This is a genomic window from Microbacterium sp. LKL04, from assembly GCF_900102005.1.
Classification (GTDB): Bacteria; Actinomycetota; Actinomycetes; order Actinomycetales; family Microbacteriaceae; genus Microbacterium.
Genome location: NZ_LT627736.1, coordinates 967320 through 1079289, shown reverse-complemented (window position 1 = coordinate 1079289; position 111970 = coordinate 967320). Strand labels below are relative to the sequence as shown.

Annotated in this window: 116 protein-coding genes and 2 tRNA genes (2 of these 118 only partly in view); 74 read left to right on the top strand and 44 right to left on the bottom strand. The window is 69.2% G+C overall.

Annotated features, from left to right (window positions below):
- The 4 genes in view from murA to BLP38_RS05340 are tightly spaced (each overlapping or abutting the next) and all read left to right on the top strand, a layout consistent with a single transcriptional unit that may run on beyond the window.
- Positions 1-432, top strand: partial view of a UDP-N-acetylglucosamine 1-carboxyvinyltransferase gene (murA, locus tag BLP38_RS05355; RefSeq protein WP_091354026.1) — the 3' end only. It extends 933 nt beyond the left edge of the window; the window shows 432 of its 1365 coding nt (coding positions 934-1365); its start codon lies beyond the left edge, outside the window; its stop codon occupies positions 430-432.
- Positions 429-1199, top strand: coding sequence for a lysophospholipid acyltransferase family protein (locus BLP38_RS05350; RefSeq protein ID WP_091354021.1), 771 nt, complete (start codon positions 429-431; stop codon positions 1197-1199). Before murA ends, BLP38_RS05350 begins: the two co-directional genes overlap by 4 nt.
- On the top strand, positions 1189-2337 hold the full coding sequence (locus tag BLP38_RS05345; protein ID WP_091354015.1) for an NAD(P)H-dependent glycerol-3-phosphate dehydrogenase: 1149 nt from the start codon (positions 1189-1191) through the stop codon (positions 2335-2337). Before BLP38_RS05350 ends, BLP38_RS05345 begins: the two co-directional genes overlap by 11 nt.
- Positions 2237-3316, top strand: coding sequence for a D-alanine--D-alanine ligase family protein (locus tag BLP38_RS05340; protein WP_091354010.1), 1080 nt, complete (start codon positions 2237-2239; stop codon positions 3314-3316). The genes BLP38_RS05345 and BLP38_RS05340 overlap by 101 nt, the downstream gene beginning before the upstream one ends.
- Before the next feature lie 6 nt (positions 3317-3322).
- Here the strand turns inward: BLP38_RS05340 and BLP38_RS05335 are convergent, their stop codons facing one another.
- Positions 3323-3799, bottom strand: coding sequence for a DUF3515 family protein (locus tag BLP38_RS05335; RefSeq protein ID WP_091354006.1), 477 nt, complete (start codon positions 3797-3799; stop codon positions 3323-3325).
- A 22-nt stretch (positions 3800-3821) separates the two neighbouring features.
- On the opposite strand from BLP38_RS05335, the gene thiL reads away from it, so the two are divergent.
- The gene (gene thiL / locus BLP38_RS05330; RefSeq protein WP_091354002.1) at positions 3822-4793 is read left to right on the top strand and encodes a thiamine-phosphate kinase; all 972 of its coding nucleotides are present in this window, start codon (positions 3822-3824) and stop codon (positions 4791-4793) included.
- Here thiL and rsmD read toward each other — a convergent pair.
- Entirely contained in the window at positions 4763-5371 is a 609-nt protein-coding gene (gene rsmD, locus BLP38_RS05325; protein WP_091353999.1) for a 16S rRNA (guanine(966)-N(2))-methyltransferase RsmD, read from the bottom strand. The two genes, thiL and rsmD, sit on opposite strands and share 31 nt — an antisense overlap.
- A gap of 38 nt (positions 5372-5409) precedes the next feature.
- Here rsmD and BLP38_RS05320 point away from each other — a divergent pair, with 38 nt between their 5' ends.
- From BLP38_RS05320 to mutM, 6 genes are all read left to right on the top strand, one after another.
- Positions 5410-7557, top strand: a complete 2148-nt coding sequence (locus BLP38_RS05320; RefSeq protein ID WP_091353995.1) for an ATP-dependent DNA helicase RecG — start codon at positions 5410-5412, stop codon at positions 7555-7557.
- 42 nt (positions 7558-7599) lie between these two features.
- Positions 7600-8097: a pantetheine-phosphate adenylyltransferase gene (gene coaD / locus BLP38_RS05315; RefSeq protein WP_091353991.1), complete on the top strand. Its 498-nt coding sequence runs from the start codon at positions 7600-7602 to the stop codon at positions 8095-8097.
- 113 nt (positions 8098-8210) lie between these two features.
- Positions 8211-8714: a YceD family protein gene (locus BLP38_RS05310; RefSeq protein WP_091359567.1), complete on the top strand. Its 504-nt coding sequence runs from the start codon at positions 8211-8213 to the stop codon at positions 8712-8714.
- A 2-nt stretch (positions 8715-8716) separates the two neighbouring features.
- Entirely contained in the window at positions 8717-8926 is a 210-nt protein-coding gene (gene rpmF, locus BLP38_RS05305; protein WP_018188062.1) for a 50S ribosomal protein L32, read from the top strand.
- Between the two features lie 10 nt (positions 8927-8936).
- Positions 8937-9629 carry a ribonuclease III gene (gene rnc, locus BLP38_RS05300; RefSeq protein WP_091353988.1) on the top strand — a complete coding sequence of 231 codons (693 nt, stop codon included), beginning with the start codon at positions 8937-8939 and terminating at the stop codon, positions 9627-9629.
- Between the two features lie 6 nt (positions 9630-9635).
- Positions 9636-10553: a bifunctional DNA-formamidopyrimidine glycosylase/DNA-(apurinic or apyrimidinic site) lyase gene (gene mutM / locus BLP38_RS05295; protein WP_091353984.1), complete on the top strand. Its 918-nt coding sequence runs from the start codon at positions 9636-9638 to the stop codon at positions 10551-10553.
- On the opposite strand, the gene BLP38_RS05290 is transcribed toward mutM, so the two are convergent.
- Both BLP38_RS05290 and BLP38_RS05285 read right to left on the bottom strand, forming a co-directional pair.
- Entirely contained in the window at positions 10550-11638 is a 1089-nt protein-coding gene (locus tag BLP38_RS05290) for a GNAT family N-acetyltransferase (RefSeq protein ID WP_091353980.1), read from the bottom strand. The genes mutM and BLP38_RS05290 overlap by 4 nt on opposite strands.
- A gap of 60 nt (positions 11639-11698) precedes the next feature.
- Positions 11699-11956, bottom strand: a complete 258-nt coding sequence (locus tag BLP38_RS05285) for a hypothetical protein (RefSeq protein ID WP_091353976.1) — start codon at positions 11954-11956, stop codon at positions 11699-11701.
- 423 nt (positions 11957-12379) lie between these two features.
- Here BLP38_RS05285 and smc point away from each other — a divergent pair, with 423 nt between their 5' ends.
- From smc to BLP38_RS05265, 4 genes are all read left to right on the top strand, one after another.
- Complete coding sequence (gene smc / locus BLP38_RS05280; protein ID WP_091353973.1) at positions 12380-15883, top strand: chromosome segregation protein SMC; 3504 nt, start codon at positions 12380-12382, stop codon at positions 15881-15883.
- Between the two features lie 91 nt (positions 15884-15974).
- Entirely contained in the window at positions 15975-16322 is a 348-nt protein-coding gene (locus BLP38_RS05275) for an excalibur calcium-binding domain-containing protein (RefSeq protein ID WP_197672427.1), read from the top strand.
- Between the two features lie 22 nt (positions 16323-16344).
- Positions 16345-17217, top strand: a complete 873-nt coding sequence (gene ftsY / locus BLP38_RS05270) for a signal recognition particle-docking protein FtsY (protein ID WP_091353967.1) — start codon at positions 16345-16347, stop codon at positions 17215-17217.
- A 44-nt stretch (positions 17218-17261) separates the two neighbouring features.
- A complete protein-coding gene (locus tag BLP38_RS05265; RefSeq protein ID WP_065570437.1) occupies positions 17262-17762 on the top strand; it encodes a DUF2004 domain-containing protein in 501 nt (166 codons plus the stop codon).
- Between the two features lie 3 nt (positions 17763-17765).
- Here the strand turns inward: BLP38_RS05265 and BLP38_RS05260 are convergent, their stop codons facing one another.
- The 3 genes from BLP38_RS05260 to lipB all read right to left on the bottom strand — a co-directional run bounded on the left by BLP38_RS05260 (position 17766) and on the right by lipB (position 19853).
- Positions 17766-18095 (bottom strand): hypothetical protein, encoded by a 330-nt coding sequence (locus BLP38_RS05260; protein WP_091353963.1) that lies wholly within the window; start codon positions 18093-18095, stop codon positions 17766-17768.
- Between the two features lie 124 nt (positions 18096-18219).
- Positions 18220-19215, bottom strand: a complete 996-nt coding sequence (gene lipA, locus BLP38_RS05255; protein ID WP_172824660.1) for a lipoyl synthase — start codon at positions 19213-19215, stop codon at positions 18220-18222.
- Positions 19212-19853: a lipoyl(octanoyl) transferase LipB gene (gene lipB / locus BLP38_RS05250; protein WP_091353955.1), complete on the bottom strand. Its 642-nt coding sequence runs from the start codon at positions 19851-19853 to the stop codon at positions 19212-19214. The genes lipA and lipB overlap by 4 nt, the downstream gene beginning before the upstream one ends.
- Positions 19854-19911: 58 nt before the next feature.
- Between lipB and BLP38_RS05245 the strand changes: the two genes are divergently transcribed.
- Both BLP38_RS05245 and ffh read left to right on the top strand, forming a co-directional pair.
- Positions 19912-20493 carry a TetR/AcrR family transcriptional regulator gene (locus BLP38_RS05245; RefSeq protein WP_091353952.1) on the top strand — a complete coding sequence of 194 codons (582 nt, stop codon included), beginning with the start codon at positions 19912-19914 and terminating at the stop codon, positions 20491-20493.
- A gap of 12 nt (positions 20494-20505) precedes the next feature.
- Positions 20506-22056 carry a signal recognition particle protein gene (gene ffh, locus BLP38_RS05240; protein ID WP_091353948.1) on the top strand — a complete coding sequence of 517 codons (1551 nt, stop codon included), beginning with the start codon at positions 20506-20508 and terminating at the stop codon, positions 22054-22056.
- 6 nt (positions 22057-22062) lie between these two features.
- Here the strand turns inward: ffh and BLP38_RS05235 are convergent, their stop codons facing one another.
- On the bottom strand, positions 22063-23220 hold the full coding sequence (locus BLP38_RS05235) for a glutamate--cysteine ligase (RefSeq protein ID WP_091353944.1): 1158 nt from the start codon (positions 23218-23220) through the stop codon (positions 22063-22065).
- A gap of 185 nt (positions 23221-23405) precedes the next feature.
- Between BLP38_RS05235 and rpsP the strand changes: the two genes are divergently transcribed.
- From rpsP to BLP38_RS05170, 13 genes are all read left to right on the top strand, one after another.
- A complete protein-coding gene (rpsP, locus tag BLP38_RS05230) occupies positions 23406-23816 on the top strand; it encodes a 30S ribosomal protein S16 (RefSeq protein ID WP_091353940.1) in 411 nt (136 codons plus the stop codon).
- A 4-nt stretch (positions 23817-23820) separates the two neighbouring features.
- Positions 23821-24051 (top strand): RNA-binding protein, encoded by a 231-nt coding sequence (locus BLP38_RS05225; protein ID WP_018188045.1) that lies wholly within the window; start codon positions 23821-23823, stop codon positions 24049-24051.
- Position 24052: 1 nt separating this feature from the next.
- Entirely contained in the window at positions 24053-24658 is a 606-nt protein-coding gene (gene rimM, locus BLP38_RS05220) for a ribosome maturation factor RimM (protein ID WP_091353937.1), read from the top strand.
- Position 24659: 1 nt separating this feature from the next.
- Positions 24660-25370, top strand: coding sequence for a tRNA (guanosine(37)-N1)-methyltransferase TrmD (gene trmD, locus BLP38_RS05215; RefSeq protein WP_091353934.1), 711 nt, complete (start codon positions 24660-24662; stop codon positions 25368-25370).
- 46 nt (positions 25371-25416) lie between these two features.
- On the top strand, positions 25417-25884 hold the full coding sequence (locus BLP38_RS05210; protein ID WP_091353931.1) for an MFS transporter permease: 468 nt from the start codon (positions 25417-25419) through the stop codon (positions 25882-25884).
- A gap of 168 nt (positions 25885-26052) precedes the next feature.
- Entirely contained in the window at positions 26053-26400 is a 348-nt protein-coding gene (gene rplS / locus BLP38_RS05205) for a 50S ribosomal protein L19 (RefSeq protein WP_065572175.1), read from the top strand.
- A gap of 136 nt (positions 26401-26536) precedes the next feature.
- A complete protein-coding gene (gene lepB, locus BLP38_RS05200) occupies positions 26537-27277 on the top strand; it encodes a signal peptidase I (protein WP_172824659.1) in 741 nt (246 codons plus the stop codon).
- A complete protein-coding gene (locus BLP38_RS05195; RefSeq protein ID WP_091353924.1) occupies positions 27277-27936 on the top strand; it encodes a ribonuclease HII in 660 nt (219 codons plus the stop codon). The genes lepB and BLP38_RS05195 overlap by 1 nt, the downstream gene beginning before the upstream one ends.
- A gap of 39 nt (positions 27937-27975) precedes the next feature.
- Entirely contained in the window at positions 27976-28299 is a 324-nt protein-coding gene (locus tag BLP38_RS05190) for a DUF2469 family protein (RefSeq protein ID WP_036309185.1), read from the top strand.
- An 89-nt stretch (positions 28300-28388) separates the two neighbouring features.
- Positions 28389-28751, top strand: coding sequence for a YraN family protein (locus BLP38_RS05185; protein WP_091353921.1), 363 nt, complete (start codon positions 28389-28391; stop codon positions 28749-28751).
- Positions 28748-30274, top strand: a complete 1527-nt coding sequence (locus tag BLP38_RS05180) for a YifB family Mg chelatase-like AAA ATPase (protein ID WP_091353919.1) — start codon at positions 28748-28750, stop codon at positions 30272-30274. The genes BLP38_RS05185 and BLP38_RS05180 overlap by 4 nt, the downstream gene beginning before the upstream one ends.
- Positions 30268-31434: a DNA-processing protein DprA gene (gene dprA / locus BLP38_RS05175; RefSeq protein WP_091353916.1), complete on the top strand. Its 1167-nt coding sequence runs from the start codon at positions 30268-30270 to the stop codon at positions 31432-31434. The genes BLP38_RS05180 and dprA overlap by 7 nt, the downstream gene beginning before the upstream one ends.
- Positions 31435-31502: 68 nt before the next feature.
- Positions 31503-32402 carry a tyrosine-type recombinase/integrase gene (locus BLP38_RS05170; RefSeq protein WP_172824658.1) on the top strand — a complete coding sequence of 300 codons (900 nt, stop codon included), beginning with the start codon at positions 31503-31505 and terminating at the stop codon, positions 32400-32402.
- Between the two features lie 9 nt (positions 32403-32411).
- Here the strand turns inward: BLP38_RS05170 and BLP38_RS05165 are convergent, their stop codons facing one another.
- Entirely contained in the window at positions 32412-32903 is a 492-nt protein-coding gene (locus BLP38_RS05165; RefSeq protein ID WP_091353913.1) for a murein hydrolase activator EnvC family protein, read from the bottom strand.
- Positions 32904-33189: 286 nt separating this feature from the next.
- On the opposite strand from BLP38_RS05165, the gene rpsB reads away from it, so the two are divergent.
- The 8 genes from rpsB (at position 33190) to BLP38_RS05125 (ending at position 39052) form a co-directional block, all read left to right on the top strand.
- Positions 33190-34074 carry a 30S ribosomal protein S2 gene (rpsB, locus tag BLP38_RS05160; protein WP_091353910.1) on the top strand — a complete coding sequence of 295 codons (885 nt, stop codon included), beginning with the start codon at positions 33190-33192 and terminating at the stop codon, positions 34072-34074.
- Positions 34075-34152: 78 nt separating this feature from the next.
- Positions 34153-34980, top strand: coding sequence for a translation elongation factor Ts (gene tsf, locus BLP38_RS05155; RefSeq protein ID WP_091353907.1), 828 nt, complete (start codon positions 34153-34155; stop codon positions 34978-34980).
- 87 nt (positions 34981-35067) lie between these two features.
- On the top strand, positions 35068-35787 hold the full coding sequence (pyrH, locus tag BLP38_RS05150) for a UMP kinase (protein WP_091353904.1): 720 nt from the start codon (positions 35068-35070) through the stop codon (positions 35785-35787).
- A gap of 56 nt (positions 35788-35843) precedes the next feature.
- Complete coding sequence (gene frr, locus BLP38_RS05145) at positions 35844-36398, top strand: ribosome recycling factor (protein ID WP_091353901.1); 555 nt, start codon at positions 35844-35846, stop codon at positions 36396-36398.
- Positions 36399-36405: 7 nt separating this feature from the next.
- On the top strand, positions 36406-37437 hold the full coding sequence (locus BLP38_RS05140) for a phosphatidate cytidylyltransferase (RefSeq protein ID WP_091353898.1): 1032 nt from the start codon (positions 36406-36408) through the stop codon (positions 37435-37437).
- Positions 37434-37991 (top strand): DivIVA domain-containing protein, encoded by a 558-nt coding sequence (locus tag BLP38_RS05135; RefSeq protein ID WP_091353895.1) that lies wholly within the window; start codon positions 37434-37436, stop codon positions 37989-37991. Before BLP38_RS05140 ends, BLP38_RS05135 begins: the two co-directional genes overlap by 4 nt.
- Positions 37992-38034: 43 nt before the next feature.
- On the top strand, positions 38035-38766 hold the full coding sequence (locus tag BLP38_RS05130; protein WP_091353891.1) for a phage tail tip lysozyme: 732 nt from the start codon (positions 38035-38037) through the stop codon (positions 38764-38766).
- A gap of 4 nt (positions 38767-38770) precedes the next feature.
- Positions 38771-39052, top strand: a complete 282-nt coding sequence (locus tag BLP38_RS05125) for a hypothetical protein (protein WP_091353888.1) — start codon at positions 38771-38773, stop codon at positions 39050-39052.
- Position 39053: 1 nt separating this feature from the next.
- Here the strand turns inward: BLP38_RS05125 and BLP38_RS05120 are convergent, their stop codons facing one another.
- Positions 39054-40127: an AI-2E family transporter gene (locus BLP38_RS05120; protein ID WP_091353885.1), complete on the bottom strand. Its 1074-nt coding sequence runs from the start codon at positions 40125-40127 to the stop codon at positions 39054-39056.
- 157 nt (positions 40128-40284) lie between these two features.
- Here BLP38_RS05120 and BLP38_RS05115 point away from each other — a divergent pair, with 157 nt between their 5' ends.
- Both BLP38_RS05115 and BLP38_RS05110 read left to right on the top strand, forming a co-directional pair.
- On the top strand, positions 40285-42063 hold the full coding sequence (locus BLP38_RS05115) for a glycosyl transferase (RefSeq protein WP_231916572.1): 1779 nt from the start codon (positions 40285-40287) through the stop codon (positions 42061-42063).
- Positions 42060-42998, top strand: a complete 939-nt coding sequence (locus tag BLP38_RS05110) for a tetratricopeptide repeat protein (protein ID WP_091353878.1) — start codon at positions 42060-42062, stop codon at positions 42996-42998. Before BLP38_RS05115 ends, BLP38_RS05110 begins: the two co-directional genes overlap by 4 nt.
- Before the next feature lie 39 nt (positions 42999-43037).
- On the opposite strand, the gene glgB is transcribed toward BLP38_RS05110, so the two are convergent.
- The 3 genes from glgB to glgX are packed head-to-tail and all read right to left on the bottom strand — an operon-like array spanning position 43038 to position 49390.
- Positions 43038-45173, bottom strand: a complete 2136-nt coding sequence (glgB, locus tag BLP38_RS05105) for a 1,4-alpha-glucan branching protein GlgB (protein WP_091353875.1) — start codon at positions 45171-45173, stop codon at positions 43038-43040.
- A complete protein-coding gene (locus BLP38_RS05100; protein WP_091353872.1) occupies positions 45170-47245 on the bottom strand; it encodes an alpha-1,4-glucan--maltose-1-phosphate maltosyltransferase in 2076 nt (691 codons plus the stop codon). Before BLP38_RS05100 ends, glgB begins: the two co-directional genes overlap by 4 nt.
- 45 nt (positions 47246-47290) lie before the next feature.
- Complete coding sequence (glgX, locus tag BLP38_RS05095; protein WP_091353869.1) at positions 47291-49390, bottom strand: glycogen debranching protein GlgX; 2100 nt, start codon at positions 49388-49390, stop codon at positions 47291-47293.
- Between the two features lie 54 nt (positions 49391-49444).
- Here glgX and BLP38_RS05090 point away from each other — a divergent pair, with 54 nt between their 5' ends.
- Both BLP38_RS05090 and mnmA read left to right on the top strand, forming a co-directional pair.
- Positions 49445-50626, top strand: coding sequence for a cysteine desulfurase family protein (locus BLP38_RS05090; RefSeq protein ID WP_091353865.1), 1182 nt, complete (start codon positions 49445-49447; stop codon positions 50624-50626).
- 9 nt (positions 50627-50635) lie between these two features.
- On the top strand, positions 50636-51733 hold the full coding sequence (gene mnmA / locus BLP38_RS05085) for a tRNA 2-thiouridine(34) synthase MnmA (RefSeq protein ID WP_091359561.1): 1098 nt from the start codon (positions 50636-50638) through the stop codon (positions 51731-51733).
- On the opposite strand, the gene BLP38_RS05080 is transcribed toward mnmA, so the two are convergent.
- Positions 51690-52712, bottom strand: a complete 1023-nt coding sequence (locus tag BLP38_RS05080; RefSeq protein ID WP_091353860.1) for an epimerase — start codon at positions 52710-52712, stop codon at positions 51690-51692. The genes mnmA and BLP38_RS05080 overlap by 44 nt on opposite strands.
- A gap of 41 nt (positions 52713-52753) precedes the next feature.
- Here BLP38_RS05080 and BLP38_RS05075 point away from each other — a divergent pair, with 41 nt between their 5' ends.
- On the top strand, positions 52754-53449 hold the full coding sequence (locus BLP38_RS05075; RefSeq protein WP_091353856.1) for a DUF4166 domain-containing protein: 696 nt from the start codon (positions 52754-52756) through the stop codon (positions 53447-53449).
- Positions 53422-55746 carry an NAD-dependent DNA ligase LigA gene (gene ligA / locus BLP38_RS05070; RefSeq protein WP_091353852.1) on the top strand — a complete coding sequence of 775 codons (2325 nt, stop codon included), beginning with the start codon at positions 53422-53424 and terminating at the stop codon, positions 55744-55746. Before BLP38_RS05075 ends, ligA begins: the two co-directional genes overlap by 28 nt.
- A gap of 3 nt (positions 55747-55749) precedes the next feature.
- Here ligA and BLP38_RS05065 read toward each other — a convergent pair whose 3' ends face one another.
- Positions 55750-57450, bottom strand: coding sequence for a long-chain-fatty-acid--CoA ligase (locus tag BLP38_RS05065; RefSeq protein ID WP_091353849.1), 1701 nt, complete (start codon positions 57448-57450; stop codon positions 55750-55752).
- A 56-nt stretch (positions 57451-57506) separates the two neighbouring features.
- On the opposite strand from BLP38_RS05065, the gene gatC reads away from it, so the two are divergent.
- The 6 genes from gatC to BLP38_RS05035 all read left to right on the top strand — a co-directional run bounded on the left by gatC (position 57507) and on the right by BLP38_RS05035 (position 63095).
- Positions 57507-57806, top strand: coding sequence for an Asp-tRNA(Asn)/Glu-tRNA(Gln) amidotransferase subunit GatC (gene gatC, locus BLP38_RS05060; RefSeq protein ID WP_091353844.1), 300 nt, complete (start codon positions 57507-57509; stop codon positions 57804-57806).
- The gene (gatA, locus tag BLP38_RS05055) at positions 57803-59314 is read left to right on the top strand and encodes an Asp-tRNA(Asn)/Glu-tRNA(Gln) amidotransferase subunit GatA (protein WP_091353841.1); all 1512 of its coding nucleotides are present in this window, start codon (positions 57803-57805) and stop codon (positions 59312-59314) included. The genes gatC and gatA overlap by 4 nt, the downstream gene beginning before the upstream one ends.
- Positions 59314-60831, top strand: a complete 1518-nt coding sequence (gatB, locus tag BLP38_RS05050) for an Asp-tRNA(Asn)/Glu-tRNA(Gln) amidotransferase subunit GatB (protein WP_091353838.1) — start codon at positions 59314-59316, stop codon at positions 60829-60831. Before gatA ends, gatB begins: the two co-directional genes overlap by 1 nt.
- A gap of 73 nt (positions 60832-60904) precedes the next feature.
- Positions 60905-62161 (top strand): DNA polymerase IV, encoded by a 1257-nt coding sequence (gene dinB / locus BLP38_RS05045; RefSeq protein WP_091353836.1) that lies wholly within the window; start codon positions 60905-60907, stop codon positions 62159-62161.
- A 54-nt stretch (positions 62162-62215) separates the two neighbouring features.
- Positions 62216-62539, top strand: coding sequence for a hypothetical protein (locus BLP38_RS05040; RefSeq protein ID WP_091353834.1), 324 nt, complete (start codon positions 62216-62218; stop codon positions 62537-62539).
- On the top strand, positions 62523-63095 hold the full coding sequence (locus tag BLP38_RS05035; protein ID WP_091353830.1) for a hypothetical protein: 573 nt from the start codon (positions 62523-62525) through the stop codon (positions 63093-63095). Before BLP38_RS05040 ends, BLP38_RS05035 begins: the two co-directional genes overlap by 17 nt.
- Positions 63096-63106: 11 nt before the next feature.
- Here BLP38_RS05035 and BLP38_RS05030 read toward each other — a convergent pair whose 3' ends face one another.
- The 7 genes from BLP38_RS05030 to yczE all read right to left on the bottom strand — a co-directional run bounded on the left by BLP38_RS05030 (position 63107) and on the right by yczE (position 65743).
- Positions 63107-63595, bottom strand: a complete 489-nt coding sequence (locus BLP38_RS05030; protein ID WP_231916571.1) for a DUF2017 family protein — start codon at positions 63593-63595, stop codon at positions 63107-63109.
- A complete protein-coding gene (gene clpS, locus BLP38_RS05025) occupies positions 63592-63891 on the bottom strand; it encodes an ATP-dependent Clp protease adapter ClpS (RefSeq protein ID WP_091353827.1) in 300 nt (99 codons plus the stop codon). Before clpS ends, BLP38_RS05030 begins: the two co-directional genes overlap by 4 nt.
- Positions 63882-64232: a metallopeptidase family protein gene (locus tag BLP38_RS05020; protein ID WP_091359555.1), complete on the bottom strand. Its 351-nt coding sequence runs from the start codon at positions 64230-64232 to the stop codon at positions 63882-63884. Before BLP38_RS05020 ends, clpS begins: the two co-directional genes overlap by 10 nt.
- 25 nt (positions 64233-64257) lie before the next feature.
- A tRNA-His gene (locus BLP38_RS05015) sits at positions 64258-64333 on the bottom strand.
- 34 nt (positions 64334-64367) lie between these two features.
- Positions 64368-64943: an oligoribonuclease gene (gene orn / locus BLP38_RS05010; protein ID WP_231916594.1), complete on the bottom strand. Its 576-nt coding sequence runs from the start codon at positions 64941-64943 to the stop codon at positions 64368-64370.
- 91 nt (positions 64944-65034) lie between these two features.
- Positions 65035-65107, bottom strand: a tRNA-Arg gene (locus tag BLP38_RS05005).
- Between the two features lie 27 nt (positions 65108-65134).
- On the bottom strand, positions 65135-65743 hold the full coding sequence (yczE, locus tag BLP38_RS05000; protein WP_091353821.1) for a membrane protein YczE: 609 nt from the start codon (positions 65741-65743) through the stop codon (positions 65135-65137).
- A 60-nt stretch (positions 65744-65803) separates the two neighbouring features.
- Here yczE and yczR point away from each other — a divergent pair, with 60 nt between their 5' ends.
- Complete coding sequence (yczR, locus tag BLP38_RS04995) at positions 65804-67228, top strand: MocR-like transcription factor YczR (protein ID WP_091353818.1); 1425 nt, start codon at positions 65804-65806, stop codon at positions 67226-67228.
- Between the two features lie 10 nt (positions 67229-67238).
- Here the strand turns inward: yczR and BLP38_RS04990 are convergent, their stop codons facing one another.
- Positions 67239-67484 (bottom strand): hypothetical protein, encoded by a 246-nt coding sequence (locus tag BLP38_RS04990; protein ID WP_091353815.1) that lies wholly within the window; start codon positions 67482-67484, stop codon positions 67239-67241.
- Between the two features lie 123 nt (positions 67485-67607).
- Here BLP38_RS04990 and msrA point away from each other — a divergent pair, with 123 nt between their 5' ends.
- The 5 genes from msrA to BLP38_RS04965 all read left to right on the top strand — a co-directional run bounded on the left by msrA (position 67608) and on the right by BLP38_RS04965 (position 71522).
- Positions 67608-68132 carry a peptide-methionine (S)-S-oxide reductase MsrA gene (gene msrA, locus BLP38_RS04985; RefSeq protein ID WP_091353812.1) on the top strand — a complete coding sequence of 175 codons (525 nt, stop codon included), beginning with the start codon at positions 67608-67610 and terminating at the stop codon, positions 68130-68132.
- Positions 68133-68311: 179 nt separating this feature from the next.
- Positions 68312-68782, top strand: coding sequence for a single-stranded DNA-binding protein (locus tag BLP38_RS04980; RefSeq protein WP_091353808.1), 471 nt, complete (start codon positions 68312-68314; stop codon positions 68780-68782).
- Positions 68783-68828: 46 nt separating this feature from the next.
- Positions 68829-69320 carry a DUF6993 domain-containing protein gene (locus BLP38_RS14385; protein ID WP_231916569.1) on the top strand — a complete coding sequence of 164 codons (492 nt, stop codon included), beginning with the start codon at positions 68829-68831 and terminating at the stop codon, positions 69318-69320.
- A 50-nt stretch (positions 69321-69370) separates the two neighbouring features.
- The gene (ettA, locus tag BLP38_RS04970; protein ID WP_091353804.1) at positions 69371-71050 is read left to right on the top strand and encodes an energy-dependent translational throttle protein EttA; all 1680 of its coding nucleotides are present in this window, start codon (positions 69371-69373) and stop codon (positions 71048-71050) included.
- A complete protein-coding gene (locus BLP38_RS04965) occupies positions 71043-71522 on the top strand; it encodes an acyl-CoA thioesterase (RefSeq protein WP_091353800.1) in 480 nt (159 codons plus the stop codon). Before ettA ends, BLP38_RS04965 begins: the two co-directional genes overlap by 8 nt.
- Before the next feature lie 6 nt (positions 71523-71528).
- Here BLP38_RS04965 and BLP38_RS04960 read toward each other — a convergent pair whose 3' ends face one another.
- Positions 71529-72401, bottom strand: a complete 873-nt coding sequence (locus BLP38_RS04960) for an acyl-CoA thioesterase (RefSeq protein ID WP_091359551.1) — start codon at positions 72399-72401, stop codon at positions 71529-71531.
- Positions 72402-72462: 61 nt separating this feature from the next.
- On the opposite strand from BLP38_RS04960, the gene BLP38_RS04955 reads away from it, so the two are divergent.
- Complete coding sequence (locus BLP38_RS04955) at positions 72463-73137, top strand: hypothetical protein (protein ID WP_091353795.1); 675 nt, start codon at positions 72463-72465, stop codon at positions 73135-73137.
- An 11-nt stretch (positions 73138-73148) separates the two neighbouring features.
- Here BLP38_RS04955 and BLP38_RS04950 read toward each other — a convergent pair whose 3' ends face one another.
- The 7 genes from BLP38_RS04950 to pepN form a co-directional block, all read right to left on the bottom strand.
- Positions 73149-73598, bottom strand: a complete 450-nt coding sequence (locus tag BLP38_RS04950) for a globin (RefSeq protein ID WP_091359548.1) — start codon at positions 73596-73598, stop codon at positions 73149-73151.
- Positions 73595-74698, bottom strand: a complete 1104-nt coding sequence (locus tag BLP38_RS04945; protein WP_091353790.1) for a mechanosensitive ion channel family protein — start codon at positions 74696-74698, stop codon at positions 73595-73597. The genes BLP38_RS04950 and BLP38_RS04945 overlap by 4 nt, the downstream gene beginning before the upstream one ends.
- A gap of 10 nt (positions 74699-74708) precedes the next feature.
- Positions 74709-75356, bottom strand: coding sequence for a response regulator transcription factor (locus BLP38_RS04940; RefSeq protein ID WP_231916593.1), 648 nt, complete (start codon positions 75354-75356; stop codon positions 74709-74711).
- Positions 75357-75430: 74 nt separating this feature from the next.
- Complete coding sequence (locus BLP38_RS04935; RefSeq protein WP_231916568.1) at positions 75431-76684, bottom strand: sensor histidine kinase; 1254 nt, start codon at positions 76682-76684, stop codon at positions 75431-75433.
- Positions 76685-76693: 9 nt separating this feature from the next.
- Positions 76694-77527 carry an ABC transporter permease gene (locus BLP38_RS04930; RefSeq protein ID WP_091353783.1) on the bottom strand — a complete coding sequence of 278 codons (834 nt, stop codon included), beginning with the start codon at positions 77525-77527 and terminating at the stop codon, positions 76694-76696.
- On the bottom strand, positions 77524-78438 hold the full coding sequence (locus tag BLP38_RS04925; protein WP_091353779.1) for an ABC transporter ATP-binding protein: 915 nt from the start codon (positions 78436-78438) through the stop codon (positions 77524-77526). Before BLP38_RS04925 ends, BLP38_RS04930 begins: the two co-directional genes overlap by 4 nt.
- A 108-nt stretch (positions 78439-78546) precedes the next feature.
- A complete protein-coding gene (gene pepN, locus BLP38_RS04920; RefSeq protein WP_091353776.1) occupies positions 78547-81096 on the bottom strand; it encodes an aminopeptidase N in 2550 nt (849 codons plus the stop codon).
- Between the two features lie 124 nt (positions 81097-81220).
- On the opposite strand from pepN, the gene BLP38_RS04915 reads away from it, so the two are divergent.
- From BLP38_RS04915 to lnt, 6 genes are read left to right on the top strand one after another with little or no spacing between them, the layout of a single operon-like run.
- Complete coding sequence (locus BLP38_RS04915) at positions 81221-81757, top strand: ribose-5-phosphate isomerase (protein WP_091353773.1); 537 nt, start codon at positions 81221-81223, stop codon at positions 81755-81757.
- Complete coding sequence (locus BLP38_RS04910; protein ID WP_091353771.1) at positions 81757-82749, top strand: Fpg/Nei family DNA glycosylase; 993 nt, start codon at positions 81757-81759, stop codon at positions 82747-82749. The genes BLP38_RS04915 and BLP38_RS04910 overlap by 1 nt, the downstream gene beginning before the upstream one ends.
- Before the next feature lie 22 nt (positions 82750-82771).
- Positions 82772-83425, top strand: coding sequence for an FMN-binding negative transcriptional regulator (locus tag BLP38_RS04905; RefSeq protein ID WP_172824656.1), 654 nt, complete (start codon positions 82772-82774; stop codon positions 83423-83425).
- The gene (locus BLP38_RS04900) at positions 83422-84924 is read left to right on the top strand and encodes an amidohydrolase (protein WP_091353766.1); all 1503 of its coding nucleotides are present in this window, start codon (positions 83422-83424) and stop codon (positions 84922-84924) included. Before BLP38_RS04905 ends, BLP38_RS04900 begins: the two co-directional genes overlap by 4 nt.
- Before the next feature lie 8 nt (positions 84925-84932).
- Positions 84933-85463, top strand: a complete 531-nt coding sequence (locus tag BLP38_RS04895) for a gamma carbonic anhydrase family protein (protein WP_091353761.1) — start codon at positions 84933-84935, stop codon at positions 85461-85463.
- A 56-nt stretch (positions 85464-85519) separates the two neighbouring features.
- On the top strand, positions 85520-87073 hold the full coding sequence (gene lnt / locus BLP38_RS04890) for an apolipoprotein N-acyltransferase (protein ID WP_091353758.1): 1554 nt from the start codon (positions 85520-85522) through the stop codon (positions 87071-87073).
- Between the two features lie 3 nt (positions 87074-87076).
- On the opposite strand, the gene BLP38_RS04885 is transcribed toward lnt, so the two are convergent.
- From BLP38_RS04885 to BLP38_RS04870, 4 genes are all read right to left on the bottom strand, one after another.
- Positions 87077-87448, bottom strand: a complete 372-nt coding sequence (locus BLP38_RS04885; protein WP_091353755.1) for an RNA polymerase-binding protein RbpA — start codon at positions 87446-87448, stop codon at positions 87077-87079.
- A gap of 106 nt (positions 87449-87554) precedes the next feature.
- A complete protein-coding gene (locus tag BLP38_RS04880; RefSeq protein WP_091353752.1) occupies positions 87555-88328 on the bottom strand; it encodes a glycerophosphodiester phosphodiesterase family protein in 774 nt (257 codons plus the stop codon).
- Entirely contained in the window at positions 88325-89281 is a 957-nt protein-coding gene (locus BLP38_RS04875; RefSeq protein WP_091353749.1) for an SPFH domain-containing protein, read from the bottom strand. The genes BLP38_RS04880 and BLP38_RS04875 overlap by 4 nt, the downstream gene beginning before the upstream one ends.
- Positions 89278-89748, bottom strand: a complete 471-nt coding sequence (locus BLP38_RS04870) for an NfeD family protein (RefSeq protein ID WP_091353746.1) — start codon at positions 89746-89748, stop codon at positions 89278-89280. The genes BLP38_RS04875 and BLP38_RS04870 overlap by 4 nt, the downstream gene beginning before the upstream one ends.
- A gap of 134 nt (positions 89749-89882) precedes the next feature.
- Between BLP38_RS04870 and BLP38_RS04865 the strand changes: the two genes are divergently transcribed.
- Positions 89883-90644 (top strand): SDR family oxidoreductase, encoded by a 762-nt coding sequence (locus BLP38_RS04865; RefSeq protein ID WP_091353743.1) that lies wholly within the window; start codon positions 89883-89885, stop codon positions 90642-90644.
- 13 nt (positions 90645-90657) lie between these two features.
- Here BLP38_RS04865 and BLP38_RS04860 read toward each other — a convergent pair whose 3' ends face one another.
- The gene (locus BLP38_RS04860; RefSeq protein WP_091353739.1) at positions 90658-91590 is read right to left on the bottom strand and encodes an AEC family transporter; all 933 of its coding nucleotides are present in this window, start codon (positions 91588-91590) and stop codon (positions 90658-90660) included.
- Positions 91591-91675: 85 nt separating this feature from the next.
- On the opposite strand from BLP38_RS04860, the gene BLP38_RS04855 reads away from it, so the two are divergent.
- Genes BLP38_RS04855 through BLP38_RS04845 form a run of 3 tightly spaced genes read left to right on the top strand, consistent with a single transcriptional unit; the run spans position 91676 to position 93403 of the window.
- Positions 91676-92140, top strand: a complete 465-nt coding sequence (locus tag BLP38_RS04855; protein ID WP_091353736.1) for a DUF2975 domain-containing protein — start codon at positions 91676-91678, stop codon at positions 92138-92140.
- Positions 92140-92367 (top strand): helix-turn-helix domain-containing protein, encoded by a 228-nt coding sequence (locus BLP38_RS04850; RefSeq protein WP_091353733.1) that lies wholly within the window; start codon positions 92140-92142, stop codon positions 92365-92367. The genes BLP38_RS04855 and BLP38_RS04850 overlap by 1 nt, the downstream gene beginning before the upstream one ends.
- Before the next feature lie 31 nt (positions 92368-92398).
- Entirely contained in the window at positions 92399-93403 is a 1005-nt protein-coding gene (locus tag BLP38_RS04845; protein WP_091353730.1) for a hypothetical protein, read from the top strand.
- Positions 93404-93461: 58 nt separating this feature from the next.
- Here the strand turns inward: BLP38_RS04845 and BLP38_RS04840 are convergent, their stop codons facing one another.
- Positions 93462-94691, bottom strand: a complete 1230-nt coding sequence (locus BLP38_RS04840) for an ROK family transcriptional regulator (RefSeq protein ID WP_091353727.1) — start codon at positions 94689-94691, stop codon at positions 93462-93464.
- A 186-nt stretch (positions 94692-94877) separates the two neighbouring features.
- On the opposite strand from BLP38_RS04840, the gene BLP38_RS04835 reads away from it, so the two are divergent.
- Genes BLP38_RS04835 through BLP38_RS04815 form a run of 5 tightly spaced genes read left to right on the top strand, consistent with a single transcriptional unit; the run spans position 94878 to position 100617 of the window.
- Positions 94878-96122, top strand: coding sequence for an ABC transporter substrate-binding protein (locus tag BLP38_RS04835; protein WP_091353724.1), 1245 nt, complete (start codon positions 94878-94880; stop codon positions 96120-96122).
- On the top strand, positions 96119-97126 hold the full coding sequence (locus BLP38_RS04830) for a carbohydrate ABC transporter permease (protein WP_231916567.1): 1008 nt from the start codon (positions 96119-96121) through the stop codon (positions 97124-97126). Before BLP38_RS04835 ends, BLP38_RS04830 begins: the two co-directional genes overlap by 4 nt.
- Entirely contained in the window at positions 97123-97971 is an 849-nt protein-coding gene (locus BLP38_RS04825; RefSeq protein WP_091353720.1) for a carbohydrate ABC transporter permease, read from the top strand. Before BLP38_RS04830 ends, BLP38_RS04825 begins: the two co-directional genes overlap by 4 nt.
- A 31-nt stretch (positions 97972-98002) precedes the next feature.
- Positions 98003-99286: an ROK family transcriptional regulator gene (locus BLP38_RS04820; protein WP_091353716.1), complete on the top strand. Its 1284-nt coding sequence runs from the start codon at positions 98003-98005 to the stop codon at positions 99284-99286.
- Positions 99287-99306: 20 nt separating this feature from the next.
- Complete coding sequence (locus BLP38_RS04815; protein WP_091353713.1) at positions 99307-100617, top strand: glycoside hydrolase family 27 protein; 1311 nt, start codon at positions 99307-99309, stop codon at positions 100615-100617.
- A 12-nt stretch (positions 100618-100629) separates the two neighbouring features.
- Here the strand turns inward: BLP38_RS04815 and BLP38_RS04810 are convergent, their stop codons facing one another.
- The 4 genes from BLP38_RS04810 to BLP38_RS04795 are packed head-to-tail and all read right to left on the bottom strand — an operon-like array spanning position 100630 to position 107426.
- Positions 100630-102882, bottom strand: coding sequence for a beta-L-arabinofuranosidase domain-containing protein (locus BLP38_RS04810; protein WP_091353709.1), 2253 nt, complete (start codon positions 102880-102882; stop codon positions 100630-100632).
- On the bottom strand, positions 102879-104348 hold the full coding sequence (locus tag BLP38_RS04805; RefSeq protein WP_091353706.1) for an alpha-N-arabinofuranosidase: 1470 nt from the start codon (positions 104346-104348) through the stop codon (positions 102879-102881). The genes BLP38_RS04810 and BLP38_RS04805 overlap by 4 nt, the downstream gene beginning before the upstream one ends.
- 37 nt (positions 104349-104385) lie before the next feature.
- Positions 104386-106425, bottom strand: coding sequence for a glycoside hydrolase family 31 protein (locus BLP38_RS04800; RefSeq protein ID WP_091353702.1), 2040 nt, complete (start codon positions 106423-106425; stop codon positions 104386-104388).
- Positions 106422-107426, bottom strand: coding sequence for a LacI family DNA-binding transcriptional regulator (locus BLP38_RS04795; RefSeq protein ID WP_091353697.1), 1005 nt, complete (start codon positions 107424-107426; stop codon positions 106422-106424). The genes BLP38_RS04800 and BLP38_RS04795 overlap by 4 nt, the downstream gene beginning before the upstream one ends.
- A 186-nt stretch (positions 107427-107612) precedes the next feature.
- On the opposite strand from BLP38_RS04795, the gene BLP38_RS04790 reads away from it, so the two are divergent.
- Positions 107613-109316, top strand: a complete 1704-nt coding sequence (locus BLP38_RS04790; protein ID WP_091353692.1) for a glycoside hydrolase family 35 protein — start codon at positions 107613-107615, stop codon at positions 109314-109316.
- Between the two features lie 15 nt (positions 109317-109331).
- Here the strand turns inward: BLP38_RS04790 and BLP38_RS04785 are convergent, their stop codons facing one another.
- Positions 109332-109634 (bottom strand): DUF427 domain-containing protein, encoded by a 303-nt coding sequence (locus BLP38_RS04785; protein WP_091353688.1) that lies wholly within the window; start codon positions 109632-109634, stop codon positions 109332-109334.
- A 63-nt stretch (positions 109635-109697) separates the two neighbouring features.
- Here BLP38_RS04785 and BLP38_RS04780 point away from each other — a divergent pair, with 63 nt between their 5' ends.
- The gene (locus BLP38_RS04780; RefSeq protein ID WP_091353684.1) at positions 109698-111038 is read left to right on the top strand and encodes an MFS transporter; all 1341 of its coding nucleotides are present in this window, start codon (positions 109698-109700) and stop codon (positions 111036-111038) included.
- Positions 111039-111101: 63 nt separating this feature from the next.
- On the opposite strand, the gene BLP38_RS04775 is transcribed toward BLP38_RS04780, so the two are convergent.
- The gene (locus BLP38_RS04775; protein WP_091353681.1) at positions 111102-111359 is read right to left on the bottom strand and encodes a DUF6458 family protein; all 258 of its coding nucleotides are present in this window, start codon (positions 111357-111359) and stop codon (positions 111102-111104) included.
- Between the two features lie 92 nt (positions 111360-111451).
- Positions 111452-111970, bottom strand: partial view of an SGNH/GDSL hydrolase family protein gene (locus BLP38_RS04770; RefSeq protein ID WP_091353677.1) — the 3' portion only. 252 nt of this gene lie beyond the right edge of the window; 519 of the gene's 771 nt are visible here — the last part of the coding sequence; the start codon falls outside the window, past its right edge; it ends in the stop codon at positions 111452-111454.

Here is a 111970-nt window from a genome sequence, read left to right as displayed (position 1 = left end):
CCCGTCATGGTCGAGACCGACGTGCACCCCGGCTTCATGACCGACTGGCAGCAGCCGCTCATCGTCGCTCTGACGCAGGCCGAGGGCGAGTCCGTCGTCCACGAGACGGTCTACGAGAACCGGCTCGGCTTCACGCGCGCCCTCGTCCAGATGGGCGCCGACATCGTCGTTCACCCCGACGGCATCGCGAGCTCCGAGCGGCGCGTCCCCCGACGCGCGCTCGAGCAGGCGGCCGTCATCAACGGGCCGACTCCGCTCCGCGGCGCCGACGTCGTCGTGCCCGACCTCCGGGGTGGGTACTCGTACGTGATCGCGGCCCTCGCCGCCGAGGGCGAGTCGACCGTCCGCAACATCGGGATCATCCGCCGGGGGTACGAGAAGTTCCTCGAGAAGCTCACGGATCTCGGCGCCGACTTCGACGTCACGGAGTGACCCGGGTGAGCCCGCGTCGTCGCGCGTCGGCGGAGAAGACGCGCCCCAGCGTGTTCTGGCCCGCCGCCATGATCGTCGTCCCGGCCACGGGGTGGTTCGCGAGGATCGAGATCGAGGGCGCGGAGAATCTGCCGCTCGAGGGCGCGTACGTCCTGGCACCGAACCACTACAGCGAGTTCGACCCCGTGATCATCGCGGTCGCGACCTGGCGCATGGGCCGCGCTCCGCGCTTCATGGCGAAGGAGAGCCTCTTCACGGTCCCCGTACTGGGCGCCCTGCTGCGTGCGACCGGCATGATCCCCGTCGCCCGGGCGTCGAACTCGGCAGCTGCCACGCAGACCCTCGCGCAGTCGAACGCCCTCGTCGCCGCGCAGCGCGGCGTCATCGTCTACCCGGAGGGCTCGCTCACACGCGACCCCGACATGTGGCCGATGCGCGGCAAGACGGGCGCCGTCCGGCTCGCCCTCGCCGCAGGCCGCACGCTGCCGGTGATCCCGGTCGCGACGTGGGGCGTGCAGGAGATCCTGCCGCGGTACGGCCGACTGCGGCTGTGGCCGCCCCGTCGTCGCGTGCGCGTCCTCGTCGGCCCTCCCGTCGATCTGACCGCCTTCACCGACACGACGCCCGCCACCCTCACCGCCGCGACGGATGCCGTCATGCGCGACATCTCGATCCTCCTCGGCCGCCTTCGAGGCGAGGAGCCTCCTGCAGAGCGGTGGAACCCGGCCAAGCACGGGCAGAACGAGACGGGGCGTCTTGACTCCTAGGGAATCGCCGCGACGCGACGTCGTCGCTCCTCGTGTCGCCGTTCTCGGTTCCGGGAGTTGGGGGACGACCTTCGGCAAGGTCCTCGCCGACGGTGGCGCCGACGTCATGATGTGGGCACGTCGAGCAGAGCTCGCGCACGAGATCCGCGAGGGCAAGCGCAACACGCAGTACCTCCCGGGCATCAACCTGCCCCGCGGGCTGTCGGCGACCCACCATCTCGCGGAGGCGCTCGACGGTGCGACCCAGGTCTACATCGCGATCTCGAGCCAGGCACTGCGGCAGAACCTGAAGGGCGTCCGCCCGTTGCTCGGCGACAGCGACGCTCCGATCGTCTCCCTCATGAAGGGCGTGGAGAAGAAGACCGGGCTCCGCATGAGTCAGGTGCTCGAAGAAGAGCTCCGCTGCGACCCCGCCCGCATCGCCGTCGCCTCGGGGCCCAACCTCGCCCTGGAGATCGCGCGCCAGCAGCCCACGGCCGCAGTCATCTCGTCCTCCAGCCAGGAGACCGCTGAAGCCGTCGCCCGCGTCGCGCGCAACGGCTACTTCCGCACCTTCGTCAACACCGACGTGATCGGCACCGAGTTCGGCGGTGTGCTGAAGAACCTCATCGCCGTCGCGATCGGGATCGTCGACGGGGTGGGCTACGGCGAGAACACGAAGGCGTCGATCATCACCCGCGGTCTCGTGGAGATGACGGACTTCGCGGTCGCGCAGGGCGCTCAGCCCGAGACGCTGCAGGGACTCGCCGGTCTCGGCGACCTGATCGCGACGTGTCAGTCGCCCCTCAGCCGCAACAACACCGCCGGCCGCCTGCTCGGACAGGGATACAGCTTCACCGAGGTCGTGAAGCAGATGGACCAGACGGCCGAAGGCCTCGCCTCCGTCGCTCCCGTCCTTCAGCTGGCGCGGGCAGCCGGCATCCAGATGCCCATCGTCGAGCAGGTCAAGATGGTGCTCGACGGCACGATGAACCCCCGTGACATCGCTCCGCACCTGACGACGGATGACGATGAGCCCACGGAGGAGAGGACTCAGAATGGTTCAGGCGGTAGTGGTTCTGCTCTTCGGCGGGCGTTCCAGCGAGCACTCGATCAGTTCCGCCACGGCGGGCGGGGTGCTGCGCGCGATCGATCGTGAGCGCTACCGGGTCATCCCCGTCGGCATCACCCGCGACGGCGCTTTCGTTCTCGAGGAGGACGACCCCGACAAGTTCGCGCTGAACCCCGAGCGGCTTCCCGAGGTCGTCGACAACGGCACCCGCATCGTCTGGCCGGATTCCACGGCGACACGCACCCTCTCGGTCCGTCGTCCCGATGGGACCGTTGAAGATCTCGGCGACATCGACGTGGTCTTCCCCATCCTCCACGGCCGCTTCGGGGAGGACGGCACCGTCCAGGGCTTCCTCGAGCTCCTCGACCTGCCCTACGTCGGAGCGGGGCTCCTCATGTCGGCGATCGGCATGGACAAGCACACGACCAAGAGCGTCCTGCGCGCCGCCGGCGTCCCCGTGGTCCCGTGGGTGACGGTGACGCGTGCGGCACTGGAGCGCGACGACGACCTGTGGCGCCGCCGCATCCGCGCCCTCGGTCTGCCGGTCTTCGTGAAACCCGCTCGTGCGGGATCGAGCGTGGGGGTGTCGAAGGTGTCCGAATGGAGCGAGTTGGATGCCGCCCTCGACACCGCCTTCGATGAGGACACGAGCGTTCTCGTCGAGCAGGCTGTGTCGGGTCGCGAAGTGGAGTGCGGCGTCCTGCAGGGCCGCGACGGAGCGGAGCCCCGTGTCAGCGTCGCGGGCGAGATCGTCGTCAGCGGTCGGGACTTCTACGACTTCGAGGCGAAGTACCTCGGTGCCCCGGGTATCGATCTCGTCTGCCCTGCGGAGCTGCACGACGGCGAACTCCGCGAGATGCAGCGCATCGCCGCCCAGGCGTTCGAGGCGGTCGGCGGACAGGGGCTCTCCCGTGTCGACTTCTTCTACACGGGATCCGAGTTCTTCGTGAACGAGGTGAACACCATGCCCGGTTTCACGCCGATCTCGATGTTCCCGACGTGCTGGATCCAGAGCGGCCTCAGCTACCCGGACCTCATCACGGAACTCGTCGAACTCGCGCGCTGATCCCGGTCAGGGCTGCGTCTCGGTCGGCGCGACGCACTTCGCTGTCGTCTCGAACCGCTTCGTGATGAGTCGGCTGAGGGCGGAGACGGGACCGCTCGACGAGACGACGTCGTAGTCCAGGATGAGCTCCGCGGCGGGCACCCGGCCGTATGTGGTGATCCGGTAGAGCGGCGCCTTCGAGTCGTCGACGACCCAGTCGACGCCGTCGACGGTGAAGCACGGCAGTGTGGTCGGTCCGAGCGGCTGCACGCCGCAGGCGAACTGCACCGTCGTCGGCTCGCCCCACGCCGCGGTCGACTGCGCATCGGTCCACCGCCGCTGCTGGTCCTCGAGGACGTCCGGCAGACGGACCATGACCTGCGCGCAGCGCGGGTCCTCGGCTTGCGGAGGGGTGTCCACGGCGACCGTCCCGGAGCACCCGGACAGGACGGCCGTTCCCGCCACGAGCAAGGCGAGCGCAGCGGACGAGCGGGTTCGGGGCATCGCTCCAGGCTACCGTGGACGCATGGGTGAGCTCCGTGTGCGCGACGTGTCCGAGAGGGAGCTGCTGGCCCGTATCCTTCGCGTGCTCGGCCCGGCATCGCGTGCCGAGGTCGGCCCCGGCGACGACGCAGCCGTCCTCGCGATCCCCGGCGGCCGGGTCGTCGCCACGACCGACACGCTCGTCCATGGGCCCGACTTCCGGCTCGCCTGGACGTCCCCGTACGACCTCGGATTCAAATCGGCTGCGGTGAACGTCGCCGACGTCGCCGCGATGGGGGCGCGGCCGACGGCGCTCCTCGTCGCCCTCGCGCTCCCGGACTCGCTTCCCGCCGCGTTCGTCGATGCGCTCGCCACCGGCTTCCGCGACGCCCTCGCGGAGCTCTCACCGGGCTGCGCCGTCGAAGGGGGCGACCTCACCGTGTCCGAGACGCTCACGGTCGCCGTCACCGCCCTCGGCGTCCTCGACGGGGTGGAGCCGGTCCGCCGGTCCGGGGCGCGTCCCGGCGACGAGGTCGCCGTCGCGGGCGAGCTGGGTGCGGCGGCTCGAGGCTTGCGCATCCTTGTCGACCGGTTCCGGGATGCCGACGGCATCCCGCTTCCCATCGATGACGATGTGCTGTCGGTCGCCGATCGCCACGACCTCGAGGCCCAGTTGCGGCCGCGGCCGCCCGTCGAGCTCGGCGTGGTTGCCGCCCGCGCGGGCGCGACGGCGCTCATGGACGTCTCCGACGGTCTCCTCCTCGACGCATCGCGGATCGCGGACGCGTCGGGGGTGACGATCTCGATCGACGCCGGTCTCGACGACGATGCCCTCACGGGCGGGGAGGACCACGCGCTTCTCGCGTGTTTCCCGGCGGGATCCACGCCGCTCGGCTTCGACGTCATCGGACATGTCCGTGAGCGGTCGGAAGCCGCCGTCCTCGTTGACGGCGTGGTTCCGTCGGCCCGGGGCGGGTGGGACCCCTACGTCGATTGGGACTCGGCGCTCGGGTGAGGAGCGGCCCCGGTGTCCGCGGGGCTGAGCCACCAGAGCGTCGTGTCGCCGTACTTCTTCGCGCGCTCCGCCACCAGGCCGGCGGGCACATCGGGTTCGCCGGACCGTGTGGCGCGCTCGACGACGACCACCGCGGAAGCGGTGAGTCGAGGGGTGAGGAGCGCGAGGGTCGCCGAGACCTCGGCATCCGTCATGTCGTACGGCGGGTCCACGAACACGAGGTCGAACGACGAACCGCCGCTCCGGAGGAATGCGTCTGCGGCGGACCGGTGCACCGTCAGTCGTCGTCCCGGAAGGCTCCGCGCGACGGAGCGGACGTTCCGTTCGACGACGGATGCCGCGCGCGGCGCGCGCTCGACGAGGTCGGCCGACGCCGCGCCGCGACTGACGGCCTCGAGGCCGAGCGCGCCGGAACCCGCGAAGAGGTCCAGGACGGCCGCACCGTCGACGAGGCCGGCGGACTCCAGCGCGCCGAACAGCGATTCGCGCACACGTTCGCTCGTCGGTCGCGTGCCCGCGCTCGGCACGGCCAGCGGGAGCGACCCGGCGTCACCGGCGATGATCCTCGTCACCCCCACACGATATCCGCGTCGGCGCCCGCTCGTAGACTCGTCGCATGGCCTCGTACTCGCTCGACACGTCCCTCCCGGAGGCCGTCGGCGAGAGTCTGGCGAAAGGGCTGAAGCGCGCCTTCCAGATGACCACGGTCGGGGAGCTGCTGGGTCACTACCCGCGCCGGTATGCGAGCCGTGGGGAGCTGACACCCATCGCGGCGCTCCCGGTCGGCGAGCTCGTGACGATCGTGGCCGAGGTCCGCTCCGCGTCGACGAGGCAGATGCGGGGCCGCCGCGGAGAACTCGTCGAGGTCGTCATCGGTGATGGCGAGGGCACCATGTCGCTCACGTTCTTCGGTCAAGCGTGGCGCGTGAAGGATCTCACTGCCGGTCGGCAGGGTATCTTCACCGGCAAGGTGGGGGAGTACCGCGGGCAGAAGCAGCTCACGCATCCCGATTATCAGCTCTTCGACGACGAGGGAACCGCCCGGCTCACGGCGGAGGCGTGGCGGAATCGTCCGATCCCGATCTACCCCGCGACGAGCACCCTCTCGAGCTGGCAGGTCAAGAAGTGCGTGGACCTGGTGCTCCCCAAGCTCGGGGCCGTCCCCGAACCCCTGCCCGCCGCCTTCCGTGCCGAGCAAGGCCTCCTCGACGCCCGCATGGCGCTGACCCGCATCCACGACCCGGAGTCGTTCGACCAGATCGGTCCGGCGCGGGAGACGCTCCGGATGCACGAGGCATTCGTCCTGCAGGCGGCGCTCCTGCAGCAGCGTCACTTCGTCCGGATGATGTCGGCCACCGCTCGGCCCTCCGGTGAACTCCTGTCGCGATTCGACGCCGCCCTGCCCTTCGAGCGCACTCCCGACCAGGTGACCGTGGGTGACAGGATCGCCGCGGACCTCGTGGCCCCGTGGCCGATGAACCGTCTCGTGCAGGGCGAAGTCGGTTCGGGGAAGACGCTCGTCGCCCTGCGAGCGATGCTGCAGGTCGCCCAGTCCGGTGGGCAGTCCGCGCTCATCGCCCCGACGGAGGTCCTGGCCGCTCAGCACGTGCGCTCCATGGCGCGGATGCTGGGCCCCGAGCTCGCACCCGAGCTCATGCCGACGCTGCTCACCGGGCAGCTGGGCGCGGCCGAGCGCCGCCGCGCGGCCCTGCGCGTCGCATCCGGGCAGTCGCGCATCGTGGTGGGGACGCACGCCCTGCTGAGCCAATCCACGACGTTCGCTGATCTGGGACTGGTCGTCGTCGACGAACAGCACCGTTTCGGCGTCGATCAGCGGGAGACTCTCCGCGCAAAGGGCAGCTCACCGCACGTTCTCGTCCTGACGGCGACGCCCATCCCGCGGACCGTCGCCATGACCGTGTTCGGCGACCTCGACGTGTCGACCATCCGCACCATGCCGGGCGGGAGGGCCGGGATCTCGAGCTTCGTCGCTCCCGTGGGGGAGAAGCCCGCCTGGTTCGCACGCGTCTGGGAGCGCCTAGCCGAGGAGGTGCGTCTCGGAAGGCAGGCCTTCGTGGTGTGTCCGGCGATCGACGCTGCGACCGACACGGACGACGAGGAATCCGTCGAGACGGAAGAACCGGGCCGCACCCGGTGGGGTGTCGTCCAGGCCGCAGCGCTGCTGGCGGGGCATCCCGACTTCCGGGACATCCGCGTCGAGATCCTGCACGGCAAGATGCCCGGTGACGAGAAGGATGCCGTCATGCAGGCCTTCGCCCGTGGAGACATCGACGTGCTCGTCGCCACGACCGTGGTCGAAGTCGGCGTCGACGTTCCCAACGCCTCGACGATGGTGATCCTCGAAGCGGACCGATTCGGCGTATCCCAGCTGCACCAGCTCCGAGGTCGCGTCGGTCGCGGCTCGGTCCCTGGGCTCTGCTTGCTGGTGACCGAGGCCGACCCGTTCACGCCTGCGCGTCAGCGCGTCGAAGCCGTCGCCGCGACGACGGACGGCTTCGAATTGGCCGAAGTCGACCTCGATCTGCGCGGCGAGGGGGATGTGCTCGGCGATGCGCAGTCGGGTGTTCGATCCTCCCTGCGACTCCTTCGTGTCGTCGCCGACGCGGACCTGATCTCCACGGCTCGCGCCGAGGCGGAGAGCCTGCTCGCGAACGATCCGACGCTGGATGGAACACCGGGTCTCGCCGCCGCCATCGCCGGGCGCGTCAGTCAGCGCGAACGTGCCGCACTCGGAAAGAACTGAGTCGCTGCGCGGGAGGCGCAGGGTGTCGTTAGGCTCGACGACATGAACAACCGGATCGCCGTCGTGCCGGGTTCCTTCGACCCTTCGACCCTCGGGCATCTCGACGTCATCCGCAGGGCTGCAGCACTGTATGACCAGCTGCATGTCCTCGTCGTGCACAACCCCGGCAAAGAGGCGATGCTGCCGATCGCGCAGCGTCTGTCGCTCCTCGAGCAGTCGATCGAGGAGGAAGGCATCGAGGGTGATGTGGTCGTGGCCGCCTGGAGCGTCGGACTCCTCGTCGATTACGCGACCGATGTGGGCGCCGGCGTGCTGGTGAAGGGCATCCGGTCGCAGGTGGACGTCGCGTACGAGACACCGATGGCCATCGTGAATCGGCATCTCGCTCACATCGAGACGGTCTTCCTCCTGCCCGATCCCGCGCATGCTCTGGTGTCCAGTTCGCTGGTCCGTCAGGTCGCCTCGCTCGGGGGCGATGTGTCTCCGTTCGTACCAGGCCCCGTCGCGCGCTTCCTCGACAACGGCGCGCGTACCGGCTGATCCGGCCCGCGGGGTCTCCGTCACGCGTAGCATGGACGACCGTGGTCAGAAAGCGTGTGAACAGCGGTCCCTTCGTCCTCCCCGTCCGGGACATCGTCCGGGCACCCGGGGAGATGCGCGAGTTCGAGGTGACGGTCCCGGCACCCGAGAAGTGGGGCGAGGGGCTGGCATGGGTCGACCAGGGTAGCGACGTCCGTGTCGACGTCCGTCTCGAGTCGGTCCACGAGGGGATCCTGGTCACCGCGGACATCGCGGCGACGTACGAGGGGCAGTGCAGCCGGTGCCTCATGGACCTGACACGCCCGCTCGAAGTCGAGTTTCAGGAACTCTTCGGGTATTCTGGGGACGAAGCGACTGACTTCCAGGTTCAAGACGACCACGTGGATCTTGAAACAGGGGTCAGGGATGCGATCGTCCTGTCGCTTCCGTTCCAGCCGGTGTGTCAGCCGGACTGCCCCGGACTCGATCCGACCACGGGCGAGAAGCTGACCGAAGCACCGGTCCCGGAGACTCAGATCGACCCGCGCTGGACTGCGCTGGCCGCCTTGTCGGCCCCATCCACAGACCACGACGACGAGGCAGTACGCCCCGCCGCCGACGACACAGAGAAGAGCTGACCATGGCAGGTAACCCCCCGAAGCGGAAGGTCTCCCGCTCCAACACCCGTTCGCGTCGCGCGCAGTGGAAGGCCGAGGCCCCCACGCTCGTCAAGACCATCGAGAACGGCAAGGTCGTCTACAGCCGTCCCCACCAGGCGAAGGTCGTCACCGACTCGCAGGGCACGGAGCTGTTCCTCGAGTACAAGGGCCGCAAGGTCGCCGACATCTGATCGCCGCGTCGTGACAGACGCAGTGACCGATCACTCGGTACTCACACACAAGCTCGGGGTCGATATCGACCCCGAGCTTGTGTCGCTTGCGCTCACCCACCGCTCGTATGCGTACGAGCATGGCGGGATCGCTCACAACGAGCGGCTGGAGTTCCTCGGCGATTCGATCCTCGGCATGGCCGTGACCGTGCACCTCTACCGGTCGCATCCCGAGCTGGACGAAGGCTCGCTGGCGAAGCGACGCGCGAGCGTCGTATCCACCGTCGCTCTCGCAGAAGTCGCTCGCGGCATGGGTCTCGGCGCCCACCTGCGACTGGGGCGGGGTGAAGATCAGACCGGCGGCCGCGACAAGGATTCGATCCTCGCGGACACGACCGAAGCGCTCATCGGTGCCGCTTACCTCTCCGCGGGCATCGACGAAGCGACCGCGCTCGTGCTCCGTCTCGTCTCGCCGTTGATGGCCGACCCGGAGCGGTACGGCGCAGCGATGGACCCGAAGACCGCGCTCCAGGAGCTCGCGGCACGGCGCGGGATGTCGGCACCGACCTACAGCGTGGATGCCGCGGGGCCCGATCACCATCGGGTCTTCACCGCAACGGTCGCTGTCGGCGACGTCTCCCGCACCGGGGGCGGCTCCAGCAAGAAGCAGGCCGAGATGGCGGCTGCTCTCGCCGTCTGGCGCGTGCTGTCGTCGCAGGCGTGAGGCGCCGTGCCCGAGCTGCCTGAGGTCGAGGTCGTCCGCGCCGGCCTCGAACCGGCTCTGGCGAGCTCGCGGATCGACGCCGTGACCGTCTCCGACGCGCGAGCATTGACACGCCACGCGGGCGACGCCGCCGACTTCGAATTCCGGGTGACCGGTCGACGCATCGACGGTGTCGTCCGTCGCGGCAAGTTCCTGTGGATGCCGCTGGCGACGACAACGGCCGGGACCGACGTCCGTGAGCGTGAGGCAATCGTCGGCCACCTCGGTATGAGCGGCCAGATGCTCCTCCGCGAGTCCGGGACCCCGCCGCTGCGGCACGAGCGCATCCGGCTCGACGTGCGGCATCCGGAACACGGAGATCTCGCCGTCGTCTTCGTCGATCAGCGCACGTTCGGATCTTTGGCCGTCGATCGTCTGGATCCCACGCCCGACGGCGCGGCCGGCGGGCGGGGGAGCGACGTCGCGCTGGTGCCGAGCCAGGTCGCGCACATCGCGCGTGATCCGCTCGATCCGGCCTTCGACGAGGACGCCTTCCGGCGCGCGGTGCTCCGCACGCGTTCGGCTGTCAAACGCGTCCTCCTCGACCAGACCGTCGTGAGCGGCATCGGCAACATCTACGCCGATGAAGCACTCTGGGCGTCACGGCTGCACCCGGAGCGCCTCGGAAACGATCTCTCGACCCGGTCGCTCGGGCGCCTCCTCGGCGAGGTCCGGGCGGTTCTGCACCGGGCCCTCGCCGAGGGTGGAACGAGCTTCGACGCGCAGTACGTCAACGTCAACGGGCAGGCCGGCTACTTCGCCCACTCGCTGAACGCGTACGGTCGCACGGGCGAACCGTGTCCTCGATGCGGGACGCCGATCGTCCGGGTGAGCTTCACCAACCGGTCGAGCCACTACTGCCCGAAATGCCAGCGCCGAGCTTAGGCGAGTACCTTCTTCCAGGCGCCGATGTAGGCGGCGGGGGCGAACCCGATCGCCTCATTGATGCTCAGCATCGGCCGGTTCTCCTCGGCATTCCAGGTGATGATCCGGCGTGACTCGGGAGCGATTTCTCGCCACCGCAGGATTCCCGCGCATTTGATGAGCTGGCCCAGACGGTGGCCACGGTGCTCCCGGAGCACCAGGGTGTCCATCTGCTGCGTGGTCGCGGTCGGGTCAGCTCCGGAGCAGAGCTCGTTGAAGGCGACGACATCGCCCGTGGCCTCGTGGACCGCCGCGGTGACCAGGACGGTCTGGCCGGCTTCCAGGTAACGCGCCTCGTGACGCTCGAGGCGATCGAGATCCCACTTCTCCTCGTCGACCTCGAGGCCGGCCGTGGGGGCATCCGTCGACATGCGGGACTTCGCCCAGGCAAAACTCTCGCGATACTGCGCGGGAATGGGGAGCAGCCACTGTTCGACGCGGTAGCCCGCCGAGTGGGTCTCGGCATCCGCCAACAGTGCGCGGGTGGTCGCGAGCGAGGCATCCAGGTCGAGGATGCTCTTGCGGTCCACCTGTTCGAGGGTGTGCCCGTGACGCAGGTAGTACCGCGCGGGGCGGTCCTGTGGGATGGTGCCGAACTCGGTCGGTGCGGGGAGTCGTGGGACCGACACGCCGTCCGCGGGTTCCGGGTGCTCCGCCCAGGATTCCAGGACGGTTCGTCCAGCCTGGCGTGCCGTCTCCTCGACGAGTTCGAGAAGGTCGGAACCGATCCCTCTGCCCTGGACGCGTTCGAGTAGTTCGACCGTCCAGTACGCGACCTGTGACCCCTGCTCGGCGGGGATGTCGACGATGACGCGTCCGGCCACCTCGTCGTCGACGAGGACGATCCAGCTGTGTTTGTCGTTGTCGGGGTCTTCCTGGAAGTGGGGCAGCAGCTGGGCCGGTGTCGCGGCTTCATCATCGTTCGCGCTGATCTCTCGGTAGATCTCATTGCGGACGTCGACCATCGCGATGAAGTCCGCCGCGTTCGGTGCATCGAGCGAGGCGGGGACGATGAGCGGGCGGATCTCGTAGGCGGGGGTGGTCATGATCGTGCTCCTGACGTGCGTGGGTCCGGGGCCGCGACGGTGTCGCAGCCCCGGACGGGATCAAAGGCGGGGGCCGAGGAACGCGCGGCGGCGGTCCCACTCGGCTTCCCGCTCGCGGCGAGCGAGGCTCTCGCGGTGTCGAGCCTCGATCTCCTCCCGGTTCGCGCCGGGGCGGGTGCTCCACAGGAGCAGCGCCAGCGCGATCCGGAGGGCGAGTCGGTCGATGAACGTCTGACGGGGAGCGGGCCCCGTCAGGGTCGGATGCTGCAGCGCGGCGAGGACCGCCGTTGTGCGCTGCGGCGCGGTGAGAGTGCGCATGAGTGATCTCATTTCGATCGTTGCAGTGGGTTGTGCCGCGGGCGCGGCGGGGATCGTGCCGCAGCACGAGAGAGCACGACCGTGGGCGGGCCTCGAGGGCCGCCGCACACGGCGGGGAGGGACGATGAGTCCGAGCGGGTTCGACGCAGTCGTCCGTCAGAAGACGGAGCTCAGGGGCGCCGTGGTCAGCGGCCGGTGAGAGCGCGGGTGTCCGCTACGGCGTCGAAGGAGAGGGTCCCCCCTGCGAACGGGAACGCGGTGAACGCTTCTCCGGTGGGCATCATGCGAGTAATCATGTCGGGGACCTCCTTTCTCAGACTTCTGACGCGAGCCCTGACACTAGCGCCGCCCCGGGCGCGCCGTCAAGTGGCGTCCGTGATTCGTCCGCTAGCGTGGACGGGACGACGACCCCGGAGGCCCCGCATGCACCTGAAGAGCGTGACGCTCAAGGGGTTCAAATCCTTCGCCCAGCCGACGACCTTCGCCCTGGAACCGGGGGTGACCTGCATCGTGGGGCCCAACGGGTCGGGCAAGTCGAACGTCGTCGATGCCCTCGCTTGGGTGATGGGTGAGCAGGGCGCGAAGACTCTCCGCGGCGGCAAGATGGAGGATGTCATCTTCGCCGGCACCGCGACGCGCGGCCCGCTCGGTCGTGCCGAAGTGCAGCTGACGATCGACAACGCCGACGGCGTCCTGCCGATCGAGTACAGCGAAGTCACCATCAGCCGGACGCTGTTTCGCAACGGCTCCAGCGAGTACGCGATCAACGGCGAGACCTGCCGTCTCCTCGACGTGCAAGAGCTCCTGAGCGATTCCGGCCTCGGTCGAGAGATGCACGTCATCGTCGGACAGGGCCGGCTCGACACCGTCCTCCAGGCGAGCCCCGAGGATCGCCGCGGATTCATCGAGGAAGCGGCCGGCATCCTCAAGCATCGCCGGCGCAAGGAGAAGACCCTCCGCAAGCTCGAGGCGATGGAAGCGAATCTGACGAGGCTGAGTGATCTCGCCGGCGAACTGCGGCGCCAGCTCAAGCCGCTCGGCAAGCAGGCGGAGATCGCCCGCGAGGCGGCGTCGATCGCTGCGGTGGTGCGCGATGCGAAGGCGCGCCTCTACGCCGACGAACTGGCGCGTCTGCGCGCGGAGCTCGCAGACCATTCCCGCAACGAACAGGAGCGCCACGCCGAGCGTCTCGTTCTGCAGGATCGCGCCGACGGCCTCCGTCGCCGGATGGATGAACTCGAGAACGACCAGCGGGCTGAAGCGGTCGACAGCGCCCGCGCCATCACCTTCGAGCTCGGTCGTGTGCAAGATCGGCTGCGCGGTCTCTACTCGCTCGCCGGGCAGCGACTGACGCTCCTCGAGGACGACGGAGAGGCTCCCGACGCGAGCGCCACGGTGACGCAAGCCGTCATCGACGAGGCCCGAAGCGAGATCGACGAGATCGGTTCCGGTCTCGGCACAGCTCAGGATGCCGCAGCCGCGGCGGCGCGTGATGTCATCAGATCCCGCGCCGACCTCGACGCACTCGACACCGACATCGCCGCGCAGAGCGCGCTCGTGTCGGAACACGACATGCGCCTCGCCTCTCTGCGCGGTCGCGCCGAGGCGGCGGTGTCGAAGGCGGAGGCTCTGCGCGCAACCGTCGAACGCCAGCAGAGGGCGCTCGATGCGGCCGAACAGCGTCGCTACGAGGCGGAATCCGCCTTGGCGGAGATCGCCCCGGCTGCGGAGACGCCGGAGGATTCCGCCGTCGAGTACACGACTGCGTATGAACGCGCCCAGCGGGATGCCTCCGACGCCGAGCGCGAGCTGGGATCGATTCGCGAGCGGCTGCACGCGGCGGAGCGCGAGCGCGAATCCTTGCTGGCGGAGACGGCCGCACTGGGTCGTGCGTTGGACATCCGGAACGCCGCTGCGGCCGTCGTCGAGCGGGGCGGCGCCGGTATCCGGGGCATCGTCAGTGATGCGATCCGCGTGACTGCGGGGTACGAGGCCGCGGTAGCCGCCGCTCTCGGTGCCCTCGCGGACGGTATCCTCGTGGACGATCTCGAGACGGCGCGGACGGTCATCACGACCGCTCGGGACCAGGATCTGGGTGCTGTCGACATCGCCTTGATGGATGGACCGGAATCAGGTGAACCGCCTCTCGACGGAGAGTGGACGTGGGCGGCGGACGTCGTGGACGCGCCCGCGGGCGTGCGAGCAGCGCTGGCGGGCGTCGCCATCGCCGATGACATCGACGGCGCCTTCGCAGCGTGCCGGAGCGCTGCCCGCGCAGGCAGCCGCATCGTCGCCGTCACCCGCGCAGGGGAGACCGTCACCACGAGCACCCTCCAGGCGGGTTCGGGACAGTCTCGATCTCGTCTGGAGCTCGCGGCCGAGCGCGATGCGGCCCGGGAGCGGCTGACGGAGGTCACGGTCATCGCCGACTCCCTGCGCGAGGCCCTCGACGAGGCGCAGTCCGCGTGGGATGCCGCCCGCCAGCGAACCCGCGAGTCGCTGACCGCGCTGCGGGAGCACGACTCGGAGCGCGCGGCGCAGGCGGAGAAGCTCAACCGTGCGACGGTTCGCCTCGAGGCGGCCATCGCCGAGTGCCAGCGCTTGGAGGCCGGAGTCCGGCAGGCGGAGGCTGCGGCGCGGGATGCCGACACGGCTGCGGGGACGGCGCGGGAGGCGTTCAGTGCCGCGGAAGAGACTCCCCGGCCGATCCTCGATGCGTCGGCTCGGGATGGCCTCCTCGATGCACTCGAGGCTGCCCGTGGTCGAGAGATGGACACGCGTCTGGATGTCGAGACGCTGCGGGAGCGCGTCCGCGCGGCGGAGGCGCGCGTGGTCCAGCTCGAGCGTCAGCGCGAGAAGGAACGTGCGGCGGCAGAAGCGGCCGCACGTCGTGCCGTCGTCCGTCGTGCTCAGCGCTCGATCGCGTCCGAGGTCGTGACGGCGCTACCGCCCGTGCTGGACTCGATCGACCGTTCGACCGCCCAAGCCCGGGTCGAGCTGGAACGTGCGGAGCAGACCCGCACGGCCCTGACCGCGGAGCTCGCGCAGCTCCGGCGTGAGGACGGGCAGGTCCGTGAGCGGCTCACGCGCGTGACGGAGTCCGTCCATGGGCTGGAACTGCAGATGCACGAGAAGCGTCTGCACGTGCAGAGCCTGCTCGACAGAGTCCAGTCGGAACTCGGCTTCGACGAGAATATTCTCCTCGCGGAATACGCTCCGGACGCGGCGGTTCGGGACGAATCCGGTGAAGACTCCGCGCTGTTCGACCGTGCCACTCAGCAGAAACGCCTTCATGACGCGGAGCGCAAACTCGCTCAGCTCGGTCGGGTCAACCCGCTCGCTCTCGAGGAGTTCGCCGCGCTCGAGCAGAGGCATTCCTTCCTGACGGCTCAGCTCGATGACCTGGTGCGAACGCGCATGGATCTGCTCACGATCATCGAAGAGTTGGACGAGCGGATGCAGAGCATCTTCCTCGCCGCGTTCGAGGACACGAGGACGGCCTTCGGTGAGGTCTTCCCGATCCTGTTCCCCGGCGGCACGGGGTCCATCTCCCTCACCGATCCCGATCACCCGTTGACGACGGGCATCGACGTCGCGGTGCGACCGGTCGGCAAGAAGATCGAGCGGCTCTCGCTGCTGTCCGGCGGTGAACGCTCGCTGGCCGCGGTCGCACTTCTGACGGCGATCTTCAAGGCGCGTCCGAGTCCGTTCTACATCCTGGACGAGGTGGAGGCTGCGCTCGACGATGCCAACCTCGGGCGGCTGCTCGGCGTCTTCGAGCAGCTCCGGGAATCGAGCCAGCTGATCGTGATCACTCATCAGAAGCGCACGATGGAGATCGCGGACGCGCTCTACGGCGTGTCGATGCGTCAGGACGGTGTATCGGCCGTGGTGGGCCAACGCGTCCGAGAGCGGGCTGCCGTCTGAGAGCCATGGGCTCTGCACCGGGGCCGCGTCCTCGGTCTGTGTACTGTGTGCACGGGAACGGGGTGTCCCTCGGGAAAGACTGGGGTCGGGAATGAACGAATCTGTGCGCGCGCGTGCGCGGCGGGCGATGGTTGCTGTGATCGTGGCGGGTGCTCTGGTGGGCGCGCCGTCGGTGGCGTCCGCGGCACCCGTGCCGACGGCATCCGTCACTGCGACCCGTGTGGCTCCGGCGGCGAAACCCGTCGTGAAGAAGTTCGCGAACTGCTCGGCGCTCAACAAGGCCCACAAGGGCGGGGTGGCCAAAGCCGGCGTGAAGTTCAACAAGGTCAACGGCAAGAACAAGGCGTTCAAGGTCAAGCCCACGTTCTCGACGGCCCTGTACAACGCCAACAGCAGGATGGACCGCGACAGGGACGGCATCGCCTGCGAGAAGGGCTGATCGGGTCAACTAGCCTGGAGGCATGGCGGAGAGCTCTTGGTCCCTCGGTCGCGCGCTGCGTGGCCTGTTCGTCAAACCGACGATCGATGAGACGACATGGGATGACCTCGAGACAGCACTCCTGACGGCGGATTTCGGTCCGGACATCACCGAACGCATCGTCGACGAGCTCCGCGAAAAGGTGGAACGGTTCCGAACGACCGATCCGAAGGACCTCCAGCGCATGCTGCGGGAAACGCTCGAGGAGCACTTCGCCAAGTTCGACACCACCCTCCGCCTCAGCGAACGCCCCGCGGTCGTCCTCGTGGTCGGGGTCAACGGCGTGGGCAAGACGACGACGATCGGGAAGTTCGCCGCCTACCTGCGCCGATTCGGACGGAGCGTCGTCGTGGGGGCTGCCGACACCTTCCGCGCGGCCGCGGTCGATCAGCTCGCAACGTGGGCCGAGCGCGGGGGTGCGGCCATCGTGCGTCCTCAGCAGGAGGGTCAGGACCCGGCATCCGTCGCCTTCCAGACGATCGACCACGCCATCCGCACCGGCACCGAGATCGTCCTCGTCGACACTGCGGGTCGTCTTCACACGAAAGCCGGGCTCATGGACGAGCTCACGAAGATCCGCCGCGTGATCGAAAAGCAAGCCCCCATCAGTGAGGTGCTCCTCGTCCTCGACGCCACGACGGGTCAGAACGGGGTCATGCAGGCCGAAGCATTCCTCGAGCACGCCGGTGTGACCGGTCTCGTCCTGACGAAACTCGATGGCTCGGCTCGCGGAGGCTTCGTCCTCGCCGTGCAGGAACGCACCGGCATCCCCGTGAAGCTCCTCGGACAGGGCGAGGGCATCGGAGATCTGACCGGTTTCACGCCGCACGTGTTCGCTTCGGCCCTGGTGGATTGACCCGAGCGGTCGCGCAGGGCCGTCAAGGCTGGTTTCATTGAGGCATGGCGATCGAGCACGACTACTTCGGACTTCTGGAGTCCGGACCCGACGGGTCGATCTTCTGGTCGGAAGTCGTCGACTTCGGTGATCAGCGGGTGACCGTCGATCTCACCGCGCCCGATCAGGACGACGTGTCGATCGAAGCGCTCGACGTCGCTGCTGCGATGATCGCCGCGCTGGAGACCATCGACCTCCGCGCGCGGAACGCGATGGTGTCGGAGCTCGACGACCGCACCAGCGAAGTGACCGAGTTCATCCTGCAGCAGCAGGAGATGCTGGGGGAGGACATCGAGGACCTCCTCGTCGACGTCTCGGGCGACACACACATGGACGTGATCCGTTCCCTCCAACTGATGAGCATGACGATCCTCGCCGACGAGCACAGCGGCAAGGACCCCTTCGCGGTCCTCGAGTACGCGCTCGATCCCGACTCGACCGACGACGTCCTCCTGGTCAACCTCGATGTCGCGGGAGCCGTGCAGTCCGTGACCAGCGCCGACTGAATATCAACCGCGTGACGCGTGCGCCCAGTCGAGGGCATCGCGCAACGTAGCCAGGTCTCGGTACCAGGTCCGCACCTCGGCTCGGCATCTGACCCGCTCGATCCGCGTCTCGTACTCGGCGCACTCCGCCATGGCCTCGGAGTCCGTGGGGGGATACTCTCCCGATCCGTCGTAGTAGGTGATCTCGAATCCGTTCGCGTCGTCACCCGTGACGGAGACCACGGTGTCGGCAGCCGGCTCGGCCGGGGGCTGCGCCCCGTGGGTCTGGGGGAGCGCCGCGGCGACCGCGATCGCGGCTCCGAGCAGGGCGGTGAGGGCGAGAGGAGTGCGCATGAGGGCTCTTCCGTTCGTGGTGCCGGTCGGTCCGGCACCACGAAAGTACGAGCGGGAGCACTCCGCGCCTGCGGAAACGGCGGTCCCGGTGGACGGATGCCGCCGCCCGGCGCCTGTGGAGGAATCAGACGGCCTGCGCGAAACCCTCGGCAGCGGCCTCTTCCGCCAGGTGCGCCAATTCGATCGGGATGTCGCGGCCCTTGGACTTCATCGATCGCGCCCACAACCGACCTGCGCGGTACGACGAACGGACGAGCGGTCCTGCGAGCACGCCGAGGAAGCCGATCGATTCGGCGAGCTCTCGGAGTTCGACGAACTCCTGGGGCGTCACCCACCTCGCTACCGGCAGGTGTCGGGGCGACGGACGCAGGTACTGCGTCAGCGTGATGATGTCGGTCCCCGCCGCGTGGAGATCGCGCAGCGCCTCCTCGACCTCGTGACGTTCCTCGCCCATGCCCAGGATGAGGTTGGATTTCGTGATCAATCCGGCATCCCGCGCCCGCGTAAGGACACCCAAGGATCGTTCGTACCGGAAGGCGGGGCGGATGCGCTTGAAGATCCGGGGAACGGTCTCGACGTTGTGGGCGAAGACTTCGGGTCGCGAAGCGAAGACGACGTCGAGGAGTTCGGGGTCGCCGTTGAAGTCCGTGGCGAGCAGCTCCACCCCCGTTCCCGCATTCGTCGCGTGGATCTGGCGCACGGTCTCGGCGTTGAGCCACGCACCGCCGTCGGGCAGATCGTCGCGGGCCACGCACGTGACGGTTGCGTACCGCAGGCGCATGCGCATGACGCTCTCCGCGACGCGGCGGGGCTCATCCGTGTCGTAGTCGGCGGGTCTTCCGGTGTCGATCTGACAGAAGTCGCATCGGCGCGTGCACTGCGAACCGCCGATGAGGAACGTCGCCTCCCGGTCCTCCCAACACTCGAAGATGTTGGGGCACCCCGCTTCCTGGCAGACCGTGTGGAGTCCCTCGTCCTTCACGAGGGCCTGGAGCTCCTGGTACTCGGGTCCCATCCGCGCCTTCGTGCGGATCCACTCGGGCTTGCGCTCGATGGGCGTCTGCGCGTTGCGCACTTCGAGGCGGAGCATCCGCCGGCCGTCGGGCCCGGCCGCGCTCATGCCGCCACCTCCGCGCCGAACTCCGCTGCGAAAGCGGATGCCACCGTGGGAAGGACCTCGCGGGGCGAGACGTCGCGGCCGAGGAGCGACGACAGCGTCGTGACGCCGGCGTCGGCGATCCCGCACGGGATGATTCGAGAGAACGGTTCGAGGGAGTTGTCGCAGTTCAGCGCGAACCCGTGCATCGTGACCCCGCCCTGCACTCGCACGCCGATGGCGGCGACCTTCGCCGTCGCGCCGGCGCGATCGACCCAGACCCCGCTTCGCCCGTCGACGCGTTTTCCGTCGACACCGAGCGATCGTGCGACGCGGATGAGAACGTCCTCGAGTCGGCGGACGTGCGCCACGACATCGACCGGATCCGGAAGGCGGACGAGGGGGTAGCCGACGAGCTGGCCCGGACCGTGCCAGGTGATCTTCCCCCCGCGGTCGACATCGATGACAGGCGTACCGTCGACCGGGCGCTCGTCCGGCGCCGTGCGTGCTCCGGCCGTGTAGACGGCCTCGTGCTCCAGAAGGAGAAGCGTGTCGCCGCGGCTCCCGTTCACGATGTCGGCGTGGAGCCCGCGCTGGAGCGCCCAGCCGTCACGGTAGGGGACGAGGTCGGGCGCCATGCCGACGGTGCGGATCTCGATCATGAGGGCCTCTCGCGTTGTTGGACTGCGTGCAACAATACGCCCCCGATAGGCTGGCGTCATGACGACCGGTCGGCCCCGCGCGTCGTCTCGCGAGGTGTTGTCGGAGGCGGCCTGCGAACTCTTCCTCGAGCGCGGTTTCGACGCGACATCGATCACGGACATCTCGGCGCGCGCGGGGGTCAGCAGGTCGAGTTTCTTCAACTACTTCGAGTCGAAGGAGGCCATCCTCTGGTCCTCGCTCGACGGTCGGATCGAGACGCTGCGGGCAGGCGCACCGGTGGAGGATCCGGCGGCGGCTCTGATGTCCATGTGTCGCGATCTCCAGCCCGACAGCCTCGCCCTCGCCCTGGTCAATGCTCACGCCATGGGCCTGACGGATGAATTGGAACGGGGCGCGGCGGTCCGCAGTGCGCGGATCGCCACGGTGGTCTCGGCATCCCTCGTCGCGCACGGTGCGGAGCAGGTGGCTGCCGCGGTCTGCGGCGCTGCCCACGCCGGGGCCGTGATGATCGCCATCGAGCGCTGGGCACGCGCCGGTGCCGGCCGGGCCTCGCTCTCCGACGAGCTCGAGGGTGCCCTCGGGGTAGCCGCGATCACGTTGCCTGCCCGAGGCGCCGGGCGGGCGCTCCCGCTCGACTAAACTCGAGCCATCATGGCTACCTTCGGCACGCTCTCCGATCGTCTCACCGAGACCTTCCGCAACCTCCGCACGAAGGGAAAGCTGTCGCCCGCCGACGTCGACGGCACCGTGCGTGAGATCCGTCGCGCCCTGCTCGACGCGGACGTCGCGCTCCAGGTCGTCAAGGAGTTCACCGGCAAGGTGCGCGACCGCGCGCTCGGCGACGAGGTCAGCCGCGCACTGAACCCCGCTCAGCAGGTCGTCCAGATCGTCAACGAGGAGCTCGTCGCGATCCTCGGCGGCGAGCAGCGTCGCCTGCAGTTCGCCAAGCAGCCGCCCACCGTCATCATGCTCGCGGGGCTGCAGGGTTCCGGTAAGACGACCTTCGCCGGCAAGCTCGCCAAGCAGCTCGAGAAGGACGGGCACACGCCTCTGCTCGTCGCGTGCGACCTGCAGCGCCCGAACGCCGTGAACCAGCTCACCGTCGTCGCGGAGCGCGCCGGTGCCGCCATCTACGCCCCCGAGCCGGGCAACGGCGTCGGTGACCCCGTGAAGGTCGCCCGCGACGGAGTCGAGCATGCTCGTCGCCAGCAGTTCGACACCGTGATCATCGACACCGCCGGCCGTCTCGGTGTGGACGCTGAGCTCATGAAGCAGGCAGCCGACATCCGCACTGCCACGGCGCCCGACGAGGTCCTGTTCGTCATCGACGCGATGATCGGTCAGGATGCCGTCAACACGGCCAAGGCATTCCAGGACGGCGTCGACTTCACGGGCGTCGTGCTGTCCAAGCTCGACGGCGACGCCCGAGGTGGCGCCGCACTCTCCGTCGCGTCGGTCACCGGGCGCCCGATCATCTTCGCCTCGACAGGTGAAGGCCTCGACGACCTCGAGCCCTTCCACCCCGACCGCATGGCGAGCCGCATCCTCGACCTCGGTGACATCCTCACCCTCATCGAGCAGGCTCAGCAGGCGTTCGACGAGGAAGAGGCGCAGCGCGTCGCGGAGAAGCTCGCGACGGAGCAGTTCACGCTCGAGGACTTCCTCGAGCAGCTTCAGCAGGTCCGCAAGATGGGCTCGATGAAGAAGATGCTCGGCATGCTGCCGGGCATGGGGCAGATGAAGCAGCAGATCGAGAACTTCGACGAGCGCGAGATCGATCGCACCGAGGCCATCATCCGCTCGATGACGCCGATCGAGCGTCGCAACCCGAAGGTCTTGAACGGCTCGCGCCGCCTCCGCATCGCGCGGGGGTCGGGCATGACCGTCACCGACGTCAACCAGCTCGTGCAGCGCTTCGATCAGGCCGCGAAGATGATGAAGACGGTCGCCCGCGGTGGCGTCCCCTCCATGCCGGGTATGGGCGCCGTCGGCGGAAAGCCGGGCGCGTCCAGCAAGCGTGGGAAGAAGCAGAAGAGCAGCGGAGGCTCGCGGTCGGGCAATCCCGCGAAGCGGGCGGCCGAGAACGCCGGCCTCTCGGCAGCGACGACGGCGGCGTCCGGGTCGGGCTTCGGCCTCGGCGCGCCGACGGAGCCGACCGAGGCGGACCTCGCCGAGATCCAGAAGCTCTTCGGGAAGAACTGACCGCTCTCAGCCGACCGAGACGACCTCGCGGAGGCTCGGGCCGCCCCGGAACTCCCGGATGAGGTGGTGCACGACTTCGCGGAGGTCTCCGTCGGCGGCATCCGCCACTCGGATCTGACGCTGGTAGCTCGCGCCCTGATCCAGGATCTGGGCGATGCCGGCGAACTCCTTCGCGCAGTGGAGCTCGGATGCGACGGGGGAGAGGGACTCCACGAGCTCGCGGAGGTGTTCGGCGACGGGTCGCTGACGCCCCTCGCGGTCGACGATGATGTCGGCGTCGAGGCCGTAGCGGGCTGCGCGCCATTTGTTCTCGCGGACGAACCAGGGCTGGATCGTCGGCAACGGTCTCCCCTCGTCGATCATCCGGGAGAAGTGCTCCGCCAGCACCTGGACGAGCGCGGCGACGGCGGCGAGCTCGGGAAGCGTGGACATCCCGTCGCACGCGCGGATCTCGATCGTCCCCCATCGCGGCGCGGGACGGATGTCCCACCGCACCTCGGTGGCGTCCGCCATGACGCCCGTCCGCTCCATGTCGGCGAGGTAGGCCTCGTACTCGGCCCAGGTCTCGAGCGGCCAGGGGAGTCCGGCAGTCGGGAGCTGCTGGAACACGAGCGCGCGGTTCGACGCGTAGCCGGTTCGGTCGCCCGCCCAGAACGGGCTGGATGCGGAGAGCGCCTGCAGATGGGGGAGGTAGGCGGAGAGCGCGTTGATCATGGGGATCACCTTCGACACGTCCTCGACCCCGACGTGGACGTGGATGCCCCAGATCATCATGTTGCGCCCCCACCACTGCGTGCGCTCGATGAGCTTGTGGTACCGGGTCTTGTCCGTCACCTGCTGGTCGTACCAGCGGGCGAACGGGTGGCTGCCGGCGCACAGGAGTTCGATGTCCCGCGGGTCGGTGACCGTGCGGATCAGGTCGATGGCGTCGCCGATGTCGTCGACGGCGGCGGCGACGGTGTCACCGACCCCGCTCGTCACTTCGATCGTGTTGGTCAGCAGTTCTCCCGTGACGGTGTGACGCTCGTGGCGGGTCTGCTCCTCTATCTCATCCAGGATGCCGGGAGCCGCGGGGACGAGGTCGCCGGTCGACCGGTCGGCCAGCATGATCTCCCATTCGATTCCGACGGACGAACGAGCGGATGTGGCGAAGGTCACCGTCATGGGCTCAGTGTGGCACGCCGGTGCGGCGGTTCGCGGCATCCCTCTCCATCTGGCAGAATGGACGGTTGGACCGCCTTGCCCGACCCTCTATCCGGCTCGGAGGTCCACCGCAGAGCTCCCGCCGGGTGTGCACCCCACGCTCCAGGCGACGTTCATCATCACTCGCAACACCATTCAGGAGAATTGTGGCTGTCAAGATCCGTCTGAAGCGCATGGGCAAGATCCGTGCGCCGTACTACCGCATCGTCGTCGCCGACTCGCGCACCAAGCGCGACGGCCGCGTCATCGAGGAGATCGGCAAGTACCACCCGACCGAGCAGCCCTCGTTCATCGAGGTCGACTCGGAGCGCGCGCAGTACTGGCTCTCCGTCGGCGCTCAGCCGACCGAGCAGGTCGCCGCCATCCTCAAGCTCACAGGCGACTGGGGCAAGTTCAAGGGCGACAAGGACGCGGTCTCGACCGTGAAGACCGCCGAGCCGAAGGCCGCCTTCGAGCTCGACTCGTCGAAGAAGTCGGTCATCAAGCCGAAGGCGGAGAAGAAGGCCGAGGCGCCTGCCGCTGACGCCGCGGCCGCCGACGCGACTGAGTCCGAGTAAGACCTTGCTGGCCGCCGCGCTCGAACACATCGTCAAGGGGATCGTGGATCACCCGGACGACGTCACCATCGCTTCCAGCTCCTCGCCTCGCGGCGAGGTGCTCGAGGTGCGTGTGCACCCCGATGACCGGGGTCGTGTGATCGGGCGCGGCGGACGCACGGCGAAAGCCCTGCGCACCCTCATCTCCGCCCTGGCAGACGGCTCGCGCGTCCGCGTCGACGTGGCGGACGACTGACGTGTCGGTCAACCCGGCCCGGACGCAGTTGCGTGTCGGCCGTCTCGTCAAGGCACACGGGCTCAAGGGCGCCCTCAAGCTCGAGCTGTACACCGATGACCCCGACGGCCGTTTCGTGCCCGGTGCGGTCTTCACACTGCAGGTCCCGGAGTCCTCGCCCTGGCACGGGAAGACCGTGACGGTGCGCGAGTTCAAGTGGATGAACTCCCACCCGGTCGTCTTCCTCGACGGGGTCGAGGACCGCGACGGCGCGGAGTCGCTCGTCCGTGCGATCCTCTGGATCGATCAGGATCCGACCGCCCCGGTCGTCGAGGACGACGCCTGGTACGACCACCAACTCGTCGGCCTCGATGTCGTCCGGGACGGCGAGGTCGTGGGGCGCGTCGCCCGCGTCGACCACTTTCCGGCGCAGGACCTGCTGAGCGTCCAGCTCACCGGAGGGGAGGACCGCGAGGTCCTCGTCCCGTTCGTGAAGGCCATCGTCTCCGAGGTCGACATGGCCGCCGGACGACTCGTCGTGACGCCGCCGGCGGGTCTGTTCGAAGACCTGGCCGCCGAGGACGATTCGCCCGCAGTGTCGGGCGACGAGGGTACCGCCGGGTCCTGACGTGCGCATCGACGTCGTCACGATCTTCCCCGCGTTCTTCGACGTCCTCGAAGTCTCGCTGCTCGGGCGCGCGCGCGGCGCCGGCCTGCTGGACATCCGCGTGCACGATCTCCGCGACCACGCCACCGACCGGCACCGGACCGTGGACGACACCCCCTACGGCGGCGGTGCCGGCATGGTCATGAAGCCCGAACCGTGGGGACTCGCCCTCGATGAGCTCGCGTCTCGACCGGACGACGGCGAGAAGGATCCGGCATCCGGACCCCTGTTCGTGTTCCCGTCTCCGGCGGGGGAGCGGTTCACGCAGGCGACCGCTCGCGAGTGGAGCGCCGAAAGCCACATCGTCTTCGGATGCGGCCGCTACGAGGGCATCGACGAACGTGTCTTCTCGTATGCGGCGACGCTCGGCCGGGTCCGCCTCGTCAGCCTGGGCGATTATGTGCTCAACGGCGGCGAAGTGGCGGCGATGGCGATGATCGAAGCCGTCGGACGGCTCGTCCCGGGAGTCGTGGGAAACCCCGAGAGCCTGGTCGAGGAGTCGCACGAAGACGGACTCCTCGAGTACCCGTCCTATACGAAGCCGGGCTCCTGGCGCGGGTACGACGTTCCGGACGTCCTGTTGAGCGGGCACCACGGTCGCGTCGCCCAGTGGCGCCGTGATCAGCAGGTGGAGCGCACGCGCGCGCGGCGGCCCGACCTGCTGGCCGACTGAGCCTCCTCCCCGAGACCGCCCAGCCCCGGCGGCGTAGCATCGGAGGATGCCACTGCGTCGCGGACTGTTCCACTGGTTGCTGCCGAGCGCCGTCATCCTGCCGCTGTGGCTGTTGATCGGCTGGATCGCCTCGGATGCCGGGGGATGGGCCCTGGCGTGGGTCATCGTCATCGCCATCCCGTCCGTGTTGGTGGGGCAACTCGTCCTCACGCTTCTGATCCGGTCCCGCGGGACGGTACGTCACACGCGGGCGCTGTCGTGGTGGGATGTCGCCGGGATCGGCCTGTGGCATGTTCTGACGATCCTCGTGGGTTTCTTCAGCGAAGCCTGGTTCTGGCCGCTGCTGATCGGCGCGACCCTCGTCTTCTTCGCGGTGTTCTGGTCGTCGCTCTGGCAGCTGTTCCAGGAGGCTCGTCCCTCCGTCATCCTTCGTCGCTACACCGCGCCGGCGCGCGGTCCGCAGGCGGACCCGACGGTCGTGGTCCTCGAGGAGAAGCGCGACCCGTTGCGCTGATCCGTGCGTGTTTGGCGGGGGTCGGCATCCATGGCAGAATGGACGCTTGTGCCCTGACAGATCTCTGCCTCAGGGGAGTTCGGAGCCGCATCGGCACCGACGGGGCACCGCATCCTTTCTCCTCTAACTCTCGCGGTCGACCTGGGGCGGTCGCAGGAAGTGATGATCATGCAGATCCTCGACTCCGTCGACGCAGCCTCGCTGCGCTCCGACATCCCCGTCTTCAACGCCGGCGACACCGTCAAGGTGCACGTCAACATCACCGAAGGCAACCGCTCGCGTATCCAGGTGTTCCAGGGTGTCGTCATCGGTCGCTCGGGTGACGGCGTCCGCGAGACGTTCACCGTTCGCAAGATCAGCTTCCAGGTCGGCGTGGAGCGCACGTTCCCCGTGCACAGCCCCGTCATCGACCACATCGAGGTCGTCACCCGCGGTGACGTCCGTCGCGCGAAGCTGTACTACCTGCGCGAGCTGCGCGGCAAGAAGGCCAAGATCAAGGAGAAGCGCGACCGCTGAGCGCCTCTTCGACAGGGATGCCCTGGGACTTCGGTCCTGGGGCATCTTTCGTTCCCGGGTGTTTCGATGCTCCACGCGCACGTCATGTGCGACGCTGGATACCGGTCGCCGAACCCCGGCACCGGTGAAGGACAGCATGACCACCGACTCCCCGTCGTCCGCTCTCGAGAGCGACGTCCGCGCACGTTCCCGACGCCGGGGACCCTGGCCCTTCATCCGCGACGTGCTCGTGATTCTGCTGGTCGCGATCCTCGTGTCGTTCCTCGTGAAGACGTTCCTCGTCCGGTCGTTCTACATCCCGTCCGGCTCGATGGAGAACACGCTCCTCAAGGGGGACCGCATCCTCGTCGACGAGCTCACGCCGCGGTTCGGCGACTACGAACGCGGGGATGTCGTCGTGTTCAAGGACCCTGGCGGGTGGCTCCCCACAACCTATCGCCCCGAGGAGCCGCCGCTCACGGCCGCCGTGGACTGGCTCGGCTCGCTCGTGGGGCTGTCCGCGTCGGACAGCGAGGATCACCTGATCAAACGCGTCATCGGACTGCCGGGCGATCACGTCGTCTGCTGCAACACGCTCGGCCAAGTGACGGTCAACGATGTTCCGATCGATGAGACACCCTACGTCGCCCTGAGCCCGTCGCAGTCCGCCCCGGACGAGTTCGATTACGACGTCACCGTGCCGGAAGGGTCGGTATGGGTACTGGGCGACAATCGGGACAACTCGCAGGACTCCCGGTATCAGCAGGAGCAGCCGGGCCATGGCTTCGTGCCCATCGACAACATCGTCGGACGCGCGTTCCTCATCACGTGGCCGTTCGACAGGTTCGGCACGATCGATTTCCATCACGAGGTCTTCCGCGGGGTTCCCGCGCCATGATGGCGGCCGTCGCTCCGACGCTCACCCTCGAGCGGCGTCTCCTGCGCGAACACACGCTCGTCATCGCGTGCGACGAAGTCGGCCGCGGGGCGCTTGCGGGTCCGGTCGCCGTCGGAGCGGTGGCTGCGGATGCCGCCTTCAGCCGTCGACGCGTGCCCGAAGGGCTGCGCGACTCGAAGCTCATCGTCGAACCGCGCCGTGCGGGAGTGGCGGAGCGAGCGCGCGCCTGGGTGCCGGCCCACGCCGTGGGGTGGGCGACGGCGAACGAAGTCGATGAGGTGGGCATCATCCGAGCGCTGGGGCTTGCCGCCGTGCGAGCGATCGACGACCTTCGTGCGCAGGGCGTGGAGGTCGAGGACGCGCTCGTGATCCTCGACGGCAACCACGACTACATCACGCCGATCGCGTCCGTCGGCCGGGGAGTCCGGCCCGTCATCAAGGCGGACCGGGATTGCGCGTCGGCCTCGGCGGCATCCGTCATCGCGAAGGTCGCACGTGACGAGTACATGGGGGATCTCGACGCGCAGTCACCGGTCTACTGCTGGTCCCGCAACAAGGGGTATGCGAGCGCGGAGCACCGCGCCGCGATCGAGAGCCACGGGCTCAGTGCTCACCATCGCGCGTCATGGTCCATCGCGGCCGCCCCCACCCTGTTCTAGGTCTGCGGCGGTCCGACGCCCGCCTAGGATGGAGTCACCATGGATGACGAAGTCTTCGAGGACTATGACCGCGAACTCGAGCTGGCTCTGTACAAGGAGTACCGGGACGTCGTCGGTCAGTTCCAGTACGTGATCGAGACCGAGCGCAGGTTCTACCTCGCCAACGAGGTCAACGTCGTCCGTCGTGACACCGAGCATGATTTCTATTTCGAGATCTCGATGAACGACGTGTGGGTCTGGGACATCTACCGCGCGGACCGGTTCGTGAAGTCCGTGCGGGTTCTCACCTTCAAGGACGTCAACGTCGAAGAGCTCCAGCGGCGCGACTTCCAGCTCCCCGAGGAGTTGTCGCTCGACGGCTGAGCCTTCTCCCCAGGCGCGCGAGGCGTCGGCGGGTCCACGGATCCGAGCGGACGCGGAATCGGAGTGCGCGGTGCCCCGACAGTAGGGGCATGGCAGCGAAAGACGACCTCGGCCGAGCCGGCGAGAATCGTGCGGAGGACTATCTCCGTACCCACGGGTACCGCATCCTCGATCGGAATTGGCGGAGTCCGGGCGGCGAGATCGACATCGTCGCAGAGCAGGGTCGCCACCTCGTCGTCGTCGAGGTCAAGACGCGACGAGGGGAGTGGTTCGGCCATCCGTTCGCTGCGGTGACCGCGCGCAAGCGGGATCGGCTGTGGCGATTGGGAGCGGCGTGGGTCGTGGCGCACCCGGATGCCGCGCGCGGCCGACGGCTCCGGCTCGATCTGATCGGCATCACGGGGCCAGACCCCCGCTCCGCGGTCGTGGAGCACCTGGAGGACCTCCGATGAGCCTCGGCCGGACCTGGTCCGTCGTCTTGTCCGGGCTCGTGGGAGACATCGTCGAGGTGGAGGCCGACCTGTCGAATCAGATTCCCGGGTTCTCGATCATCGGGCTGGCGGACAAGGCTCTCGGCGAAGCGCAGCAGCGGGTCCACAACGCGTGCGCGAACAGCGATCTATCGTTGCCGCGGCGCCACGTCACCGTCAATCTGTCGCCGGCCAATCTGCCCAAACGAGGCTCAGCGCTGGACGTCGCCATCGCGATCGCGGCGGTCGCGACGGAAGCTCCGCTCGACCGTCAGTCGCTGTCGGAGACCGTTCACCTCGGAGAACTGGGGCTCGACGGAAGGCTGCGACCAGTCTCGGGTGTGCTGCCCGCCGTCCTCGCGGCGGCTCGTGCCGGGTTCCGACGCGTCATCGTCCCCCACGGCAACCTCGCCGAGGCGGAACTCGTCGACGGCATCGAGGTGCGCGGTGCCGTCACCCTTCGCGATGTCGCGCGAGCGCACGGGTTGGACGTCCCCGACGTCGACGCCGAGCCGGTGGCGGCGCTCGAGGCCGCGGGGACGGACGACACCCAGACCCCTGACCTCGCCGACGTGATCGGTCAGCGGGACGCCGTGGAGGCGCTCATCGTCGCCGCGGCCGGCGGGCACCATCTCCTCATGAGCGGACCGCCCGGCGCCGGCAAGACGATGCTCGCGAAGCGCCTACCAGGGCTCCTTCCGGATCTAGACGACGACACGGCTCTCCAGGTCGCCTCGATCCGCTCGCTCGCGGGGCTCCCCGTGACCACCCTCCGACGACGTCCCCCGTTCGAGGCTCCGCACCACACCGCGTCCGCGGTCGCTCTCGTCGGCGGCGGCAGTCGCGTCCTCCAACCGGGGGCGATCGCCCGTGCGAGCGGCGGGGTGCTGTTCCTCGACGAAGCGGGTGAGTTCAGCGGCCACGCACTCGACGCGCTGCGTCAGCCGCTGGAGTCGGGCCGCATCGAGATCCACCGCGTCGGATTCCGCGCCGTGCTCCCTGCCCGCTTCCAACTCGTCATCGCGACGAACCCCTGTCCGTGCGGAAACTACGGCATACCGGGCGGTGCGTGCACGTGTCCGTCGCTCGCGATCCGGCGATACCTCGGCCGGCTCTCCGGCCCCCTCATCGACCGTATCGACATCGAACTCGGACTGCAGCGCGTCTCCGCGACGCAGTCCGTCGCGACCGGCGTGACCACCGTCGATGCCCGTGGCCGGGTGATCGAGGCACGCCGTCGCGCGGAGCGACGATTGTCGGGCACACCCTGGCTAACCAACAGCGAGGTCGACGGGACGTGGCTCCGCTCCGGACCGCTCCGCGTGGCTCCGGCGATCACGCGCCCCCTCGACGACGCTCTCCATCGCGGGTCCCTCACGCTCCGGGGGTACGACCGCGTCCTCCGCGTCGCCTGGACTCTCGCGGACCTCGCAGGACGAGAACATCCGGATGCCGCTGACGTCGGGGGTGCGCTGTACCTCAAGCGCGGGGGATCGGCATGTTGAGGGAAGACATCGAACTCTCGCGGCGGCGCCTGAAGGGGCTCGTTCCAGACGCGGTTCTGGATGATGCGGATGTCGTCGTGCACCATCACGCGCACGCGGTCTGGTCGTGCCTGACCGAGCCGGGCGACGGCGTGGCCGGCGCGCTGATCGAGGAGCGGGGACCGGTGTCCGCGCTCCGCACCGCCTTCGATGATGGCGCGGCGATGAGCCCCTCTCTCGACGCCGGCCGACGCCGGTGGCGGTCGCGGCTGGAGTCCGTGGACGACGCGCTCGACCGAGCGCGACGCGTGCGTGCGAGGCTCGTCGTCCCCGGCGGTGCGGGATGGCCGAGCGGCGTCGCCGACCTCGGCGTGCACAGTCCGCGAGCGTTGTGGGTGCGCGGCCGGCTCGATTCGCTCGCTCACGGTGAAACGGCGATCGCGCTCGTCGGAGCCCGTGCCGCGACGGGATACGGCGAACACGTCACGGGGGAACTCGCGACCGGCCTTGCACGGCGGGACATCGCGATCGTCTCCGGCGGCGCGTACGGAATCGACGGCATGGCCCATCGGGCGTCGCTCGCCGCCGGCGGCGTGACGGTCGCGGTGCTGGCGGGCGGCGTCGACCGCCCCTACCCCGCCGGGCATGCCGACCTCCTCGGCCGCATCGCCGCCGGACCGGGCGCCGTCGTGGCCGAAGTCCCCTGCGGCACACCGCCGACGAAGTGGCGGTTCCTCCAGCGCAACCGGCTCATCGCCGCGCTCAGCGGCGCCACCATCGTCGTCGAAGCCGGGTGGCGGAGCGGATCCCTGAACACCGCAGGGCATGCCGCCGCCCTGGGGAGGCCCCTCGGAGCCGTTCCCGGGCCGGTGACGAGCGCGGCGTCAGCCGGATGCCACCGGCTGCTCAGGGAGTATGACGCCCGGTGCATCACGTCGGCAGACGATGCGTGCGAACTCGCCGGCGCGGACGTGCACCTGTCGGAGACCGCCGGCGGACGGACCGACGACCGGACCCGAGTGCTCGACGCCTTGAGCGTGCGCAGCGCCAGGTCGCCTGAGGACGTGGCCCGCCGCGCCGGCTTCGCCCTCGAGGAGATCCGTGGCCTGCTCGCGCTCCTGGAGCTCGACGGCAGGGCACGCCGAGGACCGGAGGGGTGGCGCCGCGCACCATCGTCCTGACCCTGTCTCGGCTCGCGTCATCGGCACGCCTCACCCCGTACTCACGGTCCGGGCGGCATCCTGGGAACGTGCGCGTGTCATCGGCAGCCCTGCTCTACATCGAGCACGTCGAACGCGTGCGCCGATTGTCGCCCGCGACCGTGCGCGCCTACCGTTCCGATCTCACCGATCTGGCGGACTTCCTCCGCGACCCCGAACTCGGCGACGTCGATGTCGAACACCTGCGGGAGTGGCTGTGGGACGCGACGCAACGGGGCATCGCGCGCACGAGCCTCGGGAGGCGGACGGCGTCGGTTCGGGGGTTCTTCGGCTGGGCGACGGACGAGAAGATGCTTCCGGGCGACCCGAGTCTCCGCCTCGTCACTCCCAAGCGAGGACGGACCCTTCCCGCGGTCGCCTCCTCGCAGTCGCTCGCCGACGTCCTCGACACGGCGCGCGCGGCGGCCGACGAGAGCGGAGACGCGCTCGCCCTCCGCGACGCCGCGCTCCTCGAGATCCTCTATGGAGCCGCGCTGCGCGTCTCCGAGGCGTGCGGGCTCGACCTCGCCTCTCTCGACCGTTCTGCGGCGACCGTCCGGGTGCTCGGCAAGGGCGGCAAAGAACGGGTCGTGCCCTACGGCGCACCCGCTCAGCGGGCCGTCGAGGCGTGGATCGTCCGGGGACGTCCGGCACTTCTGTCCGACCCGGCGACGACGGCGCTCTTCCTCGGCGCGCGCGGTGGTCGACTCGGCGTCCGCGCGGCGTACGACGTCGTGCGACGTGTCGTCGGGCCGGTCGTGGGGACGGATGCCGTGGGTCCGCACGCGCTGCGGCACTCCGCCGCCACGCACCTCTTGGACGGAGGCGCCGACCTCCGCGCCGTTCAGGAGATGCTCGGGCACGCGAGTCTCGGGACGACGCAGATCTACACGCACGTGTCGACCGAGCGTCTCACCGCCGCCTACCGACTCGCGCACCCTCGGGCCTGAGCGGCACCGTCAGCAGCAGGGGAGGAGCACGGCCCGCGGAACCCGCCCCATCAGCACCAGTGGATTCACGTACTGTCCATCGTGACGGACGCCTACGTGAAGGGCTCCCGGTGGCGCATGGCCGCCGAGGCCGATCGTGCCGAGGGGATCCCCGGCGGATACCACGTCCCCCGCCGCGACGCTCGGGTCGATCGGTTCGACGCTCGTCACCCACCCGTCGCCGTGATCGACCGTGACGACTCCCCGATCCACGACGGTTCCCGCGAAGGCGACGATGCCGTCGGCCGGGGAGAGGACGGTTCCGTCGACCGGGCCGATGTCGATGCCACGATGACCCGCCGCATAGTCATGGGCGGGTGCCTCGAAAGGTCTCAGGACGCTCGCCCCAGGCACAGGGAGTGTCCACGATGGACGGTCTTCTCCGAGCCCCTCGTCGCTCGGGGAGGTCAGCGCAGCGAAGAAGACGATCATGACGGCGAGAACAAGGCGGGACCGCGGCATCCGATCATCGTCGAACAACGCCGACGACGACGGCGCAGAGCGATCCTCGACGTGGATGATCTCCGCGACGGCGGGGCGGGGGAGAAGCCCCTGTTGTTGCTATGCTTGGAGGGCACCTCGCTCGTCGGGGTGACTACGCGTGCCCAGAGCGGCTCGATCCGACACGTCGATCGACATCGCGGCATCCCACCCAACGGTCTCCTTCGGGAGTGGGTGCGTGCCGGGCACCAGGCTCGCCGCGACCAACGGTCCGGCGCGATCAACCACACAGAACAGGAGAACGGCCATGGCCGTCGTCACCATTCGCCAGCTGCTCGACAGCGGCGTCCACTTCGGACACCAGACCCGCCGGTGGAACCCGAAAGTCAAGCGCTTCATCCTCACCGAGCGCAGCGGCATCCACATCATCGACCTGCAGCAGTCGCTCGGTTACATCGACAAGGCGTACGAGTACGTCCGGGAGACCGTCGCCCACGGCGGCACCGTCCTCTTCGTCGGCACCAAGAAGCAGGCGCAGGAGATCATCGCCGAGCAGGCCACGCGAGTCGGCCAGCCCTTCGTCAATCAGCGCTGGCTGGGTGGCCTCCTCACGAACTTCTCGACCGTCTCCAAGCGTCTCGCACGCATGAAGGAGCTCGAGGAGCTCAACTTCGAGAACCCCTCCGAGAGCGGCTTCACGAAGAAGGAGCTGCTGCTCAAGAAGCGCGAGCTCGACAAGCTGCACAAGTCGCTCGGCGGCATCCGCAACCTGACGAAGACGCCGTCGGCCATCTGGATCGTCGACGCCAAGCGCGAGCACCTCGCGGTCAGCGAAGCGCAGAAGCTCGGCATCCCCGTGATCGGCATCCTCGACACGAACGCCGACCCGGACGAGTTCCAGTTCCCGATCCCCGGCAACGACGACGCGATCCGCTCGGTCAGCCTGCTGACGCGCATCATCGCCGACGCGGCCGCCGAGGGTCTCATCCAGCGCCACAACCCGACCGACGAGTCGGCCGAGGCCGAGCCGCTGGCCGACTGGGAGCGCGAGCTCCTCGAGTCCGCTCCCGCCGAGCAGGCCGACGCTCCGGCTGCCGAGGAGTCCGCTCCCGCTGCCGAGGAGGCTCCCGCCGAGGAGGCTCCGGCCGCTGAGTCGACCGAGGCTCCCGCCGAGGCCAAGACCGCCGAGTGATCTTCCCGTCGGCGCCCCGCGACCCGCGGGGCGCCGACGTCCGGATACAACCACCCAACTACTGAGGAGCCGCCACCCATGGCAAACTTCACCATCGCCGACATCAAGGCGCTGCGCGAGCAGCTCGGCACGGGAATGGTCGACACGAAGAAGGCGCTCGAGGAGGCCGAGGGCGACCTCGAGAAGGCCGTCGAGATCCTCCGCCTCAAGGGCGCGAAGGGCAACGCGAAGCGTGCCGACCGCTCCACGAGCGAGGGCCTGATCGCCGCGCGCGAGCAGGACGGCAAGGTGACGCTCATCGAGCTGAACACCGAAACCGACTTCGTCGCCAAGAACGAGCGTTTCATCGCGCTCTCCGAGAAGGTCCTCGACGCTGCTGCCGCTGCCGGTGCAGACTCGGCCGAGGCTGCTCTGGCCGCCGACGCCGGCGGCAAGACGGTCGCCGACCTCATCTCCGACGAGGCCGCGATCATCGGCGAGAAGGTCGAACTGCGACGCGTCCGCACCCTTTCGGGCGACGCCTTCCAGGTCTACCTGCACAAGACGAGCAAGGACCTGCCCCCGCAGGTCGGCGTCGTCGTCGCCTACTCGGGTGACGACGCCGAGACCGCTCGCTCGATCGCGCAGCACATCTCGTTCGCCAACCCGACCTACCTCTCGCGTGACGAGGTCCCCGAGGCCGACGTCGAGAAGGAGCGCGAGATCGTCACCGAGATCTCCCGCAACGAGGGCAAGCCCGAGGCCGCCCTTCCGAAGATCGTCGAGGGCCGCGTGAACGCGTTCTTCAAGCAGGTCGCCCTGCTCGACCAGGACTACGCGAAGGACAACAAGCTGTCCGTCGCCAAGGTCGCGGCCGACGCCGGAATCACGATCACCGGCTTCGCCCGCTTCAAGGTCGGCGCGTAAGCAGATGGACGAGGGGTTCGCATCGCAAGATGCGAACCCCTTTTCCATGCCGTTCGATAGTCTCCCCCTAGACGAGAGGATCCCCGCGTGATCGATGAGAACACCGGACGCCGTCGCGTCCTTCTGAAACTTTCCGGCGAGGCCTTCGGCGCCGGCCAGCTCGGCGTCAACCCCGATGTGGTCAGCCAGATCGCCCGTGAGATCGCGGCAGCAGTCGACCGCGTGGAGGTCGCCGTCGTCGTCGGCGGCGGAAACTTCTTCCGCGGCGCCGAGCTGAGCCAGCGCGGCATGGACCGCGGTCGCGCGGATTACATGGGCATGCTGGGCACGGTCATGAATGCGCTCGCCCTCCAGGATTTCCTCGAGCAGGCCGGCGCCGCTACACGCGTCCAGTCCGCCATCTCGATGACGCAGGTCGCCGAGCCCTACATCCCGCGTCGCGCCGAGCGCCACCTCGAGAAGGGCCGCGTCGTCATCTTCGGCGCCGGCGCCGGCCTTCCCTACTTCTCGACCGACACCGTGGCCGCGCAGCGCGCGCTCGAGATCGGTGCCGTCGAGGTGCTCGTGGCCAAGAACGGCGTCGACGGCGTGTACACGGCGGATCCGAAGGTGGATGCCTCGGCACAGAAGCTCGATACGATCACCTACCGCGACGCCTTGCAGCGCGGACTGAAGGTCGTCGATTCGACGGCCTTCAGCCTGTGCATGGACAACGGGATGGACATGCGTGTGTTCGGCATGGAGCCGGCCGGCAACGTCACCCGTGCGCTCCTCGGAGAATCGATCGGCACGCTCGTCAGCGTCTGAGGTCGACCCCGGCCGACGACTAGACTTAACCGGACGTACCGACGAATGGAGAGACCGTGATCGCCGAGACCCTGGCCGACACGAAGACCCGCATGGACCGCGCCGTCGAGGCCGCGAAAGAGGACTTCTCGACCGTCCGCACAGGGCGCGCGAACCCGCAGCTGTTCCAGAAGGTCATGGTCGAGTACTACGGCACTCCGACCCCGCTGGCCCAGCTCGCCTCACTGAACGCCCTCGAGGCGCGCACTCTCGTCATCACGCCGTACGACAAGTCGGCGTTGAAGAGCATCGAGCACGCCATCCGCGACATGCCGAACCTCGGCGCGAACCCGTCGAACGACGGCAACGTCATTCGCGTGACGATGCCCGAGCTGACCGCGGACCGCCGCAAGGAGTACGTGAAGCTCGTCAAGAGCAAGGCCGAGGACGCGAAGGTCCAGGTGCGCGGCATCCGGCGCAAGTCCAAGGACGAGCTCGACGCCCTCAAGGGCGAAGTGAGCGATGACGACCTCGCTCGGGCCGAGAAGGAGCTCGACGCGGTGACCAAGACGCACGTCGACCTGATCGACGAGGCGTTGAAGCGCAAAGAGGCAGAGCTCCTCGAGGTCTGATATCGCCATGTCCGAAGACGCATCGGGGGACGCGGCCGGACCGGATACCTCGTCGAGTCGATCCGATCTGCGCCGCGCAGGGGTGCCCGCGGGCGATCCGTCGTCGTTCCAGGCGCACGTCAAAGCGGCGCGGACCGAGTTCGAGAGTCAGTTCGAGCGGGCTCGAGTCGAGTTCGAAGAAGCGAATGAGCGCCTGAACGCCCGTTCCGGGCGCAACCTGATCATGGCGACCCTCATAGGTCTCGCCATCGGGGCCGTCGTGCTGGGATCGCTCCTGTTCTGGAAGTGGGCGTTCATCGCCTTCGCCGTACCGCTGTGCCTCTTGGGCGCTCTCGAGTTCACCCGCGCACTCCAGGCCGCCGGACGCCGGATCGACCTGGCGGCGCAGCTGTCCGCGGGGGTCGCCGTGCTCGGAGCAGCGTTCGTGGGCTATCTCACGCACTGGTTCGTGATCTTCGCCGCCGTCGTCCTCGTCGTCGTGTGGCGTCTCGTGGCTCAGATGGCGGCCGGCGACGGCCGTCGGTACGGCGACGTGGTGAACGACGTTCTCGCCGGAGCTCTGATCCAGCTGTATGTGGTGTTCCACGGCAGTCTCGCCCTGGTCCTCCTCCGACAGGATCACGGCGAGCTCTGGCTGCTGGCCGTTCTGATCATCGCCGTCGCCGTCGACACCGGGGCATACGCGAGCGGTGTCGCGATCGGGCGGCATCCGATGGCACCCCGCATCAGCCCGAACAAGACGTGGGAGGGGTTCGGCGGCGCCGTCCTCGCGAGCCTCGTCGCCGGCGGACTGCTCGGCGTACTGATGCTGCAGATCCCGCTGTGGGCCGGCCTCGTCCTGGGCGCCGCGATCCTCGTGTCCGCCACGGTGGGAGACCTCGGCGAGTCGCTCATCAAGCGCGACCTCGGCATAAAGGACATGAGTTCGTTCCTGCCCGGACACGGGGGAGTGCTCGACCGGCTCGACTCGATCCTTCCCTCGCTCGTTCCCGGCCTCGCCCTGTACATCCTCCTGAACCCGTTGAGTGCGCTTTCATGACCGAACTGACCTCACCCGCAGCATTCCCCGTGACGTCTGGACGTCGGAAGGGCTACGACCCCGGTGCCGTCGACGACTTCCTCTCCGGCGCGCGCGCGGCCTTCGAAGACGAGGCTGCGACGCTCACCTCGGATGACGTCCGTGCTGCGGCGTTCCCGCTCGTGCGCCACGGGTACGCCGTCGACGCCGTCGACGGCGCGCTCGCTCGGATCGAGGACGCTTTCGCGCAGCGCGAGCGAGCGTCAGCGATGTCTCGGCGAGGTGCGCGTGCCTGGGTGGGCGCATCCCGCGCGCTCGCTCAGGAGATCCTCGACCGTCTGTCCCGCCCCTCGCGTCGTCGCTTCCGGCGCGTCTCGCTCCTTCGTTTCGGCTACCACATCGATGAGGTCGACCTCGTGGCCGGCCGGATCGCTCGATACCTCGAGTCGGGTGAGAGTCTCACGATCGAGCAGGTCCGCACGGTGGCGTTCCGCATGCAGTTGGGCGGGTACGACGAAACCCAGGTGGATGCGGTTCTGGATGCGGTCGTGGATGTGATGCAGTCGGTCGGATGATCGCGTGGCGACCGCTCGCGAGCGCGGATATGATCGGGGGACTGTGACTTCCGGCAACGAGATCCTCCCGACGCGTTCTGCCGTCCAGACGCGTGGCGTGATGTCACCGCGCCGAGCGGTCTCCGCGCCACGGTGGTCCCGGAGGCGCGGTGTCCTGGCGGCGTTCTCCGTCATGGCGACGGCCGGCTTCGTCGCGGCATCCCTCGTTCCCTTGGCGTCGTTCCCGACGCGGGCGGAGGCGACGGAACTCGATCCCCTGTCGCTGTACGCGACCGCCGTGCACGATGCTCAGCGCTACCAGGCCGGAGACGCGCCGGGCCTGGAGCTGGAGCGGGCGAGCGATTACACGGTCTATGTGAAGCCGACGCCCACCCCGACTCCCACTCCGACGCCGGTGAAGGAGTCCTCCTCAGGCTCGTCATCGTCGGGATCCTCCTCGTCCGGGTGGAGCCCGCCCTTCGTCACCCCGAACCCCGGCAGCGCGCAGGCGATCGCCTACGACATGGTGACTGCCCGTGGCTGGGGGGACTCGGAGTTCGCCTGTCTCGTCGCGCTGTGGAACAAAGAGTCCGGCTGGCGTGTCAACGCCTTCAATGCCTCCAGCGGCGCGTACGGCATCCCCCAGGCCACGCCGGGGCGGAAGATGGCGTCCGTCGGCTCCGATTGGGAGACGAACCCTGCTACTCAGATCACCTGGGGGCTCGGCTACATCCAGGGACGTTACGGCACTCCCTGTGGCGCCTGGGGGAAGTCGCAGCGCTCGGGCTGGTACTGAGCCGATGCCCCGATCCAACAGGCGTAAGCCCGCCGGTCCCGACGCATCGTTCGATCGCCTCCTCGCGGGGTGGAAGCGGACGGAGAGCCGTCGCGGCGTCGAATGGACGGTGCAGCCGGTGTCCGCCGTCCAGGCGCAGAAGGACTACGTCTGCCCCGGTTGCGGGCGCGTCGTTCCGTCCGGGACGGCGCATGTGGTGGTCTGGCGCGCGGACGGTGTGCTCGGGGATGCCGCCGACCTGGCTGCCCGCCGGCACTGGCACACGGCCTGCTGGCGGATCGCCTGAATCAGAGCTCGTTCTGCCGCGGGATCAGCACCTGGCGGTAGATGATCAGGACGCTCGCGGCCACCGGGATCGCGATGAGCGCGCCGAGCAGGCCCAGCAGGGATCCGCCCGCGAGCGCGGCGATGACGACGACCGCTCCGGGAACGGAGACAGCTCGGCTCATGATGCGCGGCGAGAGGAAGTACGCCTCCACCTGCATGTACACCAGGTACCAGATCAGGGCGACCAGCGCCGTCAGCGGTGACGCCAGACCGAGGCAGGCGATCACGATGATCGCGGAGCCGGTCAGCGTGCCGACGAGGGGGATCAGAGAGAAGAAGAAGGCGATGACGGCAAGAACAGCGGGGAAGGGAGCTTTGATGATCGACAGGAAGACAGCACTCAGGATGCCGTTGATCGCCCCCAGGACGACCTGCCCCATGACGTAGTAGCCGACGGACGCGGTGATCTGCTCCGAGAGACCGACGAATCGCTCCCGCTTCGACGCCGGCGCGAGCTGGTACACCGACCGCTTCAGAGACCGCATCGACGCCGTGAAGTAGATGGTCAGGATCAGAACAATGATCGTCCCGGTCGCGAACGCGACGATGCCCGCGCCGAAGGACAGCAGGCCCGTTCCGAGTGACGTGCCGATATCGGCGAAGTCGAGGCCGTTCCACCAGTCGTTCACGTACCCGAGCACCATGTCGACTTGAAGCAGCGGGAAGGTCTGCGAGAGCCAGTCGCTCGCGACGGTGACCGGGTTCCACTGTCCTTCCACCGCGCTCTGGACGAGCTTCTGCGTCTGCTGCACGAGCTTCGCGATCTGATCCACGAGAACGGGCACGACGATGAGGACGAGCGCGGTGGCGATCGCCAGAAGCCCGGCGAACGTCGCGACCAGGGCGCCCCATCGCGGGAGACCGCGGCGCTCGAAGAAGGAGACCACGGGGTCGAGGCCGAGCGCGAGGAATAGTGCCGTCCCGATGTACAGGAGCACCGTCGAGAGAGTCTCGACCCCGGTCAGGATGAGGATGCCGACGCCCACGCCGAGCGTGGCGACGAGTGCGGTGCGGAACGCATGTTGGATCTTCACGGCTGCCCTTTCCCAGGTCTGCACTCACCCTAGTTCGCTCCGCCTCTCCCTCCGGGCAGCGACTCCCTCCCACGCGTTTGCCAGCGCCGTTCGCTAGGCTGGAATGTCGAAGATCGGCCGCACACCCGTGATGGCGGCTGGAGGAGGGCGGCGGTTCGTGAGATTCGTGTGGGCGATCATCGCCTTCGTACTTGCCACGCTGATGATCGGCGCGGGGGTCGCACAGCGCACGGTCCTCGAGGCACCGACGACGGAAACGGCGGAGATCACCACGGACGGCTCGACGCCGTACGTCCTCATCGACGGCTCCGTCCTCGACAGCCGCCCGGGATCCCAGACCCTGCGTATCCATGGTGACGGGCAGGTGTTCGCCGCCTACGGCCGGACCCAGGACGTCGCCGCGTGGCTCGCTCCCACGGAGTACCAACACGTGACGGTGAACGGCGAAGGCGAGCCGGTGACGAAGACGGTGCCGGCGTCGGTCACCCCGGACGGCGAATCGCCGACCGCGTCGCCGATCGGTTCGGATCTGTGGCTCGACGAATTCCAGCAGGATCGCTCGCTCGCCACGACCCTGAGACTTCCCGCCGACATGAGCGTGCTCGTGGCCACCGACGGCACCTCGGCCGCGCCGTCGTCGATGAGCGTCAGCTGGCCGACGGGGGCGACAACGCCCTGGGCCGGTCCCCTCCTGGTGGGCGGGATCCTGATGGCGCTGATCGGCCTGATCCTCTACATCTTCGCGCTTCGGCACGTGCGACGCTCACGCGGCCCACGTCGGAAGGGACTCCCGTTGACAGCCACACAGCCGATCGACCTCTCCGTGGAGGAAGCGGAGAAGGGCGTCATCACGGCGGCGCCCGCACGGCGCCGACTGACGATCGGACGTCGCCCTCTGATCGCGGTCTCCGCCGTCGTGCTCGGCGGCATCGCGCTCACCGGATGCTCGCCCGAGGCGTGGCCCGATCTGCAACCCGAGGCGACCCCGTCGCCCACGGCGTCGGTGATCGTTCCCGAAGGTCAGGGCGCACCCGCCGTCACACAGACGCAGGCCGAACGGATCCTGTCGCGCATCTCCGAGCAGGTCACCACGGCCGACGAAGCCAACGACCCGAAGGCGGCTGCGGTGCGCCTGACCGGGCCGGCGCTCGTCGAGCGGGAGACGAACTACCGCCTTCGCAAGGAGCTCTCGAAAGCGGAATCGCTGCCCGCGATCCCGTCCGGGGACATGACGGCCTTCCTGCCGCAGGCGAAGAACGATTGGCCTCGCATGTTCCTCGCCGTCGTCGAGGACGCCGACGGCGTCGGCACGATGGTGACGGCCACGCAGGAGAATCCGTGGGCGGAGTACAAGGTCGCCTACATCTCGAGCCTTCGCGCGGACGCGAGCATGAACCTCGCCGCGAAGTACGTCGGAGCCGTCGCGGTGGAACCGAACTCCCCGTTCCTGCTCATGCCGCCGAAGGATCTGGCGGCGGCATATGCCGACGTGCTGGACAAGGGCGCGAAGAGCGAGTTCGCCGCGATGTTCGACGAGAAATCCGACACGTTCCGCTCCCTCGTGGCGGAGAACCGGGCCACGCTGCTGAAGAACTTCAACGAAACCGGCGAGAAGACCGGGCGGGTGTCCTTCGCAGCCGAGGCCGGTCCCTCCGAACCCCTATCGCTGGTGACCCTCGACAGCGGAGCGATCGTGGCGGTCACGGTGACGGAGAACGAGACGATCGTTCCGACGGACAGCGATGCCGTCATCAAGTTGGGCGACAACGTCGTGGTGAAGGCGCTCTCCGGCGTCTCGCAATCGAGCACGGGGTTCCGCACGCAGTACACCGACCAGCTGTACTTCTTCGTCCCCGCTCAGGGGTCCAACGAGAAGATCCAGCTGCTCGCTTCCCGTTCCAACGTCCTCGACGCCAAGGTGGTTAAGAAAGAGTGAACACTCCCGCACCCGGTGCCGTCATGCGCGGCGCCGTCGACCTCTCGTCCCTCCGCAACCGGCCCGCCGGTCAGCCGGCCTCGCCTGCACCCTCGCCGGACGGGCAGGCACCGGCATCCCGTCTCGTCTTCGACGTCACGGATGCGGATTTCGGCCAGGTTCTCGAACTGTCGAAGACCGTGCCGGTCGTCGTCGACCTCTGGGCGGACTGGTGCGGGCCGTGCACACAGCTGAGCCCCGTGCTCGAGAAGGTCGTCGCCGAGCTCGGCGGGCGCCTCGTCCTCGCGAAGGTCGACGTCGACGCGAACCCTCAGCTCGCCCAGAGCTTCCGAGCGCAGTCGATCCCTCTGGTCGTCGCGCTCGTCGCGGGCCAGCCTGTGCAGCTGTTCACCGGCGCGGTGCCCGAAGCGCAGGTCCGAGAGGTCTTCACGCAGCTTCTGCAGCTCGCCGCCCAGCACGGAGTGACCGGGACGGTCCCGATGGAGGGAGCGCCGGCGGATGCCGAACAGCAGGCGCCCGCCCTGCCGCCGCTTCATCAGGCCGCCTTCGACGCGATCGAGGCGGGCGACTACTCGGCCGCGGCGACCGCGTACGAGCAGGCTCTGACGGAGAACCCTCGCGACGAGGATGCGAAAGCGGGCCTTGCGCAGGTGCAACTGCTCGCGCGGGTCCAGCACCTCGATCTCGCGGAAGCGCGAGCGGCCGCCGCGGCGGGGCCGACGGACATCTCCGCCCAATTCGACGTGGCCGATCTCGACCTCGCCGGTGGACACGTGGACGACGCGTTCGCGCGCCTGCTCGACCTGTTCGCCGAGCTCCCGACCGATGAGCGGGCGCCGGTCCGTGAACGACTGCTCGAACTGTTCGGTGTGGTCGGAGACGCCGACCCCCGCGTCATCCGTGCACGCGGACGCCTCGCCAGCCTGCTGTTCTGAGAACGGTCGGGGTCCGGGATCGTCCCGGACCCCGACCGATCACCCCTCGTGACGGAGCCAGAGCACACCGAGCGGCGGCAGCGTCACCTGGGCGGTGCCGTCGGCATCCGTCGTCACGCCGCCGAAGTTGCCGACACCGGACCCGCCGAACTCCTGCGCGTCAGAGTTGAGGACCTCCGCCCACGCACCGGTCTCGGGGAGCGTGAGGCGCACGTCGTGACGCGGTGAGCCGGCGAAGTTGCAGAGGACGACGACGGTCCCACCGTCGTGGTCGCGTCGCGCGAACCCGAGGACGTTGCTGTCGGGGGAGTGCGGCCACACTCGGCTGAACGCCGATCCGTCGCTGTCGCGCGCCCACAGGGGGGACTCTGCGCGGTACGTGTGGTTGAGGGCGGAGACGAAGTGCTGCAGCTGCTGGTGCGCCGGCTGATCCAGCATCCACCAGTCCAGGCCGCGACCTTCGGACCACTCCGACATCTGCCCGAACTCCTGGCCCATGAACAGGAGCTGCTTGCCCGGGTGGCCCCACATGTACGCGAGGAACGCGCGCATGTTGGCGAGCTGCTGCCAGTGGTCGCCCGGCATGCGGGTGAACAGCGAACCCTTGCCGTGCACGACCTCATCGTGGCTGATCGGCAGGACGAAGTTCTCGCTGAAGGCGTAGACGAACGAGAACGAGAGCTCGCCCTCGTGGTGCGCACGGTACAGCGGGTCGCGGCCGATGTAGACGAGCGAGTCGTTCATCCAGCCCATGTTCCATTTGAAGCCGAAGCCGAGCCCGCCCTGGCTCGTCGGCGCGGTGACGCCGGGGAAGCTCGTCGACTCCTCGGCGATCATCGCGATACCCGGGTAGCGCTTGTAGGCGGTGGCGTTGACTTCCTGCAGGAAGCGGATCGCTTCGAGGTTCTCGCGGCCGCCGTGGATGTTCGGCTCCCACTGGCCCTCTTCGCGCGAGTAGTCCAGGTAGAGCATGGACGCCACGGCGTCGACACGGAGTCCATCGACGTGGAACTCCTCGAACCAGTACAGCGCGTTCGCGACGAGGAAGTTCCGCACCTCGTTGCGGCCGTAGTCGAAGATGTACGTGCCCCAGTCCCGGTGCTCGCCTCGCCGCGGGTCGGGGTGCTCGTAGAGGGGCGCGCCGTCGAAGCGGGCGAGGGCGAAGGCATCTTTCGGGAAGTGACCCGGGACCCAGTCCATGATGACGCCGATGCCCGCCTGGTGAAGACGGTCGATGAGGTACCGGAGCTCGTCGGGCGTGCCGAAGCGGCTCGTCGGCGCGTAGTACCCGGTGACCTGGTACCCCCACGAGCCGCCGAAGGGGTGCTCGGCGAGGGGCAGGAACTCGATGTGGGTGAAGCCCTGTCCGCCGACGTAGTCGACGAGTTCGTCGGCGGCCTCGCGATAGCCGAGTCCCGGACGCCACGAGCCCAGGTGGAGCTCGTACGTCGACATCGGCCGGTCGTGCACCGATCCGCTCGCGCGGTCGGCGAGCCACGCGTCGTCCGACCAGGTGTACTCGCTGTCGGTGACGACGGATGCCGTCGCGGGCGGCACTTCTGCGCGACGCGCCATCGGGTCGGCCTTCATGACCCACTGCCCGTCGGCGGTCAGGATCTCGAACTTGTACGCGGATCCCACGCCGATGCCGGGGACGAACAGCTCCCAGACGCCGGTGGAGCCCAGGGAACGCATGGCGTGCTGAGTGCCGTCCCAGCCGTTGAGGTCGCCGACGACGCGGACGGCCCGGGCGTTCGGAGCCCAGACGGCGAAGGACACGCCGCTCAGCGCGTCGTAGTGGCGCACGTGCGCACCGAGCACCTTCCAGAGCTGCTCGTGTCGTCCTTCACGGATCAGGTGGAGGTCCACTTCCCCGACCGTCGGCAGATGGCGGTAGGGGTCATCGACCCGGTAGTCAGGCGCGCCCTCGTAGGTGGCGACGATGTCGTAAGCGGTGGGCTGGACCGCCGCCTCGCCCTCCCAGACACCCGCGCGGACGTGCTGAAGCTCGACCCGGGCACCGTCGGACAGCACGGCGGTCACCGTCTGAGCGAACGGACGGCGGGCACGGACCACCCAACCCTCGCCGTCCTGGTGGGGGCCGAGCACGTCGTGGGGGGCATGGTAGGAGCCGGCACCGACGGCATCCAGAGTCGAGTCGTCGGGACGGGTCATGAGCGTGCCTTCACGTGGAGGATGTGGACGGGTTCGGCGAACGCGTCGAGGCGGACGTAGTTGTGTTCGTTCCAGGTCCACCGGGCTCCGGTGACGAGGTCCTCGACGTCATAGTCGTGTCCGCGGGGGAGGCCCCAGAGCTCCGAGTCGACGTGGACCGTCGTCTCGCGGGCCGAGTGGGGGTCGACGTTGGCGACGACGATGATCGTGTCGGATTCGCCGGTCGGCGAGAGGGCGGCCGGGAGGTGCTTGGCGTAGGCGACGATCGCGTCGTCGTCGGAGCCGAGGAGGTGGAGCCCGCGGAGCTGCCGAAGCGCGGGGTGCGCGCGTCGGATCTCGCTGAGCCGGCGCAGGTACGGCGCGAGCGAGTCGCCGGCCGCTTCGGCGGCCTCCCAGTCGCGGAACTTGTACTCGTACTTCTCGTTGTCGATGTTCTCCTCGGAGCCCGGGCGTGCGACGTTCTCGTAGAGCTCGTAGCCGGCGTAGACGCCGTAGCTCCCACCCGCGGTCGCGGCGAGCGCGGCGCGGATGCGATACGCCGGCCGTCCGCCGAACTGGAGGTACTCGGTGAGGATGTCGGGCGTGTTGACGAAGAGGTTCGGGCGCATGAAGTCCGCGGTCTCGTCGGAGATCGATGCGAAGAATTCCTCGATCTCGGTCTTCGTGTTGCGCCAGGTGAAGTACGAGTAGCTCTGCTGGAAGCCGCTCTGCGCGAGCGCGCGCATCGGCATCGGGCGGGTGAAGGCCTCTGCGAGGAAGACCACGTCGGGGTGCTCCGCGTTCACCGTGCGGATGAGCCACTCCCAGAACTGCAGCGGCTTCGTGTGCGGATTGTCGACCCGGAAGATCTTCACGCCCTGCCGGATCCAGTGCTGCACTATGCGGAGGACCTCGGTGCGGATGCCCACGGGGTCGTTGTCGAAGTTGACGGGGTAGATGTCCTGGTACTTCTTCGGCGGGTTCTCCGCGAACGCGATCGAGCCGTCCGGGAGGGTCGTGAACCACTCGGGGTGCTCGGTGACCCAGGGGTGATCGGGGGCTGCCTGCAGCGCGAGATCGAGCGCGATCTCGAGTCCCTGCTCGGCGGCCGCGTCGACGAACGCGCGGAAGTCCTCGAGCGTGCCCAGGTCGGGGTGGACGGCGTCGTGCCCGCCCGCGGCGGAACCGATGGCCCACGGGGAGCCGGGGTCGCCGGGTCCTGCGTCCAGCGTGTTGTTGGGTCCCTTGCGGTTCACCTCTCCGATCGGGTGGATCGGGGGGAGGTAGAGGACGTCGAAGCCCATCGCCGCGACGGCGGGGAGGCGCTTGGTCGCCGTCCGGAAGGTGCCGCTGCGCACGGTGCCGTCCGGCATCCGCTCCGCGCCCTCGGAGCGCGGGAAGAATTCGTACCAAGCGCCGACACCGGCCCGCTCGCGCTCGACCAGGAGGATGTTCTCCTCGTGCAACGTGTGGAGGGAGACCGCGGGTCGGTCGGCGAAAGCCCGCGCGAGGCCGGGGTCGCGGACGACGACGAGCGCGGCGTCGTCGTCAACGCTCTCGTCCCGCAGGGTATGAGCGGCCGTGGTGAGCGCGGCTCGCTCGTCGGCGGGACGGGTCTTCTCCGCGGCGGCGCCGTCGAACAGGCGCGCACCCATCTCTCGCATGAGGATCGGATCGACGCCTGCGGCGATCTTCAGTTCCGCGGCGTGACGCCACGTCGCGTAGTCGTCGCCGAAGGTCTCGAAACGGAACTTCCACGTGCCCTGCTCCAGGAGCGCGACGCTCACCTGCCAGGTGTCGAAGCCGTCCTCGAGCGGCCGCAGCCGGTGCAGCGTCGAGACACCCGAGGGCGAGGTGAGACGAAGGTGGACGCCGATCCGGTCGTGCCCTTCACGGAAGGCCGCGACGGTGAACGGAACGGCTTCGCCGACGAACGCCGACGGCGCGAAACGGCCACCGGGAACGCTGGGACGATGAGAAGCGATCGGGATGCGGCCGTTGCGGACGCCGGCATCCTTTCGCGTCGCCTTCGCCGGGCGAAGCGGGATCTCTGCGGAGCTGCGGACGGAAGCGGGGGAGATCTGTGAGGCCACGCTCCGAACCTACCGTCGTGGAGCCGACCCGGAAACGGGCCTGGATCACTCGGCTCGGAACAGGTACATTGACGTCCCCTCGGCGGTGAAGGTCTCTCCCGGGCCGCGCACGGGCGCTTCCGCGCACGGACGCTCCTCGATGCTCGACCACAGCGGGACGAAGCGCGTCACCCCGTCGAGCGAGGGGAGCGTGACCTCGACGCCGTGCTCGCGTCCGTGCACGATGAGGAGTGTCCGGTTGGGCGCCTCGTGCTCCGGTGTCGACTGCGCGGCGTACTGGAGCGTGCGATGGGAAGGGTCCGTCCACTGCTCGACCGACATCGTCTGCCCGGTCTCGTCGTACCAGTCGATCACCGAGGCGCCGGGGACGGTCCTGTCGGCATGCGCGAATCGGCCGGGGCGCAGTGCCGGGTTCTCCCGGCGGATGCGGGTCAGGAGTGCGACATGAGCGCGCAGGTCCTCCTGCCACCGTTCGAGCGACCAGTCGTACCAGGTGAGCGCAGAGTCGTGACAGTACGCGTTGTTGTTGCCCCGCTGCGACCTGGCGATCTCGTCACCCGCCGTGATCATCGGGACCCCGGCGGACAGGAGCAGCGTCCCCAAGAGGTTCCGCATGGCGCGGCGACGCGTCGCGAGCACGCCGTCGTCGTCGGTCGGTCCCTCGAAACCGTGGTTGAAGGACCGGTTGGTGCCCGCGCCGTCTCGTCCGTGCTCGCCGTTGGCCTCGTTGCGCTTCACGTCGTAGGACACCAGGTCGTGAAGCGTGAAGCCGTCGTGCGCAGTGACGAAGTTGACCCCGGCGAGCGGTCCGCGCTCCGCGCTGAAAGTGTTGGCGGAGCCGGCCAGACGAGTCGCGAACCCCCCGATCCCGACCGGGGTGACTGCCGCTCGTCGGGCGTAGTCGATGTCGCTCAGCCAGAAGTTCCGGACGCGGTCGCGGTACCGGTCATTCCACTCGGCCCAGCCGTCTCCGAACGCGCCGGTCTGCCAGCCGCCGAGTCCGACGTCCCAGGGTTCGGCGATGAGCTTCACGCCCTGGAGGGCGGGATCCTGGGCGATGGCGCTCAGGAGGGGGTGATCGGGGGTGAAGGTGTGAGATGCATCCCGACCGAGGGTGGGTGCGAGGTCGAAGCGGAACCCGTCGATCTGCACATCGTTCGCCCAGTAGCGGAGGGAATCGAGGACGAGGCGGGCCGCGGCATCCGTCGACGTGTTCACCGAGTTCCCGCATCCGGTCACGTCGATGTAGTTGCCGTCATCGGACTGCCGGTAGTACGCGCGGTTGTCGAGGCCGCGGAAGCTCGAGCGGGGCTCGCCGAGGCCCTGCTCCGCGGTGTGGTTGTAGACCACGTCCAGGATGACCTCGATGCCGGCCTCGTGGAGGAGCTTCACCATCCCCTTCACTTCGCGCAGGACCGCGCTCGCCCCCTCCGCCTGCGCGGCGGCGGTCGCGTACGGGGCGTGCGGCGCGAAGAAGCCGACCGAGTTGTACCCCCAGTAGTTCGTGAGCCCCAGCTGGAGCAGGCGCGGCTCGCTCGCGAACGCATGGATCGGCAGGAGTTCGATCGCGGTGACACCGAGGCTCCGATAGTGCTCGATCATGACCGGGTGCGCGATGCCGGCGTACGTGCCGTGGAGCGCCGCGGGGACGCCCGGGTGGCGCTTGGTGAGTCCCTTCACGTGGGCTTCGTAGACGACGGTCCGGTCCATCGGCGTGCGCGGCTTCGCCACACCGCCCCAGTCGAAGCCCTCGTCCACGACGACGGAGCGCCAGGAATGGATGCCGGGGCTCGCGAGTCCGCGTGCGTACGGGTCGATGAGCAGAGTCGCGGGATTGAAGGTCATCCCCGGGCCGTGCGGGCCGTCGACGCGCACGCTGTACGACGCGCCGACGCGGAGCCCGGGCGTCGTCGCCTCCCACACTCCGCCGCCGACGGGCGACAGGGGGAGGGTGTCGACGATCCAGTCAGGGTCGTCGTCGTCGAAGACCACCACCTCGACGGCGCTCGCGTTCTCGGACCATACGCGCAGTGTGCCGACGCCGTCGTGCACGCGCACGCCGAGGTCGTGGAAGGCGTCCGAGAGCAGACCCGGGATGGGGGACTCGGATGCCGCGGTCGTCGGGTCGGCCGGGGCGGAGATCATGAGTTCTACAGTAGTGAGCAGGCGATGACCGACTGCGGCGGGCGGAGGATGAGGATGGTCTACCTCGACCATGCGGCGTCCACACCGCTCCGGGCGGAGGCCCGCGACGCGTGGCTCGCGGCGACGGAATTGACAGGCAACGCGTCGTCCGTGCACGGCGCCGGTCAGGCGTTGCGCCGGGTTCTGGAAGACGCGCGTGAGCGCGTGGCGGCCGTCCTCGGCTGCGACCCCATCGAGGTCGTCTTCACGTCGGGCGGGACCGAATCCGTGAACCTGGGCGTCAAAGGCCTGTGGTGGGCGCGGGAGCGGGACCGTCAGGCGATCGTGCTGCCCGACGGGGAGCACCACGCGACGCTCGACACCGTCGACTGGCTCGCGGGCGCGCAGGGCGCGGAGGTGCGGTCCGTGCGTCTGCGGCCGGACGGAGCCATCGACCTCGGCGCCTTCGTCGATGCCCTGCCCGGCGCCGCCGTGGCCACGGCACTCGTCGCCAACAACGAGGTCGGCTCGGTGTCGGATGTCGCCGCGATGGCTTCCGCGTCGGCCGACGCGGGCGTGCCTCTCCACCTCGATGCCGTCGGCGCGATCGCGCACGTCGCGCTGGACTTCGGCGATCTGCGGGGCAGCGGGCGGAAATCGGGCGGGCTCGTCGCGCTGAGCATCGCCGGTCACAAGGTCGGGGCGCCGGTCGGAACGGGCGCTCTCGTCGTCTCCCGGTACGCGCGGATGGGCGCCGTCCTCCACGGCGGCGGGCAGCAGCGCGGACTGCGTTCCGGGACGCCGGATGTCGCCGGGGCGGCCGCCCTCGCGGTCGCGCTCGAACTCACGGCGAGGGAACGGGACGAGGAGGCCCGACGGCTCCGCACACTGGCGGATCGCCTGGGGACCGGCATCCGCGCCGCGATCCCGCAGGCCACTCTGCTCGGCGCCGAGAAGCACCGGCTGCCGGGGCATGTGCACGTCCTCTTCCCGGACGCGCTGGGGGAGACCCTGCTGTTCCTGCTTGATCATTCCGGCGTTCACGTGTCGACCGGGTCGGCCTGCCAGGCCGGCATCGCAGAGCCCAGCCACGTCGTCCTGGCGCTGGGCTACGGCGACCGCGAGGCGCGCTCCGTGCTCCGGATCACGCTCGGCCGCTCCAGCAGCGGCGCGGACGTCGACGCGTTCCTCGACGCGCTCCCGGATGCGTATCGGCGGGCAGCGGCATCCAGCGCCCGTGCGGCATCGCGCTCGTAGACTGGGATGATGCGCGTACTGGCAGCCATGAGCGGCGGGGTCGATTCGGCGGTGGCCGCGGCCCGGGCCGTCGACGCCGGACACGATGTCGTCGGCGTCCACCTCGCGCTGTCACGCGCGGGCGGCACCCTCCGGACCGGGAGCCGCGGGTGCTGCACGATCGAAGACGCCCTCGACGCGCGGCGCGCTGCTGACCTGCTCGGCATTCCGTTCTACGTGTGGGACTTCTCGGAGCGCTTCCGCGACGATGTGATCGACGATTTCGTGAACGAGTACCGCGCCGGGCGCACGCCCAACCCGTGCATGCGGTGCAACGAGAAGATCAAGTTCGCCGCCCTTCTCGAGCGCGCGCTCGAGCTCGGCTTCGACGCGGTCTGCACGGGGCACTACGCGACCCTGGTCGATGGTCCCGAGGGTCGCGAGCTGCATCGCGCGTCGGACGAGGCGAAGGACCAGTCCTATGTCCTCGGCGTGCTGACGGCGGACCAGCTCGCGCACACGTACTTCCCGCTCGGCACGACCCCCTCCAAGGCGGTCGTCCGCGCCGAGGCCGCCGAGCGCGGTCTGACCGTCGCCCAGAAGCCCGACAGCCACGACATCTGCTTCATCCCCGACGGCGACACCCGTGGCTGGCTGGCCGAGAAGGTCGGTGCCGAGCAGGGCGACGTGCTCGACCGGGACGGCGCCGTCGTGGGTCGCCACGAGGGTGCGCATGCGTTCACCGTCGGTCAGCGTCGCGGCCTGCAGCTCGGCGTACCGGCCGCGGACGGCAAGCCGCGCTTCGTCCTCGAGGTGCGTCCCGTCTCGAACACCGTCGTGGTGGGCCCCAAGGAGGCTCTCGCGACGGCGGAGATCGCCGGGGAACGGCACAGCTGGGCGGGGCGGGCGCCCGCCGACGGTGCGTTCGACTGCCACGTGCAGATCCGCGCGCACGCCGATCCGGTCCCGGCCCGTGCGACGGTCGACGCCGGCACGGTGACGGTGGCCCCGGAGGAGCCCTTCGACGGAGTCGCGCCCGGTCAGACAGCAGTCCTCTACGACGGGACGCGGGTCATCGGCCAGTTCACGATCTCCCGGACCGTGTCCGCCGTTCCGCAGCACGTCTGAGCTTCCGCTCCGACTCGACCGAGGCGAGCGCCGCACGAAGGTCGGTGTGCGTGAAGCGGAATCCGGCATCGAGCAGCCTTTCGGGCATGACCCAGCGGCTCTTGAGGATGAGCTCGGGCTCGGTTCGCAGCGCCCACATGGCGAGCTCCAGCATCCAGCGGAGCGAGGGAACACCCACCGGCATCCCGACGACGCTGCGGAGCGATCGCATCAGCGAGCGGTTGTCGGATGCCTGGGGCACCGCGACGTTCAGGACTCCCGCGATGTCGTCCCGACGGACGACGAAGCGGACGGCGTCGAGGACGTCGTCGATGTGCACCCAGCTGAATCGCTGACGGCCGCGTGTGCGGTACCAGGGCGGGCGGTCGCCCGTCGGATCGTCGCCGATGCCGCGGTAGCGACGGTGCGGCGGCACCCGGCCGTCGTGCTGCGGTCCGCCCAGACCGGTCCGGGCCAGGGTGAGGAGCATGCGCGTCGCGGGACCGTCACCGACCACGATGGCGAGCCGGAGAGCCACCCGCCGGGTCGCGGGGAGGTCTCCCGCGAAGAAGGCCTTCTCCCACGCCTTCGCGACGTCGACGGAGAAGCCGGCGCCGAGTTCGCCGGTGGATTCCGTGTTCGGCCGGTCCGTGGCGTGCCGGTAGATCGTCGCCGTCGACGAGTTGATCCACAGCCGCGGCGGGACGGATGCCGCCGCCACCGCGTCGTGCAGCGCTCGTGTCGTCTCGACGCGGGACGACAGGATCGCGTTCCGGTTGGCATCGGTGTAGCGGCAGTCGACGGACTTGCCGGCGAGGTTCACGAGGAGGTCCGCGCCGTCGACCGCCGCGTGAAGCGCCTCCGGGTCGTCCCAGGACACGGCGGAGGTGCGGCCGACGGGGACGACGTCGTAGCCGTCGGCGACGAGGGCGGCGACGAGAGCCTCGCCGATGAAGCCGCCGGCTCCGGCGACGACGGCACGGGGACGATCGGTGCGCATGTCTCGACCGTACCGGTCGGCGCGACGGGTAGATTCCGACCATGACCACGGCCGACGGGGGAACCCCGGCATCCGTCTACCAGTCCGCCCTCGGCGACGCTTTCGCGGAACTGCCGCCCGTGCTCGCACGCTATTTCGGACCGATCCCTCCGGGTCACGTCGGTGTGGGCGAGGGCGTCTACGACATCGTCGGCTCCCGATTCGGGGCGTTCGGGTGGCCGCTGCTGCGCTGGTCGGCCCACCACGAGATGCTGTTCCCCGAAAGCGGCCGCCGTGTGCCCTTCGTCGTCGAGAACCGTCCGAGTCGCGAGGGGCTGGTCGGCGCCCGCTGGTTCGCGTTCCCGCGGGTGGTGCGCGTCATGCGCGACTCGATGCACGCGGACGGCGGGGAGATCGTCGAACGGCTCGGACGTCGCGGCGGCCTCGAGGTGCGCCTGCGCCCGAGCGTCCAGGACGGCGGAATGGTGCTGCGTTCGCGGGCGCTCGCGTGGCGGATCCGGGGCGTGCGCGTACCGCTCCCGCCGCTGGCGCACGTCGAGGTGCGGGAGGACGCGGAAGCCGGTGACAGCGGCCGGCAGCGAGTGGACGTACGCCTCCGGATGCCGCTCCTCGGCGAGGTCTTCCGCTACACGGGATCCTTCGCGTACCGCATCCTGCCCGAGAGCGACACTGTCTCGGGAGTGTCGGCGGCCCTCCCTACACTGTCGATGTGGCTGACGCAGAACTCCCCGCACTGACCCTCGATGAGGCGCGCGCCGCCGCCGAGAGCCTCACCGAGAAGATCCTCGGTGCGCGCGAGGCGTACTACGGCGGCGACGTCGGTCTCGTCGACGACGCGACCTACGACGGGTGGATGCACGAGCTCGAGGCCATCGAACGTGCCCACCCCGAACTGCAGGGCCAGGACTCGCCGACGCAGACGGTCGGAGCCGCGGAGTCGTCCATGTTCGCGCCCGTCGAGCACGCCGAGCGGATGCTGAGCCTCGACAACGTGTTCTCGCCGGAGGAGCTGCGGGAATGGTGCACGAAGGCCGAGGCTTCCGCGGGACGCCCGGTGCGGTGGCTGACCGAGCTCAAGATCGACGGACTCGCCATCTCGCTGCGATACGAGGACGGGGTCCTGACCTCTGCCGCGACGCGCGGGGACGGCCGCATCGGCGAGGACGTCACGGTCAACGCCGTGCGCGTGGCCGGGATCCCCGAGCGGTTGTCGGGGAAGGGGCATCCCGCGCTCGTCGAAGTCAGGGGTGAGGTCTTCATCCCCGTCGCGGCGTTCGAGGAGCTGAACGCCCTGCAGGCGCGCCTGCGGGAACGTGTGATCGCCGACGCCGCCGCGCGGCCGCGCTACGACGAGGAGAAGGCCCAGAAGAGCGCCGCGCGTCGTTTCCCCGCCTTCGCCAACCCGCGCAATGCGGCCAGCGGCGGGTTGCGGCAGCAGCTCGACAAGAAGTCCGGGCTCGAGCTCGAAGCAGGCGAAGCCCGGCTCGCCTCGCTGCGCATGTACGTCCACGGCATCGGCGCGTGGCAGAACCCTCCCGTCGCTGCGCAGAGCGAGGTGTACGACCTGCTGGCGGCCTGGGGTCTGCCCGTGAGCCCGTACCCTCGCACGTTCGACGACGTCGACGGCGTCCTCGGCTTCGTCACCGAGTACGGCGAGAAGCGGCACTCCGTCGCGCACGAGCTCGACGGGATCGTCGTCAAGGTCGACGAGCTCTCACTCCACGACGAGCTCGGCACGACCAGTCGCGCACCGCGGTGGGCGATCGCCTACAAGTACCCGCCTGAAGAGGTGCAGACGCGGCTCGTCGACATCATCGTGTCGGTGGGGCGCACGGGCCGGGCCACGCCCTACGCGCAGATGGAGCCCGCCCTGGTGGCCGGCAGCGTGGTGCGGCAGGCCACCCTGCACAACCAGGACGTCGTCAAGGCCAAGGGCGTGCTGATCGGCGACATGGTCGTGCTGCGGAAAGCGGGCGACGTCATCCCCGAGGTGCTCGGGCCGGTCGCGGAACTGCGCGATGGTACCGAACGGGCGTTCGTCATGCCGACCGAGTGTCCTGAGTGCGGCTCCACCCTCGCCCCCGCGAAAGAGGGCGACATCGACCTGCGCTGCCCGAACACGCGCGGATGCCCCGCCCAGGTCCGCGGCCGCGTCGAGCACATCGGCTCCCGCGGTGCGCTCGACATCGAGGCGCTCGGCGAGGTCACCGCGGCAGCCCTGACGCAGCCGCTCCCGCCGCAGGACCCCGCCCTCGACACCGAGGCGGGACTGTTCGACCTGACGGTCGAGCGGCTCGTCCCGATCGAGGTCATCGTCCGGGACTCCGAGACGGGCGAGGCGCGCGTCGACGAGAAGACCGGTGACGTCGTCCGCCGCGCCCCCTTCCGTCGAAACCCCAGCGCAGCGGAGAAGAAGGAAGGCCTCACCGGCCCCCAGCCGTCGGCTCAGGCGCTCACCCTCATCGACGAACTCGAGAAGGCGAAGACGAAGGATCTGTGGCGGTTCCTCGTCGCCCTCAACATCCGGCACGTCGGCCCCGTCGCCGCCCGTGCGCTGGCGCAGTACTTCGGCTCGCTCGATGCGATCTGTGCCGCGTCGCGGGATGAGCTCGCCGCCGTGGACGGCGTGGGCGGGATCATCGCGGACGCGCTGCAGGACTGGTTCGCCGTCGACTGGCACGTCGACATCGTCGACCGTTGGGTCGCAGCCGGGGCGCGCCTGTCGATCCCGGGTCACCCCGGGCCCGGTGCCGCTGCCGCCGCGGGCGGTGTCCTCGACGGCATCACTGTCGTCGCGACGGGCTCCCTCGAGGGCTATACGCGTGAAGGCGCTCAGGAAGCGATCATGCAGGCCGGCGGCAAGGCGGCATCCAGCGTGTCGAAGAAGACCGACTTCGTCGCAGCGGGGCCCGGAGCAGGGTCGAAGCTCGCCAAGGCGGAAGCCCTCGGCCTCCGGATCATCGATGCCGCGCAGTTCCATCTGCTCGTCACGGAAGGGCCTGGGGCATTGGGCGACGCGCCCGCCGCGGAGTGAGGGTCAGCCCTTCTTCGCGAGCAGCGCGTCACGCACCTGACGGCGGAGGACCTTTCCGATGAGCGACCGGGGCAGGTCGTCGACGGGTTCGATGCGCCGCGGCACCTTGTAGGGCGTCAATCGCGTCCGGGCGAAGGCGCGGATGTCGTCGACGTCCAGCGCGGTGACGCCCGGCGCGGGGATGACAGCAGCGACGACCTGTTCCCCGCTGTGCGGATCGGGGAGTCCGACGACGGCGGCATCCGCGACCTGAGGATGTTGGCGGAGCGTCGCCTCGACCTCGGACGGCGACACGTTGAACCCGCCCGTGACGATCAGCTCCTTGAGGCGGTCGACGACGCGGAAGAAGCCGTCCTCGTCCCGCTCGACGATGTCGCCCGTGTGGAACCAGCCGTCGATGAGAACCTTCTCGGTCTCCTCCGGCTTGCCGTAATACCCCGAGAAGACCTGCGGACCGCGCACCACGAGCTCGCCGGGCTCGCCGACGCCGAGGACCCGCGCCGGGTTCTCCGGATCGACGACGCGAGCGTCGGTCCCGGGGATCGGGATGCCGATCGTCCCCGCTTTGCGACTGTCGGCCGGCGGGTTCACCATGAGGACGGGGGAGCATTCGCTGAGACCGTATCCCTCGATGAGGTAGCCGCCCGTGGCGTCTTCGAACGGTTCGACCAGGTCGGGGGACAGAGCCATCGCCCCTGATACGCCGATCTTGATCCCCCGGATCGAGGCACCCTTCTCGCGGGCGCGCGCCAGCAAGCGCTCCGCGATCGGCGGGACGAGCGGCAGGACGGTCGGCGGATGCTTCTTGATGGCGTCGATCACCATGTCGGCGTCGAACTTGGGGAAGAGCACGAGCCGCGCCCCCATCGACATCGCGAACGTCAAGCACAGCGTGAGCCCGTAGGCGTGGAACATCGGCAGGACGGCGTAGAAGACGCATCCGTCCCCGCGGACCACCGCCGGGATGAACGCCTGACTCTGGCGGGCGTTGGCGAGGAGGTTGCGGTGCGTGAGCATCGCTCCCTTCGGGGTTCCGGTCGTCCCCGATGTGTATTGGAGGACGGCGAGATCATCGGTCTGTGGACGGGGGTGGGATGCCGGGAGCGGCTCCTCGCGAATGAGGTCCTCCCACGTGCGCGTGCCGCGTACCGGCGCGGTGAGCGCGTCGCGGGATTCGCGGGCCTTTGCGACGGGGAGCCGCAGGGCGAGTCGCGTGTGCAACGGGAGTGCCTTCGTGATGTCGACCGACACGAGGGCGTCGACGTGGAGGTCCGCGGGGAACTCCTGAACGGTCGCGACGACCTTGTTCCACACGATCGCGTGGCGCGCGCCGTGGTCCTGGAACTGCGTCCGCAGCTCCCGCGGGGTGTAGAGCGGGTTGTGCTCGACGACGACGGCGCCCAGGCGCAGCACCGCATAGAAGGCGACGATGTGCTGCGGGCAGTTGGGGAGGACGATCGCGACCCGGTCGCCCTTGTTCACGCCGAGGCGACGCAACCCCGCGGCGGCTCGGTCCACGGCATCCGCCAACGCGGCGTACGTCGTCTCTCTGCCGAAGAACTGCAGCGCCGGCGCCTGGGGGTAATCGCGCGCGGAATCATCGAGGAGATCCATGAGCGACCCGGTGACGGGCGGGAGATCGAGGGGGACGCCCGTGTCGTAGGACGAGAGCCAGGGGCGATCAGCGGAGATCGAATCGGTCACGTCCTCAGCCTAGGGTGAGCGCTCAGACCGCGAGTGGCCCGAACTAGACTGGGGGAGTGTCTGAAATCACCCCCGATCTCGTGCGCCATCTCGGCGTGCTCGCCCGGATCCAGCTGAGCGACGAGGAGGTGGAACGCCTCACCGGCCAGCTCGACGCGATCGTCGACAACATCGCCAAGGTGTCGGAAGTCGCCACCCCCGAGGTCGCCGCGACGAGCCACCCGATCCCGCTGAGCAACGTGTTTCGTCCCGATGTCCCCGGCGACATGCTGACCGTCGACGAGGTGCTGCAGAACGCGCCGGATGCCGCCGACGGCCGCTTCCGCGTCACCGCGATCCTGGGGGAGGAGCAGTGAGCGACATCCTGAAGCTGACCGCGGCCGACCTGTCGGCGAAGCTCCGTTCCGGTGAACTGTCGAGCGTCGAGGCCACGCAGGCCCACCTCGACCGGATCGCCGCCGTGGACGGCGACGTTCACGCCTTCCTCCACGTCTCGGACCACGCGGTCGAGGTCGCCCAGGACATCGACCGGCGCCGTGCGGCGGGTGAGGAGCTCGGCGAACTGGCGGGCGTCCCGCTCGCGATCAAAGACGTCCTCGTGACGACCGACATGCCCTCGACCAGCGGATCGAAGATCCTCGAGGGGTACATGTCGCCGTACGACGCGACCGTGGTGGCCCGCTCCCGCGCCGCCGGCCTCGTACCGCTCGGCAAGACCAACATGGACGAGTTCGCCATGGGCTCCTCGACGGAGCACTCCGCGTACGGCCCGACGCACAACCCGTGGGATCTCGACCGCATCCCCGGCGGCTCAGGCGGTGGCTCCGCTGCAGCCGTCGCCGCGTTCGAAGCGCCCCTCGCCCTCGGCTCCGACACCGGCGGATCGATCCGACAGCCCGCCCACGTGACGGGAACCGTCGGCATGAAGCCCACGTACGGCGGCGTCAGCCGTTACGGCGCCATCGCGCTCGCGTCGAGCCTCGATCAGGTCGGCCCCGTCTCGCGGACGGTCCTCGACTCGGCGCTCCTGCACGACGTCATCGGCGGGCACGACCCACACGACGCCACCTCGCTCACCGACGCGTGGCCGTCCTTCGCCGCTGCGGCGCGCGAGGGCGCGACCGGCGAGGTCCTGAAGGGGCTGAAGGTCGGCGTCATCCGTGAGCTCGACGACTCCGGCTTCCAGGCCGGCGTCTCGGAGTCGTTCCGCGCCTCCCTCGCCGCGATGGAGGCCGCCGGCGCCGAGATCGTCGAGGTCAGCGCACCCCACTTCGAGTACGGGGTCGCCGCGTACTACCTGATCCTCCCCGCGGAGGCCTCCAGCAACCTCGCCAAGTTCGACTCCGTGCGCTTCGGCATGCGGGTGAACGTGCCCGGCGGCACGGTCGAGGACGTCATGGCCGCGACCCGCGACGCGGGCTTCGGCGACGAGGTCAAGCGGCGCGTCATCCTCGGCACGTACGCCCTGTCGGCCGGCTACTACGACGCCTACTACGGCAGCGCCCAGAAGGTCCGCACCCTCATCCAGCGCGACTTCGACGAGGCGTTCGCGCAGGTCGACGTCATCGCGACGCCCTCGGCGCCGACGACCGCTTTCCGTCTCGGCGAGAAGCTCGATGACCCGATCCAGATGTACCTCAACGACGTGACGACCATCCCGGTCAACCTCGCCGGCGTCCCCGGCATCTCGATCCCCTCGGGCCTCGCGGCAGAGGACGGGCTGCCCGTCGGCATCCAGTTCGTCGCTCCCGCCCGGGAGGACGCACGTCTGTACCGCGTCGGCGCGGCCCTCGAGGCCCTGCTCGTCGACAGCTGGGGCGGTCCTCTGCTGGACCGCGCCCCGATCCTCGGAGGAGCCCGCTGATGGCCAAGGATGCGCTGATGGACTTCGACAAGGCCCTCGAGATGTTCGAGCCGGTCCTCGGCTTCGAGGTGCACGTCGAGCTCAACACCGAGACCAAGATGTTCTCGCCGGCGGCCAACCCGGCGCACGAGTCGAACCACGACGCGGCTCCCAACACGCTCGTCGCCCCGGTCGACATGGGCCTGCCCGGTTCGCTGCCCGTGGTCAACGAGACCGCCGTCCGGTACTCGATCAGCCTGGGCCTCGCCCTCGGCTGCTCGATCGCGCCGTCGAGCCGGTTCGCGCGCAAGAACTACTTCTACCCGGACCTCGGCAAGAACTACCAGATCTCGCAGTACGACGAGCCGATCGCCTTCGAGGGCAGTGTGGAGATCGAGCTCGAGGGCGGCGACGTGGTCGTCGTCCCGATCGAGCGTGCGCACATGGAGGAGGATGCCGGCAAGCTGACCCACATGGGCGGCTCGACCGGCCGCATCCAGGGCGCGGAGTACTCGCTGGTCGACTACAACCGTGCCGGCGTCCCGCTCGTCGAGATCGTCACCAAGCCGATCTTCGGCACCGAGCATCGTGCCCCCGAGGTCGCGAAGGCCTACGTCGCGGCGATCCGCGACATCGTCCGCTCGCTGGGGATCTCGGAGGCGCGCATGGAGCGCGGCAACCTCCGCTGCGATGCGAACGTCTCGCTGCGTCCCCGCGGCCAGGAGAAGCTCGGCACGCGCACCGAGACGAAGAACGTCAATTCGATGCGTTCGGTCGAGCGGGCCGTCCGCTACGAGATCCAGCGTCAGGCGGCCATCCTGGCCGGTGGCGGGACGATCACGCAGGAGACGCGTCACTGGCACGAGGACACCGGACGCACCTCGCCCGGCCGACCGAAGTCGGATGCCGACGACTACCGCTATTTCCCCGAGCCCGACCTCCTTCCCGTCGAGCCGTCGGAGGAGCTGATCGAGGAGCTGCGCGCTGCGCTCCCCGAAGCTCCCTCGCTGTACCGCCGCCGGTTGAAGACCGAATGGGGCTTCACCGACCTCGAGTTCCAGGACGTCGCCAACGGCGGCCTGCTCGCCGAGGTCGAGGCGACGATCGCCGCAGGTGCGTCCCCGGCATCCGCCCGCAAGTGGTGGACGGGCGAGGTCACCCGCGTCGCCAACGCGCAGGGCGCCGAGCCCGCCGCGCTGGTCTCGCCCGAGTCGGTCGCCGAACTGCAGAAGCTGGTGGATGCCGGCACGCTGACCGATAAGCTCGCCCGTCAGGTTCTCGAGGGCGTCATCGCGGGGGAGGGGACCCCGCAGGAAGTCGTCGACGCGCGTGGTCTCGCCGTGGTCTCGGATGACGGTGCGCTGATCGCCGCCATCGACGAGGCCCTCGCCGCGCAGCCCGACGTCCTGGAGAAGATCCAGGACGGCAAGGTGCAGGCCGCCGGCGCCGTCATCGGTGCCGTCATGAAGGCCATGAAGGGCCAGGCGGATGCTGCACGCGTCCGCGAGCTCATCCTGGAGCGCGCCGGACAGGCCTGATTCCGATCGTCGATGCCGCCGCGCCGATGCCCGATCCGGGCTCGGTGTCGGCGGCATCGTCGACAATGGGGGTATGGGACGCGGTGACGGGACGGGACGGATCGTCTCGCTCGACGGCGCCGACGACACCGGCACGCGCATCCTCCACGTCGACATGGACGCGTTCTACGCGTCGGTCGAGGTCCTGTACGACCCGTCGCTGGCGGGTAAACCGCTCATCGTGGGCGGGATGGAGGGGCGAGGCGTCGTCTCCAGCGCGTCGTACGAGGCGCGCCGTTTCGGGGTGAGGTCGGCCATGTCGGTCGGGCGAGCGCTGCAGCTGTGCCCGCAGGCGATCGTCGTGGTCCCGCGTTTCGAGCGGTATTCGGAGCTGTCGAAGAAGGTCATGACGATCTTCCGCGACATCACGCCGCTCGTAGAGCCGCTCTCCATCGATGAGGCCTTCCTCGACGTGAGCGGTGCCCGCCGGCTCTGGGGGAGTCCCGGCGAGATCGCCCGGATGGTCCGTCGTCGCGTGCTGGAGGAGACCGGCCTGACGTGCAGCATCGGCGTCGCGGCCACGAAGCACGTCGCGAAGATCGCGTCGACGGTGTCGAAGCCGGACGGTCTGCTGATCGTCGCCGAGCAGGACACGCAGGCGTTCCTGGCCGCTCGGCCGGTCGGCGCGCTCTGGGGAGTCGGCCCCAAAGCCGCGGAGGCCTTGGAAGCCCGCGGCATCCGGATGGTGTCCGACATCCTGAACACCCCGCGGAGCGTCCTCGATCGAGCCCTCGGCCCCGCAATGGGCGCGCGCGTCTCGCAGCTCGCCCGCGGCCACGACCCGCGGTCGGTGCAGACAGAGCACACCGAGAAGAGCGTCGGCCACGAGGAGACCTTCCTGGAGGATGTCACGGACACGGCGATGCTCCGAAGCGAGTTCCGCCGCCTGGCTGACAGGGTCGCTGCGAGGCTCCGCGCGGGCGGCTGGGAGGCGCGGACGATCGCCATAAAGGTCCGGTTCGCCGACTTCACGACGCTCTCGCGGTCGGTGAGCGTCCCCGAGCCCACGAACGTCGGGCAGCGGATCGGCGACGTCGCCCTTGAGCTCTTCGGCAAGATCGACCTCGTCCAACCCGTCCGGCTCATCGGCGTCCGCGGCGAGAAGCTGACGGGGGACGGGATGGGCGGGCTCGCGCTGTGGGACGACGACGCCGAGTGGCGGCGAGTGGATGCCGCCCTCGACGACGCGCGTTCCCGTTTCGGCCGCGGCGCCGTGACGAGGGCGAGCACGCTCGGGCCTCGTCGCGACGTCAACGCCCTTCCCACCAACCCGCGCCCCTCGCGAGACTGAGGGGAACCGGCGCAACCCCCTGTTTTCCTCGCCCGCCCCGGCTACCGTGGGGACATGGCAAACCTTCCTCTCGAACTCGGCAAGCAGTTCGCCTCGCTCGGTGTGACCACCGTTTACGGCGAGCAGCAGGACGTCGACGGCATCCGCATCATCCCCGTCGCCCTGACCTGGTCGGGCTTCGGTGCCGGCGAGGACGCCTCCAACGGTGCTGGCGGAGGCGGCGGCGGAGGTGCGGCCGTCCCGATCGGCGCGTACATCCGGAAGGGCGACGACCTGCGCTTCGAGCCGAACCTGGTCTCGCTCGTCGCCGTGGGCATCCCGTTCGTGTGGATCGCGGGACGCGCACTCAGCCGCGTCATCCGTGCGCTCAAGCGCTGAGTCGCTCGGGGACGCCCTCGCCGCTGCTGCGGACGAGGTCGTGCGGGCCGTCGCCGAGGTGCGCCGAGTTCCGGCCATCGTCGTCATCGACGGTCGTTCGGGCGCCGGGAAGTCCACGTTCGCGGACATGATCGCCGCTCTGCTCGGGAGCGCTGCGATCGTGCGTCTGGACGACATCTATCCCGGATGGGACGGGCTGCAGGCGGGCGCGGACACCGCCCGTGAGCGGGTCCTCGCACCGCTCCGCCAGGGGGAGCAGGGGTCGTGGCTCACGTGGGACTGGAGCTCGGATCGGCAGTCGGACCGGGTTCAGAGCGTCGCGCCCGCGCCCGTCGTCATCGTCGAGGGCGCCGGCATCCTGACCCCGGAGTCGGCGGAACTGGCAGACGTCACCGTCTGGCTCGATGCGCCTCGGGGCGCACGACGCGCGCGCGCCCTTCATCGTGACGGAGAGACCTACCGGCCGCACTGGGAACGCTGGGAACGCCAAGAGGACGCACACCTCCGCGAGCACGACCCCGCGCGGATCGCCCGCTTCGTCTTCCGCCTGCCCTGACCGGCAGCCGTTCAGGAGTCGAGCGCCTGGACGAGCATCTCCAGGCGATACCCGATCCACTCGTACACGCCGAACCGCGCGTCGCCGTCGCCGCGCTGATCCTCATCGGTGACACCCAGCCGATCCGCCAGGACGAGACGAAGGGCGGCGAGCGTACGAAGCCAGGAACCGGCGGCATCCGGAGTCAGGTCGACGAAGAGGATGTCCTCCGCAGCCGCACGGTCGAGCTGATCGGCGTCGACATCGCGCCCATCGCGGCGAAGGGACGACCGGACGACTCCCGCGTCCGCAGCGCGTCGTGAGAGGAGGTCGCCCTCGGTGAGGCGACGGAACTCCGAGGCGGCCTCGGCGTCGTCGGCGTACGCATCAGGGACGAGTCGGCGGAGCGCCGGGTCGGATCCGTCCGCCGACGTCACGAGATCCTCGAACTGTCCGATCAGGTCGGACAGGTGCGCCGCTTCGAGGAGGGTCAACTCCATGACGACCCCGGAACCGGTCACGACCCCGCCTCGCGGACCGTGGCCCACAGCCCGTAGTCGTGCATCGCCTGCGTATGCAGTTCCATCTGCTCCCGCGACCCCTCGGCCACGACCGCGTGTCCGTCGTGGTGCACGGCGAGCATCAGTCGGTGCGCCCTTTCACGGGAGAACCCGAAGTACTGCCGGAAGACGTGCTCGACGTAGCTCATGAGGTTGACGGGGTCGTTCCAGACGACGGTCTGCCAGGGACCGGAGGTGGATGCCCGCAGGTCCGTCTGCTCATCGATCTCGGGCGACGCGATGCTCATCAGGCCCACCCCAGTTCGTGAAGGCGCGCATCGTCGATGCCGTAGAAGTGGGCGATCTCGTGGACGAGCGTCGTGTGCACCTCGTCACGGAGGTGGTCGACGTCGTCGCACACGTCGAGGTGCGGCTCCCGGTAGACGATGATGCGATCGGGCAGATCGCCCATCCCGTACCGGTCGCGCTCGGTCAGCGCGAGCCCGTCGTAGAGACCCAGCAGATCGAGAGAGCCGTCCTCGGGACGGTCCTCGACCACGAACACGACGTTGTCGAGGCCCGCGACCATGTCGTCCGGCAACGCGTCGAGCTCGGACGCAACCAGATCCTCGAATGCCTCGGCATCCATATCGATCATGACCACGCCTCACGCGGAGAAGATATGGGGTGAGTAACGGGACTTGAACCCGCGACCCCCTGGACCACAACCAGGTGCTCTACCAACTGAGCTATACCCACCATGTGCCCGTCTCCGGGCAACCCCCCAAGTGTATTACAGACCGGAGGCGAACGACGACACGGTGGATGCCGCGGCGCTCCGCGCGTCGTCGCTCGAGGGCCCAGGGGCGGCCACGAACACGGTCTCGCGGTAGTAGGCGAGTTCCCGGACGCTCTCACGGATGTCGGCGAGGGCGCGGTGACCGCCGTCCTTCGCAGGAGCGTTGAAGTACGCGCGGGGGTACCACCGCCGCGCGAGTTCCTTCACGCTGGACACATCGACGTTCCGGTAGTGGAGCCAGCGGTCGACGCGGGGCATGTAGCGCGCGAGGAACATGCGATCGGTGCCGATCGTGTTGCCGGCGAGCGGCGCCTTGCCCTCGGGGACGAAACGCTGGATGTACTCGAGCACCTGGAACTCCGCGTCGGCGAGACTCACCCCGTTCGGGATCTCCTCGAGCAGACCGGAGCTCTCGTGCATCTTCGTCACGAAGTCGTTCATGTGAGCGAGCGCGGAATCATCGGGCTTGATCACGATCTGGAACCCGGGGTCCAGGACGTTGAGCTTGAAGTCGGTGATGACGACGGCGACCTCCACCAGCTCGTCTACCGACAGGTCGAGACCCGTCATCTCGCAGTCGATCCAGACGAGGCGGTCGTTCTCCGCAGCTGACACGTGGTCTCCTCCCACAGGAGTCGACCGCGGACACGGCGACTCGGAGCCCCTCCAGGAGGATTCGAACCCCCGACCTGGCGGGTAGAAACCGCTCGCTCTATCCACTGAGCTATGGAGGGAAGGATGCTCGGTCCCCAGGCTACCGCTCAGACGACGATGGTCGCTCGGCGCACACGCAGGGCGCGCCACCGAGCGGACACGTCGAGTGCGAGGTGGACGGCGGGTCCGATCAGGACGGCGAACAGGACCGTGCCGAGACCGACGGTGCCTCCGAGGAGCCAGCCGGTGACGAGGACGCTCCCCTCGACCGCGAAGCGGCAGACCCAGATCGGCCAGCCGAACCTGGCGTGCAGGCCTGTCATCAGCCCGTCGCGCGGTCCCGGCCCGAGATCGGCCCCGAGATAGATCCCGGATGCCGCCGCGATGAGCGCGATCCCGGACAGGAACACCGCGATTCCCCACAGGTAGTTCTCGACCGGCGGGATGACCGCCAGCGCACCCTGCATCACGGTCCCCACGACGAGGATGTTCGCGACCGTGCCGATTCCGGGACGCTGCCGCAGGGGGATCCAGGCGAGGAGGACGAGCGCCCCCGTGATGACGACGATCCATCCGATCCCGATCCCCGTCTGCACGGAGAGGCCCTCGGCGAGGACCGTCCACGGGTCGAGGCCGATGCCGGCCTGGACGAGGACCGCGCAGCCGATGCCGAACAGGGCGAGACCGATGACGAGGCGGAGGAGCCGAAGAAGCATGTGACCATTCCACCGTAGGATTGGCTCCCTACGTGCAGTCCAATTGCGGAAAGGTGGACCATGGATTCGCGAATCGGTGCCCGCGCCCTGGCCGTGACCTTGGGCGGGTGGCGCACGCGCACACCGACCTACGAGGCCCTGGCCGACGGCATCCGTCTGCTTTGCCTCGACAATCGCATCGCCGCGCACACCGCCCTGCCCGCCGAGCGCGAGCTCGCAGGGGCGCTCGGCCTCAGCCGGGCGACGGTTGCGGCGGCGTACCGTTCCCTGCGCGAGAGCGGGCACATCGAGAGCACGCGCGGGTCGGGGAGCATCACGCTCCCGCAGGTTCGCCGAGGAGCCGGGCGGGTCTTCGACGACGGTGACGGGATCGATCTCCAGCAGGCCAGTCCTGCGGCGTGGCCCGGTCTTGCGGGCGTGATGGCCGAGGTCGGGGCGGATGCCGCGTCCCTGGTCGGCCGGCCGGGATACGACATCGTCGGGAGCATCGACCTCCGGGTGGCGATCGCGGATCGCTATTCGGCGCGCGGCATCCCGACCGATCCCGAGGAGATCCTCGTCACGAACGGGGGACAGCACGCGATCCATCTGGTGACGGATGCGCTTCTGCGCCCCGGGACGACGGCGCTCCTCGAGACCCCGACGTATCCGCACGCGACGGAGGCGATCAAGGCGACCGGCGCCCGCGTGACGGGCACGCCGGTGACCGTCGAGGACGGCTGGGACCTGGACCGTGCCGTCCAGGCGTTCCGACGCGCACGGCCGGCGCTCGCCTATCTGATGCCGTGGTTCCAGAACCCCACCGGGCGGACGATGACGCCCCTCGACGCGGCGACCTTCCGAGCTGCGGCGGATGCCGCCGGTTCGGTCCTCGTGATCGACGAGACGACGGCGGAGCTCGCGATCGACGCCGCGGCCCCCGTCCCCCTCGACTTCGGGCATCGTGCCGTTCGGATCGGATCCCTCGGCAAGACCGTGTGGGGCGGCCTCCGGGTGGGCTGGGTGCGAGGCGATCGTGCCTTCATCCGCCATCTCGTGGCCTCGAGACCCCGCCGCGACCTCGGAACCGCCGAGTTCGAGCAGGCCGTCGCCACCCGGTTGCTGCGGATGATGCCCGACATCCTGCCTCAGCGCGCAGCGCTGCTCGGTCGGGGGAGGGATGCCGTCGTCGCGGCGCTCCGGACCTCGTTGCCAGGGTGGAAGGTCCCCGTGCCGCACGGCGGTGTGTCCTTGTGGGTCGGACTCGACGCGCCGCGAAGCGGGTCCCTTGTGCTCGCCGCGCGCCGGGAGGGCGTGTTGCTGTCCGCGGGACCCCGGTTCTCGGTCGACGGGGGCTACGAGTCCTACCTCCGCGTGCCCTTCACGGCCCCTGCCGGCCAGATGCGCGACGCGGTGGCCGTCCTCGCGCGGCTGTGGCCCGAAGTGAGCGGCCACGCTGCGGCTCCCGCCATCGACGAGACGGAGGCCGTCGCCGCGATCGTCTGAGCAGACCCGCTCAGCGCGAGTCGTGGAGAGCGGCGACCGCATCCTCGATCCGACAGAACTCGCCGAGTTCGACGAACCCCCCGACGGAAGCGCGGAATCGGCGCGCGCCGAACCGGTCGGCCCCCTCCCCGCCGATGCGGGCGAGATGGCCGATGACGAGGCCTGCGGCATCCACGACACGCCACAAGCGGTCGGACGCGGGCGCAAGCCGGTACGAGCGGAGCCGGGGATCGGTGCTCACTGAGATGGTGGTCAAGGTGCCTCCTCTACGTCGAGTCGCAGGGTACGCTCGGCCTCCGACACGCACCCCGCCACGGAACACCGGAGGCGTCGACAGCGTTGTCCTCTTCGACGATCAACAGTGAAAGGAAGGTCTCGAATGCAGACCTATGTGCTTGCCGGCGGATGTTTCTGGTGTCTCGATGCCGCGTACCGCGCGCTCGAGGGTGTCGTCTCGGTCGAGTCCGGCTACGTCGGCGGATCGGTCCCTTCGCCGAGCTACGAGCAGGTGTGCACCGGCACGACCGGGCATGCCGAAGCGGTCAAGGTCACGTTCGACGAAGAGGTCATCCCGTCCGACGTCATCCTCGACGCGTTCTTCACGATGCACGACCCGCGCCAGCTCAACCGGCAGGGGAATGACGTCGGGACCCAGTACCGGTCGGCCATGTTCCCCGCCGATGACGCTCAGCGTGAGACGTTCGAGAAGGCGGCCGAGCGCGCGTCGGATTGGTGGGGCGGCGGACTCGTGACGACGATGGAGCCCCTGAGCGAGTGGTACCCGGCTGAGGACTACCACCAGGACTTCTTCACGAAGAACCCCGGACAGGGCTACTGCCTCGCGGTCGCCGTGCCGAAGGTCAACAAAGTCCGTGCGCGCTTCGGAGAATACGCGCGCCGCTGACGCACACGGAGTCTCCTCCCCAACGCCCCTGCTCCCCACCATCTCCACCGGTCGGGAGCAGGGGCGCTGCGTATCCCGCGGGGGCCGCGATCCTGAGTCCGCTCCGACGTCCGCCGGGCACGCGGGCGTCGGAGCATCGATCGGGCACGCCCGTGCCCTCGACAAGTGGAGGAATCGCCATGAAAGACCACATCACGATCGTCGGCAACGTCGCTGCCGACCCCGAGTTCCGGCGCCTGCCGGACGGCACCCCCGTCGTGTCGATGCGGGTAGCCAGCACCGACCGCCGATACGACGCGAAGGCGGGGGCATGGGTCGACGGACTGACCAGCTGGTACCGGGTATCGATCTTCCGGACTCTGGGCGAGCACGTCGCGGCGTCGGTCCGCAAGGGTCAGCGCGTCGTCGTCCACGGGGTGCTCGCGATCAAGCGATGGGAAGCGGGGGAGAAGTCCGGGACGGATGCCGAGATCGACGCCCTCGCGATCGGCCACGACCTCGCCTTCGGCACGACCGTCTTCACCGGTGCCGCGCGAACGCGAAGTGAGGCGCCCCCGGCCGACGCGGAACAGGGATGGGCCCCGGCGGAGGACATTCCCGCCGCGGACGAGGCGCAGTGGGAGGCCGACCCCGTTCCCACCCCGTTCTGAGCCGGCCTCAGCAGGCTCGGAGGTCGCACCCCCTAGACTCTCGCCCGTGCGCAGACACCAGCCCTCAGTGGGATCCCGCCTGCTTCTTCTCGTGCTCGCGCCCGCTGTGGCGGTGTCTCTCGCCGCGTGCGCTCCAGAGCCGACCCCTGCGCCCTCCGAGCCCGCGCCGTCGTCGCCCGTCGCGCCGAGCCCCTCCGCGGATCCGTCGCCGACACCGGCGCCTGACACCGCCGAGGCGCGACTGCCTGACTTCGCCGCCGCGATGAACGGCGTGTGGAACGGATCGACGTCGGTCAAGGGCCGCGACTACATCGACGCGCTCGTCTCAGCGGGCTTCCCGAAGGACGCCATGCAGGTGACGCAGGACGAGACATCGGTCGGCGACCCCGCGGACAGCATCCAGTTCTCGGTTCGCGTCGGCGACGAGTGCCTTGTCGGCCAGGTCGGTCCCTCCGTCCCGCGCCCGACTGCGATCGTCATGCCGGGCCTGCCCGAAGGCGAATGTCTCGTAGGACAGACGCGTCGCATCGATTGGTGACGGCCGGACGGTCCCGCCGCCAGGGACGGCACACGTAGACTTGGGCCGTTATGGCCGAATACATCTACTCCATGGTCCGCGCCCGCAAGGCGGTCGGCGAAAAGCTCATCCTCGATGACGTCACGATGGCGTTCCTGCCCGGCGCCAAGATCGGCATGGTCGGCCCGAACGGTGCCGGTAAGTCGACGATCCTGAAGATCATGGCGGGTCTCGACACCCCGTCGAACGGCGAGGCCAAGCTCTCGCCCGGGTTCTCGGTCGGCATCCTCATGCAGGAGCCGGAACTCGACGAGTCCAAGACCGTCCTCGAGAACATCCAGGACGGCGTGGCGATCAAGCCCAAGCTCGACCGGTTCAACGAGATCTCCGCCCTCATGGCCGATCCCGACGCCGACTTCGATGCTCTCCTGGCCGAGATGGGGACGCTGCAGGAGGAGATCGATGCGGCCGACGGCTGGGACCTCGACTCCCAGCTCTCGCAGGCCATGGACGCCCTCCGCACGCCTCCTGCGGACGCCGCCATCGCGCCGCTCTCCGGTGGCGAGAAGCGCCGTGTCGCGCTCGCCAAGCTCCTCCTCCAGAAGCCGGACCTCCTGCTCCTCGACGAGCCCACGAACCACCTCGATGCCGAGAGCGTGCTCTGGCTCGAGCAGCACCTGCAGGCCTACAAGGGCGCGGTCATCGCCATCACCCACGACCGGTACTTCCTCGACAACGTCGCGGAGTGGATCGCCGAGGTCGACCGCGGCCGCCTCATCGGCTACGAAGGCAACTACTCGACCTACCTCGAGAAGAAGGGCGAGCGCCTCGACATCCAGGGCAAGAAGGACGCCAAGCTCGCCAAGCGGCTCAAGGAGGAGCTCGAGTGGGTGCGCTCGAGCGCCAAGGGGCGCCAGACGAAGTCGAAGGCTCGTCTCGCTCGCTACGAGGAGATGGCGGCCGAGGCGGAGCGGACGCGGAAGCTCGACTTCGAGGAGATCTCGATCCCGCCGGGCCCGCGCTTGGGAAGTGTCGTGATCGAGGCGAAGAAGCTCCAGAAGGGCTTCGACGGCCGCTCGCTCATCGACGGCCTCAGCTTCAGCCTGCCGCCGAACGGCATCGTCGGCGTCATCGGCCCGAACGGCGTGGGTAAGACCACGCTCTTCAAGACGATCGTCGGCCTCGAACCCCTGGACGGCGGCGACCTGAAGATCGGCGAGACGGTCAAGATCAGCTACGTCGACCAGTCGCGCTCCAACATCGACCCGAACAAGACGCTGTGGGAGGTCGTCTCGGACGGCCTCGACATCATCACGGTCGGCAAGACCGAGATCCCGTCGCGCGCCTACGTGTCGAAGTTCGGGTTCAAGGGACCGGACCAGCAGAAGAAGGCCGGCGTGCTCTCCGGCGGTGAGCGCAACCGCCTGAACCTCGCTCTCACGCTCAAGGAGGGTGGCAACCTGCTCCTCCTCGACGAGCCGACGAACGACCTCGACGTCGAGACGCTGAGCTCGCTCGAGAACGCGCTGCTCGAGTTCCCCGGCTGCGCGGTGGTCATCACGCACGACCGGTGGTTCCTCGACCGCATCGCGACGCACATCCTGGCGTACGAGGGCACCGCCGAGAAGCCCGACCAGTGGTATTGGTTCGAGGGCAACTTCGAGGCGTACGAGGCGAACAAGATCGAGCGGCTCGGCGCCGACGCGGCGAACCCCGCGAAGTCGACGTACCGCAAGCTCACGCGTGACTGACGCCCGCATCCGCGTCCCCATCCACCTGCGGTGGGGCGACCTCGACGCGTACAACCACGTCAACAACGCGTCGATGCTCAAGCTCCTCGAGGAGGCGCGCGTGCGCGCCTTCTGGGTGCCGGGAGCGGGGGAGCGGGTCGTCCCCACGGCGGTCATCGACGCGAGCCACGGCGCGGCTCACCTCACCCTCATCGCCCGGCAGGAGATCGAATACCTCGCGCCGGTCCCGTACCAGCGCGACCCGATCGACGTGCAGATGTGGTTCGGCAAGATCGGCGGTTCGAGCGCCGAAGTCCACTACGAAGTCTTCACTCCTGCGGGCCAGGAACCTCGGACGCTGTACGCCCGGGCATCCACGGTCATCGTGCAGGTGGATGCCGTGACCGGGAGGCCCGTGCGACTCGCGCCCGAGACGCGAGCGGCCTGGGAGCCCTACCTCGGCGAACCGCTGCCACCGCTCGGGCGGCGCTGAGGCGGCTCAGCCCCCGTCGGGCATCCGCACCATGATCTCCTGCGCGACGGAGGCGACGAGCAGTCCCTCGCGGGTGAAGATGCGACCGGTGGCGAGTCCGCGGCCCCCTTGCGCGCTCGGGGACTGCTGGACGTACAGCAACCACTCGTCGACCCGCGCCGGTCGATGCCACCACATGGCGTGATCGAGGCTCGCGACCTTGAGACCCGGAGTCGCCCACGACGCGCCGTGCGCCCGTAGGACCGACTCCTGGATCGTGAGATCGCTCATGTACGCGAGGGCTGCGCGGTGCAGCCGCGGGTCATCGGGGACCTCGCCGCGCGTGCGGATCCACACCGACTGGTGAGCGGTGCGCTCGCCCCCCACGGTCGCGTAGATCGGATCCTCGACGTGTCGGACCTCCACAGGGCTCTGGTCGAAATGCCGCTTGCTCATCGGGTGCAGCCCGGCCAGGACGGAATCGTCCGAGAGGTGGTCCGGCCCGGGGATGCCGGCGGGCATCTCGTCCTGGTGTTCGAGCCCGGTGGCATCCACTTCGAAGGACGCGATCATCGAGAAGATCGGCACCCCCTCTTGGAAGGCCTGCGTCCGTCGCGTCGAGAAGGAGCGCCCGTCGTGGATGCGGTCCACCGAGAAGGTCATCCCGCGGGTCGAGTCGCCGGGCCGGAGGAAGTAGCCGTGCATCGAATGGGCCGCACGGCCCTCGTCGACGGTGCGCTCCGCGGCGATGACCGCCTGGGCGAGAACCTGACCGCCGAAGACCCGCCCCAGGGGCATCGCCTGCGAGACACCGGTGAAGATGTCCTCTGTCGTCCGGGCGTCGCTGGATGCGAGGTCCAGTACCGCCAGGAGCCCGTCGACGTGTCCAGATTCCGGCACGGTGCGTTCCTTCCAGGCGCCCGATGCGATCACGATGCCCCCGGTTGGTAGTTTAGGTCGGATGGCTCCGCACCTCGTCTTCCCCGACCCGCGCACGGCGACCGACCTCCTGACCTTCGCCGCTCGCGCCGCCCGGCTCGGGGATCCTGCGGTCCGCTTGCGCGCCGTCGATGGGACACTCGCGGTATCTGCCGCACCGCTGTCCCCCCGGGGGTTCGGTGACGACACACCGACCGTTCTCGGGATGCGCTTCCTGCGGATCGACCCCGAACTCGAGTGCGACCTCGTCGTGGATGCCGGAGCGTTGAGAGCCGGCGGCAGTGCCACCACCGTCGCACTTCCCGACAGCGGCGTCTCGGCCGCGTGGGCCGGGATCTCGCCGCCGCGCGGCGGATGGGTCCCGGGGGAGCCTGTCGCGGCGCATGCGCTCGCGCGCGCCGTGCGTCGCGGCGTCGACGCAGTGGCCACGGCCCTGCCCGCCTCACCCGGGGAGGATCTCGTCCGAACCATCCGCGCGGCCGTGTGGGGCGCTCCCGAACCCGAGCTGAGCGGGCTCGTCGCCGGTGTCGCTTTCGCCGCCGACGCGCTCGGCTTTTTGGGAGAGGACCGCGACGAACAGGCATCCGTCCGCCGAACGGGTACGTGGACCCGCGTGAGCCTGGCCAGAGGCCATGTGCTCGTCAGGGCGGGGAACCCCACGGGGCTCACGACGGTGCGGACGACCGGCGGCCGCTGACCGGCGAGTCGTCAGGACTCGGGGTGCAGCGGCAGCGTCGTGCCGCCGTGCGGCTTCGCCACCGGCCCGATGCCCGTCGGCTCGAAGGTGTTCACCATGGCGTGGGCAGCGCGCTGGAGGTAGTCCCACAGAGTGGCCTCGTGCAACGGCGACAGCTCCGCTTCGTCGACGGCGATGCGCATGGCTCGGAGCCACCGGTCGCGCGCGTCGGGGTTCACGTGGAAGGGCTGATGACGCATCCGCAGGCGCGGGTGTCCGCGCGTCTCGCCGTAGGTGGTCGGGCCACCCCAGTACTGCTCCAGGAAGAGCAGCAGGCGCTCGGCCGCAGGCCCGAGGTCCTCTTCGGGATACATCGGACGCAGGACGTCGTCGGCAGCGACTTCGCGATAGAACGCGTCGACGATGCGGCGGAAGACCTCGTGTCCGCCCACCTCGTCGTAGAAGGTGCTCTGTTCGCTCACGGTGCGGACGTCCCCTCCGGCGCGTCGCCGTCGGTCCGACCGCGCTTCTTCGGCCGCCACGCGAGACGCGGCGGGGTCGCAGGCGGCGTGACCTGCTGCGGCTTGGTCTTGGGAGGGTTGGCTCCTCGCACGCTCTGCGCTGCGTCGGCACCGGTCAGGAAGGTCGATTCCAGCTGGGGCAGCGGGACGCCCAGGTCGTCCAGGGCCTTCTTCAGACGGGTGCGGAGGGCGCGTGACACGTCGTCCTTCGCGTTGGGCCGGGTCCGGACCACAAGGCGGGTGACGATCGTCTCGCCGCTGATCGACTCCAGGCCCCAGACCTCGGGCTTGTCGATGATTCGGGTGCGCCATTTGGGCTCGCGCACGAGGTCTTTCGCCGCGGCCAGCATGGCCTCCTCGACGGCCTCGAGGTCGGCATCGAGCGGGACTCCGACGTCGACGACGACCCTCGCCCAGCCCTGCGACATGTTGCCGATGCGGGTGATCTCGCCGTTGCGGACGAACCACAGGGTGCCGTTGACGTCGCGGACGTGGGTCACGCGGACACTCACGTACTCGACGACGCCCGTGGCCAGCCCCACGTCGACGACGTCGCCGATGCCGATCTGATCCTCAGCGACGATGAAGATCCCGTTGAGGACGTCCTTGACGATGTTCTGCGCGCCGAAACCCAGACCCGCGCCGATCGCCGCAGACAGCAGCGTGAACGACGCAAGGACGCCGGGATTGAGGATGAAGACGATCGTGAGGGCGGCGATGATGACGATCGCGACGTTGACGATATTGGTGAGGATGGACCCGAGGGTCCGCGTGCGCTGCACGATGCGCACCTGAGCCAGCGGCGACATGTCGATCGCGCGGGTGTCCTCCGCCGCGGCCCGGGACTTGGCTCCCGTGACGATGCGATCGACGACGCGGCCGATGAGGCGACGCATGATCCACGACAGCAGCAGTGCGACGACGACGGTCACGGCGACCCAGAGGAGACTCCATCCCGCCGATACGAGGAAGGCGAGGAATCCGTCGCGGATACCCTCCCATCCGCCGGGTGCGGGGGCAGGCGACGAGGAAGAGGACGCGGCGAGATCGGTCGAGGTCATCGTTCCGATCCTATCCAGGCCACCCTTCGTTCACCTGGGCACCGCCGCTGTCGACGGGGTCCGCGAGTCCGTGCGCGATGAGGACTGCGTGCACGCGGTCCCGGGCCGGGAGCTTCGCCAGGATGCGGCCGACGTGAGTCTTCACCGTCGACTCGCCCAGGAACAGCTCGTCTGCGATCTCGGCGTTCGTCAGACCCCGCGCCATCGCCCCGAGGACCTCCTCCTCGCGGGCGGTCAGCGAGCCGTGTTCGCGCGCAGCAGGCTCCGCAGAACCTCCCGGAAGGGTTCCGCCGGTGTCCGTGACCAGCTCGATCATCCGTCGAACGATCCGCGGCGCCAGAGTGGCTTCGCCCGCGGCCACGGCGCGGACGGCGGCGACGAGCTCGTCCCGGCCGGCATCCTTCAGTAAGAAGCCTCCTGCTCCGGCGCGCAGCGCGCCGAACGCGTACTCGTCCAGGTCGAAGGTCGTCAAGACCAGCACGCGGACCGCGGGGTGATCCCGCGCGATGCGCGCCGTCGCCTCGATCCCGTCGACTCCCGGCATCCGGACGTCCATCAGCACCACGTCGGGTCGCAGCCGCGCCGTCGCCTCGACGGCGCCGGCTCCGTCGGCTGCCTCGCCCACGACCTCGATCCCGTCCGCGGCTTCGAGCACCATGCGGAAACCGAGGCGGATGAGCGACTGGTCGTCGACGATCAGCACGCGCACGGAGGCGGGGGAGGGGGACGTTCTCACGCGGTGGTCTCCTGTCGGGGGATGTGGGCGGTCACGGACCACCCGTGCGGTTGTCGCGGGCCCGCCGTGACGGTACCGCCGGCGAGCCCGACGCGCTCGCGGAGCCCCCGGAGCCCGAAGCCGCCGGCGTCGGTTCCGACGGTCGTCGGTAGGCCGTCGTCCGTGACGCTGACCGAGACGCCGTCGGGTGCGTGACGGATGGCCACATCGATGTGCGTCGCAGCCGTCGCATGGCGGAGGACGTTGGTGACGCCCTCCTGCACGATCCGTGACACCGCGAGCTGCGTCCGGGAATCGAGATCCCCAGGATCGCCCGAGACGACCAGACGTGTGTCGAATCCGGCGGCGCGCGCCGACGCCACGGTCTCCGCCGTCGTGTCACGGGCGAGCGGCGAGAGAGGTGCCGCTTCGGGCTCACGGAGGATGCCGAGGGTCGCCCGCATGTCGCGGAGCGCCTCTCTGCCGGTCGCCGCGATGGCTTCGACCCCGGGTCGCGAGCGTTCGGCGTCGCGCGAGGCCGCGACGCCTTCCGCGAGGGCGACCATGACGGTCAGCGAGTGAGCGACGATGTCGTGGAGCTCGCGCGCGATCCGCTCGCGCTCCGACGACGCGGCGAGCTGCGCCTGCTGGTCGCGTTCGACCACGAGGCGCTGCGAGTGGTCGATGAGCGCCTTCACGTAGCGTGCCCGGGAACCGACGTTGGCTCCGATGAGACCGCCGATCACGGCGTTGAGGGTCTCGTTGACGAGGGACCCCCAGACGACAGTCGCCGAGCTGGCCTCGGTTGCGGTGAGAATGAGCCCTGCGCCCGCGAGCGCCGCTGTCCCGATCATGCCGCCGACGAGTGCGGCGCGGGAACCGACGTAGACGGCGACCGAGTACGTGGCGACCAGCAGCAGCGGCCCGGTGATCGGCGCGGGAGCGAACATGTACGCCAGAGCGACGACGTACGAGGTCGCGAGGACGATCAGCGGATGACGGCGCCGCAGGAGAAGAGCTGCGGAACCGAGGACGACGATGACCCCCACAGCCGGCAGCACGTCCCGCCACTCGCGGGCGTTGGTGCCGACACCCTCCGGCAGGATCGGGGTCGCGATCACCGGGATCGTGGACAGGAGAAGGCAGACGATCGCGACGAGGATGTCGGCGAACAGCGGATGCCGCGCCCAGTAACGCCGCAGGAGTCCCGGCGGACGCGGAAGCCGCAGCTCCCCCTCCGGAGAGGAGGCGCTGCGGCTTCGATTCGTCACGCCAAGACCTTACGCGTCCCGAGTTCGCAGGAGCGCCCACCCACCGAGCAGCGCGGCAGCGGGCCAGGCGACGAGTGCGATGAGCGCCGGCAGGGCGTCATCGCCTGCCCCGTTCACGAGCGTCCCGGCCGCGTTGTAGGGAAGGTACTGCGCGAGGTCGGCGATCCAGCGCCAGCTCTCTCCGAAGGCCGCGAAGATGCTCAGGATCAGGGGAGCGACGAACAGCAGACCGACGGTCGCCCCGATTGCGCCAGCCCCGTTGCGGATGATGAACCCGGCGCCCAGACCGAGCAACGTGACACTGGCGATGGCGAGCAGCGAGTACGCGAGCGGAATCCAGGTGACTTCCGCATCGTCCCACACGAAGCCGTTGCTGCCGTAGATCGGTGTCAGAACGACGATCGCGATGAGGGAGGTGACGACGGTGGTGGCGACCAGGGTGGCGGCGACGACGATGGTCTTCGCGAGGAGGACGGCGCCGCGCCGCGGCTCGGCGGCGAAGGTGGAGCGGATCATGCCGGTGGAGTATTCCCCGGTGATCGCCATCGCACCGAAGATTCCCGCAACGAGCATCGTCAGCTGCAACGGCGACACTACTGCGGTGACCGGGTTGAGCGGGACCTGCTCGCGGAACTCATCCGGAAGGCTCTGAGTGGCCAGCCCGACGACCAGAGCGATGCCGACAGCGAGCAGAACCGTAATCCCCAAGGACCACCACGTCGATCGGAGGGTGAACAGCTTGAGGGCCTCGCTTCGTAGGAGGCGCCCGAAACCCAGACGGTATGTCGACGACGGCGCCGGGGCGGTACGCGCCGCGGCGCGGGAGTCGGTCGTGGTGGTCATGATGCGGCCCCCTGGGTGCGGTATTCGACGGATCCCTCGGTGAGGGCGAGGTAGGCGTCCTCGAGAGATCCGCTGCGCGGCGTCAACTCGTGGAGGACGATGCCGTGCTGCGCCGCGATCTCGCCGACGGCGGCGGCCGTGGTGCCCGTGATGTCGAGCAGGCCGGACTCCGACGACGTGACGGTGATGTCGGCTCCGGCGACCAGCTGCGCGAGCTCCGCGGCGCGGGGGGAGCGGACGCTCACGGCACTGCGGGTCCACGCCGCGACGAGATCGGAGATGCCGGCGTCGGCCAGCACGCGTCCGCGACCGAGGACGATGACGTGATCGGCCGTCAGGGCCATCTCGCTCATGAGGTGGCTCGACAGCAGCACTGTGCGCCCTGACGCCGCCTGCGCCCGGACGAACTGCCGCACCCAGCGAACGCCCTCGGGGTCGAGACCGTTGACCGGCTCGTCGAGGATGAGCGTCTGGGGGTCGCCGAGAAGAGCTGCCGCGATCCCGAGCCGCTGACCCATGCCGAGGGAGAACTTGCCGGCGCGCCGCTTCGCGACGCTCTGGAGGCCGGTGATCTCGATCACCTCGTCCACCCGTGAGCGCGGGATGCCGTGGGTCGCCGCCATGGCGAGCAGGTGGTTGCGGGCGCTCCGACCGGTGTGGACGGCCTTCGCGTCGAGCAGGATCCCCACCTCGGTCAGCGGGGAGCGCAGCGACCGGTAGTCGCGCCCGTCGAGCGTGACGCGTCCCGCCGTCGGGCGGTCGAGTCCCACGATCATCCGCATGGTGGTGGACTTGCCGGCGCCGTTCGGCCCCAGGAACCCCGTCACCTTGCCGGATTGGACCGTGAAGTTCACGCCATCGACGGCTGTCTTGTCTCCGTACCTCTTGGTGAGGCCTTCTGCAACGATCATGCGCTTCACGCTACGGATGGAGCGGGGTTCGGCGCGTCCCCCTCGAGCAGGAGATCGAGGCGGGCATGTCCTCCCGTGGTACGACATGCCCGCCCGATGCGGTCGTGCTCAGTCCTGCGCGTCGCGCTCCTGGACGGACAGCGCGCGCTCGACACCGGCGAGGTTCTCGTTCACGAGCCGGCGCAGGGCAGCCGGCGCGTCACGATGATCCGCGAGCCACCCGCGCGTCGCGTCGCGCAGGGTCGCGTCCGCCAGCGGTGCCGGGTACAGGCCCACGATCAGGTACTGCGCGATCTGGTAGGTCCGCGACTCCCACACCGGCAGCAGCATGTCGAAGTACGCCTCGACGAATTCGCCGAGCGCATCGATACCGGACGGGTGAACGAAGCCTGCAGCGGCGGAGCGCACCACGGTGTTCGGCAGATCGTCGCGGTCGATGAGCGAGGACCAGGCAGCTCGCTTCGCCTCGACGGTGGGGAGAGCCGCCCGCGCCTGAGCGGCGAACTCTCCGCCCTTCGCCGTGTTGTCGGCGGCCAACGCCGCGTCGATGTCAGCTGCGGAGACGACGCCGCCGGCCGCGAGCGACACGAGGAGAGCCCACGAGAGGTCCGCGTCGATGTCGAGGCCCGCGAGCGCGAGCTCACCGGAACGCAGCTGAGCGACCCGACCCCACTGAGCCGGGGTCGCCGCGGCGGACGCGAAGGCGGTCACGAACTGCAGCTGGCTGTCGCTGCCGGCTTCGGCGTTCTGTGCGAGATCCCACAGACCATCCGCGACGCGCTGACGTGCGGCATCCCGCGTGTCCGGCGTGACGTAGGAGTTGGCTGCGAGCTGCAGCTGAGCGAGGGTCGTGCGCACCGTCGTCGACTCGGTCTCGGTGCCGATGTTCTGCAGCACGAGGTCGAGGTACTCCGTCGCGGACGCCTCGGCGTCGCGTGTCTGGTCCCACGCCGCTCCCCACACGAGCGAACGCGCGAGCGGGTCGCTGATCCTGCTGAGGTGCGCGGTCGCGGTACGGAGCGACCGCTCGTCCAGACGGATCTTCGCGTACGCCAGGTCGTCGTCGTTCAGGAGAACGAGGTCGGGCTGGGTGAGACCGACGAGCTCCGGGACTTCGGTGAGGTCGCCGTCCACGTCGAGCTCGACGTGGTGCGTCCGGACGAGCGCGTCCCCCTGGAGCGAGTAGAAACCGACCCCGAGGCGGTGCGGACGGATCGTCGGGTAGTCGGCGGGTGCGGTCTGCACGATGGCGAATCGCGTGATGGTGCCGTCGCCGTCGACGCGGATCTCCGGCGCGAGGGTGTTCACGCCCGCGGTCTCGAGCCACTTCTTCGACCAGGTGGTCAGCTCACGGCCGCTCGTGGCCTCGAGCTCGACGAGCAGGTCGCTGAGCTCCGTGTTGCCCCACGCGTTCTTCCGGAAGTACGCCGACACACCGGCGAAGAACGCCTCGATGCCGACCCACGCGGCGAGCTGCTTGAGGACGGATCCACCCTTGGCGTAGGTGATGCCGTCGAAGTTGACCTGCACGTCCTCGAGATCGTTGATCTCAGCGAAGACGGGGTGGGTCGAGGGGAGCTGGTCCTGCCGGTATGCCCAGGTCTTCTCCATGGCGTTGAACGTGGTCCAGGCCTCGGTCCACTCGGTCGCCTCGGCGGTGGCGATGGTAGAAGCCCATTCGGCGAAGGACTCGTTCAGCCAGAGGTCGTTCCACCACTTCATCGTCACGAGGTCGCCGAACCACATGTGAGCGAGCTCATGGAGGATCGTGACGACGCGGCGTTCCTTCACGGCATCCGTCACCTTGGAGCGGAAGACGTAGGCCTCGGTGAACGTCACCGCTCCGGCGTTCTCCATCGCGCCCGCATTGAACTCGGGGACGAAGAGCTGGTCGTACTTCACGAAGGGATAAGGCACGCCGAACTTCTCCTCGAAGTAGGCGAAGCCCTGACGCGTCTTCTCGAAGACGTAGTCGGCGTCGAGGTACTGCCACAGGCTCTTGCGGGCGTACACGCCGAGGGGGATCGTGCGGCCGTCGGCGCTCGTGAGCTCCGAGAACACCTGTTCGTAAGGACCGGCGACGAGCGCCGTGATGTACGAGGAGATGCGCGGGGTCGGTTCGAACGACCATGTAGCGACGCCGTCACCGGCGGGCTGCGGCTCGGGGGTGGGGGAGTTGGAGACGACCTTCCACGCATCCGGAGCGGTCACGGTGAAGCGGAACGTCGCCTTCAGGTCGGGCTGCTCGAAGACCGCGAAGACGCGACGGGAGTCGGGAACCTCGAACTGCGAGTACAGATAGACCTCGCCGTCCACGGGGTCGACGAAACGGTGCAGGCCCTCGCCGGTGTTCGTGTACTCGCAGTCGGCGACGACGACCAGCTCGTTCTCGTCGGTCAGCCCGTCGAGTGCGACGCGGGAGTCCGCGTAGACCGCACCAGGATCGAGAGAGCGGCCGTTGAGGGTGATCTCGCGGATGCCGCGGGCGATCAGGTCGACGAAGGTCGAGGCGCCGGCGGTCGCGGCGAAGCGGATGACGCTCCGCGAAGCGAAGACCTCGTCACCGGTGGTCAGATCGAGCGTGACGTCGTACGAATGCGTCTCGACGGTCGCGCGGCGCTCCTGCGCTTCGATGCGGGTGAGGTTCTCTCCAGGCACGTTCGTGTCTCCCAGGGGTGAGGGTGGGGTGCCGCGGACGGGCGCTGCTGGCGCCGACGGCAACCGTCACAGCCTACGCCGATGGCTCGCCGGAACGGGGTAGCTGCGTCCCTAGAATCGTCACATGCGCATCCACATCGCGACCGATCACGCGGGCATGGAGTTCTCGACCCGTCTGCAGCACCACCTGGCCGAAGCCGGTCACGACGTCGTCGACCACGGGCCGATCGAGTACGACGCCCTCGATGACTACCCCGCTTTCTGCATCCGCGCTGCACAGGCCGTCGCCGAGGATCAGGCCGACGGCGTCGACACGCTGGGCGTCGTGTTCGGCGGCTCCGGCAACGGGGAGCAGATCGCGGCGAACAAGGTGCGCGGCATCCGTGCCGCCCTCGTCTGGAGCATCGCGACTGCGGAGCTCGCTCGCGAGCACAACGACGCGAACGTCATCGCCATCGGCGCCCGCCAGCACACCTTCGACGAGGCCGTCGGGTTCATCGACCGCTTCATCGCGACGCCGTTCTCGGGCGAGGAACGCCATGCGAGGCGCATCGCGCAGCTCGCGGCCTACGAGACCGACGGCACGCTCCAGGCCGACCCGCGCGCCGTCACACCCGATGTGCTCGATGCGTCGGAGACGTTCGACCCGGAAGCCGGCTGATGCCCGAGGGCCATTCCGTCCACCGCATCGCCCGCCAATTCGACCGCAACTTCGTGGGGCGGACCGTGTCCGCTTCCAGCCCGCAGGGCCGGTTCGCGGAGGGCGCCGCCGTTCTCGACGGCCGCACGCCGACGCAGGTCCGTGCTGTCGGCAAGCAGATGTTCCTCGCCTTCGACGAGGACGTCTGGCTGCGCGTGCACCTGGGCATCTACGGGGCGTGGGACTTCGCGGGTGAGATCCTCCTCGATCCGACCATCGCGTCGGCGAACGGACGCATGGGGCAGACGAACCAGCGGGGAGTCGACCCCGTCTACGACGACGCCGGTGAGAACTCGCTCTCGTCGATCGGTGCACCCCGGCGAGCTCGCGGCGCCGTCCGGATGAGCGAGCAGACGAGGGGTCTGGCCGAGCAGACGGATGCCGAATGGCCGCCCCCGATCGTCGGGCAGGTGCGGCTGCGGCTGCTGACCGTTTCGACGTGCGCGGACCTGCGAGGGCCGACCGCATGCCAGCTGCAGACGACCGATGAGATGCTCGCCACGGTCGCCGCGCTCGGACCCGATCCGCTCGTCGACGACCTCGTCGAGGGCGAGGAGCGCTTCGTCGCCGCGGTGCGCCGCAAGCCGACCCCGATCGGACAGCTGCTGATGGACCAGAAGGTCGTGAGCGGGATCGGCAACGTGTACCGCGCCGAGATGCTGTTCCGGGCGAACCTCAACCCGCACACGCCCGGCCGTGACGTGCCGGAGGAGACCCTCCGGCTGCTCTGGCAGGACTGGGTGCGCCTCCTCGCGATCGGCGTCGAGACCGGTCAGATGATGACGATGGACGACCTCGATCCGGAGGCCTACCGACGTGCGATGGCCAACCGCGACGACCGTCACTGGGTCTATCACCGGGCCGGACTGCCCTGTCGTGTCTGCGGGACGGAGATCGTCCTCGAGGAGATGGCGGCGCGGAAGCTGTACTGGTGCCCGCGGTGCCAGGCCTGAGCGCGGCAGAGGAGCACGAAGAGTGAGACAGAACCCGAGCTTCGCGATGAGCGACGTGGCGGAGATGCGCCGTGTCATCGACGCTCATCCGTGGGTGACCATCGTGAGCGACACCGCGACGGGCCTCGTCGCGTCGCACTACGCCGTCCTGCTCGACCCGACGCGCGACGACCTGACGATCGTCGGCCATATGGGGCGTCCGGACGACCTCATCCACGGCCTGGGGGAGTCCGAGCTCCTGGTCGTCGTGCAGGGCCCGCACGGGTACATCTCGCCCGGCTGGTACGGCGACGGCCCGGCCGTACCGACGTGGAACTTCGTCTCCGTCCACCTGCGCGGAGTGCCCGAGATCCTCTCCGCGGAGGAGAACCTCGACGTCCTCGAGAAGCTCGTCGACCGCTTCGAGTCGGGGCTGCCCGAGCCGCGTCCCATGTGGCAGGCACCCAACGACGCCGAGTTCGTCCGGCGCCTCGAGAAGGGGACCGTCGGTTTCCGGCTCACTCCTACTCACGTGACGGCCAAGCGCAAGCTCAGCCAGAACCGTCCCGACGACGTCGTCGACACGATCATCGAGCGATTGGATGCCGGGGCGAGTCCGTACGCGGATCCTCGCCTGGCCGACGAGATGCGTCGCTCGGGTGATGCCATGCGGCGCGCGCGGGAGGCCCGGCCGTGACCCCGGGGCGGGGCGAGGCGGTCAGCGTCGTCGCCGGTGTCCGGCTCACCGGAGCAGACCGTGTCGACCCGTTCGGGGACGACCCCGTCGACGTGCACGTCCGCGACGGTCTGATCATCGACATCGCTCCCGCGGGCGCTCTGCCGGCACGAGGAGTCGTCGTCGACGGCTCCGGCGGCTGGCTCGTGCCGGGTCTGTGGGATCACCACGTCCACACGGTGCAATGGGCCCTCACCGCACAGCGGACCCCGCTCGGTGACGTCGACAGTGCGGCCGAAGCAGCATCCGTCATGGGGCGGTCACCCGTCCTGGACGACGGGAGGCGCGTCGGCACGGGGTTCCGGGATGCCTTCTGGGCCGATGCCCCCAGCCTCACGCTGCTCGACGAGAAGACCGGCGATGTGCCGACGTACCTCATCAACGCCGACGTCCACAGCGTCTGGCTGAACAGTGCGGCCTTCCGGCGGGAGTCCATCGTCCCGACTGCCGACGGCATCCTCCGCGAGGAGCCCGCGTTCGAGATCTCCCGCCGTCTCAACGACCTGGACACCGCCGTGGTCGACCGGTACGTCCTCGCCGCCCTCGACCGCGCGGCGGCACGGGGCGTGACCGGCATCGTGGACCTCGACATGGCCTGGAACGCGGGTGCCTGGACTCGACGCCTCGCGGCGGGCTTCGACGGCATGCGGGTGTCGTTCGGCGTGTATCCCGACCTTCTGGAGCGGGCGATCGCCGAAGGCCTCGCGACGGGCGATGCGCTCGACCCCCTGGGTCTGGTCCGCGTGGGATCGCTCAAGGTGATCACCGACGGATCGCTGGGTACCCGCACCGCCGCGTGCTCTCACCCCTACCCGGACGATCCGCACAACACCGGAGTCATGACTGTCGCCCCGGAGAACCTCCGCGCCCTCATGGTGCGCGCCACCGGATCCGGGCTGTCTTGCGCTATCCACGCGATCGGCGACGTCGCCAACTCCCATGCGCTCGATGCCTTCGCGACTTCAGGTGCGACGGGAACGATCGAGCACGCACAGCTCGTCGCCCACGCCGACATCCCGAGGTTCGCTCGCCTCGGCGTCGGTGCGAGCGTGCAGCCGGAGCACGCGATCGACGACCGCGACCTGACCGACTCGGTGTGGGCTGCGCAGACCGCTCTGCCGTACCCGCTCCGGTCGCTCGCCGACACCGGGGCGAACCTCCTGTTCGGATCGGATGCCCCGGTCTCGCCGCTCGATCCGTGGGCGGCGATGGCTGCGGCCGTGCACCGCACGCGCGGCGGTCGCGAGCCGTGGCGCCCGGATCAGGGCGTCTCCGCAGCCGTCGCGCTCGCGGCATCCACCTCCGGCGGATCGGCGGCCGGGAGTGCGCTCGAGCCCGGGGCAGTCGCGGACCTCGTCGTCGTCGACCGTGATCCGCTCGCGGCGTCGGACGCGGAGATGCGCACGACGCAGGTCGCCGCCACGGTCCTCGCGGGTCGGCTCACCCACATCGCCCCCTGAGGAGAACGATGACCGTCTCACCGCACGCCAGCGTCATCCCCCTGCCCGGTGCGGCGCCCGCCATCGCGGAGTCCGCCTTCGTCGCGGCGGGTGCCCGTGTGGTCGGGGCCGTGACGTTGGGGAAGCTTTCGAGCGTCTGGTACAACGCGGTGCTGCGTGGCGACAGCGCGCGCATCGTCATCGGCGCACGGAGCAACGTCCAGGACGGCGTGGCCATCCATGTCGACGCGGCGCACGGCGTCGAGGTGGGGGACGACGTCTCGATCGGACACAACGCCGTCGTGCACGGATGCCGAATCGGCGAGGGCACGCTCATCGGGATGGGGGCCGTCGTGCTCTCCGGTGCCGTCATCGGGGCAGGATGCCTCGTGGCGGGCGGCGCTGTCGTCCTGGAGGGCACGAGGATCCCCGACGGGTCCCTCGTGGCCGGCGTCCCCGCGAAGGTCCGCCGCGAGCTCACGACGGAGGAGCGAGCGGGCATCCTCCGGAACGCCGAGATCTACCTCTCGCACTCGGAGCGGCACGAGTCAGCCACGTGATCGATGCTCGCTCCGCCTTCAGCGGCGCCATAGCGGGACTCCTCTAGGCTTCGTCCGTGCCCGGCCGTCCTGTCCTCCCGCTCTGGCTCGCGCTTCCCGTGGCGGTCGCCGGTGGCGCGGTGCTGGATCTCGCGTATCCCGACATCGGCATCTGGCCCCTCGCCTTCGTCGGCGCCGCCATGACCCTCCTCACCCTCATCGGTCGGTCTGCCTGGGGCGCCGTGGCCGTCGGCGCCGTCTTCGCCGCTTCGTTCTACCTCCTGCACATCGCGTGGATCACGCGCTATCTCGGCCCCGTGCCGTGGTTCGCCCTCGCAGGCGTCGAGACCGTCCTCAGCGCCGTGGGTGCGATCGCCATCACGCTCGCCTATCGGTGGCTGCCTCGGGTGGCGCCGGCGCGCTGGGCGCGCGTGACGCTCCTTCCCGCACTGGTCGCAGCCGTGTGGACGGCGAGGGAGCAGTTCATGGGCTCCTGGCCGTACACGGGCTTCCCGTGGGCCCGACTGGGCATGAGCCAGGCCGATGGACCGCTCGCCGAGCTCGCGTCGTGGCTCGGCGTCAGCGGACTCTCTTTCGTCATGGCTTTCGTCGTGGCCGCCGCCATCGAGGCGGTCCGGATGCGGTTCTGGCGGCGGCCGCGGCTCGCCGCCCCCGCCGTGGCCGCCGCAGCCCTCCTCATCCTCATTCCGCAGTTCCCGACGACGGATGCCGGCACGATGCGCGTCGGGGCGGTGCAGGGAAACGGGCCTTCGGGCTATTTCGACGAGCGGAACTCATACGACGTCTACCGTGCGCAGCTCGCGGCGACCCAGCCGCTCGTCGGCGAGGACATCGACGTCCTGTTGTGGCCGGAGGGCGGTGTCGATTCGGACCCGCTGAATGACGAGTCGATGGCGAAGGCCCTGGATGAGCTCTCGAAGAAGGTCGACGCTCCGCTGATCATCAACGCCGCCACCGAGCGCGGCAGCAAGGTCTACAACTCGTCGATGCTCTGGCAGGCGGGCGCGGAGAACCCGATCGCCACTCACGACAAGACGCACCCGGTCCCGATGGGAGAGTACGTCCCGGACCGCTGGTTCTTCGAGGCGCTCGCTCCAGACCTGGTCGGTCTGATCCAGCGGGAGTACACGCCGGGCACCAACCCGCCGTTCTTCGACGTGAACGGCGTCGGCGTCGGGTTGGCGATCTGCTTCGATGTCATCTACGACGACGTCATCTGGCAGGGCGCTCGCGATGGGGCCGAAGTGTACATGTTCCAGACGAACAACGCTGATTTCCGCGGAACCGACGAGAACGTCCAGCAGCTCGGGTTCGCTCGCATGCGGGCGATCGAGACGGGCCGCGCCGTCGTCAACATCTCGACGGTGGGGACGAGTCAGGTCATCGGCCCCGACGGCTCCGTCATCGACGGCCTGGCCGCGGACACCGCCGGGGCGCTCCTGGTGGACGTCCCGCTGCGCACCGGCCTGACGCCCGCGGTCGTCATCGGTCCTGCGATGCAGTGGGTCCTCGGCTGGTCCGCCCTGCCCGTCCTGGTGCTGCTCGGAGTCTTCGTCCGCAGGCGCACGAAAGCGGCGCCGTCCGCGAAGGACGACGCCGCTGAAGTGTGAGTGTCAGGCGCTCAGCTTGCCGGAGTTCTCGCCGCGTCGGGACCGCAGGAGAGCGAGTCGCTCCTCGAGCAGCTCTTCGAGCTCGGGGATGGTGCGACGCTCCATGAGCATGTCCCAGTGGGTGCGAGCGGCCTTGTCACCGGAGTGATCCACGACGGCGACGGTGTCGCCGATACGGCGGACTGCCTCGGCTCCGCAGGTCCGGCATTCCCAGGCCTCGGGAACCTCAGCGTCTGCAGCGAAGGTCAGAACGGTCTCCCGCTCGCACTGCGTGCAGACGTAGGTGTGGTTGGTGCGCTCTACGAACACGACGCCTTCTTCGCTCTGTAGGCTCGAAGCGCCGAGACGCATGCCGCGAAGGCTGCGATCTGCCATTGTGTGGTCCTCTCGTCGTCCTCAGGTATAACGAACTCACCTGTGCGGATCATCCGAGAAGTCCTCAATCGATGTGGTATTCACAGCCGATCTCCAGGACCGCCGACTATAGGACTCTCGCTCGTTCTGCGACAGCGAGATCCGCCCGGTCGGTGACGATGCCGGTGACGCCCAGGTCGATCAGGCGCCGCATGTCGACGGGCTCGTTGACCGTCCACACGTGCACCTCCGCGCCGGCGCGGTGAGCGACATCCAGCAGGCGGCGCGACAGGATCCTGACGCCGCGGTGGCGTTCCGGGATCTGCAGGGCCTGCACGCCGTCGAGACGTCGCGCGGCGAGCCGGGGGAGTCGGACTGCGAGCGCCGCGAGGACTCCCGCGATCGTGCGCGAGCCGGCCGAGGTCGCCGGGTCGCCGCCGCGATCCCGGGCTGCTCGCAGGGCGACCTCTCGCCGCTGGTCGGAGAAGCTCGTCAGCAGCACTCGGTGCGATTCGCGAGCGATCAGCGCGCCCACAGGCTGAGCGGCGGCATCCGCTTTCACGTCGAGGTTGAAGCGCGCATCGGGGAAGGCTCGCAGGACATCGGGGAGGAGCGCCAGCCCGCCTCGCGTAGACATGATGTCGACGAGCTCGCGTGTGCGAACGTGGGCGACCGGCCGAGGATCGCCTGCGACCCGCTGGAGGTCGTCGTCGTGGAAGAGCACGACATCGCCGTCCGCGGTCAGATGGCAGTCGGACTCGAGATACACCGTCCCCGCCGACCGGCCGGCGGCGAGAGCCGCGACCGAGTTCTCGGCGATGTTCTCGGAATCGGACGGCACGAATCCCCGGTGAGCCAGGATGCGGGGGGTCGACTCACCGAGGAACCACGGATGGTTCATGACGAGGGGGTCGTCCCGCCTGCCGGCTTCGCGGCGTGCTTGTCCGTGCCGCCGAACGCGGTGCTGAACGAGTTGAGTGCATTCGTGAACTCGCTCGGGATGATCCAGAGCTTGTTGGAGGAGCTCTCGCTGATCTTCGGCAACATCTGCAGGTACTGGTAGGCGAGGAGCTTCTCGTCGGGGTCGCCCTTGTGGATGGCGTCGAAGACGAACTGGATGGCCTCCGCCTCGCCCTCGGCGCGGAGCACCGCGGCCTGCTTGTCACCTTCGGCCCGCAGGATCTCGGCCTGGCGTCGACCCTCCGCCTCGAGGATCTGCGACTGCTTGGAGCCCTCCGCCGTGAGGATCGCGGCGCGGCGGTCGCGCTCCGCGCGCATCTGCTTCTCCATCGAGTCCTGGATGGAGACGGGCGGGTCGATCGCCTTCAGCTCGACGCGCGACACCCGGATGCCCCACTTGCCCGTCGCCTCGTCGAGCACGACACGCAGTTGCGTGTTGATGTTGTCTCGACTGGTCAGTGCCTCTTCCAAGTTGAGACCGCCGACCACGTTGCGGAGGGTGGTCGTCGTGAGCTGCTCGACGGCACCCAGGTAGTTGTTGATCTCGTACGTGGCCGCGCGGGCGTCGGTGACCTGGAAGTACACGACGGTGTCGATGGAGACGACGAGGTTGTCCTCGGTGATCACGGGCTGCGGCGGGAAGGAGACGACCTGCTCGCGCATGTCGACGAGCGGCAGCAACCGGTCGATGAAGGGGACGAGGAGGTTGAGTCCGGGGGAGAGGGTCCGCTGATAGCGACCGAGTCGTTCGACCACGCCGGCGTAGGCCTGCGGGATGATGCGGATGGCGCGAAACAGGACGACGACGACGAAGATCGCGACGACGACCAGAAGGACGACGACGAAGATCTGGCCGACGAAGCCGCCGACGTCGACTCTGGCGGGGAGGATCATGCGGGAATCCCTTCTTCGGGTGCCACCACGACGGTGGCGCCGCGGACGGCGGTGACGGTGACACGCTGACCGGGAGCGACGGATGCCGCGGCATCCGCCAACCGTGCGGTCCAGGTCTCACCGTTGTCGAGCTTGACCGAGCCGTCGCCGTCCACGAAGACGGAGACAACCCGCGCGGACATGCCCGTGAGGGCGTCGACGTTGGTCGGGATGTGCTGGCTGGAGCGGTGGAGAGCGCGCAGGAGGAGCGGCCGGATCGTGAACAGGAGCAGGGCCGACACGGCCGCGGCGGCGAGGATCTGAAGCCACCAGACGCCTCCCGCGAGGTTGACCCCCAGGCCGCCGATCAGAGTCCCCGACGCGAGCATGAGGAAGGTGAACTCGAGAGTCAGCAGTTCGATGATGACGAAGAGGACCGCGAGCACCAGCCATCCGATCCACAGGTACTGGATGAGATCCGGGAACATCGTCGGCTCCTTCGGTTGGCGTGTCCTCGCACACTACCAACCGGCTCCGTCGCTCAGGCCCGGCACGCCAGATTGGTAGGCTCGACGGCGCCCCATCCGCCTCGCATCCGCCGAGCACGTCGCAGGAGAGCCCCATGTCGCAGCCCGTCCCCGCCGCATCCCTGACCGGTAAAACCGCCCTCGTCACCGGGTCGTCCCGGGGAATCGGCGCCGACACGGCGCGCTACCTCGCTCAGGCGGGTGCGAACGTTGTGATCAACTTCCGCAACAAGGCCCCCCGCGCGGAGAAGCTGGCCACGGAGCTGCGTGGACTCGGCGTCGAGGTCCTCACCGTCGGCGCAGACCTCACCGATGCGGCATCCGTGTCGGAGATGTTCGCGGCGATCCAGGAGCGTTTCGGCACGCTCGACATCCTCGTGCTGAACGCCTCCGGCGGCATGGAGGGCGGCATGGCCGAGGACTACGCCCTCACGCTGAACCGCGACGCCCAGGTCGGCGCGCTCGAGGCGGCTCTGCCGCTGATCCCGGCCGGTGGCCGGGTCGTCTTCGTCACGAGCCACCAAGCCCACTTCATCCACACGACGCCGACGATGCCGGAGTACGAGCCCGTCGCGCGGTCGAAGCGCGCCGGAGAGGACGCGCTGCGCGCTCGCATCCCCGCGCTGACCGAGAAGGGCGTCGAGTTCGTCGTCGTTTCGGGCGACATGATCGAGGGCACCATCACCGCGACGCTGCTGAAGCGTGCGAACCCCGGAGCCATCGCCGAGCGCCGCGAGAGCGCCGGCAAGCTCTACAACGTGTCGGAGTTCGCGGCCGAGGTCGCTCGCGCCGCGGTGGAGCCGGTCCCCGCCGACCACACCCGCCTCATCGGCGACACCGCCTCGTTCGGAGCGTGATCGACGCCCGGGGTCACACCCCGGGGCTCAGCAGCACGACAATGAGGAAGAGCACGGGCACGCATCCGATCGTCGTGAGGAACACCGTGTCGCGCGCGACGGTCTGACCGATCGTGTACCGCTGTGCGTAGTTGAAGACGTTCTGCGCCGTGGGAAGAGCGGCGAGAACGGTCACGACGAGGACTTCGGCGGGGGAGAGACCGAAGGCGAACCGAGACAGCGCCCATGCTGCAAGAGGCATGAGTACGAGCTTGAGGCCGGTAGCGAGAAGGATGTCGCGCCGTCGTCCCGGTATACCGAGCACGCGCTGGCCGTTGAGTGAGATCCCGTAACTGATCAGGAGGACGGGAACGGCGGCTCCGGCGACCAGTTCGAGCGGGTCGATGACGATCTGGGGGAGCGGGATGCCGGTCGCCGAGACGATCGTGCCGAGTACCGAGCCCACGACGATCGGGTTGGTGATGGTCCGCCGCAGGATGGGCCACGGCCTGCGGCGACCGTCCGTCGTCAGCGCTTCGAACGTCGCCATGACCACCGGCGTCAGAACGAGGAGCTGGAACAAGATGACGGGGGCCGGATAGGCCGCGCTTCCGAGGAGGTACAGCGAGAGCGGGATGCCGATGTTGTTCGAGTTCACCTGGCCCGCGGACAGCACCCCGATGAGCACCTCACCTGCGGGGCGGCGCCAGACGAACCTCGACACGAGGCCGAAGACGGCGAAAACCGTCACGGCGGCGAGTGCCGACACTGGCAGGAGCGCCGAGAAGAGCGTGGCGACGTCAGCCCGAGCGAGCACGACGAACAGCAGGAACGGGCTGAGAACGAAGAAGGTGAGGCGACTGAGAACGTGCGACCCCGTCGGGCCGAGGAGGTCGATCCGCCCGATGATCCACCCGACCAGGATCGCGACCCCGATGACGACGAATCCGGTCAGCACCTCCAGCACGGTTAGAGCCTACGTCGCGGCATCCCTTGTCGCAGAACCGGGGGAGATGTATCGTTTTTCGATAGATGTCCATCGAAAGGCAATCATGAGTCGTGCCACGATCCTCACCCTTCGCATCGCGATCGCGTTGTCCCTGGTCGGTTCTCTGGCGATCCAGGTCCTGATCCTGCCCACGGTCTGGCGTGACCTATCCGACGCCCCGACAGGGTGGCGAGTGGCCTCGGTCACCATCGTCGCCCTGTGGCTCGTCTGCCTGCAGGTGGTCGCGATCTGCATCTGGCGGCTCGTCTCGATGGCGGCCGACGATGCGGTCTTCTCTGCACGTGCATTCCGATTCGTGAATGTCGTGATCGGGGCTATTTCGGCGGCGGCGATCCTAACGGCAGGGTTCGCGACGCTCCTGGTGCCGGGTCAGGTCGCCCCTGGGGCGGTCGGGATCATCTACGGAGCCGCCTTGGCCACCGGGGGAGTCGCGCTCGTCGTCGTCGTGATGAAGTCGTTGCTGCGTAAGGCGATCGAGATGCGCTCCGAGCTCGACGAGGTCGTCTGATGCCCATCGTCGTCGACATCGACATCATGCTCGCCCGGCGGAAGATGGCGGTCGGCGATCTGGCTGCGCGCATCGGCATCACCCCGGCGAACCTCGCCGTCTTGAAGAACGGCCGGGCGAAGGCGGTCAGGTTCACAACGCTCGACGCGTTGTGCGAAGCGCTCGAGTGCCAGCCCGGCGATGTGCTGCGCTGGGAGCCCGATCGCGACGCGGACGCCGGTCACTGACGCGGATGGCGGTGAAGCGGGGCGGATGCCGATGAGTGAGGTGCGACGGGGGACCCTCGGCATCCGCGTGTCCGCCGCGGTGGTCGCGGTCATGATCGTCGGCGGCATGACGGCCGTCGCAGCGCTGACGACCGGGAAGACGACCGTCCTCGTGGGGACGCTCGACTCACCCCAGGTCATGGCCGTCCTCGTTCTGGCGGGCGCCGTCGACGCTGCCGTCGTCGCCTTCAGCCTCCGTGGGCAGAGCATCGCAGGACGCGTGGGAGTGGTCCTGACGCGCGTGATCCTGTCCGGTGCAGTGGTCGTCGCGGGCGCGGGCGTACTCCTGGCGACGCTGTCCACCACCGTCGTGTCGACACTCGTCGACGATGACGGGTGCGACACCGGGTACGTCGTCCGGGAGGAGACGCACTGGCTCTCCAGCTCGAGCACGCTCTACCGGATGGATGGGCTCGTCGGCACGCGGGCGGCGACGCTGTCGAACCCCGACGCCGCGATGCCGTTCCACGACGGTGAATACGCGGTGACGACGCAGAACGGAACGTTGCGGGTGTCGTCTGCATCCGCGGAGAACGGGCCCGTCGCCGTACCGAAGCTGAAGCCACGCGCAGCGGATTGCGGACTGAAACGTCCGACGTATCAGGCGGCGCCGCCGGCACCGACACCGACCCCGGCGGCGCCGATCACCCTGGACCGTGCCGAGGCCGAGGTGACGGAGATGTACGCGCGGACACGTGCCTCGGTCGCCGGGGCTCACGGCGCGGCGGGCGAGACGCCGACTGCGCCGACGCGAACGGAATGCGACAGCTCGACCGCGCGATCATCGGTGACCTTCACGCTCGCAACACCGGACAACGCGGCATCCGTCGCGAAGATCCTCGCGACCTGGGATGCGGCCGGCTACGAGCGCGACCGTGCGATCCAGCTCGACATCCGATTCGACCCGGAGTCGACGGTGTCTCTGCGGCTGGCGGACCGGACGACGATCGATGGCTTCATCCACGCGACGATCGCCACAGCCTGCCTCGCCCGGTGATGCCTCGTTCCCTGTTCGCCGATAATGCACATTATGTCAACTCGGATTCCGTGCCGGTTCAGAGAGCGAGCGGCAGACGCGTCGTGGAGAGCCCGACATCGCCCAGGAAGCGCTCGAACGCGAGCGTCGCCATCCCGATGGCGACCGAACTCCCCCGCACCGTCGAGACTCCGAGATCGACCGGCGCGGTCGCTCCCACCGGAGCCCGCCGCTGGAGCTCGCGTTTCGTCGGCTCCACCAGATCGTCGCCGAGGATCCACGCGGTCCAGCCGGTCAGCATCAGGACTTCAGGATCGATGATCGAGGCCAGGTCGCCGAGGGCGACACCCAGGTAGTGAGCTGTGCGCGTCAGCACCTCGTCGACGACGGGGTCCCCCCCGGGCTTCCGGTGCGCGCTCGCCAGTCCGTCGACGAACTCGCGCTGCGGAACGATGGCGAGCGGATGATCCGGCGCGATCTCGCGAAGTGTCACCTGGATGCCGGGGGCACCGACGTACGCCTCGACGCAGCCCCGACGACCGCAGCGGCAGGCGCGCCCGTCGAGCACGAGCACGGCGTGACCCCACTCCCCCGCGCTGTGCGTCGCACCACGCAAGATCTTGCCTTCCAGGACGATCCCGGCGCCTACGCCAGTACCGAGGTTGGCGATCACCATGGACGACGCGGTTCGGCCGCGTCCGAACCAGAGCTCCGCCGTGGCGATCGCCTTCAGCGGGTTCTCGACCACGAGAGGCAGCCCGATGCGTTCGCGCAGCTGCCTGAGGACCTCCACGTTCCGCGCAGCCCATCGGGGCGCGACGGCGTCTGCGGATTCCTCGGCGCTGATGAGTCCGGGAAGGGCGATCCCTGCTCCGAGAACCCGCTCACGGTCGATGGCCTTCTCGCGCAGCGCCGTGTCGACGGCGCGGACGATGCTCTCGGTGACGCTGCTGGCAGACGGGAGGGACTCGTCCATCGGGACCTCGACGGAGCCGATCTCCTCAAGACTCGCGTCGAACACGATCGCGCGGACGTACGTCTCAGCGACGTCGATGCCGAGGATGCGGCCCCGCTCCCCGTTGACGCGGAGCATGGTCGTCGGCCGCCCCGCGCCGAGAGCGGAACTGCCGGCATCCACCACCAGGTCCTCGCCGCGGAGATCCTGGACGATCGTCGCCACCGTCGCGACGCTCAGCCCCGTGGTCTGCGCGAGCTCGTTGCGGGTGGAGGTCCCCGCGGACAGCAGTGCGTGGAGCACGTCGAGTCGCGACTCGCTGCGGATGTCGCGTGACGATCTCTTGGCGACCACGGTGTCCTCTCCCCTGCGTCCGCATCGTCCTGCGCGAACGCCTGCATGAATACTGCCAGAGAACACGATTCGGTATCGGGTCTAGACCATCCCTTCTTTTAAGCGTTAGATTAAGGGCGATCGGTGCGACGGCGGACCGATCGGACACCTGAATCGCCGTCACCATCCCGCAGAGAGGCGAGAAGGATGACATCACCCAAGCGACGCAAGATCGCAGTCACAGCAGCAATCCTCGGCGCGTCGGCGCTGTTGATCTCCGGTTGCTCGAGCAACGCCGGCGGAGGCGCAGACGGCCCGGTCTCGCAGTTCTACCACCAGTACGGAGAAGCGGGCGTCCAGGAGGCCGTCAACCGCTGGGCCGACGAGGACAAGGACGCGAAGATCGATGTGCAGTGGGTCGAGGGAGACTACGCGCAGCGCGTCAACGCCCTCCTCGCCTCGGGCAAGGGGATCGATCTCTTCGAGTACAACGCGATCAACGTCGAGGCCGCACGCCAGGGCCAGTACGCCGACATGACCGACATCGTCGAGCCGGTCAAGGACCAGATCCTGCCGATCGCCCTCAAGCCCGTGACGATCGACGGCAAGTACTACGGCATCCCGATGATCACGGACGCCCAGCTGTTCATCTACCGCCCGTCCATGTTCGAGGAGGCCGGTGTCGAGGTCCCCCAGACGTGGGACGAGCTGATGGAGGCCGCGAAGAAGCTCACCAACTCGGAGCACAAGGGTCTGTTCCTCGGCAACGACGGCGGCGCGGGCATCCTCGCTGCCAACCTGCCCCCGGCAGCTCCCGGCGGGATCATCGACGACGGCAACACGAAGGTCTCGCTGAACTCGCCCGAACTGGCCGAGGCCCTCACCTCCGCCCACGACCTGTACGACTCGGGGTCGCTCCTCATGGGCGCTCCGACGGACTGGTGGGACCCGACGTCCTTCATCGCCGGTGACGTCGCGATGAGCTGGCAGGGCCTCTGGGCCATCCCGGCCATCAAGGAAGCCCTCGGCGATGACGTCGGCGCGTTCGCGGTGCCGGCGCTCGAGGGCGGACAGCCCATCGTCGGCGTGTCGCAGTGGAACCAGATGGTCGCCGGCAAGTCCGGCAAGATCGAGAAGGCCAAGGAGATCGCCAAGAAGCAGTGGATCGACGACGCCGACTGGCAGATCGAGTTCAGCACGAAGTACGGGTTCCACATCCCGCCGCTGAAGGACGCTCGCGAGCAGGCGGAGACCCTCGGCGACGGCATCGCGAAGGACATCGTCGACCTGACCACCGAGTACGGCTGGACCGGCGGCCCGTACTACACGCCCGCGATGAGCACAGCGCTCACCGACGCGGTCAACCGCATCGTCGTCGAAGGCGCGGACGCGAAGTCGGAGCTGGCTGCGGCTCAGACCACGATGCAGGGCATGCTGGACGCACTCCAGTGACTCAGCTCAACACTCCGGTGGCCCGGGTCTCAGACCCGGGCCACCGGCCCACTCCCCCGCCCTCCGTGCCGCGTCGCCGGCGGCCGATCCGCGGCACGCGCCGTGCCTTCTGGCTCTTCGTCGGCCCCTTCTTCACCGGACTGCTGATCTTCAGCATCATCGCCCTGTTCTGGGGCTTCTACCTGAGCTTCACCCGCGCCGTTGCGACGATCTCGCCGACCGAGTTCGTGTGGTTCGACAACTACGTGTCGCTCCTGACCGACCCCAGCTTCCTCTCGTCGCTGCTGTCGTTCACCGTGTTCGCGATCCTCGTGGTGCCGACGACGCTCCTGGTCTCGCTCGTCCTCGCGATGCTGGTCGCCAACCTCCCGGTGGCGCGCGCCTTCTTCCGCTCCGTGTTCTTCCTCCCGACGGCGTTCTCATACGTGATCGCCTCGCTCATCTGGAAGCTCGGCATCTTCAGCGGATCGCCGTCGTCCGTCGCGAACACCGTCCTGTCCTCCGTGGGGCTGCCACCCATCGACGCGTGGCTGACGCAGTCTCCCTACTACTGGGTCGTCATCGTCACCGTCCGCCTCTGGCTGCAGGTCGGCTTCTACATGCTGCTGTTCATCGCAGGGCTCCAGCGGATCCCCGACACACTGTACGAAGCCGCCGCCATCGATGGGCTCTCCCGCGGCCCGCGGCGCTTCTTCGCGATCACGTGGCCCCAGCTCCGGCCCACCACGGCGGCCGTCCTGCTCCTTCTGCTCGTCGCCGCATTCCAGGCGTTCGACGAGTTCTACAACCTCGTGCGGACGATCCCCTCGGCAAGGCCGCCGCTGCTGTACATCTACAACCTGTCATTCCAGCAGCTCGACTACGGGAAGGGTTCCGCCGGTGCGTTCGTCGTCACGGCGGTCGTCGTCCTCGTCGCCCTGCTCCAGTCGCGCTTCTTCGGGTTCGGAGCGGCGGACGAGGCCAAGAAGCCCCGCCGTGGGGCACGGAAGGAGCGCGCCTCATGAGCGTCGTCGGAAACCCGGTGCGACGTCGAGTCGAGCTCTCGCTCCGCTACGCCGTCCTCATCGTCCTCGCGATCGTCTTCCTCCTCCCGCTGTACGTCATGGTGAAGACGGCGGTCTCGCAGCCCGAGGACGTCACCTCGAAGACCTTCGTCTGGTGGCCCGCCGATCCGAACTGGGGGAAGTTCGCCGAGATCTTCGCCGATGAGCGATTCGGCCAGTCCCTCGTGACGTCGGCGATCATGGCCGTCTCGATGACCGTCGGGCAGATCATCATCGGCGCCCTGGCCGGCTACGGTCTCGCCCGCATCCCGAACCGGGCGTCGAAGCCTCTGCTGGCTCTCACGGTCACGATGCTGCTCATCCCCAGCGCCACGACGTTCCTGCCGAATTACCTCATCGTCTCGTGGCTCGGCTGGACCGAGACCCTGCAGGGCATCGTCGTGCCGACGCTGTTCACGGCGTTCAACGTGTTCCTGTTCCGACAGTTCTTCCTGTCGTTCCCGAAGGAACTGGAGGAGGCCGGGAAGCTGGACGGACTCGGGTACATCGGCACCTTCCTCCGGGTCGTCCTGCCCAACTCGCTCGCGTTCGCCTCCGCCCTCACGGTCCTCGGCTTCCTGGGTGCGTGGAACGCGTTCCTGTGGCCGCTGGTCGTCGCCGGAACCGGCTTCGGCGCGCTGACGGTGCAGGTCTACCTGTCGTCGTTCATCACGGCGCAGACCTTCGACTACACCGGGTTGTTCGCCGCGGGGTTCCTCGCCTCCATCCCCGTCCTGCTCGTCTTCATCCTGCTGCAGCGGTGGCTGCTGCGCGGTGTCGCGGAGACGGGCCTCGGCGGCTCCTGAGCCGAGGTCTGGGAAGAGACCTGCAACGAACATGACCCGGACACGGTCCTCGAGTGAGATCCGCGACGCCTCGCGCCGGGAGATCGTCCGCGCGCTCGTCGTGGGCGGCACGGCGACGAGGAACGACCTCGCCCGGTCGACCGGGCTGAGTGCCGCGACCGTCTCGAACCTCGTCACCGAACTGCGCGAGGCCGGACTGATCGCGGATGCCGGGACCGACAACGCCGGCACCGGTCGGCCGACGACGGTCCTCCGCATCGACGGCGAGGGGGGCTCCTTCCTCGGGATCGACGTCGCGGAGACCTACATCCGCGCGGTCGTCTTCGATGCCGCCCTCACCGAGATCGGCGCGGCGGACGTGGACGTCGACGAAGCCTGGTCATCCGTCGATCGCGTCGCCGAGGCGCTCGTGAAGGCGGTGGACCAGGCGCTGGACCGGGGCGGGCGGCACCACGACGACATCCTCGGCGTCGGGCTCGGCCTCCCCGGGATCGTGTCGAGGGACCCCCGGGGCGCGGCATCCCCTCAGGGCTGGGCGGCGCAGGTCCGGGAGCTCGAGCATCGCGTGCGGCCTCGCTTGCCGAGTCCCGTGGTGACGGCCAACCCGCTGCAGGCGGTCGGGCACTCGGAGATCTGGTTCGGCACCGCACGGGGCCGCTCGAGCGCGGTCGTCGTCAACCTCGGCACGGGAGTGGGCGCGGGCATCATCGTCGAGGGGCGCGTGCTCCGGGGCGCGACCAGCACCGCCGGAGAGTGGGGCCACACGGTGCTCGAACTCGACGGGCGCATGTGCCGTTGCGGTCGCCGGGGATGTGTCGAAGCGTACGTGGGGGTTCCCGGCATCCGTCACACGCTCCGCGACGTGGAGGCCGCGCATCCGCTCCTGCGTCTGCATCAGCGAGACTTCATCCGCGGCCTCCGGAACGCGGTCGACGACCCGGCCGCGTCCGAGACTCTCGCGCACACCGCGCGGTACCTCGGGATCGCGCTGTCCGACATCGTCGCCGTCCTGAATCCGGAGGTCCTGACCCTCACGGGGTGGACGGCCTGGGCCCTGGGCGACGCCCTCCTACCAGGTGCGCGCGCCGCTCTGGCGGAGCGCGCACCCGAGCTGACCGCGGCCCGCCTCGACCTGGGCGTCTCCCCCGTGCGGATCAACAGCGTCGCAACCGGCATGGCGGTCCTCGCCTTCGAGAACCACCTCGACTCCCAGGCGCTGGCGCGCCGTTCCCGGCCGCGAGCCGACCCGATCATCCCACCCGATACGCTGACGCCGCCCGCCCTTCCGCAGACCCCGCAGCCGATCGCCGGCTGATCACGACCGACAGGAGCCTCATGGTCCTCGCGCGCCCCGAACGTCCGCCGATGGGATGGAACAGCTGGGACTGCTTCGGCACGACGGTGACCGAAGCAGAGGTGCTCGCCAATGCCCGTTTCATGGCGGAGAACCTGAGGGACGCGGGGTGGGACACCATCGTCATCGATGCGGACTGGGCCGACCCCGACGCACGCTCCCACGGCTACAACGACGACGCGCGTCTGCACCTGGACCCGTACGGCCGGCTCCTGCCCGACCCCGTCCGCTTCCCGTCGTCGGCGGGAGGCGCCGGGTTCGCGCCGCTCGCCGAACAGATTCACGCCATGGGCCTCCGGCTCGGCCTGCACGTCATGCGCGGCATCCCCCGTCGCGCCCTCGCAGAGCGAATGCTCCTGCACGGGACGTCGACACCGCTGTCGGACATCGCCGACCCGGCGAACGATTGCGAGTGGAACCCCCATTTCGTCGGCATCGATCACGGACATCCGGGTGCCGCGGCCTACTACCGCTCGACGGTCGCCCTCTACGACTCCTGGGGTATCGACCTGATCAAGGCCGACGACATGCTCTGGCCCTACCAGGAGCGCGACATCACGGCCTACAGCGAGGCGGTGCAGGCGGCCCAGCGGGAGATCGTCCTCAGCCTGTCGCCCGGTCGCGATCTGTCCGCGGCGCACGTGGAGCACCTGGCGGAGCACGCGAGCATGTGGCGCATCTGCGACGACGTGTGGGACCGCTGGGACGACGTCCTCGACAACCTCGGCCGCATGGCGCGGTGGGCGCCCCACGCCCGTCGCGGAGCGTGGCCGGATGCCGACATGCTGCCGCTCGGCCGCATCGGGATCCGCGCCGAACGCGGCGAGCCGCGGGACGACGCGCTCACCGCCGCCCAGCGGCGGAGTCTCCTGACGCTGTGGACGGTCGCGCGCTCACCGCTCATGTTCGGCGGAGACCTCCCGAGCACCGACCCGGCGACGATCGAGCTTCTCCGCAACCCCGCGCTCGCGGACCTGTTGGCGCGAGCCGATCGGAGCGGCGAGATCCGCCGCGAGCACGGACTCGTCCTGTGGCAGGCCACAGGTGGAGGAACGACGTGGATCGCCGCGGTGAACACGACGGACGACGACCTCACGGCGACGCTCGACACCCGCGATCTCGGACTGGGAGCCGAACCGGCGACCATCGTGGATGTGTGGACGGGGCAACCGGTGCCGGCGCGACCCGGACGCACGGGGGCGACGACGACGCGGGGTGTCGCACCCGACTCGCACGCGATCGATCTGTCCCTCCTGCCGCACGCGAGCGTCTTCTGGCGACACGACCGCTGAGGCGCGCGGACGTCACACGATCGGCGCGCTCATCAGCCGCACCTCGCTGAGGCGTGGCGTGCCCGCCTCCGCCCCGGAGACCGTGATCGACCATCGCGCGCGGCCGTCGGCGTACCCGGAGAGGTCGATCTCGATGGCATCCTGATCCCGCGTCGGCGCTACCCGCACATCGGCCGCCACATCCTCATCGATCCGGACGACGAGGCGCCGAGGCGACGTATCGCCGAGCCAGCCGATACGCATCGTCGCCGCGGCGGCACCCCAGTCCTGAAGGACGAAGGTCGACCCCGCCCCGAACCGTCGCCAATGCGACCCCTCGTCGTAGCCGGACTCCGAGTCGGCGAGGGCGAGAGCATGATCGGACTCGGGCTGCTGCTGCCCGAAGGTCACGACGTCGATCGTCCGCGCATCCACCGCGTCTGCGCGCGCATCCTCCGCCGCGAGGTCCGCGCGGCGACCGGCGGCATCCCCGTCCCGGGCATAGGGGAACGCGAGGACGTAACGGTCGTCGTGGAGTGAGGCGAACGGTTCCAGGACGACCTCGCGACGGGTCGCGGATGCCGGCAGGATCACGGTTCCCTCATCGGTGCGGCGCGCGGCTGTCAGGTCCTCCGGCGTGAGGACGGGTGCGTCAGCCAGGGGCAGGAGCGCTCCCCGGGCGATGTGTCCCATGCGGGCGTCGGTCGCCAGCGGGTCGACCGGCGGACCCGCGAGGCGCTCCGCCAGCACGCGCGGCCCGTCGACGAGCGAGACCCAGCCGGAACCGTCCGGCGCCTCCGTGCTGCGGATGACGGGCGGAAGCACGAGACGAACCGTCGTTCGCCCGTGCCACTCGCGATCGATGCGCAGCCATCCGTCAGGTCCCGGCCCGTGGACGGCACCCGCGATGTGCGCTTCGACCCGTTCGACGTCCACTCCCTCGGGCACCCGGACCCTGACGACGAACGCGCCCGGGTTCGGCACGGTGACGTGCAGGAGCGCGTCGTCGCCGAACGGGCGTTCCGTCTCGATTTCGACGACCGCGTCGCCCCACTGGACGCGCGACCCGAGCAGCATGTTCACGTCGAGCTGTCCCGGACCGGTCGAGAACGCAGACGCAGCGAATCGAGCGGGTGCTTCGAGGCCGGTACCCATGCAGCACCAGAACCCCGTCTCCGACCGGGAGTACACCCGGTGATGGCCGGGGCGGTGCGAGGTGAAGTAGACGATCCCGCCGTGATCGGGATGCTGCATCGAGAGGATGTGTGCGCTCAGCGCTCGCTCGATGAAGGCCAGGTGCTCGAGCTTTCCGTCGAGCCGGTACAGCTCGCGCGCGAGTTCGACCATGTTCACGGTGTTGCAGGTCTCAGGGCCCTCACGGGCAGTGAACATGCTCGACCAGTCGTCGCGAGGCGGGAAGTGTTCGCGCACGCTGTTGCCACCGATCACCGTCGTGCGGTGCTGCGTCACGCTCTCCCAGAACGTGCGCGCCGCCGCGGCGAACTCGTCGCCACGGCCCTGTCGCGCGAGGACCGCATGACCCACGACGAGCGGGATCTGCGCGTTCGCGTGCAACCCGTCGAGCGGATCCCGGCCGGCGGCGAGCGGCTCCCACAGCGCCCGCACCGCGAGGCGCGCGGCCAGCGTCGCGGCATCCTCATCGCCGGTGTGGTCCGCCCACCGGGCGAGGGAGGCCGCCAGACCGCCGGATTCGGTCCGGAGGATGAGGTCGACGTCGGCGTCGCTGATGGGGGCGAAGACACGGATCCACCACGCGACGAACTCCGTCGCGATCGTCCGGCCGAGCGCTGATTCCGCGTACACCGTCGCATCGATGACCCCGGTCAGCACCTTATGGAGGTTGTACAGCGGAACCCAGCGTCCGTCGAGGTCGAAGGTCTGCGGCTCGATCCGGCCGCCGTCGATCTCGTGCCACAGCGCGACACCGTCGGGAACCCCGCCGATGTAACCCGTCCCGAGAGTCACCTGGCATTCACGGAGACCGGTGAGCAGCAGCTCCACGCGATCCCGCGCCGATGCGGAGCCGCCGGCGGCGTGAGCGGACAGGGCGCTCAGGACGTGCCCGAGCGTGTGCCCGTCGAGGCCCTCCGTCTCCCACCCGCCGTACCCGGTCCCCGTGGGCACGCCGGACTCGCGTCGGTAGGGAGCCAGCAGACGGTCCGGGTCGAGCTCCAGGGCCGTCCGCAGGGCGCGCTGCTGCGCCCGCGCGAACGGCCCCGACGTCAGTGTGACGGCGCCGAGCGGCAGCGGCTCGGCTCTCGTCATCCCGCGGTCCGGACCCGGACGGTGACGATGCTCCGCGGCGGCAGCGGGAGCCGCAGGTCGCTCCCCTCGACGACGGTCCCGGCGAAGTCCGTCGGGGCGACGGCATCCGGCTCCTCGAAGGTGTTGTGAGCGGATGCCGGCGCATGCAGGATCCGTGCGCTCACCACCTCGCCGACGCGCTCGGGCAACCGGAGCGTCAGGTCCGCCTCGGCCTCGAGGTCCCAGTTGACCGCGCTGACGGTGTAGACGCCGTCCTTGACGCTGACCGTGTGATCGAGGTGCGCACCTCCCCGTCCGTTCGCGCGTCCACCGTCGTCGACGGTCTCGACGAAGTCGGCATCCTGATGGTCGACGTACATCCCGAACGCGTGGAACGTCGGGGTCTTCAGCATGCGCGCTCCGTCGGTGAGGAGCATCGCCTGGAGGACGTTCACCATCTGCGCGATGTTCGTCATCCGCACGCGGGCGGCGTGCCGGTGGAAGATGTGGAAATTGACGGCCGCCACGATCGCGTCGCGCATCGTGTTCTGCTGGAACAGGAAGCCGGGGTTGGTTCCCTGTTCGACGTCGTACCAGGTGCCCCACTCGTCGACGAAGAGTCCGACGCGACGCGACGGGTCGTGCCGGTCCATGATCTCGCCGTGACGGCGCAGGAGCGTGTCCATCGCGCGGGTGCGGTGGATGGTGTCGTACCAGGCCGCATCGTCGAACGTCAACGCGGCGCCCTTCACGTCCCACTCCCCCGTCGGCAGCGTGTAGTAGTGCAGGCTCAGCGCGTCCATGTGTCCGGCCGCGCGTGCCATGAGCACCTCGGTCCACTCGTAGTCGTCCGCGTTCGCACCGCACGCGACCTTGGCGACGTGGCTGTCGCCGTAGTCGCGCACGAAGGTCTGGTACTGGCGGTACAGGTTCGCGTAATGCAGCGGGAGCATGTTGCCGCCGCATCCCCAGCTCTCGTTGCCGACGCCGAAGAACTGCAGCTTCCAGGGCTGTTCGCGGCCGTGTGCGCGTCGGAGCTCGGCCATCGGGGTGTGCTGGTCGAGGGTCATGTACTCGACCCAGTCCTGCATCTCGGCGACAGACCCGCTGCCGACGTTGCCGTTCACGTAGGCCTCGGCGTCGAGCTGGTGCAGCAGTTCGAAGTACTCGTGCGTGCCGAAGGTGTTCGGGTCGACGACGCCGCCCCAGTGCGTGTTGACCATCGCGCGGCGCTGTTCGCTCGGGCCCACGCCGCCCAACCAGTGGTACTCGTCCGCGAAGCAGCCCCCCGGCCACCGGACGACGGGGACCTGGATCTCGCGGAGCGCCGCGATCGCGTCCACCCGAAGGCCGTTCTTGTGCGGGATCTCGTCCTGCTCCCCGACCCACAGGCCTTCGTAGATACCGCGTCCGAGGTGCTCGGCGAACTGGCCGTAGATGCGGCGGTCGATGCGGTGGGCGCGGGTGGTGGCGGTGATGAGGCTCATGCGGTTCTCTCCGTCGAGGGGTGTGGGGTCGGTCGTATCAAAGCTGGAGATCAGGAAGGGTTGCGAGCCGGGCGAGCGCGGCTCCGACGCGTCCGCCGCGGTGGAACACGGGAATCGACGCGAGTGGGGCGTCGACTGCGACCGTCTGCCCACCGCGGTGGGTGTTCCCCGTCCGGGCCTCGGTCCACTCCGCCCCGGCGGGGAGGTAGACCTCCCACCGGGTCGCCCCTGGCTCGGTGACCGGGGCGACCAGGATGTCGGGCCCGAACAGGTACTGCCCGGGTGTCGTCCACGCTCTCTCGTCCTCGGGGAACTCGAAGAACATGCCGCGCATGACGGGCGCACCGCGCCGGTGCGCGTCCGCCATGGCCTCGCGCGTGTAGTCCCGCAAGTCTTCGCGCAGGCGGATGTACTCCACGAGGAGCGACTCGATCCGGTCGCCGAAGCTCCACACCTCGTTGTCGGCGCCGGTCCCCACTCGTGCCACGCCCTGCGCGTCGTTGATCGGCGTCCCGGGCACGCGGTCGCCGTGCAGACGCATGACGGGGCTGAACGCGCCGAATTGGAACCAGCGGACGAGGAGTTCGTGGAATGCCGGCTCGCGCACATCCCCACCCGTGAATCCGCCGATGTCGGTCGTGAACCACGGGATGCCGGCGGCACCCATGTGGACCCCCGCAGCGATCTGCGCCTTGAGGTCGTCGAAGGTCGAATGGACGTCGCCCGACCACACGAGCGCGCCGTGCCGCTGCGATCCCGCCCAGGCGGCACGGACCAGCGAGACCGGCTGATCGTTGCCGTCGGCACGAAGGCCGTCCGCGATAGCGCGCGTGAACTCGCGCGGGTAAAGGTTCGCGACCTGAGCGCTCGGTCCTGCCGCCAGCCGGTAGTTCTCGAAGTGGTAGGCGCCGTATTCGGGTTCGGCCTCGTCGAGCCAGAACGCCGTGATGCCGTAGGCGCCGTAGTTCTCGGCGAGCTTCTGCCAGAGGAATTCGCGTGCGCGAGGCTCGGTCACGTCGAGGAAGCGCGTGTACTGGCCGTCGAAGTAGTACTGCACGTCGATGCCGCGCCGGGTGCGCACGAGCATGTTCCCGTCGCGCAGCTCCTCCCAGTTGTCGGACTGCGGGGCCACCTGCGGCCACACCGACACCATCAGTTCGATGCCCAGCTCCCGGAGCTCCGCCGTCATCGCGGCGGGATCCGGCCAGAACTCCTCCTCGAAGCGCCAGTCGCCCATCCACCGCCAGTGGAAGAAGTCGGCCACGATGACATCGATGGGGATGCCGCGCCGCCGGTACTCCCGCGCGACGCCCAGGAGTTCCTCCTGGGTCGAGTACCGCAGCTTGCACTGCCAGAAGCCGAGGCCGTACTCCGGCATCATGGGCGCGTGCCCGGTCGCCTCAGCGTACGCGGCCGCGATCCCCGCGGGACGGGGGTCGGCGCATACCCACCAGTCGAACTGCGTCGCGCTCTCCGCGTCCCACTCGGTGCGGTTCGATCCGAACACCGCCCGTCCGATCGCCGGCAGGTTCCAGAGGAAGCCGTACCCGGCACTGGAAACGACGAAGGGGACGGAGGTCTGCGAGTTCCGGTGCGCGAGCTCGAGCACCGTCCCCTTCAGATCGACGAGATCCTGCTGATACAGGCCCATGCCGACGAGGTGCTCGTCAGCGGATGTGGCGAGGCTCAGCCGCAGCCGCTGATCGCCGCCCTCGCTGGGACGGAACTCACGGGCGGAGAGCTTGAGTGCCCCGCCGTCGGTGATCTCCTCGAACAGGAGGCGACCGTCGGCATCCTGCACCCGCAGCCGCAGCCGCGTCGTGTAGAAACCCACCGACCAGTCGTTGAACTCCGATTCCTCCGCCACTACGCGGACGCCACCGGCCGAGACGGTCGCGACCGCGCCGTCGACCGATACATCAGCGCGGGTGTCGGCGACCTCGACGAGGGCGCCCGGAGCATCGTCGATCGGACCGAGCGCGGCGCGCACGCGGACGCCGCGGCCCCACGCCTCGATCGAGACGGTCTGACCGTCGCCGTACCAGAGGACGCCGGTGTTTGAAGTGTGGAACGTCATGAGATCGCCTTCCGTGGTGCAGCGGCCGTGCTGCCTCGCACGACCAGTCGGGTGGGTACGAGTAGTCGGCGGACCACGTCCGCGTCGTCGATTCGGGCGAGAAGCACATCGACGGCGGCGCGACCGACCTCGTCGAACTCCTGGTGGATCGACGTGAGCGGCGGCCAGAACTGGGCGGCCTCGGGCATGTCGTCGAAGCCGACCACACTGACCCGGCCGGGAATGGCTACCCCCGCCTCGTGGAATGCGCGGAGAACCCCGAGCGCCATCTGATCGTTGGCGGCGAAAACGGCGGTGACGGCGGGAACCTCGCGCAGGCGGCATCCCGCGTCGAACCCGGACTGCGCGCTCCAGTCCCCTCGCTGGGGGGGTGGAGCCTCGCGTCCTGCGTCGGACAGAGCCGCCCGCCAGCCCTGCTCCCGACGGACCGCCGAGTACGAGCTCGCCGGCCCCGCGACATGGTGGACGGTCTCGTGGCCGAGGTCGAGCAGATGCCTGACGGCCTGCCCCGCGCCCATCGTCTGGTCGGTGTCGACGAAGGAGCGGTCTTCGAGTGCCGACGCGTCGACGACGACGACCGGGAGGTCGTCCGGCAGCGGCAGGTCCTCCCCCGCCGAGAGGTGGTCGCCGATCGCGATGACGAGCCCGTCGACGGCCTGATCGCGTGCGCGTTCGATCGCCTCCGCGACGGCGCTCCGGTCGAACCCGGTGGTCGGGACGAGAGCGACGGCGTACCCGGACTCCGCTCCCGCGCGCGAGATGGCCTCCCAGGTGCGAACGCTGCCGTACGAGGTCAGATCGCTCATGACCACGCCGATGCTGCGGTAGCGGGCGGAGCGCAGGGCCCGCGCCGCCCGGTTCGGCCGGTAGCCGAGCTCGAGCATGCTGGCGAGGACCCGCTCGCGCGTCGGCTCGTCGACCCGCGCAGCGCCCGTGACGACGCGCGACACCGTCTGCGCGGAGACGCCCGCGTGGCGGGCGACATCGGCCTGCGTGGGCACCCCGTGGGGCGTACCCCCACGACGCGCCACAGGCTCATCGAGGGGTGCAACGACACCCGTCTCCGGGGCCGGTCGCGTGCTACGCTGAGGCGACATGATTGCGTAAACATAGCAGTTGGCGCAGCGGCGGAACACCCCTCTCACGACAGCAGGGTGTCTGGACGGACAGCTCCGAGCGGAGATCACATGAGCACTTTCGCCATCGGCGACCGCGACTTCCTCTTGGACGGGCAGCCGCACAGGATCATCTCCGGAGCGATGCACTACTTCCGCATCCACCCCGGAGACTGGGCCGACCGCATCCGCAAAGCACGCCTCATGGGACTGAACACGATCGAGACGTACGTCGCGTGGAACGCGCATGAGCCGGTCGAAGGCGAATGGGATGAATCCGACGGGCTCGACCTCGGTCGATTCCTGGATCTGATCGCCGCCGAGGGGCTGCACGCGATCGTCCGCCCCGGACCCTACATCTGCGCCGAGTGGCACAACGGTGGTCTCCCGACGTGGCTCACCGCGACCCCCGGCATCCGACTGCGGCGAACGGATGCCGCCTACCAGGCGGCGCTCGAGACGTACCTCCGCCGCGTGTACCGCGTCGTCGCGCCGCGTCAGATCGACCGCGGCGGCAACGTCGTCCTCGTGCAGATCGAGAACGAGTACGGCGCGTACGGTTCGGACAAGGACTACCTCGCCGAACTCGTCCGCGTCACACGGGACTCGGACATCACGGTCCCCCTCACCACGGTGGACCAACCCGAGCCCGACATGCTCGAGGCGGGATCGCTTCCCGGCCTCCACCTGACCGGCTCCTTCGGCTCGCGGGCTCATGAGCGCCTCGCGACGCTGCGCGAGCACCAGCCCACCGGCCCTCTCATGTGCTCGGAGTTCTGGGACGGGTGGTTCGACTGGTGGGGTGGACCGCACCACACGACGGATGCCGCGACCGCCGCCGCCGAACTGGACGACCTCCTGGGAGCCGGCGCATCGGTGAACATCTACATGTTCCACGGCGGGACGAATTTCGGGACGACCAACGGGGCGAACGACAAGGGCCGCTACCTGCCGATCGTGACCTCCTACGACTACGACGCCCCCCTCGACGAAGCGGGCGACCCGACAGAGAAATACCACGCGTTCCGCGGCGTCATCGCGAAGTACGCGGATGTGCCCGCGGAGGCCCCCGCGTCGGCCTCGGCACGGCCGGAAATCACGGTGGCACTGTCCCCCGTGTCCCGGACAGCCGTCACGAGCCTCGCGTCCCAGCCCGGCCTCGCGACGTTCGAGGAGGCCGAGCACACCGGTTCGCTGTTGCGGCACGAGACCGCTCTGCCGGACGGGTTCGCCGGCGGCGTGCTGTCGATCGGTGAAGTCCGTGATCAGGCCTGGGTGTCCGTCGACGGCATCCGCGTCGGATCGCTCTCTCGGACGCGGCACGAGCACGCGCTCCGGTTGCCCCCGGGGAGGAACCTCTCGATCCTGGTGGAGGAACAGGGGCGGGTGAACTACGACGACCGCCTCGGCGAGGCGAAGGGCCTCATCGGGCCTGTGGCCATCGACGGCCACGCGCTGTCCGGGTGGCGGACGACGCCCGTCCCCCTCGATCAGGCCGCGGGCGCCCCGGAACTGCTCATGGCCGAGGGGAGCTTCGATCTGGACGCCCCGTCGGACCTGTTCCTCGACACGACCGGATGGGGCAAGGGATACGTCTTCGTCGGCGGCTTCCTGCTCGGCCGGTACTGGTCGAACGGCCCGCAGCGGACGCTCTACGTCCCTGCCCCGGTGACGCAGGCGGGGTCGAATACGATCACGGTCGTCGAGATCGAGCAGCCGGTGCCGGATTCGGCGCGATTCGTCGGTGCGCCGTCCCTCGGGCCTCTGCACGAGTGACGACGCGCCGCGCGGTCACTGACCGACGGTGATCCCCGGCGAGAACGCGACGTACCCGGAGAAGTCGGCGCCGACGCGGTCGAACGCGGACGGGTACGGGTTGGGGTACGACCACGCGCCGTCGGTCATGCGCTCGGAGCCGGCCTCGACGTGGAAGTACTGGCACTCCCCCTTCCATGGGCACGTGTACGGGGTCGGGCTCTCGACGAGGACACCCTGCTTCACGGATGACGGCGGGAAGTACGCGTTCCCCTCGATCCGGATGATCTCGTCGTCGGCCGCCTCTGCGATGACGGTGTCACCGATGGTCGCTTTCATGTGTTCTCCGATCGCCCGATGGTGTGGGCTCAGAGTACGCCTGCCGGAGAGTAGCGTGGGCGGGTGAGCGGAGCACGTCGGCAGGAGAGCACCCCGACGAACGGCCCCGGCTTCCGCGCCTGGCTGATCTGGGGCACCGGCGTCGCCGCGTACGTCCTCGCCGTGACGAACCGAACGTCGCTCGCCGCCGTCGGCGTCGACGCGGCCGACCGCTTCCAGGCGGATGCCGCGACCCTGTCGCTGTTCGCGGTCGTCCAGCTCGCCGTCTACGGAGGCATGCAGATCCCGGTCGGGGTCCTCCTCGACCGCTACGGGTCGCGGCCGATCATGACGATCGGGATGATCCTCATGGCTGTCGGCCAACTCACCATGGCTCTCTCGCCGAGCGTCGGCGTCGCGATCGTCGCCCGCATGCTGTTGGGCGCCGGGGATGCCGCGGTCTTCCCCGCGGTACTCCGTCTCGTCGCGACCTGGTTCCCCGCCCAACGGGGTCCGCTCATGGTTCAGCTGACGGGGATCCTCGGACAGGCGGGACAGCTCGTCGCCGTGATCCCGATCGCCGCGGTCCTCCACGCGACGAGCTGGTCGGTGACGTTCGGGGGCATCGCCGGGCTCTGCGTCCTCTTCGCCGTCCTCGTCTTCGCCCTCGTGCGCAACCGGCCGCCGGAGCTCGCCCGCGACATCAGCGTCGACACCGACACCGGCGCGATACGCGTCGTGACCTCCGCGATCGACACCGGTGTCGGGATCCGCGCCGCTCTGGCTCACCCCGGGACACGACTCGCGTTCTGGTCGCACTTCACGACCCCCTTCGCCGGCACGGCGTTCATCCTGCTGTGGGGCTTCCCGTACCTCACGGCAGGAGAAGGCCTCACCACAGGACAGGCCGGCGTGCTGACGTCGCTCTACGTCTTCGCGGGGATGGCCCTCGGGCCCGTCCTCGGAGAGCTCTCCCGACGGGCACCGCACCGGCGCTCCCGCGCCCTCGTCCTCCCCGCCGTCGCCTTCCAGCTCGTCGCCTGGACCGCTGTGATCGTCTGGCCCGGCCGGGCGCCGATCTGGCTCCTCGTCGTCCTGCTGGTCGCCCTCGCCATGGGCGGCCCCGCATCGATGATCGCCTTCGACCACGCCCGCACCCACAACCCGTCCCACCGCCTCAGCACGGCGACGGGCGTCACGAACGCGGGCGGGTTCCTCGCCGCGTTGATCGCGATCTTCGCCATCGGCCTCGTGCTGGACCTGCAGGGCGCGGGGACGCCGGACACCTACCGCCTGGACGCCTTCCGGGTCGCCTTCCTCGTCCAGATCCCGCTCTGGCTCATCGGTGCGATCTTCATCAGCATCGAACGGCGACGCACCCGCATCCACATCGGTATGGATCAGCCGCGCCGCCCCCGACGCTGACCGAGACGACGAACGGCCCGCCCCCCGCGAGGGGAACGGGCCGTATCGGTGACGCAGCCGTCGTCAGACGGTGCCGTCTCCCGACGTACGGGTCTCGGAGCGGGTGACCCGCTCTCCCGCGACGGGGTCGACCGTTCGGACGGTCGACTCGCTGGAACGTCGACGCAGCATCAGCACGAGGCCGAGGAGGAAGACGACGACACCGGCTGCCATCAGGATGTAGCCGATCAGGTTGAGGTCGACGTACTGGACGTCGACGTTCACGGCGAACGCCAGGATGGCGCCGATCACGAACAGCACGATTCCGGATCCGATGCTCATGCGCACCCTCACTTTCTTGGCGGTGTGGTTCCGATCATCGTCGCCCCTGATAGGAAGCTGATAGCCCTTGACAGGCGCGCAGGGTGGTGGATTCAGCCGCGCGGACGAGGTTCAACGCGGAACCAGTCCCCGTACTTCGCTTCGCGGCCGTCCCCCGACGACGTCCCGGTCAGGCGGCGCCGCAACCACGGTCCGAGGTGCTCGCGGAAGTATCGACCCCGCGTGAGAGCGACAGCCGAATCCGCCTCGTCCAGGCGCCACCACTCGGCGGGCGCCTTCTCGCCGAGTGCGTCGAGCACCCGAGCCGCGACCCGGTGATGCCCGCGATCGTTCATGTGGAGCCGATCCTCGGACCAGAACGACGGATCCGACAGGTCGGCATCGGGCCAGTTCAGCGCCACGACGACGTCGTCGCGCCCGGCGATGCGGTCGGTGACGGCACGTGAGAGCTCGTCGCCGCGTCGCTGGATCAGGCGCGCGAGGGGCAGCTGAGCCGACGGGTTGGCTCCGGAGAGGACGATCAGGGTGACACCCTCTTCGTCGCAGCGACGGAGGACGCGGGTGAAGACGTCCGCCACGCGTGCGATGGGCGTCCGAGGGCGCAGCATGTC

Excerpts from the sequence above, each read along its gene's own strand:
- BLP38_RS05245 (WP_091353952.1), top strand. The coding sequence starts at position 19,912 with ATGACGACCGGTCGGCCCCGCGCGTCGTCTCGCGAGGTGTTGTCGGAG.
- BLP38_RS05210 (WP_091353931.1), top strand. The coding sequence starts at position 25,417 with ATGCCACTGCGTCGCGGACTGTTCCACTGGTTGCTGCCGAGCGCCGTC.
- BLP38_RS05340 (WP_091354010.1), top strand. The coding sequence starts at position 2,237 with ATGGTTCAGGCGGTAGTGGTTCTGCTCTTCGGCGGGCGTTCCAGCGAG.
- BLP38_RS05290 (WP_091353980.1), bottom strand. The coding sequence starts at position 11,638 with ATGACCACCCCCGCCTACGAGATCCGCCCGCTCATCGTCCCCGCCTCG.
- msrA (WP_091353812.1), top strand. The coding sequence starts at position 67,608 with ATGCAGACCTATGTGCTTGCCGGCGGATGTTTCTGGTGTCTCGATGCC.
- BLP38_RS05285 (WP_091353976.1), bottom strand. The coding sequence starts at position 11,956 with ATGCGCACTCTCACCGCGCCGCAGCGCACAACGGCGGTCCTCGCCGCG.
- BLP38_RS05265 (WP_065570437.1), top strand. The coding sequence starts at position 17,262 with ATGGCGATCGAGCACGACTACTTCGGACTTCTGGAGTCCGGACCCGAC.
- BLP38_RS05125 (WP_091353888.1), top strand. The coding sequence starts at position 38,771 with ATGCCCCGATCCAACAGGCGTAAGCCCGCCGGTCCCGACGCATCGTTC.
- yczR (WP_091353818.1), top strand. The coding sequence starts at position 65,804 with ATGGATTCGCGAATCGGTGCCCGCGCCCTGGCCGTGACCTTGGGCGGG.
- rplS (WP_065572175.1), top strand. The coding sequence starts at position 26,053 with ATGCAGATCCTCGACTCCGTCGACGCAGCCTCGCTGCGCTCCGACATC.
- dinB (WP_091353836.1), top strand. The coding sequence starts at position 60,905 with ATGGGACGCGGTGACGGGACGGGACGGATCGTCTCGCTCGACGGCGCC.
- mnmA (WP_091359561.1), top strand. The coding sequence starts at position 50,636 with ATGCGCGTACTGGCAGCCATGAGCGGCGGGGTCGATTCGGCGGTGGCC.
- BLP38_RS04825 (WP_091353720.1), top strand. The coding sequence starts at position 97,123 with ATGAGCGTCGTCGGAAACCCGGTGCGACGTCGAGTCGAGCTCTCGCTC.
- BLP38_RS04940 (WP_231916593.1), bottom strand. The coding sequence starts at position 75,356 with ATGGTGCTCGAAGCCGCGGACGGGATCGAGGTCGTGGGCGAGGCAGCC.
- smc (WP_091353973.1), top strand. The coding sequence starts at position 12,380 with ATGCACCTGAAGAGCGTGACGCTCAAGGGGTTCAAATCCTTCGCCCAG.
- glgX (WP_091353869.1), bottom strand. The coding sequence starts at position 49,390 with ATGATCTCCGCCCCGGCCGACCCGACGACCGCGGCATCCGAGTCCCCC.
- BLP38_RS04805 (WP_091353706.1), bottom strand. The coding sequence starts at position 104,348 with ATGAGCCTCATCACCGCCACCACCCGCGCCCACCGCATCGACCGCCGC.
- ftsY (WP_091353967.1), top strand. The coding sequence starts at position 16,345 with ATGGCGGAGAGCTCTTGGTCCCTCGGTCGCGCGCTGCGTGGCCTGTTC.
- BLP38_RS04815 (WP_091353713.1), top strand. The coding sequence starts at position 99,307 with ATGGTCCTCGCGCGCCCCGAACGTCCGCCGATGGGATGGAACAGCTGG.
- BLP38_RS05190 (WP_036309185.1), top strand. The coding sequence starts at position 27,976 with ATGGATGACGAAGTCTTCGAGGACTATGACCGCGAACTCGAGCTGGCT.
- ffh (WP_091353948.1), top strand. The coding sequence starts at position 20,506 with ATGGCTACCTTCGGCACGCTCTCCGATCGTCTCACCGAGACCTTCCGC.
- BLP38_RS05075 (WP_091353856.1), top strand. The coding sequence starts at position 52,754 with ATGACCACGGCCGACGGGGGAACCCCGGCATCCGTCTACCAGTCCGCC.
- BLP38_RS04875 (WP_091353749.1), bottom strand. The coding sequence starts at position 89,281 with ATGATCCTCCCCGCCAGAGTCGACGTCGGCGGCTTCGTCGGCCAGATC.
- dprA (WP_091353916.1), top strand. The coding sequence starts at position 30,268 with ATGTTGAGGGAAGACATCGAACTCTCGCGGCGGCGCCTGAAGGGGCTC.
- BLP38_RS05080 (WP_091353860.1), bottom strand. The coding sequence starts at position 52,712 with ATGCGCACCGATCGTCCCCGTGCCGTCGTCGCCGGAGCCGGCGGCTTC.
- BLP38_RS04850 (WP_091353733.1), top strand. The coding sequence starts at position 92,140 with ATGCCCATCGTCGTCGACATCGACATCATGCTCGCCCGGCGGAAGATG.
- BLP38_RS05310 (WP_091359567.1), top strand. The coding sequence starts at position 8,211 with ATGCGCGAGTTCGAGGTGACGGTCCCGGCACCCGAGAAGTGGGGCGAG.
- BLP38_RS05135 (WP_091353895.1), top strand. The coding sequence starts at position 37,434 with ATGACCGAACTGACCTCACCCGCAGCATTCCCCGTGACGTCTGGACGT.
- BLP38_RS04800 (WP_091353702.1), bottom strand. The coding sequence starts at position 106,425 with ATGACGTTCCACACTTCAAACACCGGCGTCCTCTGGTACGGCGACGGT.
- BLP38_RS04820 (WP_091353716.1), top strand. The coding sequence starts at position 98,003 with ATGACCCGGACACGGTCCTCGAGTGAGATCCGCGACGCCTCGCGCCGG.
- lipA (WP_172824660.1), bottom strand. The coding sequence starts at position 19,215 with ATGAGCGCGGCCGGGCCCGACGGCCGGCGGATGCTCCGCCTCGAAGTG.
- BLP38_RS05020 (WP_091359555.1), bottom strand. The coding sequence starts at position 64,232 with ATGATCGATATGGATGCCGAGGCATTCGAGGATCTGGTTGCGTCCGAG.
- BLP38_RS04885 (WP_091353755.1), bottom strand. The coding sequence starts at position 87,448 with ATGGCAGATCGCAGCCTTCGCGGCATGCGTCTCGGCGCTTCGAGCCTA.
- yczE (WP_091353821.1), bottom strand. The coding sequence starts at position 65,743 with ATGCTTCTTCGGCTCCTCCGCCTCGTCATCGGTCTCGCCCTGTTCGGC.
- BLP38_RS04930 (WP_091353783.1), bottom strand. The coding sequence starts at position 77,527 with ATGACCACCACGACCGACTCCCGCGCCGCGGCGCGTACCGCCCCGGCG.
- BLP38_RS04870 (WP_091353746.1), bottom strand. The coding sequence starts at position 89,748 with ATGTTCCCGGATCTCATCCAGTACCTGTGGATCGGATGGCTGGTGCTC.
- BLP38_RS04790 (WP_091353692.1), top strand. The coding sequence starts at position 107,613 with ATGAGCACTTTCGCCATCGGCGACCGCGACTTCCTCTTGGACGGGCAG.
- ettA (WP_091353804.1), top strand. The coding sequence starts at position 69,371 with ATGGCCGAATACATCTACTCCATGGTCCGCGCCCGCAAGGCGGTCGGC.
- BLP38_RS05140 (WP_091353898.1), top strand. The coding sequence starts at position 36,406 with ATGTCCGAAGACGCATCGGGGGACGCGGCCGGACCGGATACCTCGTCG.
- BLP38_RS04945 (WP_091353790.1), bottom strand. The coding sequence starts at position 74,698 with ATGACCTCGACCGATCTCGCCGCGTCCTCTTCCTCGTCGCCTGCCCCC.
- lepB (WP_172824659.1), top strand. The coding sequence starts at position 26,537 with ATGACCACCGACTCCCCGTCGTCCGCTCTCGAGAGCGACGTCCGCGCA.
- BLP38_RS05165 (WP_091353913.1), bottom strand. The coding sequence starts at position 32,903 with ATGCCGCGGTCCCGCCTTGTTCTCGCCGTCATGATCGTCTTCTTCGCT.
- BLP38_RS04775 (WP_091353681.1), bottom strand. The coding sequence starts at position 111,359 with ATGAGCATCGGATCCGGAATCGTGCTGTTCGTGATCGGCGCCATCCTG.
- BLP38_RS04925 (WP_091353779.1), bottom strand. The coding sequence starts at position 78,438 with ATGATCGTTGCAGAAGGCCTCACCAAGAGGTACGGAGACAAGACAGCC.
- rpmF (WP_018188062.1), top strand. The coding sequence starts at position 8,717 with ATGGCAGGTAACCCCCCGAAGCGGAAGGTCTCCCGCTCCAACACCCGT.
- BLP38_RS04910 (WP_091353771.1), top strand. The coding sequence starts at position 81,757 with ATGCCCGAGGGCCATTCCGTCCACCGCATCGCCCGCCAATTCGACCGC.
- lipB (WP_091353955.1), bottom strand. The coding sequence starts at position 19,853 with ATGATCGAGATCCGCACCGTCGGCATGGCGCCCGACCTCGTCCCCTAC.
- BLP38_RS05235 (WP_091353944.1), bottom strand. The coding sequence starts at position 23,220 with ATGACGGTGACCTTCGCCACATCCGCTCGTTCGTCCGTCGGAATCGAA.
- BLP38_RS04845 (WP_091353730.1), top strand. The coding sequence starts at position 92,399 with ATGAGTGAGGTGCGACGGGGGACCCTCGGCATCCGCGTGTCCGCCGCG.
- BLP38_RS05180 (WP_091353919.1), top strand. The coding sequence starts at position 28,748 with ATGAGCCTCGGCCGGACCTGGTCCGTCGTCTTGTCCGGGCTCGTGGGA.
- gatB (WP_091353838.1), top strand. The coding sequence starts at position 59,314 with ATGGCCAAGGATGCGCTGATGGACTTCGACAAGGCCCTCGAGATGTTC.
- BLP38_RS04880 (WP_091353752.1), bottom strand. The coding sequence starts at position 88,328 with ATGAACCATCCGTGGTTCCTCGGTGAGTCGACCCCCCGCATCCTGGCT.
- BLP38_RS04785 (WP_091353688.1), bottom strand. The coding sequence starts at position 109,634 with ATGAAAGCGACCATCGGTGACACCGTCATCGCAGAGGCGGCCGACGAC.
- BLP38_RS04915 (WP_091353773.1), top strand. The coding sequence starts at position 81,221 with ATGCGCATCCACATCGCGACCGATCACGCGGGCATGGAGTTCTCGACC.
- BLP38_RS04855 (WP_091353736.1), top strand. The coding sequence starts at position 91,676 with ATGAGTCGTGCCACGATCCTCACCCTTCGCATCGCGATCGCGTTGTCC.
- BLP38_RS04980 (WP_091353808.1), top strand. The coding sequence starts at position 68,312 with ATGAAAGACCACATCACGATCGTCGGCAACGTCGCTGCCGACCCCGAG.
- coaD (WP_091353991.1), top strand. The coding sequence starts at position 7,600 with ATGAACAACCGGATCGCCGTCGTGCCGGGTTCCTTCGACCCTTCGACC.
- BLP38_RS05040 (WP_091353834.1), top strand. The coding sequence starts at position 62,216 with ATGGCAAACCTTCCTCTCGAACTCGGCAAGCAGTTCGCCTCGCTCGGT.
- BLP38_RS04895 (WP_091353761.1), top strand. The coding sequence starts at position 84,933 with ATGACCGTCTCACCGCACGCCAGCGTCATCCCCCTGCCCGGTGCGGCG.
- BLP38_RS05260 (WP_091353963.1), bottom strand. The coding sequence starts at position 18,095 with ATGCGCACTCCTCTCGCCCTCACCGCCCTGCTCGGAGCCGCGATCGCG.
- thiL (WP_091354002.1), top strand. The coding sequence starts at position 3,822 with ATGGGTGAGCTCCGTGTGCGCGACGTGTCCGAGAGGGAGCTGCTGGCC.
- glgB (WP_091353875.1), bottom strand. The coding sequence starts at position 45,173 with ATGACCCGTCCCGACGACTCGACTCTGGATGCCGTCGGTGCCGGCTCC.
- BLP38_RS05335 (WP_091354006.1), bottom strand. The coding sequence starts at position 3,799 with ATGCCCCGAACCCGCTCGTCCGCTGCGCTCGCCTTGCTCGTGGCGGGA.
- BLP38_RS04835 (WP_091353724.1), top strand. The coding sequence starts at position 94,878 with ATGACATCACCCAAGCGACGCAAGATCGCAGTCACAGCAGCAATCCTC.
- tsf (WP_091353907.1), top strand. The coding sequence starts at position 34,153 with ATGGCAAACTTCACCATCGCCGACATCAAGGCGCTGCGCGAGCAGCTC.
- BLP38_RS04810 (WP_091353709.1), bottom strand. The coding sequence starts at position 102,882 with ATGACGAGAGCCGAGCCGCTGCCGCTCGGCGCCGTCACACTGACGTCG.
- orn (WP_231916594.1), bottom strand. The coding sequence starts at position 64,943 with ATGACGGGTCTCGACCTGTCGGTAGACGAGCTGGTGGAGGTCGCCGTC.
- BLP38_RS05195 (WP_091353924.1), top strand. The coding sequence starts at position 27,277 with ATGGCGGCCGTCGCTCCGACGCTCACCCTCGAGCGGCGTCTCCTGCGC.
- BLP38_RS05090 (WP_091353865.1), top strand. The coding sequence starts at position 49,445 with ATGGTCTACCTCGACCATGCGGCGTCCACACCGCTCCGGGCGGAGGCC.
- rpsB (WP_091353910.1), top strand. The coding sequence starts at position 33,190 with ATGGCCGTCGTCACCATTCGCCAGCTGCTCGACAGCGGCGTCCACTTC.
- BLP38_RS05275 (WP_197672427.1), top strand. The coding sequence starts at position 15,975 with ATGAACGAATCTGTGCGCGCGCGTGCGCGGCGGGCGATGGTTGCTGTG.
- BLP38_RS05185 (WP_091353921.1), top strand. The coding sequence starts at position 28,389 with ATGGCAGCGAAAGACGACCTCGGCCGAGCCGGCGAGAATCGTGCGGAG.
- BLP38_RS04865 (WP_091353743.1), top strand. The coding sequence starts at position 89,883 with ATGTCGCAGCCCGTCCCCGCCGCATCCCTGACCGGTAAAACCGCCCTC.
- BLP38_RS05320 (WP_091353995.1), top strand. The coding sequence starts at position 5,410 with ATGGCCTCGTACTCGCTCGACACGTCCCTCCCGGAGGCCGTCGGCGAG.
- BLP38_RS04955 (WP_091353795.1), top strand. The coding sequence starts at position 72,463 with ATGGCTCCGCACCTCGTCTTCCCCGACCCGCGCACGGCGACCGACCTC.